The organism is Shimia sp. R11_0 (assembly GCF_017744035.1).
GTDB classification, from domain to species: domain Bacteria; phylum Pseudomonadota; class Alphaproteobacteria; order Rhodobacterales; family Rhodobacteraceae; genus Shimia; species Shimia marina.
On record NZ_JAGHQY010000002.1, the window covers coordinates 113956 to 227327 of the forward strand.

109 protein-coding genes, 1 tRNA gene and 1 other RNA gene (2 of these 111 only partly in view) are annotated in these 113372 nt (G+C 55.9%); 63 read left to right on the forward strand and 48 right to left on the reverse strand.

Translation table 11 applies throughout. The features are described 5' to 3' along the window. Positions 1–743: the beginning of a penicillin acylase family protein gene (locus tag J7382_RS05045; RefSeq protein WP_209067771.1), read on the reverse strand. The gene continues 1723 nt to the left of window position 1, outside the view; only the first 743 of its 2466 coding nucleotides appear in the window; its start codon is at positions 741–743; the stop codon falls past the left edge of the window. Between the two features lie 81 nt (positions 744–824). On the opposite strand from J7382_RS05045, the gene J7382_RS05050 reads away from it, so the two are divergent. Continuing rightward, positions 825–1697, forward strand: coding sequence for an NAD(P)-dependent oxidoreductase (locus J7382_RS05050; RefSeq protein ID WP_209067772.1), 873 nt, complete (start codon positions 825–827; stop codon positions 1695–1697). 80 nt (positions 1698–1777) lie between these two features. On the opposite strand, the gene J7382_RS05055 is transcribed toward J7382_RS05050, so the two are convergent. Continuing rightward, a complete protein-coding gene (locus J7382_RS05055; RefSeq protein WP_058240951.1) occupies positions 1778–2338 on the reverse strand; it encodes a YSC84-related protein in 561 nt (186 codons plus the stop codon). A 98-nt stretch (positions 2339–2436) separates the two neighbouring features. Further along, entirely contained in the window at positions 2437–3432 is a 996-nt protein-coding gene (gene hemB / locus J7382_RS05060) for a porphobilinogen synthase (RefSeq protein ID WP_209067773.1), read from the reverse strand. Between the two features lie 118 nt (positions 3433–3550). On the opposite strand from hemB, the gene J7382_RS05065 reads away from it, so the two are divergent. Together J7382_RS05065 and mfd are read left to right on the forward strand one after the other, a co-directional pair. After that, positions 3551–4075 carry a component of SufBCD complex gene (locus tag J7382_RS05065; protein WP_209067774.1) on the forward strand — a complete coding sequence of 175 codons (525 nt, stop codon included), beginning with the start codon at positions 3551–3553 and terminating at the stop codon, positions 4073–4075. 40 nt (positions 4076–4115) lie between these two features. Continuing rightward, positions 4116–7583 carry a transcription-repair coupling factor gene (mfd, locus tag J7382_RS05070; protein ID WP_209067775.1) on the forward strand — a complete coding sequence of 1156 codons (3468 nt, stop codon included), beginning with the start codon at positions 4116–4118 and terminating at the stop codon, positions 7581–7583. Positions 7584–7669: 86 nt separating this feature from the next. Here the strand turns inward: mfd and J7382_RS05075 are convergent, their stop codons facing one another. The 3 genes from J7382_RS05075 to J7382_RS05085 form a co-directional block, all read right to left on the reverse strand. Then, positions 7670–8881, reverse strand: a complete 1212-nt coding sequence (locus tag J7382_RS05075; protein ID WP_247744850.1) for a multidrug effflux MFS transporter — start codon at positions 8879–8881, stop codon at positions 7670–7672. 216 nt (positions 8882–9097) lie between these two features. Beyond that, on the reverse strand, positions 9098–9751 hold the full coding sequence (locus J7382_RS05080) for a DsbA family oxidoreductase (RefSeq protein ID WP_209067776.1): 654 nt from the start codon (positions 9749–9751) through the stop codon (positions 9098–9100). Then, complete coding sequence (locus J7382_RS05085; protein ID WP_209068260.1) at positions 9748–11268, reverse strand: class I adenylate-forming enzyme family protein; 1521 nt, start codon at positions 11266–11268, stop codon at positions 9748–9750. The genes J7382_RS05080 and J7382_RS05085 overlap by 4 nt, the downstream gene beginning before the upstream one ends. A gap of 85 nt (positions 11269–11353) precedes the next feature. Here J7382_RS05085 and J7382_RS05090 point away from each other — a divergent pair, with 85 nt between their 5' ends. Further along, entirely contained in the window at positions 11354–11977 is a 624-nt protein-coding gene (locus tag J7382_RS05090) for an XRE family transcriptional regulator (protein WP_209067778.1), read from the forward strand. Between the two features lie 104 nt (positions 11978–12081). Here J7382_RS05090 and J7382_RS05095 read toward each other — a convergent pair whose 3' ends face one another. Both J7382_RS05095 and J7382_RS05100 read right to left on the reverse strand, forming a co-directional pair. Further along, positions 12082–12732, reverse strand: a complete 651-nt coding sequence (locus tag J7382_RS05095) for a DUF1638 domain-containing protein (RefSeq protein WP_209068262.1) — start codon at positions 12730–12732, stop codon at positions 12082–12084. A gap of 112 nt (positions 12733–12844) precedes the next feature. After that, a complete protein-coding gene (locus tag J7382_RS05100; RefSeq protein ID WP_209067779.1) occupies positions 12845–13543 on the reverse strand; it encodes a B12-binding domain-containing protein in 699 nt (232 codons plus the stop codon). 218 nt (positions 13544–13761) lie between these two features. Between J7382_RS05100 and J7382_RS05105 the strand changes: the two genes are divergently transcribed. Continuing rightward, positions 13762–14868, forward strand: a complete 1107-nt coding sequence (locus J7382_RS05105) for a PA0069 family radical SAM protein (RefSeq protein ID WP_209068265.1) — start codon at positions 13762–13764, stop codon at positions 14866–14868. On the opposite strand, the gene J7382_RS05110 is transcribed toward J7382_RS05105, so the two are convergent. Further along, on the reverse strand, positions 14865–15626 hold the full coding sequence (locus J7382_RS05110; protein WP_209067780.1) for a VOC family protein: 762 nt from the start codon (positions 15624–15626) through the stop codon (positions 14865–14867). The genes J7382_RS05105 and J7382_RS05110 overlap by 4 nt on opposite strands. A 149-nt stretch (positions 15627–15775) precedes the next feature. On the opposite strand from J7382_RS05110, the gene J7382_RS05115 reads away from it, so the two are divergent. Further along, complete coding sequence (locus tag J7382_RS05115) at positions 15776–16162, forward strand: thermonuclease family protein (protein ID WP_058240723.1); 387 nt, start codon at positions 15776–15778, stop codon at positions 16160–16162. A gap of 64 nt (positions 16163–16226) precedes the next feature. On the opposite strand, the gene bmt is transcribed toward J7382_RS05115, so the two are convergent. The 3 genes from bmt to J7382_RS05130 form a co-directional block, all read right to left on the reverse strand. Further along, complete coding sequence (gene bmt / locus J7382_RS05120; RefSeq protein ID WP_209067781.1) at positions 16227–17240, reverse strand: betaine--homocysteine S-methyltransferase; 1014 nt, start codon at positions 17238–17240, stop codon at positions 16227–16229. Between the two features lie 94 nt (positions 17241–17334). Beyond that, entirely contained in the window at positions 17335–19140 is a 1806-nt protein-coding gene (locus J7382_RS05125) for a phosphatidylglycerol lysyltransferase domain-containing protein (protein ID WP_209067782.1), read from the reverse strand. Positions 19141–19387: 247 nt separating this feature from the next. Then, the gene (locus J7382_RS05130) at positions 19388–19696 is read right to left on the reverse strand and encodes a DUF1476 domain-containing protein (protein WP_058240726.1); all 309 of its coding nucleotides are present in this window, start codon (positions 19694–19696) and stop codon (positions 19388–19390) included. A gap of 155 nt (positions 19697–19851) precedes the next feature. On the opposite strand from J7382_RS05130, the gene purC reads away from it, so the two are divergent. From purC to J7382_RS05200, 13 genes are all read left to right on the forward strand, one after another. Beyond that, positions 19852–20607 carry a phosphoribosylaminoimidazolesuccinocarboxamide synthase gene (gene purC, locus J7382_RS05135; RefSeq protein WP_209067783.1) on the forward strand — a complete coding sequence of 252 codons (756 nt, stop codon included), beginning with the start codon at positions 19852–19854 and terminating at the stop codon, positions 20605–20607. Beyond that, positions 20607–21089, forward strand: coding sequence for a hypothetical protein (locus J7382_RS05140; RefSeq protein ID WP_209067784.1), 483 nt, complete (start codon positions 20607–20609; stop codon positions 21087–21089). The genes purC and J7382_RS05140 overlap by 1 nt, the downstream gene beginning before the upstream one ends. After that, complete coding sequence (purS, locus tag J7382_RS05145) at positions 21089–21319, forward strand: phosphoribosylformylglycinamidine synthase subunit PurS (protein WP_058240728.1); 231 nt, start codon at positions 21089–21091, stop codon at positions 21317–21319. The genes J7382_RS05140 and purS overlap by 1 nt, the downstream gene beginning before the upstream one ends. Further along, positions 21319–21987: a phosphoribosylformylglycinamidine synthase subunit PurQ gene (purQ, locus tag J7382_RS05150; RefSeq protein ID WP_209067786.1), complete on the forward strand. Its 669-nt coding sequence runs from the start codon at positions 21319–21321 to the stop codon at positions 21985–21987. Before purS ends, purQ begins: the two co-directional genes overlap by 1 nt. Positions 21988–22023: 36 nt before the next feature. Then, positions 22024–23787 (forward strand): ATP-binding protein, encoded by a 1764-nt coding sequence (locus J7382_RS05155; RefSeq protein ID WP_209067788.1) that lies wholly within the window; start codon positions 22024–22026, stop codon positions 23785–23787. Between the two features lie 4 nt (positions 23788–23791). Next, positions 23792–25126, forward strand: coding sequence for a sigma-54 dependent transcriptional regulator (locus J7382_RS05160; RefSeq protein WP_058240731.1), 1335 nt, complete (start codon positions 23792–23794; stop codon positions 25124–25126). Positions 25127–25242: 116 nt separating this feature from the next. Then, positions 25243–25935 carry an HAD family phosphatase gene (locus J7382_RS05165; protein WP_209067790.1) on the forward strand — a complete coding sequence of 231 codons (693 nt, stop codon included), beginning with the start codon at positions 25243–25245 and terminating at the stop codon, positions 25933–25935. A 594-nt stretch (positions 25936–26529) separates the two neighbouring features. Beyond that, positions 26530–29922 (forward strand): ribonuclease E/G, encoded by a 3393-nt coding sequence (locus tag J7382_RS05175; RefSeq protein WP_247744852.1) that lies wholly within the window; start codon positions 26530–26532, stop codon positions 29920–29922. Between the two features lie 178 nt (positions 29923–30100). Beyond that, positions 30101–31234 (forward strand): ABC transporter substrate-binding protein, encoded by a 1134-nt coding sequence (locus J7382_RS05180; RefSeq protein WP_209067791.1) that lies wholly within the window; start codon positions 30101–30103, stop codon positions 31232–31234. Positions 31235–31373: 139 nt separating this feature from the next. Then, on the forward strand, positions 31374–32291 hold the full coding sequence (locus J7382_RS05185) for a branched-chain amino acid ABC transporter permease (RefSeq protein WP_209067793.1): 918 nt from the start codon (positions 31374–31376) through the stop codon (positions 32289–32291). A 1-nt stretch (position 32292) separates the two neighbouring features. Beyond that, positions 32293–33276 carry a branched-chain amino acid ABC transporter permease gene (locus J7382_RS05190; RefSeq protein WP_209067796.1) on the forward strand — a complete coding sequence of 328 codons (984 nt, stop codon included), beginning with the start codon at positions 32293–32295 and terminating at the stop codon, positions 33274–33276. Next, positions 33269–34024 carry an ABC transporter ATP-binding protein gene (locus J7382_RS05195; protein ID WP_209067799.1) on the forward strand — a complete coding sequence of 252 codons (756 nt, stop codon included), beginning with the start codon at positions 33269–33271 and terminating at the stop codon, positions 34022–34024. The genes J7382_RS05190 and J7382_RS05195 overlap by 8 nt, the downstream gene beginning before the upstream one ends. Further along, entirely contained in the window at positions 34021–34710 is a 690-nt protein-coding gene (locus J7382_RS05200; RefSeq protein ID WP_209067802.1) for an ABC transporter ATP-binding protein, read from the forward strand. The genes J7382_RS05195 and J7382_RS05200 overlap by 4 nt, the downstream gene beginning before the upstream one ends. Here J7382_RS05200 and J7382_RS05205 read toward each other — a convergent pair. Both J7382_RS05205 and J7382_RS05210 read right to left on the reverse strand, forming a co-directional pair. Beyond that, positions 34707–35819 (reverse strand): CaiB/BaiF CoA-transferase family protein, encoded by a 1113-nt coding sequence (locus J7382_RS05205; protein WP_209067804.1) that lies wholly within the window; start codon positions 35817–35819, stop codon positions 34707–34709. The genes J7382_RS05200 and J7382_RS05205 overlap by 4 nt on opposite strands. A 9-nt stretch (positions 35820–35828) precedes the next feature. Next, positions 35829–36398 carry a cupin domain-containing protein gene (locus J7382_RS05210; RefSeq protein ID WP_209067806.1) on the reverse strand — a complete coding sequence of 190 codons (570 nt, stop codon included), beginning with the start codon at positions 36396–36398 and terminating at the stop codon, positions 35829–35831. Positions 36399–36637: 239 nt separating this feature from the next. On the opposite strand from J7382_RS05210, the gene J7382_RS05215 reads away from it, so the two are divergent. Next, a complete protein-coding gene (locus J7382_RS05215) occupies positions 36638–37852 on the forward strand; it encodes an acyl-CoA dehydrogenase (RefSeq protein WP_209067808.1) in 1215 nt (404 codons plus the stop codon). A 141-nt stretch (positions 37853–37993) separates the two neighbouring features. Here the strand turns inward: J7382_RS05215 and J7382_RS05220 are convergent, their stop codons facing one another. Next, positions 37994–38779 carry a copper chaperone PCu(A)C gene (locus J7382_RS05220; RefSeq protein ID WP_209067810.1) on the reverse strand — a complete coding sequence of 262 codons (786 nt, stop codon included), beginning with the start codon at positions 38777–38779 and terminating at the stop codon, positions 37994–37996. Between the two features lie 40 nt (positions 38780–38819). Between J7382_RS05220 and J7382_RS05225 the strand changes: the two genes are divergently transcribed. From J7382_RS05225 to J7382_RS05250, 6 genes are all read left to right on the forward strand, one after another. Next, the gene (locus tag J7382_RS05225) at positions 38820–40250 is read left to right on the forward strand and encodes a hypothetical protein (RefSeq protein WP_247744854.1); all 1431 of its coding nucleotides are present in this window, start codon (positions 38820–38822) and stop codon (positions 40248–40250) included. A 107-nt stretch (positions 40251–40357) separates the two neighbouring features. After that, positions 40358–41647 carry an ABC transporter substrate-binding protein gene (locus J7382_RS05230; RefSeq protein ID WP_209067812.1) on the forward strand — a complete coding sequence of 430 codons (1290 nt, stop codon included), beginning with the start codon at positions 40358–40360 and terminating at the stop codon, positions 41645–41647. 73 nt (positions 41648–41720) lie between these two features. After that, entirely contained in the window at positions 41721–42647 is a 927-nt protein-coding gene (locus J7382_RS05235; RefSeq protein ID WP_209067815.1) for a branched-chain amino acid ABC transporter permease, read from the forward strand. Further along, the gene (locus J7382_RS05240) at positions 42644–43591 is read left to right on the forward strand and encodes a branched-chain amino acid ABC transporter permease (protein ID WP_209067817.1); all 948 of its coding nucleotides are present in this window, start codon (positions 42644–42646) and stop codon (positions 43589–43591) included. Before J7382_RS05235 ends, J7382_RS05240 begins: the two co-directional genes overlap by 4 nt. After that, a complete protein-coding gene (locus J7382_RS05245; RefSeq protein WP_209067820.1) occupies positions 43588–44310 on the forward strand; it encodes an ABC transporter ATP-binding protein in 723 nt (240 codons plus the stop codon). Before J7382_RS05240 ends, J7382_RS05245 begins: the two co-directional genes overlap by 4 nt. Beyond that, complete coding sequence (locus J7382_RS05250) at positions 44297–44992, forward strand: ABC transporter ATP-binding protein (protein WP_209067822.1); 696 nt, start codon at positions 44297–44299, stop codon at positions 44990–44992. The genes J7382_RS05245 and J7382_RS05250 overlap by 14 nt, the downstream gene beginning before the upstream one ends. A gap of 21 nt (positions 44993–45013) precedes the next feature. Here J7382_RS05250 and J7382_RS05255 read toward each other — a convergent pair whose 3' ends face one another. Next, positions 45014–45472 carry a MarR family transcriptional regulator gene (locus tag J7382_RS05255; protein ID WP_209067824.1) on the reverse strand — a complete coding sequence of 153 codons (459 nt, stop codon included), beginning with the start codon at positions 45470–45472 and terminating at the stop codon, positions 45014–45016. 131 nt (positions 45473–45603) lie between these two features. Between J7382_RS05255 and J7382_RS05260 the strand changes: the two genes are divergently transcribed. Then, complete coding sequence (locus J7382_RS05260; RefSeq protein ID WP_209067828.1) at positions 45604–46455, forward strand: FAD binding domain-containing protein; 852 nt, start codon at positions 45604–45606, stop codon at positions 46453–46455. Continuing rightward, the gene (locus J7382_RS05265) at positions 46452–49223 is read left to right on the forward strand and encodes a molybdopterin cofactor-binding domain-containing protein (protein ID WP_209067831.1); all 2772 of its coding nucleotides are present in this window, start codon (positions 46452–46454) and stop codon (positions 49221–49223) included. The genes J7382_RS05260 and J7382_RS05265 overlap by 4 nt, the downstream gene beginning before the upstream one ends. On the opposite strand, the gene rsmA is transcribed toward J7382_RS05265, so the two are convergent. The 6 genes from rsmA to lptF all read right to left on the reverse strand — a co-directional run bounded on the left by rsmA (position 49176) and on the right by lptF (position 56694). After that, the gene (gene rsmA, locus J7382_RS05270) at positions 49176–50018 is read right to left on the reverse strand and encodes a 16S rRNA (adenine(1518)-N(6)/adenine(1519)-N(6))-dimethyltransferase RsmA (protein WP_209067833.1); all 843 of its coding nucleotides are present in this window, start codon (positions 50016–50018) and stop codon (positions 49176–49178) included. The genes J7382_RS05265 and rsmA overlap by 48 nt on opposite strands. Positions 50019–50093: 75 nt before the next feature. Next, on the reverse strand, positions 50094–51062 hold the full coding sequence (gene pdxA, locus J7382_RS05275; protein WP_209067836.1) for a 4-hydroxythreonine-4-phosphate dehydrogenase PdxA: 969 nt from the start codon (positions 51060–51062) through the stop codon (positions 50094–50096). Continuing rightward, positions 51059–52345: a peptidylprolyl isomerase gene (locus J7382_RS05280; protein WP_209067837.1), complete on the reverse strand. Its 1287-nt coding sequence runs from the start codon at positions 52343–52345 to the stop codon at positions 51059–51061. Before J7382_RS05280 ends, pdxA begins: the two co-directional genes overlap by 4 nt. Further along, positions 52326–54485, reverse strand: a complete 2160-nt coding sequence (gene lptD / locus J7382_RS05285) for an LPS assembly protein LptD (RefSeq protein WP_209067839.1) — start codon at positions 54483–54485, stop codon at positions 52326–52328. The genes J7382_RS05280 and lptD overlap by 20 nt, the downstream gene beginning before the upstream one ends. Beyond that, on the reverse strand, positions 54482–55579 hold the full coding sequence (gene lptG / locus J7382_RS05290) for an LPS export ABC transporter permease LptG (RefSeq protein ID WP_209067841.1): 1098 nt from the start codon (positions 55577–55579) through the stop codon (positions 54482–54484). Before lptG ends, lptD begins: the two co-directional genes overlap by 4 nt. Then, a complete protein-coding gene (lptF, locus tag J7382_RS05295; RefSeq protein ID WP_209067842.1) occupies positions 55576–56694 on the reverse strand; it encodes an LPS export ABC transporter permease LptF in 1119 nt (372 codons plus the stop codon). Before lptF ends, lptG begins: the two co-directional genes overlap by 4 nt. 158 nt (positions 56695–56852) lie before the next feature. Here lptF and J7382_RS05300 point away from each other — a divergent pair, with 158 nt between their 5' ends. Continuing rightward, positions 56853–58319, forward strand: a complete 1467-nt coding sequence (locus J7382_RS05300; protein ID WP_209068269.1) for a leucyl aminopeptidase — start codon at positions 56853–56855, stop codon at positions 58317–58319. 5 nt (positions 58320–58324) lie between these two features. Continuing rightward, on the forward strand, positions 58325–58792 hold the full coding sequence (locus J7382_RS05305) for a DNA polymerase III subunit chi (protein WP_209067843.1): 468 nt from the start codon (positions 58325–58327) through the stop codon (positions 58790–58792). A 14-nt stretch (positions 58793–58806) separates the two neighbouring features. Here J7382_RS05305 and J7382_RS05310 read toward each other — a convergent pair whose 3' ends face one another. From J7382_RS05310 to J7382_RS05320, 3 genes are read right to left on the reverse strand one after another with little or no spacing between them, the layout of a single operon-like run. After that, complete coding sequence (locus J7382_RS05310) at positions 58807–59388, reverse strand: TIGR02281 family clan AA aspartic protease (RefSeq protein WP_209067844.1); 582 nt, start codon at positions 59386–59388, stop codon at positions 58807–58809. A 19-nt stretch (positions 59389–59407) separates the two neighbouring features. Next, positions 59408–60034, reverse strand: a complete 627-nt coding sequence (locus tag J7382_RS05315) for a MarC family protein (RefSeq protein WP_058240756.1) — start codon at positions 60032–60034, stop codon at positions 59408–59410. A 42-nt stretch (positions 60035–60076) separates the two neighbouring features. Further along, positions 60077–61927 (reverse strand): ABC-F family ATP-binding cassette domain-containing protein, encoded by a 1851-nt coding sequence (locus J7382_RS05320; protein WP_209067845.1) that lies wholly within the window; start codon positions 61925–61927, stop codon positions 60077–60079. A 133-nt stretch (positions 61928–62060) separates the two neighbouring features. On the opposite strand from J7382_RS05320, the gene ndk reads away from it, so the two are divergent. Then, on the forward strand, positions 62061–62483 hold the full coding sequence (ndk, locus tag J7382_RS05325; RefSeq protein ID WP_209062611.1) for a nucleoside-diphosphate kinase: 423 nt from the start codon (positions 62061–62063) through the stop codon (positions 62481–62483). Positions 62484–62634: 151 nt separating this feature from the next. Here the strand turns inward: ndk and J7382_RS05330 are convergent, their stop codons facing one another. After that, on the reverse strand, positions 62635–62979 hold the full coding sequence (locus J7382_RS05330; RefSeq protein WP_209067846.1) for a TfoX/Sxy family protein: 345 nt from the start codon (positions 62977–62979) through the stop codon (positions 62635–62637). A 433-nt stretch (positions 62980–63412) separates the two neighbouring features. Here J7382_RS05330 and cls point away from each other — a divergent pair, with 433 nt between their 5' ends. Further along, positions 63413–64822 (forward strand): cardiolipin synthase, encoded by a 1410-nt coding sequence (cls, locus tag J7382_RS05335; protein WP_209067847.1) that lies wholly within the window; start codon positions 63413–63415, stop codon positions 64820–64822. A 42-nt stretch (positions 64823–64864) separates the two neighbouring features. On the opposite strand, the gene rnd is transcribed toward cls, so the two are convergent. The 4 genes from rnd to J7382_RS05355 all read right to left on the reverse strand — a co-directional run bounded on the left by rnd (position 64865) and on the right by J7382_RS05355 (position 68822). Further along, the gene (gene rnd, locus J7382_RS05340) at positions 64865–66022 is read right to left on the reverse strand and encodes a ribonuclease D (protein ID WP_209067848.1); all 1158 of its coding nucleotides are present in this window, start codon (positions 66020–66022) and stop codon (positions 64865–64867) included. Positions 66023–66107: 85 nt separating this feature from the next. After that, complete coding sequence (gene purN, locus J7382_RS05345) at positions 66108–66701, reverse strand: phosphoribosylglycinamide formyltransferase (RefSeq protein WP_209067849.1); 594 nt, start codon at positions 66699–66701, stop codon at positions 66108–66110. Beyond that, positions 66698–67747, reverse strand: a complete 1050-nt coding sequence (gene purM, locus J7382_RS05350) for a phosphoribosylformylglycinamidine cyclo-ligase (protein ID WP_209067850.1) — start codon at positions 67745–67747, stop codon at positions 66698–66700. Before purM ends, purN begins: the two co-directional genes overlap by 4 nt. Positions 67748–67856: 109 nt before the next feature. Then, on the reverse strand, positions 67857–68822 hold the full coding sequence (locus tag J7382_RS05355) for an MBL fold metallo-hydrolase (protein WP_209067851.1): 966 nt from the start codon (positions 68820–68822) through the stop codon (positions 67857–67859). Positions 68823–68945: 123 nt separating this feature from the next. Here J7382_RS05355 and J7382_RS05360 point away from each other — a divergent pair, with 123 nt between their 5' ends. Next, positions 68946–69878, forward strand: a complete 933-nt coding sequence (locus J7382_RS05360; protein WP_209067852.1) for a LysR family transcriptional regulator — start codon at positions 68946–68948, stop codon at positions 69876–69878. Between the two features lie 36 nt (positions 69879–69914). Next, a tRNA-Ile gene (locus J7382_RS05365) sits at positions 69915–69991 on the forward strand. 50 nt (positions 69992–70041) lie between these two features. On the opposite strand, the gene J7382_RS05370 is transcribed toward J7382_RS05365, so the two are convergent. Next, positions 70042–70314, reverse strand: a complete 273-nt coding sequence (locus J7382_RS05370) for a hypothetical protein (protein WP_209067853.1) — start codon at positions 70312–70314, stop codon at positions 70042–70044. Positions 70315–70688: 374 nt separating this feature from the next. Between J7382_RS05370 and J7382_RS05375 the strand changes: the two genes are divergently transcribed. Next, positions 70689–71099 carry a SufE family protein gene (locus tag J7382_RS05375; protein WP_209067854.1) on the forward strand — a complete coding sequence of 137 codons (411 nt, stop codon included), beginning with the start codon at positions 70689–70691 and terminating at the stop codon, positions 71097–71099. Positions 71100–71158: 59 nt separating this feature from the next. Here J7382_RS05375 and J7382_RS05380 read toward each other — a convergent pair whose 3' ends face one another. The 8 genes from J7382_RS05380 to J7382_RS05415 all read right to left on the reverse strand — a co-directional run bounded on the left by J7382_RS05380 (position 71159) and on the right by J7382_RS05415 (position 76915). Further along, positions 71159–71392, reverse strand: coding sequence for a ribbon-helix-helix domain-containing protein (locus tag J7382_RS05380; RefSeq protein WP_209067855.1), 234 nt, complete (start codon positions 71390–71392; stop codon positions 71159–71161). After that, positions 71389–71574, reverse strand: a complete 186-nt coding sequence (locus tag J7382_RS05385; protein ID WP_209067856.1) for a DUF4169 family protein — start codon at positions 71572–71574, stop codon at positions 71389–71391. The genes J7382_RS05380 and J7382_RS05385 overlap by 4 nt, the downstream gene beginning before the upstream one ends. Positions 71575–71657: 83 nt before the next feature. Next, positions 71658–73052, reverse strand: coding sequence for a class II fumarate hydratase (gene fumC, locus J7382_RS05390; protein ID WP_209067858.1), 1395 nt, complete (start codon positions 73050–73052; stop codon positions 71658–71660). A gap of 184 nt (positions 73053–73236) precedes the next feature. Further along, positions 73237–73707, reverse strand: coding sequence for a ClpXP protease specificity-enhancing factor SspB (locus tag J7382_RS05395; RefSeq protein WP_058240769.1), 471 nt, complete (start codon positions 73705–73707; stop codon positions 73237–73239). Between the two features lie 78 nt (positions 73708–73785). Then, the gene (chrA, locus tag J7382_RS05400; protein ID WP_209067860.1) at positions 73786–75042 is read right to left on the reverse strand and encodes a chromate efflux transporter; all 1257 of its coding nucleotides are present in this window, start codon (positions 75040–75042) and stop codon (positions 73786–73788) included. A gap of 49 nt (positions 75043–75091) precedes the next feature. Beyond that, positions 75092–75523, reverse strand: a complete 432-nt coding sequence (locus J7382_RS05405) for a nuclear transport factor 2 family protein (protein WP_058240771.1) — start codon at positions 75521–75523, stop codon at positions 75092–75094. A 227-nt stretch (positions 75524–75750) separates the two neighbouring features. Then, positions 75751–76100, reverse strand: a transfer-messenger RNA (tmRNA) gene (gene ssrA, locus J7382_RS05410). A gap of 119 nt (positions 76101–76219) precedes the next feature. Continuing rightward, positions 76220–76915: a DUF1287 domain-containing protein gene (locus tag J7382_RS05415; protein ID WP_209067862.1), complete on the reverse strand. Its 696-nt coding sequence runs from the start codon at positions 76913–76915 to the stop codon at positions 76220–76222. Positions 76916–77203: 288 nt separating this feature from the next. Between J7382_RS05415 and J7382_RS05420 the strand changes: the two genes are divergently transcribed. Then, positions 77204–78307 (forward strand): tRNA-dihydrouridine synthase, encoded by a 1104-nt coding sequence (locus J7382_RS05420; protein WP_209067863.1) that lies wholly within the window; start codon positions 77204–77206, stop codon positions 78305–78307. A 108-nt stretch (positions 78308–78415) separates the two neighbouring features. On the opposite strand, the gene J7382_RS05425 is transcribed toward J7382_RS05420, so the two are convergent. The 3 genes from J7382_RS05425 to J7382_RS05435 all read right to left on the reverse strand — a co-directional run bounded on the left by J7382_RS05425 (position 78416) and on the right by J7382_RS05435 (position 80207). Next, on the reverse strand, positions 78416–78676 hold the full coding sequence (locus J7382_RS05425) for a hypothetical protein (RefSeq protein WP_058240773.1): 261 nt from the start codon (positions 78674–78676) through the stop codon (positions 78416–78418). Positions 78677–78736: 60 nt separating this feature from the next. Next, positions 78737–79384 carry a TenA family protein gene (locus tag J7382_RS05430; RefSeq protein ID WP_209067864.1) on the reverse strand — a complete coding sequence of 216 codons (648 nt, stop codon included), beginning with the start codon at positions 79382–79384 and terminating at the stop codon, positions 78737–78739. Positions 79385–79478: 94 nt separating this feature from the next. Continuing rightward, entirely contained in the window at positions 79479–80207 is a 729-nt protein-coding gene (locus J7382_RS05435) for an FCD domain-containing protein (protein WP_058240774.1), read from the reverse strand. An 88-nt stretch (positions 80208–80295) separates the two neighbouring features. Here J7382_RS05435 and J7382_RS05440 point away from each other — a divergent pair, with 88 nt between their 5' ends. From J7382_RS05440 to acuI, 5 genes are all read left to right on the forward strand, one after another. Further along, positions 80296–81057: a DUF2182 domain-containing protein gene (locus J7382_RS05440; protein ID WP_247744855.1), complete on the forward strand. Its 762-nt coding sequence runs from the start codon at positions 80296–80298 to the stop codon at positions 81055–81057. Positions 81058–81082: 25 nt separating this feature from the next. Beyond that, positions 81083–81712: a DUF1326 domain-containing protein gene (locus J7382_RS05445; protein ID WP_058240775.1), complete on the forward strand. Its 630-nt coding sequence runs from the start codon at positions 81083–81085 to the stop codon at positions 81710–81712. Positions 81713–81723: 11 nt separating this feature from the next. Continuing rightward, complete coding sequence (locus tag J7382_RS05450) at positions 81724–82239, forward strand: DinB family protein (protein ID WP_209067865.1); 516 nt, start codon at positions 81724–81726, stop codon at positions 82237–82239. Then, positions 82230–83333 carry a dimethylsulfoniopropionate demethylase gene (locus J7382_RS05455; RefSeq protein WP_058240777.1) on the forward strand — a complete coding sequence of 368 codons (1104 nt, stop codon included), beginning with the start codon at positions 82230–82232 and terminating at the stop codon, positions 83331–83333. Before J7382_RS05450 ends, J7382_RS05455 begins: the two co-directional genes overlap by 10 nt. A gap of 87 nt (positions 83334–83420) precedes the next feature. Continuing rightward, positions 83421–84413: an acryloyl-CoA reductase gene (gene acuI, locus J7382_RS05460; protein WP_209067866.1), complete on the forward strand. Its 993-nt coding sequence runs from the start codon at positions 83421–83423 to the stop codon at positions 84411–84413. Between the two features lie 54 nt (positions 84414–84467). Here acuI and J7382_RS05465 read toward each other — a convergent pair whose 3' ends face one another. Further along, positions 84468–85379: a nucleoside hydrolase gene (locus tag J7382_RS05465; protein ID WP_247744856.1), complete on the reverse strand. Its 912-nt coding sequence runs from the start codon at positions 85377–85379 to the stop codon at positions 84468–84470. A 237-nt stretch (positions 85380–85616) separates the two neighbouring features. Between J7382_RS05465 and J7382_RS05470 the strand changes: the two genes are divergently transcribed. From J7382_RS05470 to J7382_RS05515, 10 genes are all read left to right on the forward strand, one after another. Continuing rightward, positions 85617–86057 (forward strand): hypothetical protein, encoded by a 441-nt coding sequence (locus J7382_RS05470; protein ID WP_348540004.1) that lies wholly within the window; start codon positions 85617–85619, stop codon positions 86055–86057. 113 nt (positions 86058–86170) lie between these two features. Further along, entirely contained in the window at positions 86171–86587 is a 417-nt protein-coding gene (locus J7382_RS05475) for an HIT family protein (RefSeq protein WP_209067867.1), read from the forward strand. Positions 86588–86667: 80 nt separating this feature from the next. Beyond that, complete coding sequence (locus J7382_RS05480) at positions 86668–87888, forward strand: aminotransferase class V-fold PLP-dependent enzyme (protein WP_209067868.1); 1221 nt, start codon at positions 86668–86670, stop codon at positions 87886–87888. Positions 87889–87958: 70 nt separating this feature from the next. Further along, a complete protein-coding gene (locus J7382_RS05485) occupies positions 87959–89383 on the forward strand; it encodes a deoxyribodipyrimidine photo-lyase (protein ID WP_247744857.1) in 1425 nt (474 codons plus the stop codon). 65 nt (positions 89384–89448) lie between these two features. Then, positions 89449–90660, forward strand: coding sequence for a cyclopropane-fatty-acyl-phospholipid synthase family protein (locus J7382_RS05490; RefSeq protein WP_209067870.1), 1212 nt, complete (start codon positions 89449–89451; stop codon positions 90658–90660). After that, positions 90657–91091, forward strand: coding sequence for a TrgA family protein (locus tag J7382_RS05495; protein WP_209067871.1), 435 nt, complete (start codon positions 90657–90659; stop codon positions 91089–91091). Before J7382_RS05490 ends, J7382_RS05495 begins: the two co-directional genes overlap by 4 nt. Positions 91092–91093: 2 nt before the next feature. Beyond that, positions 91094–92215, forward strand: coding sequence for an NUDIX domain-containing protein (locus tag J7382_RS05500; protein WP_209067872.1), 1122 nt, complete (start codon positions 91094–91096; stop codon positions 92213–92215). Between the two features lie 56 nt (positions 92216–92271). Then, positions 92272–93309, forward strand: a complete 1038-nt coding sequence (locus J7382_RS05505; RefSeq protein WP_209067873.1) for a cysteine synthase A — start codon at positions 92272–92274, stop codon at positions 93307–93309. 13 nt (positions 93310–93322) lie between these two features. Beyond that, positions 93323–95764 carry a DUF3772 domain-containing protein gene (locus tag J7382_RS05510; RefSeq protein WP_209067874.1) on the forward strand — a complete coding sequence of 814 codons (2442 nt, stop codon included), beginning with the start codon at positions 93323–93325 and terminating at the stop codon, positions 95762–95764. After that, entirely contained in the window at positions 95761–96477 is a 717-nt protein-coding gene (locus tag J7382_RS05515) for an alanyl-tRNA editing protein (protein WP_209067875.1), read from the forward strand. The genes J7382_RS05510 and J7382_RS05515 overlap by 4 nt, the downstream gene beginning before the upstream one ends. A 104-nt stretch (positions 96478–96581) precedes the next feature. Here J7382_RS05515 and J7382_RS05520 read toward each other — a convergent pair whose 3' ends face one another. Continuing rightward, positions 96582–97283: a PAS domain-containing protein gene (locus J7382_RS05520; RefSeq protein WP_209067877.1), complete on the reverse strand. Its 702-nt coding sequence runs from the start codon at positions 97281–97283 to the stop codon at positions 96582–96584. 260 nt (positions 97284–97543) lie between these two features. Between J7382_RS05520 and J7382_RS05525 the strand changes: the two genes are divergently transcribed. From J7382_RS05525 to J7382_RS05575, 11 genes are all read left to right on the forward strand, one after another. Beyond that, positions 97544–98434 (forward strand): YicC/YloC family endoribonuclease, encoded by an 891-nt coding sequence (locus J7382_RS05525; RefSeq protein ID WP_247744858.1) that lies wholly within the window; start codon positions 97544–97546, stop codon positions 98432–98434. Positions 98435–98438: 4 nt separating this feature from the next. After that, on the forward strand, positions 98439–99080 hold the full coding sequence (gene gmk, locus J7382_RS05530; RefSeq protein ID WP_209067879.1) for a guanylate kinase: 642 nt from the start codon (positions 98439–98441) through the stop codon (positions 99078–99080). Further along, positions 99080–99607 (forward strand): gamma carbonic anhydrase family protein, encoded by a 528-nt coding sequence (locus J7382_RS05535; protein ID WP_209067881.1) that lies wholly within the window; start codon positions 99080–99082, stop codon positions 99605–99607. The genes gmk and J7382_RS05535 overlap by 1 nt, the downstream gene beginning before the upstream one ends. Positions 99608–99714: 107 nt before the next feature. Then, positions 99715–100800 (forward strand): ATP-binding protein, encoded by a 1086-nt coding sequence (locus J7382_RS05540; protein WP_209067882.1) that lies wholly within the window; start codon positions 99715–99717, stop codon positions 100798–100800. A gap of 152 nt (positions 100801–100952) precedes the next feature. After that, positions 100953–101990, forward strand: coding sequence for a substrate-binding domain-containing protein (locus J7382_RS05545; RefSeq protein WP_209067883.1), 1038 nt, complete (start codon positions 100953–100955; stop codon positions 101988–101990). 86 nt (positions 101991–102076) lie between these two features. Further along, complete coding sequence (gene pstC, locus J7382_RS05550; protein WP_209067884.1) at positions 102077–103549, forward strand: phosphate ABC transporter permease subunit PstC; 1473 nt, start codon at positions 102077–102079, stop codon at positions 103547–103549. Next, the gene (gene pstA, locus J7382_RS05555) at positions 103546–104883 is read left to right on the forward strand and encodes a phosphate ABC transporter permease PstA (RefSeq protein WP_209067885.1); all 1338 of its coding nucleotides are present in this window, start codon (positions 103546–103548) and stop codon (positions 104881–104883) included. The genes pstC and pstA overlap by 4 nt, the downstream gene beginning before the upstream one ends. A gap of 17 nt (positions 104884–104900) precedes the next feature. Continuing rightward, positions 104901–105698: a phosphate ABC transporter ATP-binding protein PstB gene (gene pstB / locus J7382_RS05560; RefSeq protein WP_209067886.1), complete on the forward strand. Its 798-nt coding sequence runs from the start codon at positions 104901–104903 to the stop codon at positions 105696–105698. A gap of 14 nt (positions 105699–105712) precedes the next feature. Then, positions 105713–106408 (forward strand): phosphate signaling complex protein PhoU, encoded by a 696-nt coding sequence (gene phoU / locus J7382_RS05565; RefSeq protein ID WP_058240797.1) that lies wholly within the window; start codon positions 105713–105715, stop codon positions 106406–106408. Between the two features lie 22 nt (positions 106409–106430). Next, positions 106431–107120, forward strand: a complete 690-nt coding sequence (gene phoB, locus J7382_RS05570; protein ID WP_209067888.1) for a phosphate regulon transcriptional regulator PhoB — start codon at positions 106431–106433, stop codon at positions 107118–107120. Between the two features lie 470 nt (positions 107121–107590). Continuing rightward, entirely contained in the window at positions 107591–108355 is a 765-nt protein-coding gene (locus J7382_RS05575) for a LuxR family transcriptional regulator (protein ID WP_209067890.1), read from the forward strand. Between the two features lie 943 nt (positions 108356–109298). On the opposite strand, the gene tsf is transcribed toward J7382_RS05575, so the two are convergent. Together tsf and rpsB are read right to left on the reverse strand one after the other, a co-directional pair. Then, the gene (gene tsf / locus J7382_RS05580) at positions 109299–110174 is read right to left on the reverse strand and encodes a translation elongation factor Ts (protein ID WP_209062716.1); all 876 of its coding nucleotides are present in this window, start codon (positions 110172–110174) and stop codon (positions 109299–109301) included. A 75-nt stretch (positions 110175–110249) separates the two neighbouring features. After that, a complete protein-coding gene (gene rpsB / locus J7382_RS05585; protein WP_209067892.1) occupies positions 110250–111020 on the reverse strand; it encodes a 30S ribosomal protein S2 in 771 nt (256 codons plus the stop codon). Between the two features lie 349 nt (positions 111021–111369). On the opposite strand from rpsB, the gene J7382_RS05590 reads away from it, so the two are divergent. Next, entirely contained in the window at positions 111370–111984 is a 615-nt protein-coding gene (locus tag J7382_RS05590) for a glutathione S-transferase (protein WP_209067894.1), read from the forward strand. Between the two features lie 55 nt (positions 111985–112039). On the opposite strand, the gene J7382_RS05595 is transcribed toward J7382_RS05590, so the two are convergent. Both J7382_RS05595 and J7382_RS05600 read right to left on the reverse strand, forming a co-directional pair. Then, complete coding sequence (locus J7382_RS05595) at positions 112040–112864, reverse strand: lysophospholipid acyltransferase family protein (protein ID WP_348540005.1); 825 nt, start codon at positions 112862–112864, stop codon at positions 112040–112042. Continuing rightward, positions 112861–113372 carry the 3' portion of a GNAT family N-acyltransferase gene (locus tag J7382_RS05600; protein WP_209067896.1) on the reverse strand. It continues 268 nt past the right edge of the window, so the window shows 512 of its 780 coding nt (coding positions 269–780); its start codon lies beyond the right edge, outside the window; its stop codon occupies positions 112861–112863. The genes J7382_RS05595 and J7382_RS05600 overlap by 4 nt, the downstream gene beginning before the upstream one ends.

Sequence of the window (113372 nt, forward strand, 5' to 3'; positions counted from 1 at the left end):
TGTGCAGGCAAAGGTTGGGACTGCGCAAATACAGGCGTTCCCGGCACTAGATTGGCGTATTTGGGCAGGGTTGCGATGCCTTTACCGGGGGCATCAGGCAGGATGTCACGCAGGCGTTCCGTATCAGCGAGGGCGAGGGATGTGCGCGCGCGCAGCACCTCTGATTGCAGGTGGCCGGTGAGCTGAAGCGCCATAAGCTTTTGAAGCGCAATGGAATCTGCGGGTTGCCAGGGCGCGAAGGCCTGTTGGAACAAGAACAGTTCGGGTGCGCCGCGGCCCAATGCTTCTTGGTTGACCTCCTCAATGCGGGCATTCACGCCGCGTGCATAGGCTTGAAGCGCGATCAGGATGTCGGGATCCTGTGCGGACACAGACATGCGGGCCGCCGTGGCCAAATCGAGCCGGCGCATCAGGGTGTCGATTTCCAGCGTTTGTTGCCCAAACACTTCGGAGAGGCGGCCCTGTACAGTGCGCCGCATTGTGATCATTTGCCAGAGCCGGTCCTGTGCATGGGCATAACCGAGGCCAAAGAACACATCCTCGTCATTGTTCCCAAAAATATGCGGGACATTGGCGTTGTTGCGGATGATTTCGACAGGTTGCGAAATACCGCTTGCGGCGAAGGTTTTATCGTAGGTCGGGAGGCTGCGCGAGGCGAGGAAATAGATCATCGCCACTGCAAGCACGACGAGAATCACCAAGCCGCTGGCGATGCGCATCAGCCATTGAAAAAAGGTCGCCATGTCTCTGTCCCTGATTGTTCTTGCCTTCTGCGGGTGCAGGCGAGACAAGTATTACGACGAATGACAGACAGGGGAAAGCCAATGGCAAAAGTTGCGTTTTTGGGCTTGGGAGTGATGGGCTATCCGATGGCCGGATATCTTGTGAAAGAGGGGCATGAGGTCACGGTCTATAACCGCACGACCGCCAAAGCGGAGGCCTGGGCCAACGAACATGGCGGAGCTTTTGCTGCCACGCCGCGTGAAGCGGCTTTGGAGGCTGAGTTTGTCATGTGCTGTGTGGGCAATGATGATGATCTGCGCTCTGTCTGTCTGGGCGACGCTGGTGCCTTTGCAGGCATGCATGCAGGGGCCACGTTTGTTGATCACACGACGGTGTCTGCGAAAGTAACCTCTGAGCTTTACAGTGCGGCCGCGGAAAAAAGCGTCGCCTTTGTGGATGCGCCTGTTTCAGGCGGTCAGGCCGGTGCGGAAAACGGTATTTTGTCGATCATGTGCGGTGGTGACCAAGCCGCCTACGACAAGGCAGAGCCGATCATGCAAGCTTATGGGCGCTCCATCAAACGTCTGGGAGAAAGTGGTGCTGGCCAATTGACCAAAATGGTCAATCAGATTTGCATTGCTGGTTTGGTTCAGGGTCTTTCAGAGGGGCTGAATTTTGCTGAGAAAGCCGGGCTGGATGGGCGCGCGGTTGTTGAGGTGATTGCCGGAGGGGCGGCAGGCAGCTGGCAGATGCAAAATCGCTATGAAACCATGATTGATGATCAGTTCGATCACGGGTTTGCCGTGGACTGGATGCGCAAAGATCTGGGCATTGTACTGTCTACGGGGGATGAGATTGGGGCGAGCTTGCCGGTGACGGCGCTGGTGGATCAATTCTACAAAGATGTGCAGAAGCTCGGCGGTGGGCGTTGGGACACATCCAGCCTGATCAAACGCCTGCGCGCGCTGGATTGATTTTCTAAGCTCTTAGAAACAAGTAAAGCGCGGGGTGCCCCGCGCTTTATCTTTGGAAAATGAACGGGCAGGGCCGTTATTTATGGGATGATGCGCGTGTATTTGATGCCTTCGAGCGTTGCGCCAATCTTGAGGCCTGCCTGACCAAACACCACGGCAATTACCGGGGCCAGCAAGTTGGTGGTCTCTGCGCTGAGATCGCCGCCTTCATTGGCCACAACATATTCAACGCCCGCGCCGGCAGCCCAGCCATTGGAGCGGCGGAATTCAGAGAGGGCGCCCTCGGTCATGAAGAACAGAACATGTGCGTGTTGCTGTGCTCCAAATTGCAGGCCAACGCTGCCTTTGGTCGCGGAGTAGTAATCGACGGTCACGTCGTTGACCCGCAGCGCACCGCGGCCATATCCGCCGCCAAAGCCCAGACCTGCTTCTGTGATCAGCGGCATCACCAAAATGCCAGTGGATTTGTCGCGCAGATCGCGGGTGTTGGGGTATTCGTTGTAGAGATAATTCAGCGTGGTATCGACGCGTGCGTCGATTTCATTGGCGCCATTAGAGCCGATGCCATTGCCGCATGCGGCGGTCATGCCTGCAGCTGCGAGGCCGGTCAGCGCAAAGCCGCGACGAGTGAGATTGTTCATGATGTTGCCTGTATTCTGTTTGCTCGTGGTCCGGTTGGGTCCGGGATTGACAGCAGTATAGTCAGCCCCGAACAACCTGTCACTAGATGTGCGTATGTTCAGCCCATTTTGCGGGCAACTTCCGGCGCAAAATAGCTCAAAATCCCGTCACATCCGGCGCGTTTGAAGGCCATGAGGCTTTCGACCATCGCGCGATCGCCATCAATCCAGCCATTCTGCGCGGCGGCTTTGATCATCGCGTATTCACCAGACACCTGATAGGCAAAGGTCGGTACGCCAAATTCGTCTTTCACACGGCGGCAGATGTCCAGATAGGGCATGCCGGGTTTGACCATAACCATATCCGCGCCTTCAGAAAGGTCACGGGCGACAAGGCGCAGCGCTTCATCGGAGTTGGCGGGATCCATCTGATAGGTGGTTTTGTCGCCCTTAAGGGCACCGGACGCCCCCACCGCATCGCGGAACGGCCCATAGAAAGCGGAGGCATATTTGGCCGCGTAGCTCATGATGGTCACGTTTTGATGATTTTTGGCTTCAAGGGCAGTGCGAATGGCGCCAATCCGCCCATCCATCATGTCAGACGGGCCAAGAATGTCGGCGCCTGCCTCTGCTTGCGAGAGCGCCTGTTTGACCAGAGCCTCGACAGTGCGATCATTGATAATATGGCCGTTTTCTACAAATCCATCGTGGCCGTGGATGTTGTAGGGATCCAATGCGATGTCGGTCATAACGGCGATTTCGGGCACGGCCGCTTTGATGGCGCGGGTGGCCCTGTTGGAGAGGTTGTCGGGGTTCCAAGCCTCTGCACAGTCTTCGGTCTTCAGGGCGGGATCGGTGTAGGGGAAGAGACAGATTACAGGGATGCCCAAATCTGCAGCTTCGCGCGCGGCCTCAACAATTTTGTCGACCGAGCGGCGAAAGACGCCGGGCATAGAGGGCACGGGCTCTTCAACGCCGTCGCCGTCACGCACAAACACAGGCCAGATCAAATCATCCACGGTCAGCGTGTTTTCGCGCACAAGACCGCGGATTGCGCGGGATTGACGTGTGCGACGCAGGCGCGCAGTTGGGAAATTGGCAGGCGTGAGGGTCATTGCGGGCTCCGTTACATTCCATGCCCACAGGTGCCATGGAATTTCCCACATCTCAAGGCTAGGAATTGCCGCATGGGCAGGGTATGTGGAGGGGAAAATCTTATGGGCAGTAAACACCTTGGACCTGAGCCAAACCGTACTTGAACTCATCGACTTCCGCAGCTTTTCAAACCTGTGGTTTTGGATCGCTCTGGCTGTTTTCTGGTCATCTGCCAGCCATTGGGTGCTCGGGGTGCCGTGGGATCTTGTGTTGCGAGCCAAGCGCAATGGCGGGCAAGCAGAGGCAGATTTTCATGATCTGGTGCGCATCAACATCAATAGGATCCTGCATATAGCAACGGTTTCTGGCCTTTGGCTGATTGGCATCACCTGCTTCATCCTCACCGGCCTTGCCGTGCTGGGCTGGCAATATCAGATCGAATTTGCACAAGCGGTATTTTTGATCTTTCTGCCAATGAGCCTCGTAGGGGCCATGAGCATACGTGCTGCACGGCACATTCACATGGAGAGCTTGCAGAGCGAAGCCTTGCGAAAGCGTTTGGCGCGCCATCGTTTTTGGGTGCAATTTGTTGGTATGATCTCTATTTTTGTGACCTCATTGTGGGGTATGTACCAAAATCTTCTGGTCTCACCATTAGGGTAAACCCGTAGTAGCAAGCTACTGAAATTGAAAGATAAGAGTGATGAAAGACGCGCAGCACATCTCTGTTGGCGGGGCGCCGGAAGGCTTTGACGCACAGCTTATTCTCAATGAGGTAGACAAGAGCGGCGGCCCGGTCATTCATGTGGCGCGTGATGACAAGCGGATGGTGGCGACCCGGGCGGCGCTGGAGTTTTTCCGGCCCGACATGCCGGTGATTGTCTTTCCGGGATGGGATTGTCTACCTTATGATCGGGTGTCCCCCAATGCCGATATTTCCGCCACGCGGATGGCGACACTGGCGGGGTTGGTACATGGGATGCCTCAGCAGTTTGTTCTGCTGACAACGCTGAATGCCGCGACACAACGTGTGCCGGCGCGCGATGTGCTCAAAGAGGCCGCATTTCGCGCCCATGTTGATGGGCGTGTAGATGAAGAAGCATTGCGTAAGTTTTTGGTACGTATGGGGTTTTCTCAAGCGCCGACTGTGATGGAACCCGGCGATTATGCCATTCGGGGCGGCATCATTGATATTTTTCCTCCCGGTGACACCGGTCCGGTCCGGTTGGATTTCTTTGGGGATGTTCTGGACGGAGTGCGGCGCTTTGATCCCGCGACCCAACGCACGACGGAAAAGCTTGACAACATTGAGTTGGCACCGGTCAGCGAGGTCATTCTGGATGAAGCGGCGATTACGCGATTCCGACAGAACTACCGCATTGAATTTGGCGCGGCGGGCACGGACGATCCGCTCTATGAAGCGATCAGCGCCGGACGCAAACATCAGGGTGTTGAACACTGGATGCCGTTTTTTCATGAGCGTCTGGAAACCCTGTTTGATTACCTACCGGATGCTTCCATTTCTGTTGATGATCAGATGGATGTGGCGCGCATTGCGCGTTGGGATGCCGTTGAAGATCAATATGAAACCCGCAAACATGCGATGAGCCAGAAGGCGCGGATGGACACGGTCTATAAGCCTGTGCCGCCGGGCCTGTTGTATTTGGATGAAGCCGCGTGGGATCAGGCTGTTGCGGGGCGGCGGATGTTGCATTTTTCGGCTTTGCCGCAGGCCTCTGGCCCCGGGACAATTGACGCTGGTGGGCGGATTGGGCGCAATTTTGCCCCAGAGCGACAACAGGAAAATCTGAGCCTTTTCGGGGCTTTGGCGGAGCATATTAACAAGAAATTACCAGATGGTCCGGTGGTTGTTGCCAGCTACTCCGAGGGGGCACGCGAGCGTTTGAGCGGGCTTATCGAAGATGAAGGTCTGGCTGAAACCATTCATGTCAAAGATGCCCGCCGGATTGGCAAGAGCGGGTTGTATCTGGCGGTCTGGGCTTTGGAACATGGGTTTGAAACGCCGCATATGACGGTGATTTCAGAGCAGGATGTTTTGGGGGATCGGTTGATCCGGGCGCCGCGCAAGAAGAAGCGGGCGGAGAATTTCCTGACGGAAACACAATCTTTGAGCCCGGGTGATCTGGTGGTGCATGTGGACCATGGCATCGGGCGCTATCTTGGGCTTGAAGTGGTCACGGCGGCCGGGGCCGCACATGAGACGATTTCTCTGGAATATGCCGAAAATGCAAAGCTTTACCTGCCGGTTGAAAACATCGAGCTGCTGTCCAAATACGGCCATGATGAAGGGCTTTTGGATCGTCTGGGTGGCGGGGCTTGGCAGGCCAAAAAGGCCAAGCTTAAAGAGCGTATTCGCGAAATGGCGGATCGTCTCATCCGGGTGGCAGCGGAACGCGAATTGCGCTCCGCCCCTGTGCTGGAGGCGCAGCATCACGCCTGGGAAGAGTTTTCCGCACGTTTCCCCTATCAGGAGACCGATGATCAGTTGCGCGCAATCGGCGATGTGATTGACGATCTGGCATCGGGACGCCCGATGGACCGGTTGGTCTGTGGCGATGTTGGCTTTGGCAAAACCGAAGTGGCAATGCGCGCGGCCTTTGTGGCGGCGATGTCAGGGCAGCAGGTGGCGGTGATCGCGCCGACCACGCTTTTGGCGCGTCAGCATGCGAAGGGTTTCCAAGAGAGATTTAGAGGGTTTCCTTTAGAAGTCAGGTCGTTGTCGCGTTTTGTCTCTGCGAAAGAGGCTGAGAAAACTCGCGACGGCATGGCGCGGGGCACGGTGGACATTGTGGTCGGCACACATGCGCTTTTGGCCAAAAACACCCGCTTTAAAAACCTCGGATTGCTGATCATCGATGAGGAGCAGCATTTTGGGGTTGCCCATAAGGAGCGGCTGAAGCAGATGCGCAGCGATGTGCATGTTCTGACTTTGACCGCGACGCCGATTCCACGGACGCTGCAATTGAGCCTTTCGGGGGTGCGTGATCTGTCTATCATTGGCACGCCGCCGGTGGACCGTCTGGCGATCCGCACCTACGTGAGCAGCTTTGATGCCGTGACCGTGCGTGAGGCGCTTTTGCGGGAGCATTACCGCGGTGGGCAGAGCTTCTATGTGGTGCCGCGTGTGAGCGACCTTCCTGAGATTGAAGAGTTTTTGCGTGATCATGTGCCTGAGGTGAGTTTCATCACGGCGCATGGCCAACTGGCGGCAGGTGATCTGGATGACCGGATGAACGCCTTCTATGATGGCAAATACGACGTTCTGTTGGCAACCACGATTGTTGAAAGTGGATTGGACATTCCAACGGCCAATACGATGATCGTGCATCGCGCGGATATGTTTGGGTTGGCGCAGCTTTACCAAATCCGGGGGCGTGTGGGCCGCTCCAAGACCCGTGCCTATGCCTATCTGACAACCAAGCCACGTGTGAAGCTGACGCCTGCTGCGGAAAAGCGCCTGCGGGTTCTGGGATCTCTGGACACGCTTGGGGCCGGTTTTACGCTTGCCTCTCAGGATCTCGATATTCGCGGGGCCGGTAACCTTTTGGGCGAAGAACAATCTGGTCAGATGCGGGATGTGGGCTATGAACTCTATCAATCCATGCTCGAGGAGGCCATTGCCAAGATCAAGGCTGGCGAACTCGAAGGCCTGTCAGATGGGGATGATCAATGGGCACCGCAGATCAATCTGGGTGTGCCTGTTTTGATTCCGGAAACCTATGTGCCGGATCTGGATGTGCGTCTGGGCCTTTATCGTCGTTTGAGCGGGTTGCAGGGCAAGGTGGAGCTGGAAGGATTTGCTGCCGAACTGATCGACCGCTTTGGTAAATTGCCAAAAGAGGTCAACACCTTGCTTCTGATCGTGCGCATCAAAGAGATGTGTAAGAAAGCCGGCATTGCGAAGCTAGACGGCGGGCCGAAGGGTGCGACCATCCAGTTCCACAACGATAAATTCGCTTCGCCACAGGGGCTGGTGGAATTCATCACCGAGCAGAAGGGGCTGGCCAAGGTCAAAGACAACAAGATTGTTGTGCGGCGCGATTGGGGGAAATCATCTGACAAGATCAAAGGTGCCTTTGCAATTGCGCGGGACCTTGCGCAGAAGGTGGTCAACGAGCGGAAGAAGGCTAAGGCGAAAGCGAGCACGTAACCTGCATCAATGCCGACGGTCGTGCGTGGGGCAGGTTGCTTGTTTTCAGGGCGTGTTAAGGGCAGCGCGCAGTGCAACTCAGGCATTCATGTCGCGAGTGCCTCCAGACGGCGCATATGCAGCATCAGACCAAAGCTGATCACTGCGAAAACGCCAAGGGCCATCGCCATTGGCAGAGGGGTGCCGTCAAAAGCCAGCCCGATTGGTGTCGCCAGAAGACCGCCTAGAATGGTGGCGAAGGCTCCCATGACAGAGGCCGCAGTGCCCGCCATATGGCCCAGTGGTTCCATCGCCAAGGCGTTGAGGTTGCCGATTGTGAAGCCGATGGAGAAGAAGGTGGCTGTCTGCCAGATGACAAAGGCGGCAAAATGCACGGAGATGTTGGAAGAGGTGTAGGCCGCAAGAATTGCGATGGCAAAAAAGATCTGTGTGCTGACGGCGATGGTGACGAGGCTGCGCATGCCAAACACCATCACCAAGCGGGCGTTGAGCAGGCTTGCGGTGCCAGAAATCAATGCGATGCCAGCAAACCAGAGTGGAAATTCCTCTGCGCGATCAAAGGTCTGGGCATAGATGGGTTGCACGGAGCTGATCATGGCAAAGAGCCCGGCAAAGATGAGCGATTGCACCAGCATCGAGGTGCGCACGGCCGGGATCGCCCACATCTCTTTTACGCCGGACAAAAGCTTGCCCATGCTGAAAGTACGGCGGTTCTCTTTGGCGAGTGGTTCTGGCAAGCGGATGCCAACCCAGAGCATTGAGGCGATGGAGAACAGGATAAAGGCCACGAATATGCCGCGCCAAGACGAAAGGTCGATGATGAGCGCGCCCATCGCGGGCGCGACCGCAGGCACCAGCGTGAAAATCATCATGGAAAACGACATGATACGTGCCATTTCGCGCCCTGCGAAGAGATCACGGACGATTGCGAGGGTTGCAATCCGGGGGCCAGCTGCGCCGATACCTTGAAAAAAACGTGCAATCAGTACGAGTTCCAAAGTCTGGCTGCGCCAGCCGACAAAAGCGCAGAGTGAGAACAGCAGAGCCCCGCCAATCAATACCGGCTTACGGCCAAAGCGGTCTGACAGAGGGCCCGTGAAAAACGTGCCCAGCCCCATGCCCATGACGAAGGATGTGATGATGAGCGTGGCGCGCGTTGGCGCCTCCGGGCTGAGTTCCGCTGCGATTTCCGGCAGGGCGGGCAGCATGGCGTCAATTGAGAAGGCAATGGTGGAGAACATCATGGCGCAAAGCGCAATGAACTCGATCTGCGACATGGGCAGATTGTCTTTGGTCATGACTGGCTCCGTCGGCAATGGTCGTGTGAAGGACATAACAAGCCGGGAAGAACGCAGTTGTGCGTTCTCGCTGGGCTTTGACCCGACACCCGTTTGGTGATCGTGCTTGAGGATACCCGAGGCGCAAAAATAGCCCTGTGGTACCCGCAGAGCTTAGCTTGGCTCTAAACCTGTCACAAGGCGAAAAATGAATACTTATTCAGGACGGTGCACAACCTACTCGGCCGCGTTCTCAGAAGATTGCTGCGCACGCAGATCGGCGATGACGCGCAGCCAGAGATCAGCGGGCTGTGCGCCGGGGACGGCGTGTTGATTGGCCACAATGAAGGTCGGCACGGAGTTTACACCCATCTGGCGGCTGTGGGCATCGCGGTTTCGGATGTCTTCCACATCGGAGTTAGAGGCGAGTAATTTGCGCACCACCGCGGCATCCATGCCAGCGCTGTCGGCAATATCGGCCAAGACATCGGTGTCGCCGATGTCCCGCCCTTCGGTGAAATAGGCTGCAAAGAGCGCGTCGACCACGGCATTTTGCTTTTGCTCAATGCCTGCCCAGTGAATCAGGCGGTGGGCGTTGATGGTGTTGGGCGTGCGTTTGATGGCGGCAAAATCAATATTGAGTCCTTCCTCAAGCGCATGTTTTTCGATCTCTCCATAGACACGCACAGCGTTTTCTTTGCCGCCAAATTTGGTCTCCAGATAGTCCCGGCGATCCATGCCAGCCGCAGGCATGTCGGGGTTGAGCTGAAACGGGTGCCATTCGATCACAAACGGGTGGTCCGGTTCCTGTGCAAGGGCTTTTTCAAGGCGGGTCTTGCCGATGAAGCACCATGGGCAGATCGGGTCAGAAATGATGTCGAGCTTGATCATGATGAAGCCTTAAACAGGGCGCGCAGGGCGCGGCGGTTGAGTTTGCCATTGGCATTGGTCGGCAGGCTGGACAGCCGCCGGAAGAGCCGAGGCTGCTTGTAGCGTGCCAGATGCGTGGCTGCAAAGGCTTTGAGGTCTGTCTCCACGATATCGTGATCTGCGGTATAAAAGGCGGCGATGACATAGGTGTCGGCTTTGATCTCCACATCCGTCACTGCGAGAGACGTGATTTCTGGATGTGCGATCAGGGTGGCTTCGACCTCCAGCGGGGAGACGCGAAAGCCGCCTGCGTTCATCATGTCATCGGCCCGCCCCATGTAGATGATATGGCCCTGCGCGTCCATTTGACCCAAGTCGCCGGTGAGAAACCACTCCCCACAAAAACGTGCGTCAGTGGCCTCCGGCGCATTTAAGTACTCCAACATGAGACCCGGATCGGAGCGGTGAATGGCAATGGTGCCGGGCGTATTGAGAGGTGTCGGGTTTTGGTCAGCCAAAATGGCGACGCGACGGCCTTTTTGTGGGCGACCCAGCGTGCCAGCGGGTGCTGGGTGATCGGGGTTTGCGGAAATGAAGGTAGAGCATTCGGACATGCCAAAGGCTTCGTAGAGCTTTGTACCGGTGGCCGCGTTCCAGCGCGTGCGCAGAGGCTCGGAAAGTTTTTCGCCGGCGCAAAGTCCATGACGCAGATCGGGAAGCGCCGGGTCTGGCTGTGTCTCCAGCATCTTGCGGTACACTCCCGGCGCGGCGGCAAAGAGAGTCGCACGGTGCTGGCGCAGCAAGGTGGGCAGATCCTGAGGGGCGGTGTTCGGTGCTGGGATCAGCGCGGTGGCTCCGATGGTCCAGGGATCCATGAGGCCAGTGCCCAAAGTGAACGTCCAATTGAAGGCCCCCGCATGCAGCAGTCGGTCCTGTTGTGTGAGCCCATACCAGCCCTCAAACATCATCTGGCGCGCCCATATGGCCCGGTGGGCGTGCACCACCGCGCGCGGTGTGCCGGAGGTGCCAGATGTATAGATGATATAGGCAGGCCGATTTGGGTCGCCCATATGAAATGATGCGGCCGGAAGATCATGCATGGCAGCAAGATCTTCCGTCGTCAGAACGGCTATGGTCGGGGTGTCAGGCAGAGGTACTGTGACATCATGTAAAATCGCTGCGGGTTGCAGCGTGGGGAGCATCTTTGCCACTTCCGATGCGGTCAGTTGCGCAGATGTGGGCACAGGGACCAGTCCCACGGCAATGCAAGCGAGATAGGCAATCGGAAATTCAACCGTATTTCCAAGACGCATGAGCACGCGGTCACCCGGTGTCAGCCCGGTGCGGAGCAGCCCTGTGCCGGTGCCGAGGATGGCCGCTTGGAGTTTGCCGTAGGAATAATGCTGCGGTGTCGGCTCAGACAGCACGGACAAAGCGATTTTCTCTGACAGGGCGTTGGCATGGCCGAGCACATGTGCAGCCATGTTGAAGCGCTTGGGGCAGGGCGGCGGCGGGCCTTGATCAAACAGGGATGTCATGGCGTTTGGGTAAGCGGTTGGCGGGGTGGGGGCAAGTGCGACGTTGCGGTTGCAGGAAGGGCTCCGGGCAGGATAGAAGCCTGTCATGAGTGACATAGATCCAAAATCAATGATCCGTATCGCGCGTGAGGGCGGTGGCGAAGATCATGTTGAGCCCCTTGACCTTGGCGAGCGTGTGCGGGAATTGCGCAAGGCGCGCAAATGGACCTTGGAACAGGCCGCGTCACAGGCGGGGCTGGCACGATCCACCTTGTCCAAGATCGAGAATGGACAGATGTCGCCAACATATGATGCGGTGAAAAAACTGGCCGTTGGATTAGAGATTTCCGTCCCACAGCTTTTCACGGCTCCCCAGAAGGACCAGATCAATGGACGTATGGCCGTTGTGAAATCCGGTGAAGGTGCGCATCAGGTTACCACGACCTATGAGCATGAACTACTGGCGGAAGGATTGCGCAAGAAAGCCATGTTGCCGTATCGCGCGCGGGTTCGAGCGCGCAGCATGGATGAGTTTGATGGCTGGGTGCGCCATGACGGGGAAGAATTCCTCTATGTGCTCACGGGCGTGGTGCAACTTTACACGGAGTTTTATGAGCCCGTTGAAATGCGGCGCGGTGACAGCGCCTATTATGACGGCTCTATGGGGCACAATGTGATTTCGGTGAGCGATGAGGATGCCACCATCCTTTGGGTAACATCTCTGACTTAAGGTTGATCTGCCTCTCTTAACGTTAGGTTTCTGCTTTAAGATTTTGTTAACGTTTGGATTTTTGGGTATTTTGAAGCGGCTTGCGGTACTCGGGTGAGCGACACTCAGTTGCGTGCCTTCAAAGGTTTGAGAGCCGTTTCCAGATCGCCATACCCTGTGAAGCGGCGCTCAAATGCCAGCCCCAGACGCTCTGCGCAGTCTTGAGCCTTGGCGGTAAGGGTGGGATCCTCTGTTTGGGCCTGATAGACAAGTTTCTCGTAGTTTCCGAAATACATGTCTTTGAGTTCTGGATGGCGATCCAGCCCCATGGGTTTGATGACAAATGCATCGAACTGACGCACTAGAAAATCGGTCAGATAGAAGGCTGTGAATTCTTCCTCTGCGATTTTTGCGAACCGGTCGTTGCCCTCAAAGAAGCTGTAGCAATGTGGGCCGGGAATCATTTCGACGCCGAGGTCCTTGCAGGTCTGTGCAAGTGCACCGCCAGTGCCACAATCCGCATAAACGACAAAAATCCGCTCATAGCTGTCGCGGTGTTTCGCAACAGCCTCGGCGATGGCCGGGGCAATGCGTTCCGGATGATTGTGGTAAATCGCTGGGAGGCAGGTAAGGTCCATGTGGGACCAACTGTTGATCTCGATGAGGTCGAGAATTTCACGTGCCAATGCACCGCAGGCCAAGAGGAGCACGCGGCCGGTGTCGCCTGTTGGAGATAGGCCATTTTCCGTCAATTTGGCGTCGTTGAGCTGGGTGATCTTGTCGGTCACGTTGGCTGGCGCCTCCAAGCGCTGGGAGCGTTTAAACAAAAATGGCCCGCCGGGGAGGGCGGGCCAGACCCGCAAGTGCGGGGGAGTGAAACAAAGGCCTTTAGGCGTTCATTTGGTTGTGCTTGCGCGCAACGTAGTCTTTGGCCATCTCAACAGCGACCGCCGCATCGCGGCAATAGCCGTCTGCGCCGATCGCTTTGCCGAACTCTTCGTTCAGCGGCGCGCCCCCGACGAGAACGATATAGTCGTCACGGACACCGCTCTCGACCATCGTGTCGATCACGACTTTCATGTAAGGCATGGTCGTGGTCAGCAGAGCAGACATGCCCAGAATGTCTGGCTTGTGCTCTTCGAGCGCTTCCAGATAGTTTTCGACCGGGTTGTTGATGCCGATGTCCACAACTTCGAAGCCCGCGCCTTCCATCATCATAGAAACGAGGTTTTTGCCGATGTCGTGAATGTCACCTTTCACGGTGCCGATCACCATGGACCCCATGCGTGGTGCGCCAGTTTCGGCAAGCAACGGCTTGAGGATGGCCATGCCGCCTTTCATGGCGTTTGCAGCCAGAAGCACTTCAGGCACGAAGAGGATGCCATCGCGGAAGTCGGCGCCAACAATGGTCATGCCGCCAACAAGCGCGTCGGTCAGGATGTTGTAAGGCGCCCAACCCCGTTCCAACAAGATGTTCACAGCTTCTTCGATTTCCTCTTTGAGGCCATCGTAGAGGTCGTCAAACATCTGTTGGACAAGTTCCTCGTCGTCCAGTTCGGACAGGATGATGTCTTCTTCTTCTGACATGTGCATGTTCCCATATCATGGCTTCGCCGGTTACGTGGCGTCGCTCGCTCTCTGTTGTCCCAGATGTCGGTCTTTTTGACGCGGCAAACTGTCTGAATAGCGACATAGCCAAGGTCGCGTGCGACGTGTAGGGGCAAAAATGGCGTTTCTGATGAAAGTTTTTCATTCAGATTATGGGTTTTATTGTCCGTGTTCTATTTTTGTTCTATATTTGGCGTATGGTGGATGAAAAACGACATGAGCTGGCAGCCTATTTGGAGCGCATAGATCCCAGACGTCGTCGTGCCCGGGGGGCACGCAGCAATGCAAGCGGCCGGTTTGAGACTTCGCGTGAAGAGGTTTGGGATGGCTGGGATATGGTCGAAGAGCGTGCAGGTTTTGCTACAGAAGTGCGTGAAGAGGCGCCGCGCTCTGTGATCGTGCGCAATCAATCGCCCGATGTGCCGTTTGATCAATCCCTTAATCCTTACCGGGGGTGTGAACATGGGTGTATCTATTGTTTTGCGCGCCCAACACATGCCTACCTCGGATTGTCACCCGGATTGGATTTTGAAAGCAAGCTCGTGGCACGGCCAAATGCGGCGCAAGTGCTGGAGCGTCAGTTGCGCTCAAAATCCTATGTGCCGGACGTGCTTGCATTGGGCACCAATACGGATCCTTATCAACCCATTGAGCGTCGATATCGGATTATGCGGGGGATTTTGGAGGTTCTGGAGCGGTTTCAGCATCCGGTGGCGATTGTGACCAAAGGGACGTTGATTGAGCGGGATATCGACATTTTGCAGCGTTTGGCGCAGCGGGGGCTGGCGCAGGTAGGTGTTTCACTCACGACGCTTGATGAGGATCTTTCCAGAGCGATGGAGCCACGTGTGCCCTTGCCTGCGCGCCGGGTTGAGATGATCAGACGTTTGAGTGCGGCCGATATTCCCGTGCGTGTGATGTTGGCGCCGGTGGTGCCGGGTTTGAGTGATCACGAAGTTGAACGCTTGTTGGCTGCTGGGGCGCAGGCCGGTGCGAGGGCGGCAAGCTGGATCATGCTGCGTTTGCCCGGAGAGGTCGCGCCGCTCTTTGAGGAGTGGTTGGAGGATGCCTACCCTGCAAGAGCGGGCAAAGTGATGGCGCGCCTGCGCGAGATGCATGGCGGCGACCTCTATCAGGCAGCTTGGGGGAAACGTATGCGGGGCGAGGGCATTTTTGCGGAAATGATTGCCCAGCGCTTTGAGGCGGCACGTAAGCGGCTGGGCCTTTTGAAGACCCTCCCGGAGTTGCGCCGGGATTTGTTTGAGGTGCCTATAGATCAGGACGGGCAAATGGCGCTTTTTTAACGGATCTGAATGCGCGGCACGGACGTGATTTTCAGCCGCTGACAGGGCGTAAACGGCTGTGATGTTGCTATTGTCAGGCCCGCGTAGCCGGCTGCGCCAACCTGGGGCACAGTTTCCTTTTCCAAAGCGGGCACATGTTGAATTTCTAACAAAGTCTCGGGACGTTGATAAAGCCAAGGACGGTTTTCCACCGCGGTTGGATCCGCGTTGGGCGGCGATGCCTGAGTGCTGCCATAGAAATAAAGCGTGAAGCCAAAGGGAGTTACGTCTTGAATGGAGAGCAGCGGAAGGCCCCATGACAGGATGTCTGGCTGAATGGCGGTGATATCGGAGGTGCGCAGGGTCACGAGATTAATATGTGGCCCGCCGCCAAGCAGGCTCTCGTCATAGGGGCGTGTTGGGCGATTGCCTTTGAAATGATGATCTATCAGTTCGACTGGAAAGCCTTCAGGGTCCATCGCTTTGGCGAGGTATCCCACGTCGCGAAACTGTTTCGGTGTGGTGCACTCCACGCCAGCGGTACGCAGTTGGCTGACGGCCAAATCGATATTTGACACGGCAATGGCAATTTTCCAGAAGAGATCGCTGTTTTGTGGGGCATAGGGGTGCTGGGCCTGTTCAAAGCGTAGAGAGACGTCTTGGACGCTGTAGCTCAGTGTGCCGGTATCGCTTTCCGACATGCCGAAAACATCGCGGTAAAAGCAGCGCTGTGCATCAGGGTTGCTGACGCGGAGGGTGAGCGTGTCCAGATGTGCCAAAATTCGGCCTCTCAAGTGGTGTGGGTGTTCGTGATTTTGGTAGCGGAGTTTTGCTCGCAACGAAACGGTCGTGATCGGTTTCTGAGCGGATGACAGGCGTTGAAGATCAGGGTAGGTGGAGGGCGGAACTTAACTGATGAAGACCAATAATGAAAAGACTAGTACTGGCTGCGGTATTGGCAGCCACGCCTGTTGGGGCAGAAGTGAGGGTGCGGGATGCGGACACCATAGTGGTGGATGGCACGCCGGTGAGATTTCAGGGTGTCGACGCGCCGGAGCTTAAAACGCGTGCGGGAAAAGATGCGAAACGGTGGACTGTCAATTACTTACGGGGCAAATCCGTGAAATGTGATTTGACGGGCGAACGCTCTTATGATCGCCACATCGGGGTTTGTTATGCAGATGGCGAAGACATTGGAGCTGCCGTGATTGCGGCGGGACACGCGCTTGATTGCGCCCGCTATTCGGGTGGGCGTTATCGCCATCTGGAGCGACCCTCCGCCAAAAGCCGGATTGCGCGGGCACGCTATTGTTGATCGTATAGACAAACAGCCCGGCACGTGGCCGGGCTGTTTGCCAAATGTGTGATTGTGATTGAACTTAGGCGCGACGGCGCCCACGGCGTTCGCGTTTTGGCGCTTCCGCCTCACCCGTACCGTCCGAGGTCGAAGAAAACCCGCCGAGCTTTTCTGTGATCTGCTCCAGTGTGGGCCGCTCGCCACGAGGACGTGTTTCCAGAGCGTCGCGCATGGCTTTCAGGTGCTCCGCCATTGTGCCGCAGCATCCGCCAATGATGGTGGCTCCGCAATCACGCGCCATAACCGCATATTCGGCCATCAGTTCTGGCGTGCCATCGTAGTGGATGTGACCGTCGTGGTATTTGGGAATGCCGGCATTTCCTTTGGCCACGATCGGACGCTCAATTCCTTGGGCAGAAAAGCCAAGCACGGTGCGCAGCAGGTCGGCGGCACCTACGCCGCAGTTTGCGCCAAAGCCGAGTGGCGGATTGGGAAGGGCTTCGACCATCTGGGCCATATCAGCGGATGTCACGCCCATCATAGTGCGTCCGGCGGTGTCAAAGCTCATGGTGCCAACCCATGGCATATCTGCCAAAGCAAAAGCTTCGGCGGCGGCTTTGTATTCTTCGGGCGCAGAGATGGTTTCAAGCCAGAGCACGTCAGCGCCGCCTTCTTTCAGGCCTTCGGCTTGCTCATGAAACATTTCAACGGCACCAGCGTGGCTCAGAGTGCCGACCGGTTCCATGATGTCTCCGGTTGGCCCGACAGAGCCAGCAACCACAACGGGACGCCTGGCGGCATCTGCCACGTCCCGACCAATTTCGGCGGCCAGACGGTTGAGCTCACGGACACGGCCCTGTGCGTCATGCAGTTTCAAACGCGACGCGTTCCCGCCAAAGGAGTTGGTCAGAAAGATATCGGACCCGCTCTCTACAGCGAGGCTGTAGAGTTTCTTGATGTTTTCGGGATGTGTGTCATTCCAGATTTCAGGTGCATCGCCGGAGGTGAGCCCCATATTGAACAGATTGGTGCCAGTGGCGCCATCTGCCATCAGCCAGTCACGGGTTTCCAAGAGTTTGGAGAGGGCGTTCGTCATCTGAGACTCCTTTCGGCGCGGACGGGCCGCGTAGTTTATCTTCGCCGTGTGCCACGAAGGCCGCGAAGGCTCAAATTCATTTGATGCATGACAATTATGAGTCAGATCGCATGTGACCTTTGATCGTTGCCATCTGGACCACAGGGGCGCAGTCAATGGGGGTCGCCGGTGCACTGCGCAGGTTGACGGCACGGATCAGATCCAATGTCGCCAAGCTCAGTTGGGCAGGCCCTGGCGCCGCCATGAACAGAGGTTGCCAGCGCGGGGCGAAACACGCCTTGAATTGGCGCAATCCCGCACCTCCGCCGTGTTTGAAGTGCTGTGTGCGCAAAAACTGCTCTAGTCGGGTGCGTCCGGTTGGCAATGCGGGTGCTGCAGCCAAGGACAGGCACTGCACGTCGAGATCCGCAGCCGCTTCGATGGCGCGCTGTACAAGGAGATGCATTGTGCCATCTGGCGCATCCGGAAGCACACGCATCAGATCCAGACACCACTCATGCGCGGTAGTATGAAAGCTGACAAAACCAACAAGCCGTGCGCCCTGATAGGCAAGAAAAACCTGCTGGTGGCCGACGTAGAGATCGTCAAACCGACCCATGGTCAGCCCGCGCGGGACGCCGTGACGCGCTTCCCAGGCGGAGGACACACGGGCCATGTCGCCTAAGGGCAATGTGCCTTCAGGGCGCAAGACTGAGATATCTGCCTTTTCGGCATGACGCAGCTTGCGACGCAATTGGCGATAGGAGGCGCCATCGGTGCTGTGCATGGCTGGGTGGATGAGTGCCTCATCCGAAATATGCAACACAGCCCAGCCAGCCTTGCGCGCGCTCACAGCTTGACGCGCAGATATTTTATATTTGCAGGCAATACGGTTTTGCGCGCGGGCGGCATGTTTAAGAGGGCGTGCCATACTGTTGGCATCGCCTTCGATCGGGTCAAATAGCGCCACCAGCGTTTGGCCAATGCGCACAATGCCATAGCGGCCAGCATCACAGGACAAGAGCGCGCCGCCATTTTGACGAATAACGCCCAGTTCTGCGCGGCTGACCGAGGAGAGAGGGGTTTCTCCATAGGCCTCAAACGCGCGTGCGTGGCGGGGTTGGCGTGCAAGAGAGGGGCGCAGCAGACATCGCAACAGAGCGGCTCCAGACAACAAGGCTGGCAGCGCATAGTAGATCGCGCGGAAGGCCAGAACACCGGCAAGCAGGATGGGCTCTGGCTGATGTGGCAGAAGCGCAAGAAGGGTCAGTTCGAAAGGTCCCACGCCGCCGGGGGTGCCGGAGAAAATAGCAGCTCCCAGTGCAATCAGAAAGACAGGCAGTAGCGTGGCGAAGCTGAGGGACATGTCAGGCGGGAGCAGTGCATAGAGCGCAAGTGCGGCAAAAACCGTGTCGATCAGGCACAGGCTCAGAAGAGCCGCCATGGCAGGCAGGGTGGGCAGCGTGAAGCGGCGGCCTTGACGGGAAAGGACCGGAAACATGAAGGCCACAATTGCTAATCCAAGGGCGACCGCGAGAATCAGATAGGGCAGGTAGCCGGGAATATGTGGCGTCGGGAGTGCCAGCGCAGCCAGCGCGATGGTCACAGCCAGTGCGGCAAGGAAGGTGACGGTGACAAACGCAGTTATGCGCGCGGCGTCTTTGAGTGACAGACCTGGTGTCATGCGCCAGCGCACAAAAGTGCCAACAATGGCACCCGCGCCAAGGGTTTGCCCAAGGCCGATGGCCGATGCGCCCACCCACATGGCCTCAGAGGGCGCGCGATCCATTTGGAAATGCCGCTGTGCAATGACGTCATAACGGGCCACAGCCAAAAAGCTAACAAGGGTCGCGCCAATGGCGAGGGACCATTGCAATGGCGTCACATCCATCACGGCGCTCCAGAGGGCGGAAAGATCCATGCCCTCCAATTGTCTCGCTAAAATGACACAGCAAATAGTGCCAAGCGCCAGCGGCCAGATGTGCCGAAGCACGGATTTTGCCTTTTTAATAATCAACATTCCCCAGGTTCCCGCCCAAAATGTTCTTCAAAGTGATGCAAAAGTGCTATCTGGCGCAGGGTTTCCGCTGGCTTAACATCTTCAATTAGAGAGAAAAAAAGCGCGCGGATGAGGCGCGCTTTCTGAAGTGAGCATTTGGTGGGCCTGATCAGGCTGCCAATTCCTCTTTCGCTTGTGCAAGGCATTCCCGACGTTTTGCGCGAATGCTGCTTTCGTCAGATTTGCCTTCAAGGTCGGCGACAACCTTGCGGATCACATCATCATGACCTGCTTCTTCGAAATCTGCGCGGATAACAGATTTGGCGTAGTCTTCGGCGTCATCGCCAGACTTTCCGAGCAATTCAGCGGCCCAGAGGCCAAGCAATTTGTTGGCCCGTGCGTCCGCCTTGAAAGTCATTTCTTCATCATGTGCGAATTTGGCTTCAAATGCTGCTTCGCGTTCGTCAAAGGTGCTCATGTCACTTGGTCCTCTTGGCCCTCAAACTTCTCTGAGAGATATGGCAACTTGCGGCATTCGACGCAAGAGGGCGCGGCAAGCTTGCGACAAAGCTGCCCATCATTTAAGAGGGCGGCTGAATCCGGGACTCATCGCCGGAAAAAGAGGATACAGCCATGGCCCGCGGCAAAAAAATCTATGAAGGCAAAGCCAAGATTCTGTTTGAAGGGCCTGAGCCAGGCACAATCGTTCAGTATTTCAAGGATGATGCCACCGCATTCAATGCGGAGAAGAAAGACGTGATTGATGGCAAAGGTGTGCTGAACAACCGCCTGAGCGAATATTTCATGACCGGTCTGACCCAGATTGGCGTGCCGACGCATTTTTTGAAACGCCTGAACATGCGTGAGCAGCTTGTGCGCAACTGTGAGATCATCCCTCTGGAAGTGATCGTACGTAACTTTGCGGCAGGATCCATGAGCAAACGTTTGGGGATCGAAGAAGGCACACAGTTGCCACGCCCGATCGTTGAATATTGCTACAAAGATGACAGCCTTGGCGATCCACTTGTGTCAGAAGAACACATTGCTGCCTTTGGTTGGGCGAGCCAGCAGGACATGGACGACATTCTTGGTCTTGCGCTGCGCGTCAATGACTGGCTGAGCGGTGTGATGTTTGGTGTGGGCATTCGCCTGATCGACTTCAAAATCGAGATTGGCCGGGTGTATGAAGGCGATTTCCAGCGTTTGGTTGTGGCCGATGAGATCAGCCCGGACAGCTGTCGCCTGTGGGATATTGAGAGCGGACAGAAGCTCGACAAGGATGTGTTCCGCCGCGACCTTGGCAGCCTGACGGACGCCTATGCCGAAGTGGCGCGCCGTCTGGGTGTGCTGCCCAAAGGCACTGGGCCGAAGCCGACGCTTGTAAACTAATGATCCCGGTTTTCGACACGGCCGCTGCAAATTTTTTTGCGGCGGCTTTTGTCGTTTTGGCGCTTTGTTTCTGGTGGTTTGTATCACACCATCTCGACGGCCTAGACGCGCATCCAGATCAGGCACAGGCGACAGGTGATCGATACGAATTGCCAATTGTGGATGTGTCGGAATTTCTTCGTAGCCTTCAAGCGCGTGGTATAGACCTTACTAAACCGCAAAAAATCATACATTCCTGCGAGAAAATGGCCACGGAAGAGGCCACTTCGGTAGACATCTTGCGTTCAACATTCTACGAGATCGGCTATGACGACTACAGCTCTGGACCCAGCGATGGTGATTTGATGATTTATCATCTGACACGCGTTGATACAGAAGGGTTTGAACGTCGCATTTCGGAGATCATCGCCATTTTGAGCGAACACGGATGGAACTATCGGGGATTTGAATTGTTCAACCCGAATGAAGAGGAAGTTCACTGATGAAAGCCCGCGTATATGTCATGCTGAAAAACGGCGTTCTGGACCCGCAAGGTGAGGCCGTGCGCCATGCGCTTGGCAGCCTTGGTTTTGACGGCGTTGAAGGCGTGCGTCAGGGTAAGGTGATTGAGCTTGATCTGGCAGAAGGCACCACCGAGGCGACCGTGACCGAGATGTGCGAGAAGCTGCTCGCAAACACGGTGATTGAAAGCTACCGGGTGGAGATGGGCTGATGAAAGCAGCGGTCATTGTTTTCCCGGGTTCCAACTGTGACCGTGATCTGGCGGTTGCTTTTGAACAGGCCGGGGCGGATGTTACCATGGTCTGGCACAAAGACACAGCATTGCCAGAAGGCATCGACATTGTTGGTGTGCCAGGTGGGTTCAGCTTTGGTGATTATCTGCGCTGTGGTGCGATTGCGGCGAACTCTCCGATTTGTCAGTCTTTGATTCAGCACGCGGAGCGCGGCGGTTACGCGCTTGGGGTGTGTAATGGATTTCAGATTTTGACGGAAACCGGGCTATTGCCGGGGGCGCTGCGTCGCAACGCTGGTTTGAAATACATCTGTCGCACAGTTGGCTTGGAAGTGGCTTCGGCCAATACGGCCTTTACCTATGGTTACAGTAAGGGTGACGTGGTGAACGTTCCGATTGCGCACCATGATGGCAATTACTTTGTCACAGAGGATAAGCTGGCAGAGCTGCGCGATGAAGACCGCATTGCCTTCACCTACACAGACAATCCAAATGGGTCCGTGGCGGATATCGCGGGCGTGGTCAGCAAGAACCGTCGCGTGCTTGGCATGATGCCTCACCCGGAGCGGGCGGCGGATATCGGCCACGGTGGCACCGATGGGGTGGCAATGTTCCGCGCGTTGATGGATCAGTTTGCCGTAGCGTGACTTGAGGCTTTGGGCGGAGCGGCGTAGTGTCGTTTCATGACGCAAAACGCCGCTCCCCCTGACGATATGGTGCCTTCGGCCACGGCCAGTTGGCGCGCCCGTGTGGTATTGGCGCTGATTGCGGTTGTCGCCGGGGTGACCATATGGGTCACAAACAGCTATTTGACAGCGCGTTTTACTGAAAATACCCGCAATCGTGCGGAGCTTCGGTTGGCGCTTTATTCCGGAAACTTGATCAGTGAGTTGCGGCGTAACGCAATTGTGCCACAGCTTCTGGCAAAAGACCCGGCGCTGATTGGTGCGCTGAACTCTCAGGACTTCACCACCTCCACCCAACGCTTGATTTCATTTGTTGACGAAATTGGGGCGGCGTCTCTTCTTTTGTTGGATGAAAGCGGCCGAACGGTGGCAGCGACAGACCGTACACGACTGGGCACCAACTATCGAGATCAAGCGTTCTTTATTGATGCGCTGCGCTCTAATCTGACGCTGTTTACCGTGTCTCAGAATGAGACAGGCGCCTACCGTTTTATGTATTCGCGCCGTCTTGAAAGCGGCGGCAGCACGTTGGGTGTGATCGCAGTTGAGGTGGATCTGCACAAATTTGAACATGCTTGGGCTGGGATTTCAGATGCGATTCTTGTGACCAACAGCGAAGGCGTGATCATCCTATCTAGTGAACCACGATGGCGGGGGTTGACTGAGGCAGAGGCCTTGGCGCGGCAACCTGCGCTTGGGGCGATTGAGCGCGCAATCAAAGTGACTTCGGATTGGGCGCAGGACCCAGCAGATGCCTATCTCAGCGGTGAAGCCGTGATGCGCATCGGTGCCCGTATTCCCTTCCGGGGGTGGCAGATGACAAGCTTCACCACCTATGCCAGTGTCCGCGAGCGGGTGAACGCGGTATTGGCGTTAGAAATCATGGGGTTTGCGATCCTGCTGGCGCTTGGGTTTTACGTGTTGGGCCGCAAGAGCGCATCGCGCATGGTGTTTTTTCAGCGTGAAAGTGTGGAGCTGCGCGGTTTGAACCTGCGGTTGCAGCGGGAGATTGCCGAACGAGAGCGCATGCAGTTGAGCCTTGAAGTGGCGGAGCAGAGTCTGGCGCAAAGTTCCAAACTGGCGGCTTTGGGCGAGATGTCGGCGGCGGTGAGCCATGAGCTCAATCAGCCTCTGGCCGCAATGAAGACCTACCTTGCAGGTGCGCGCCTGCTGGTGAGCCGCAATCGACCAGATGAGGCGTTGACCTCATTCCAGCGCATTGATGATCTGATTGAGCGTATGGGAACGATCACTAAACAGTTGAAATCCTATGCGCGCAAAGGGGGCGATGAATTCCATCCCGTCGATATGGGAGATGCGGTGGCCTCGGCCCTGTCGATGATGGAGCCACAATTGCGCCAGCGACAGGTGCGCATCAGTAAGATTGTGCCCACCGAACAAGTGCGGGTGATGGGCGATCGGGTGCGCATTGAACAGGTGATGATCAACTTGCTGCGCAACGCATTGGATGCCACGGAGGCGGTCAGTGATCCTGAAATTGAGATTCTTTTGGCAGCGGGTGAGACGGCGACGTTGACGGTGCGGGACAATGGTCCGGGCATCGAAGATCTAGACAATCTGTTTGAGCCGTTTTTCACCACCAAACAGCCGGGTGAGGGCGTGGGGCTTGGCCTTGCGATTTCATCAGGCATCGTGAATGACCTTGGCGGGCGGCTGACCGCGCGCAACGGGCAGGGACGGGGGGCTGTATTTGAGGTGCAGCTGCCTATCTTGAATGAAGACATAGAAGCAGCGGAGTGAATTCGTGGCCCAGAGCATGAAAATTGCAATCGTCGATGACGAGCAGGATATGCGGCAATCCATCAGCCAATGGCTGGCCCTGTCAGGATATGACACGGAAACCTATGGCAGTGCGGAAGATGCGCTCAAATCACTTGGGCCGGATTTCCCGGGTATTGTCATTAGCGACATCAAGATGCCCGGCATGGATGGCATGCAGTTTTTGAAAAAACTGATGGGGGCTGACAGTGCCCTGCCAGTGATCATGATCACTGGCCACGGCGACGTGCCTATGGCAGTGGAGGCCATGCGTGTTGGGGCGTTTGATTTTCTGGAAAAGCCGTTCAATCCCGACCGCATGACGCAACTGGCCAAAAAGGCCACCAATGCACGGCGGTTGACCTTGGATGCGCGTGCGCTGAGGCGTGAGCTGTCAGACGGCGACCAGATCATGAACAAACTGATCGGTGCCAGCCCGACCATGGTGCGCCTGAAAGAAGACATTCTGGATCTCGGTCAGGCTGATGGTCATGTGTTGATCGATGGGGAAACCGGGACCGGCAAAACGCTTGTCGCGCATGCGCTGCATGCGGTTGGCAGCCGTGGTGGCAAAAAGTTTGTGCTTGTGAGCTGCGCTGCGTTTGAGGAAGAGGCGCTGGCCAAGCGGTTGTTTGGACCAATGAACCCTGAGGACAGCCAGCTGCCCGCCATCGAAGAGGCCCGTGGGGGCACTTTGGTGCTGGAAGATATCGAAAGCCTGAGCGACACGCTGCAAGCCAAGCTCCTCAATGTGATCAACGAGCAGGGCACGCCTGCGGAAACTCGCATCATTGCGATTTCCAACATGCAGGAACAGGATCGTACTTGCGAGGATGCGCTGCGGTCTGATCTGTTTTACCGGTTGGCTGCTTTGCGGATTACGGTGCCCCCTCTGCGTCAGCGTGGCGAAGACATCCTGACGCTGTTCACCCGGCTTTCTGAGCAATTCAGCGAAGAATATGGGTGTGAAGCCCCAAAGGTCAGCGCTCAGGAGGCCGCACAACTGTTGCAGGCACCGTGGCCTGGCAATGTGCGCCAACTCATCAATCTGGCGGAGCGCGCGGTGCTACAGAGCCGCCGTGGCGGAGGCACGATTGCGTCGCTTCTGATGAATGATCACGAAGAAATGCAGCCTGTTGTGACCACGGAAGGCAAGCCGCTGAAGGAATATGTGGAGGCTTTTGAGCGCATGTTGATCGACAACACCATGCGACGCCATCGCGGTTCGATTGCGGGTGTGATGGAGGAGCTCTGTCTGCCGCGTCGCACCTTGAACGAGAAGATGGCCAAGTATGGTTTGCAACGTGCGGATTACCTCTGATACGCTATATTTCATTGTGATGGGTTAAGTGAACGCCATGGTCCTTCTAGGGGATTGTGGCGTTCAGATTTTCTTGGCATTGAATGCTAAATCATTGGTTTTGGACGATTTGAAAAATGCGTGATTTTCCAACGTCTCCTGAGGCGTTTGATGCCTGTCTGTTTGATATGGATGGATTGCTCTTGGATACGGAGCGCATGTTTATGCGCTCCTTTGTGGCGCTGACTTCAGATCTTGATATTGCGCCTTCCGAGGCAGAGGCTTTTTTCATCACTTTGGTCGGTACATCCGCTGCCGAGACAACCCGGCGACTGGGGGCGTTTCTACCGTCTGGTGTCGATATAGCGGGGTTCGATTTGGCCTGGCGTGAAAATCATGCGGCCAATGCGGCTCAGGGAATTGCGCTTAAGCCCTATGTTTTGGAGGTGCTGTCTGCGCTGCATGTGCGAAATATCCCAATGGCGGTTGTGACATCCACGGCGGGCTGTTTTGCACGTAAACATCTCAAACATGCAGGTTTGCTTCGGTTTTTTGATGCCGTGTGTGCGGGGGACGAGGTGCGGGCAAACAAGCCACACCCGGAGCCGTATCTGACTGGCGCTGCGCTACTTGGTGTGGATGCGGCACGTTGTGTAGCATTTGAAGACAGTGATTTGGGCACGCGTGCGGCTATTGCGGCGGGATGCGCGACCTTTCAGATTCCTGATCTGCGTCCAACTGAGGTGCCGGTTCCCGACATTGGCCAGAAAGTGGTGACGCATCTTGGGGAAGCCGCCCGTCATATAGGTGTTTTGGAAGAAGAGTTTTGAGTTCTCAGCGTGATGAGAACGGATGAGTCGGAGCTCGTCGGCCTGTGGATAACTTGTTTCACCTGTGAAGGGTGTACTTGGCCATGGCGGCGTCTAAACGGCTCTTGGTTTCATTGATTTCAGTTTGTGAAATGCACGAAAAATAAAGGTTTTCGTTGTAAAGCAGGGGCATCTGAGCCGCATGCGTTGATTGCCCATTGTAATCCGGACGGGCTTGGTCTTATGTAGTCTAACGGCAGGATGTGATCCGCCGCATGAGTTTCGCTGTTTGGTGTGTTCCGAATTGATCCGCTCAGCCCAAGAGGCATCGGGTCGGCGCACCAAATAGACCGATTGGGTCCGCATAGCGGATCGATAGAGACGCCCGCACCGTACGCGGAGGGCTTAGAACAGGCACTGACGTGGCGCAATCCGCCCGCGGTGTCGGAGAAGAAACGCGATGAAGCGCGCGATTGACATGAGAGACCGAGCAGAGGCCGTAAGCGGCCCTGACGGCGGCGCGCATCTCCTCGCTCAGACAAGACACCCCACTCAAGTTCAACGACCCGATCCCCCGGGAGGGGCGCGGCGCTTGCGCGGGTGCAAACGGACAACATGGCTAAGAAAATGCTCATCGATGCCACCCACGCGGAGGAAACCCGCGTCGTGGTGGTTGACGGAAACAAGGTTGAGGAATTTGACTTTGAATCCGAAAACAAACGCCAGCTTGCTGGCAACATCTATCTTGCAAAAGTAACACGGGTTGAGCCGTCGCTTCAGGCGGCCTTTGTAGACTATGGTGGAAACCGTCATGGCTTCCTCGCGTTTTCAGAGATTCACCCGGATTATTATCAGATCCCAGTGGCGGATCGTGAAGCGCTTCTTGAAGAAGAGCGCGCTTATGCGGAGTCTTTGAAGTCACGTGATGAAGACGAGGAAAAGCCAAAGTCCTCGCGCTCTCGATCCCGGTCTCGCTCCCGTAAATCAAAAACGGATGATCAGGTTTCTGAAAACAAGACTGATGACACGTCGCCCGTAGAGTCGGTAGAGACCTCTGCACCGGTGGCTGAGATCTCCGGCATGGAAACCATTGATTTGGTGGAAGACGCAGGCGAAGACGCCGGTGAAGGCCTTTCGCCAATGGAATTGGTGGATGAGACGCCGGTTGAAGAACCCGTTGATGCGGTTGAAAGCGCGTCTGATGAGGCACAGTCAGAGGCGGACGCTGTCGCCGATGCACCCATTGCGGAGGACACGAATGACGTGTCTGCTGCAGAAACGGTTGTTTCTGAGGACGCAAGCGCACCTGAGGGCGTAGCGGAAGAGGCAGATGTTTCTTCTGAGGAGGGCGCTGGAGAGAGTGCTACTGAAGAAGTTGCGGCTCAAGACGAAGACAAAAAAGACGATGGTGGGAGCAAAACAATTGCGGCTAACACCGAAGGTGGCGATGCCGTTGTCAGTAAAGACCCGGAGACGGGCGAAGAGGTGGAAACGGAAGCCACTGAAACTTCTCTAGAGGATGGTGCACAACCTGAGCCGGCTGAAGCGGACGCTACCGCAGATATTGCCGATGACACTGCAGAGACAGAAAACGTTGCTGCGGAAGCAAATGACACGGCTGAGGCCGCCACTGCAGACGCACCGGTTGTTGAAGAAGTCAGTGAAAGTGTAGAGGACGCAGAGCAGGGTGCTATGGAAGAAGCGTCCGAAGGCACTGCTGAAACCGAAGGCGTTTCAGCTGAGGGCCAAGAAGCGGCAGCAGTAGCGCCTGAAACTGACGTCGCTGAAACGGATACGCCAGCAGACACAGCAGTGAAAGCTTCTGAAGAGAGCGACGCTGACGCAGATGAAGATGGCGATGCGGAAGACGCAGAGGAAGACACTGGCAAAGGCGGTCGTCGCAACTCGCGCAGCCGTCGCTCGCGCAGCCGTTCAAAACGTTCTGACGCCTCTGAGAAGGATGAGAGCATCGAGTCCGTTGCGGATGAAGATGACAGCGAAGACATTCGCCCCCCTCGGAAGCCTCGGCCGCGCCGCTATAAAATCCAGGAAGTGATCAAAGTGCGCCAGATCATGCTGGTGCAGGTGGTGAAAGAAGAGCGCGGCAACAAAGGTGCTGCACTGACAACCTATTTGTCCCTGGCAGGCCGCTATTGCGTTTTGATGCCAAACACAGCACGCGGCGGTGGCATTTCGCGTAAGATCACAAATGCTGCAGATCGCAAGAAGCTCAAAGAAATCGCCAATGAAATTGACGTGCCAACCGGCGCAGGGCTTATTGTGCGCACGGCGGGTGCAAAACGCACCAAAAGCGAAATCAAGCGGGACTATGAATATCTGCAACGCCTGTGGGAGCAGATCCGCGAACTGACGCTGAAATCCATCGCCCCTGCTAAGATCTATGAAGAAGGCGACCTGATCAAGCGTTCGATCCGTGATCTCTATTCGCGTGAGATTGATGAGGTTCTGGTTGAAGGCGAGCGCGGCTATCGCATCGCCAAGGACTTCATGAAAATGATCATGCCGTCCCACGCAAAGAACGTTAAGCAGTATCAGGACAGCCTGCCGCTGTTTGCGCGCTATCAGGTGGAAAGCTATCTGTCGGGCATGTTTAACCCGACGGTGCAGCTTAAATCTGGCGGTTACATCGTGATCGGTGTCACGGAAGCGCTGGTGGCGATTGACGTGAACTCCGGCCGGGCCACCAAAGAAGGCTCGATTGAAGAGACCGCGCTGAAGACCAACCTTGAGGCCGCTGAAGAAGTGGCACGTCAGCTGCGTCTGCGCGATCTGGCTGGTCTGATCGTTATCGACTTCATCGACATGGATGAACGCAAGAACAACACCGCGGTTGAGAAGCGCCTGAAAGATAAGCTCAAAACAGATCGTGCGCGTATTCAGGTGGGCCGAATTTCGGGCTTTGGTCTTTTGGAAATGTCCCGTCAGCGTCTGCGCCCGGGTATGATTGAGGCCACAACACAGCCCTGTCCGCATTGCCATGGCACTGGTTTGATCCGCTCCGATGACAATCTTGCACTGTCTATTCTGCGACAGATCGAGGAAGAAGGGACCCGTGGTCGGTCCCGTGAGGTTCTGGTGAAAGCGCCGGTGGCGATTGCCAACTATCTTATGAACCAGAAGCGGGAGCATATTGCACAGATTGAGGCTCGGTATGGTCTTTCCGTGCGCGTTGAAGGTGACCCGCATCTTGTCTCGCCTGACTTCACGATTGAGAAATTCAAAACGGCAACGCGTTCCGTACCTGAGCCCGAGGCGCCCGTTGTCTCCGGCGACATCGCCATTATGGATGCGATCGATGAGGCGGATGGGGAAGAGGAAGTTGTTGAAACAACTGATACTCCCGCTGCGGAAGAAGGGGAAGCCAAGCCCAAGAAGCGCCGTCGTCGCCGTCGCCGTCGTCGGGGTGGTTCTGAAGCAGGCGATGCTTCAGGAGATGGCGAGACCGGATCAGAAGACACGTCTGATGGCAGGGCGGTGTCAGACGAGCCTGAGGCGGACAAGTCTGGCGCTGATACCGAAGAGGGTGAGGCGGAGAAGCCGAAGAAAAGCTCTTCTCGCAGCCGGAGCCGCAGTCGGTCACGGAGCCGTTCTTCCAAATCGAAAAAGGATGAGGAAAACGCCAGTGCTGAGGCCGGTTCTGATGAGTTGACCTCTGATGTGGAGGCAAACACGACAGAAGAAGCCTCTGCAGCGGTCGAGCCGGAGAAAGGTGAAGCGGAAGCCGCGTCCGTAGAACCAGAAGCAGAGATTGGGTCTGATATAGTTGATGTACCGGATGTGTCTCAGCCAGAGGACATAAATGCGGATGAGGTTGTGGAAGACACCGCCACGTCGACCCTCGCGGAGGAAACCGTGGAAGAGGATGCACCTGAAGCGGAAGCAGAGCCTGAGGTGAACGAGGTACCGGCTGAGGTTGTCGTGACCGCTGAGCCTGAGCCTGCTGCGCCACCTAAGCCGAAACGGCGTGGCTGGTGGTCTCGCGGATAAATTTCAGAAGCGCCGGGCACGTCCCGGCGCTTTCTTTTTTGGGCCTCACATTGGCCCGCGTATCTTTTGGTCTAATGATATGAAAAGATACAAAAGTATTTTCATATTTTATTGACGGACTGGCCTCTGAACGCCCAAAGTTCTGTCATAAGATTGCAAAGGATCAGGGAGCGAAAATATGAAATTGCGGAGCGCGGTCTTGGCCGCTTCGATGGCGATGGTCGCTGCAACGGCGCAGGCGGATGTCAAAGTGGGGATGATCACGACGCTGTCCGGTGGTGGCGCAGGTCTTGGAATTGATGTGCGTGACGGCTTTATGCTGGCCGTCAAACAGGCCGGGCGCGACGATCTGGAGGTTGTGATTGAGGATGATCAGCGCAAGCCGGACGTGGCGATGCAACTGGCAGACAAGATGATCCAATCAGAAAAGGTTGACGTTCTGACCGGTATCATTTGGTCTAATCTCGCGATGGCCGTGGTGCCTGCGGCCACAGCACAGGGCAAATTCTATCTGTCGCCCAATGCTGGACCTTCGCCATTGGCGGGCAAAGTGTGTCATCCGAACTATTTCAATGTGGCGTGGCAGAATGACAACCTGCATGAAGCGGCTGGGGCTTATGCAACTGACAGCGGCTTCAAAAACAGCTTTATCCTTGCGCCGAATTATCCGGCGGGTAAAGACGCTCTGACCGGCTACAAACGCTTCTTCAAAGGGGAATTGGCCGGGGAGCTTTACACCAAGTTGGGTCAAACTGATTATGCGGCAGAGATCGCCCAAATCCGTGCATCTGGTGCCGATAGCGTGTTCTTCTTCCTGCCCGGCGGCATGGGGATTTCTTTCCTGAAGCAATATGCCGCGAGCGGTGTGGACCTGCCTTTGGTAGGGCCTGCGTTTAGTTTTGATCAGGGCATTCTGCAAGCGGTTGGGGATGCGGCCATGGGCGTAAAAAACACCAGCCAGTGGAACAAAGACATCGACAACGCAGCCAATGCGGCTTTTGTGGAGAGTTTTCAGGTCGAATATGGTCGTTTGCCTTCGCTGTATGCGTCCCAAGGCTTCGATACTGCGAACCTATTGATCTCGGCGATGGATAAAGCGGATGTGACGGATGCGGATGCGTTCCGTGCAGCTCTGAAGGCAGCGGAGTTTGACTCTGTGCGTGGGGATTTCTCGTTCGGGGATAACCACCATCCAATCCAGACCATCTATGTGCGTGAAGTGATCAAAGAAGGGGATGTGTTCACCAACAAGATCATCGCCACGGGTCTGAGTGACCATGCGGATGCGTATGGTGCTGAGTGCAAGATGTAATGGGAAATGGGGAGGGGGTGCCCTCCCCATTTTACCGCCTTTGACCAGAGGTCTTGGCGGGCATTTCGTAGATAAAACGACAAGAATACCGCCGCACTAGCGCGGCGATGCGCCACGTGTTGTGGCGTTGGGCAGGGCGATGACACCTCTTCTTTTCATTGAGCAATTGCTAAACGGGCTTCAGTTTGGCGTGATGCTGTTTTTGATGAGCGCCGGGCTGACGCTGGTATTTGGCGTTATGGGGCTGATCAATCTGGCGCATGGTTCGCTTTATATGATCGGGGCCTTTGCTGCGGCGGCTGTGGCGGCTGCGACAGGGTCCTTTGTTTTGGCCTTGATGGCGTCACTGGCGGCGGCGGCGCTGGCGGGAGCCTTGATTGAGCTGACGATCATTCGACGGCTGTATGATCGGGATCATTTGGATCAAGTGCTGGCGACCTTCGCGCTGATCCTGATTTTCTCGGAAGGCACGCGCTGGTTGTTTGGATCGTTTCCACTGTTTCTGGATGTACCAGCCGCTTTGGCAGGGCCGGTGACCTTGCCCGGCGGCATTGAGTATCCGGCGTATCGGCTCACCATCATTGTGATTGGCTTGCTGGTCGCGGCGGGGATGTTTGCTCTGATCAACCGCACGCGTATTGGCATTCGCATTCGTGCTGGGGAAGCAGATCGGGAGATGATCGCCGCGCTTGGCGTGGATATTGCCAAGCTTTACACATTTGTCTTTGCGCTTGGCGCCGCTCTGGCGGGATTTGCGGGCGCTTTGGTCGGCGCGATTCAATCGGTGCAGGTGGGTATGGGGGAGCCTGTGCTAATCCTTGCCTTTGTGGTGATCGTGATTGGCGGCATTGGCAGCATCAAAGGGGCCTTTGTCGGCGCGCTTTTGGTTGGGCTTACAGATACGATGGGGCGTTTTTTGCTGCCGCAGGTTTTTGCGCTGTTTATGGAGCCGTCGGCGGCGGTTTCGGTTGGGTCAGCTCTGGCATCAATGCTGATTTACATCCTTATGGCTGGCGTGCTGGTGATGCGCCCGCGCGGACTTTATGGGGTGAGCTGACATGAGCCGCGAAACCTATCTCAACATTACAACGCTGGCTGTGTTGGCCGGAGTGCCTCTGTGGGCCTGGATGGCAGATGAGCCATTCACCATCACATTAGCCACGCGTGCGGTTATTTTTGCGCTTGCTGGTGTTGGTTTGAACCTTGCCCTTGGATTGGGGGGCTTGGTGAGCCTTGGGCACGCTGCATTCTTTGGCATTGGCGGCTATGCCATGGGAATTCTTGCCAGCCATGCGCAGTCTTACACGCCCTTGATGGAGGTGCCTTTTGTTATTGAAGGTACGAAATCCATGATTGTGATCTGGCTGGTGGCGATCGTGGCAAGCGCTTTGGGGGCTTTGGCAATAGGTATGCTGAGCCTGCGCACTTCGGGTGTATATTTCATCATGATCACCTTGGCTTTCGGGCAGATGATTTATTACTTTGCGATCAGCTGGCCGGCCTATGGCGGCGAGGATGGGCTGTCGATCTATGTGCGGAACGACTTTCCGGGGCTGAACACATTGGTGCCGATCCAGTTCTTTGGCCTGTGTTTTGCAATCCTGTGTTTGGCGCTCTGGCTGATGCATGCCATCCAGAAATCGGCCTTTGGCTTGGCGTTGAGCGCGGCGCGGCAAAATGAGATGCGGGTGCTGTCGGTGGGGATGGAGCCCTATCGGTTGCGGTTGGTGGCTTTTGTGATTTCCGGGGCGATCACCGGTTTGGCAGGCGCGCTGTTTGCCGATCTGAACCGTTTTGTCAGCCCCACGATGCTGAGTTGGCAGATGTCAGGCGAGATCATTGTATTCATTATCATTGGTGGCGTCGGGCGGCTGTTTGGCCCGGTCATTGGTGCAATGATTTTCATTCTGCTGGAACATGTATTGGGCGGTTTGTCAGAATTTTGGCACGTCTATCTTGGTGCATTGCTGTTGGGCATCGTTCTTTTTGCCAAAGGAGGCGTGATTGGCGCGCTTGCCGGTCGGGAGAAGGCCCATGACTGATACTGTTTTGCGCGTTGAGAACCTGTTCAAGAGCTTCGGGGCCCTGAAGGCGACAAATGATGTCTCGCTGGATCTGCGTGCGGGTGAGATTCATGCGCTCATTGGGCCAAATGGGGCAGGGAAGTCGACGCTGATTCAGCAGATCACCGGGCATCTTGCCTCAGATAGCGGTCGCGTGTTTCTGATGGAGGAAGACCTCGCCGGTGTTGGGCCGGCAGGGCGCGCGCGCAGAGGGCTGGGGCGGACATTTCAGATTTCGTCATTGGCAATGGAGCATACGGTTTTGCAGAACGCAGTCCTTGGCGCCTTGGGGAGACGCGGGCATGCGATGTCGTTTTTCAAGCCGGTCATGAAAGATGTGGCCTTGTTGGAAACTGCTCACAGCGCATTGGAGCAGGTTGGCCTGGCGCAACATGCGGCGGTTCGGACGGCGGATTTGAGCCATGGGCAGCGGCGTCAGCTTGAGGTTGCCGTGGCGCTTACGCTTCGTCCCAAAGTGTTTTTGATGGATGAGCCTATGGCGGGTCTTGGGTTAGAGGGCGCACAGCAGATGATTGGGCTTCTCACAGAGCTTCGGAATTCAGCGCCAATTCTTTTGATTGAGCATGATATGGATGCGGTCTTTGCCTTGGCGGATCGTATCAGCGTGCTGGTCTATGGTGAGGTGATTGCCACGGGGACACCGGATGAGATCCGGGTCAATCCTGAAATAAGACGTGCTTATCTGGGGGATGATGTGCCGCTATGAGTTTAATGTCACTCACGCATATCGAAGCTTTTTATGGATCAAGCCAAGCGCTGTTTGATGTTTCTTTGTCGGTGGATGAGGGTGAGGTGCTTGCGCTGATGGGGCGCAACGGTATGGGTAAGACCAGCACCGTAAAAGTCATGTGTCGAATGTTAAGCCATGCTGCAGGTGAAGTGTTTTTCGATGGGCGCGACATTGGGGGCATGCCGTCCCATAGGGCTGCGCGGCTTGGCATTGGTCTTGTACCCGAAGGGCGCAGGTGTTTTGCTAATTTGACGGTTAATGAAAATCTGATTGCGGCGGCGCGCAAAGGGGCATGGGATTTTAATGCTGTCTGTCGCCTGTTTCCGCGGCTTGAAGAGCGCCACGCGCAGTCTGCGGCTTCGCTATCTGGCGGGGAGCAACAAATGCTGGCGATTGGGCGTGCGCTGATGACCAATCCGCGTTTGCTTATTCTGGATGAAGCCACCGAAGGGTTGGCGCCTGTGATCCGGCAGGAGATTTGGGCCGCCGTGGCTAAGCTAAAATCGGAAACGGGCATGGCGATCATTGCCATCGACAAAAGCTTGAAGGAACTGGGGCAGGTGGCAGACCGTGCGGTGGTCCTTGAGAAGGGGCACACGGTCTGGAATGGTTCATTTGCGGATCTCGGCCCCGCTGAAACCGATCGATATCTGGGCGTCTAGGTGTCGCTTCGGGGCAGTTTGGGCGCGCTGTGATCGGTGGCCAGTTCTGCGCCTGAGAAGAGCCAAGGGCCGCGCACGCCTTTGATGCCCTCCGCTTCTATCACCATGCCGCGCGCCTGAATTTGAGGATCGTTGAGCGCATCTGCGATGGCGTTGATCGGTCCTGCGGGGACGGTGGCAGCTTCCAATGCGGCGAGCAAATCCGTCGCGGTCCATTTTGAGGTCTCAGCTTCAATTGCAGCCGTCAGTGCGTCGCGATGGGCAACGCGCAACTGATTGGTTGCATAGTCTGCGCAATCTCCGAGGTCGCCGCGTGATAACACCCCACACAGGCGTTGAAACTGCCCGTCATTGCCCACGGCGATGATAATGTGACCGTCCGACGTTGGCACCACTTGGTAAGGCGCGATGTTGGGGTGCGCATTGCCTTTACGGGTCGGGCTGTCTCCGGTGGCAAGATAATTCATGGCTTGATTGGCCAGAAGGGCGGTTGCACAATCCAGTAACGACATGTCGATGTGTTGACCTCTACCGGTTTTGTGGCGTTGCTCGACAGCTGCCAAGACGCCGATGGTGCCATAGAGGCCTGTGACCACATCAGTAACGGCGACGCCAACTTTCTGAGGCTGCCGATCAGGTTCGCCAGTGATCGACATCAGGCCAGACATGCCCTGAATCATAAAATCATACCCGGCGCGCGTTGCGTAAGGCCCGGTTTGGCCAAACCCGGTGATGGAGCAATAGATCAGCCGCGGATTGAGTTTGGAGAGGCTGTCATAGTCCAGCCCATATTTCGCAAGTCCGCCAACTTTGAAGTTCTCAATCAGAATGTCCGCATCTTTGATAAGTGTGAGAACCTTTTCGCGCCCTTCAGTGGTGCGAAAATCCGCCACCACAGAGGTTTTACCCCGATTGGCCGCATAGAAATAGGCCGCTGTCTTGTCCTCTTCACGTTCGATAAAGGGAGGCCCCCAGGTGCGCGTGTCATCGCCTTGGGGTGCTTCGACTTTGATCACTTCTGCGCCCAGATCAGCAAGCGACTGACCAATCCAGGGGCCAGCCAGAATGCGGGCGAGTTCAACAACTTTGAGACCGTGTAGTGGGGTCATGGTGGGCTTTCACAGGTAAGGCGGCGTGCAGGCAGATATCACCTCGGCCGGTTTGTCAGAAAGGTTTCGAAAACGATGGGGATGCTGGCTGTTAAACAGGTAGCTGTCTCCGGCCCGCAGAATGCGGCTTTGTGTGCCAACGGTGACTTCTACTTCGCCGTTTATCACGATGCCGCCCTCATGGGCGGGGTGGCTGAGCATGGTTTCACCGGTATCGGCACCAGGTTCATACCGTTCTTTGAGGATCTGGAGGCCATGTGCACGTGCATCCCCTATCTGTTTGAGGGTGAGCTGACCTACGTCGGTTGGCAGCGCTGATGACAGATCGGTCAGATCCTCTGGGCCAAAAAAGACCTGTCCGGGCGAAACGGCTTCTGGCTCAAAGAACTCGGCCATAGACATGTTCATACCGCCCAGTATTTTGCGCAGGCTCGCGACGGATGGGCTTGAACGGTTGGTTTCGATCATCGAGATCTGTCCATGCGGAACGTCTGCTGAAACCGCCAGTTGACGTTGACTCAAACCCGCAGATATCCTTAATTTTTTAAGGCGATCCCCTACGTCAAATGCGTTTTCCATGGCGTACCCATCCCTGCCAGCCAAACTGTGGTATTCTTGCTCTTTGTGACGTCGTGCAACACTTGTCATTTTCTCGTAGCAATGCTCAATATTTTGCGCAATAGAAGGAGAAAATCTTTTTGCGACGTTACGACTTTTGGACCTCATGTCCTTGACCCTTGGGCACTTAGGTTCACATTGGCGGCAACGAAAATCACTGTCTGTGCGTCTTGGTGAAAAGGCGTGAGGAAGGAGACCACATGGCCAAAGATCTGGCACCGCAATCAAAACCTGACCTGGGTTCATTCAACTGGGAAGATCCTTTTCTGATCGAGAGCCAGTTGGAAGAAGATGAGCGTTTGGTTAGGGATTCCGCGCGCGCTTATTGTGATGAAAAACTCGCCCCGCGTGTGACCTCTGCGTTTGAAAATGAAGAAACCGATCCAGCGATCTTTGCCGAAATGGGCGAGATGGGTTTGCTGGGCACGACAATTCCTGAGGAATATGGCGGGATCGGTGCAGGGTATGTGACTTACGGTCTGGTTGCACGCGAAGTGGAGCGGGTGGACAGCGGCTACCGTTCGATGATGTCGGTGCAGAGCTCTTTGGTGATGTACCCAATTTATGCTTACGGCTCTGAGGAGCAGCGCAAGAAATATCTGCCAAAATTGGCTTCTGGTGAGTGGATCGGCTGTTTTGGTCTGACCGAACCAGATGCAGGATCGGATCCTGCAGGCATGAAAACCACCGCCAAAAAAGTGGATGGCGGCTACGTGCTACATGGCTCAAAAATGTGGATTTCAAACTCTCCAATCGCGGATGTTTTTGTGGTTTGGGCCAAGTCTGAAGCGCATGGTGGCAAAATCCGGGGCTTTATTCTCGAGAAGGGAATGAAGGGCCTGTCCGCACCCAAAATTATGCATAAGGCTTCGCTGCGCGCTTCTATCACCGGTGAGATTGTTTTGGACAATGTCGAGGTTGCCGAAGATGCGCTTTTGCCTAACATCGAAGGCCTTAAGGGACCGTTTGGCTGTTTGAACCGGGCGCGCTATGGCATCGCATGGGGCGCTATGGGTGCCGCGGAATACTGCTGGCATGCGGCACGTCAGTACGGCTTGGACCGCAAGCAGTTCAACAAACCTCTGGCACAGACACAGCTGTTCCAATTGAAGCTTGCCAATATGCAGACTGAGATTTCGCTTGGTTTGCAGGCTGCGCTGCGGGTTGGCCGCCTTATGGACGAGGCCAAGGCGGCACCAGAAATGGTGTCGATCATCAAGCGCAACAACTGCGGCAAGGCATTGGATATCGCGCGCTTGTCGCGTGATATGCATGGCGGTAACGGGATCAGTCTCGAGTTTGGCGTGATCCGCCATATGGTGAACCTTGAAACGGTCAACACTTATGAGGGCACTCATGATGTGCATGCGCTGATTTTGGGGCGGGCCCAAACAGGTTTGCAGGCTTTCTTTTGATCTAGCCCTTCAGTGATCAAATTGCGGAATGCGCATTTCCTATCGGAGATGCGCATTTTTGCATAATGCAAGGTGACTTGCGCGAATGGCGTGTGACCTATACGTTTGTATGCCAATGAATTTAGATCACGTGGTGAGGCCCTAATCCACCAGAATTCGAATCGCCGCAGTAATTGGTTGGTCGCCAACCACATAGGCGCGGTGGTCATTGGTGGACAAAGTTACACGAATGTCGTGCACACCGGGAGGCAATTTTCCGATTGTTGTTGAGGGCGTGTACAGCCGACCAAGCTTCATCCCATTGAGATACAGATGGCCGTGGCCTGTGCCGGGAACATGGGGGCCGTCTGCAAGATGTGGCGTGAACTCGAAGTCTTCTGAAAGGACTTCAATCTTCCATTTCAGACCTTCGCGCATGGCGACCACCTCAATGGCAGGTGCAGGTTCGCCTTCGCCAACCTGACAGACATCCCCGATGCCAAAAAGGCCAAAATCAGGCGCAGCCCCTGTTTGTGTCGGTGCCACGAGGCGCGCGCGCGTGGTCAAGGTGCCGGCCTTCTCAAAGGTCAGGGAAAGCGGCAAGGTGCGACCATCCTGAAGCTCGCCGTTGGTTACGGACAGGATAATGTACATCCCATCGGCAGCCAGAGAGACCTCTGTATTGGCCGGAATAATGCGGCGGCTGTCAGACCCGCTGAGTGTGGCGGAGACCGCGCTGGGAGAACTCACAGAGACCAGCCGGTCCGGGGGGCCGCTGTTGGTGATATCGACAAAAACGGCGAGGTTGCTCGTGTCGTTTTCAAGTGGCGAAGCAATGGCATTGGTCAGGAGAATATCCGTATTCGGCACGCGTGTCATGAGCACCCAGAGCGTAAATGAAATGGCAGAAATCGCGAGTAAAACTCCGATCATTTTTCGCGCTTTCATCTAAATGGCTCCTCGCTATAGTCCGCCCATGTGCAAAAGGATGTCTCACCCAATTCCGCGGATCAAGGTTCTCCTGAAGATCGCTGCGTTGATCTTGTTTGTAGGCTGCTTAATTTCCACTGAGGCCCATGCACATACGTCTGAGGGCGGTTTTGTATTGTTGCTGCCCACGGATATGTACATTGCGGCGGGCATTCTCGCCGTGGCTTTGACCCTTATACTCTTGGTTGTGCTTCCTGATGAGGTGGCGGTGCGTGCGTTTGAACCGGGCCGTTTTGTGCTCAGAAGCAAATTGTTTAAACGCATGGGGCGATGGACGTATCTCGTTCTGCAAACGCTCTCCTTTATCGCCTTGGTGTGGTTGATTTACATCGGCTTGATGGGGCCCCGTGACCCGTTGGCAAACCCGTTGCCCCTGACAATCTGGACGTTGGGCTGGGGCGCTTTTCTTTTTCTGCAGGGGGTATTGGGGGATCTTTGGCGCTGGATAGACCCTTGGCGGATCCCCGTGGCCATAACGCATTGGTGTGCGGGCTTGCGCACGCCTTTGCGCTATCCGGTTTGGATGGGGCATTGGTTTGGCGTTGTCAATTTCTTGGCATTTATGGGGTTCCTGCTCGCAGATCCGGCCCCATCAGATCCGGCCCGACTTGCGAAAATCGTTGCCTTGTATTGGCTGATCAACTTTGTGGGGCGCGTGGCATTTGGGAGACGTTGGGCGCAACGTGCAGATGGTCTGACAATGATGCTTTCTCTTTACGCACGTATTGGCGTGTTTGGCGGAAGACGGGGCCATCTGGCCATGGGACTCTTCGGGTGGAAAATCCTAAGGGGGCGTGCCTTGCCATTGGGGCTCGCCGTGTTTTGCCTTTTGATATTGGGCAGTGGCATTTTTGATGGGGTGAATGAGACCTTCTGGTGGCTGGCGCAAATTGGGATCAACCCGCTGGCCTTTCCGGGCAGATCGGCGGTGATTGGCGAAACGCTGGTTGGGTTGGCGATCTCAAATATTGTGTTGATTGGCCTTTTTCTTGCTGCGCTCTGGGCCGGATTGAAGATTGGACGCATAAAGATGCCACTAGCGCGCGCTGTTGGGCTTTTTGCTCCAACCGTCTTGCCAATCGCGCTTGGCTACCATTTTGCACATTACTTCACGAGCTTTCTTGTCGAGGCTCAATATGCGCTGGCAGCGGCCACGGATCCCTGGGCCACCGGGCGTGATTATCTGGGGCTTGGCACGTTTTATGTGTCGACCGGTTTCTTTAACACACAAGACAGTGTGCGCATCCTGTGGCTCTGTCAGGCGGGTGGCGTGGTGAGTGGCCATGTTGTGTCGTTGATGCTCTCTCACGCCGTTGCGGTTCGCCATTTTGGAGCACGTGCCATGTTGTCTCAGTTGCCTTTGGTGGCCTTTATGATTGGTTGTACTTTCATTGGTCTTTGGCTGCTTGCATCGCCGCGCGGATTTTGACACAAACCCATCCCTCAAAGCAGAAGCTGAGTTCATTTGCGCTCTAACAAGTGTGGTGAGTTCGGAGATTTCGGTCACAAAACCATGTGAATACAGGGGGACAGAAGATGACCAAGCCAAAGACGACACAGACCACGCGCCGGGGCGCATTGAAAACACTGGCGCTGGGCGGCGGTGCTGCGGCCACATTGCCGCTCTGGGCACGGTATACCAGCGCCCAAACAGCAGCGCCGATCAAGGTGGGGTTTCAGGTACACCGCACGGGGATTGGTGCGGCATATGGACGGTGGTATGATCGCACGACCACAGCTGCGGCCGCCTTGATCAACGAGCAGGGCGGTATCAATGGACGGCCGATTGAGATTGTTGCGGAAGACGATGGCACAGATCCCAAACGCGGTGCGGAAGTTGTTGAGAAGTTTGCCAGCCAGCACGAATGTGACGTGGGCTTTGGCACGCTGTTTTCCCATGTTGTCATCGGCTCTGCGCCCCGTGCTGGAGAATTGAAGCTGCCATATTTCGTGGTGAGTGAGGGGCATCATGTCGCCAGTGGCATGCTCAACCGCTACACATTGCAGCCCGGCATCACCGATGTGAAAAGTCAGGTGCAAGCCATGGCGCCGTTTGTCGCAGAGAACCTTGGCAAAAAGGTCACGATGATCTTTCCGGATTTCGCCTTTGGCCATGATCACCGCGATTTCTTTACAGCAGCGATTGAGGCGCAGGGCGGTGAGGTGCTTGAACACATTGCCATCCCGCCAACCGAAACCTCTTTTACCAAGTATTTCCCCAAAATCCCGCGGGACACGGAAGTGATTTATCACGTCATGGTTGGCCCTGCGGTTTTGACATTTGTGAAAGAGCTTGGGGAGTTTTTCGGCCCAAGCCGCCCGGAAATCTTTGGGTTTATCGACAGTCTGGAAGCCGTAAATATTGCCAGCCCGGGCCTTGAGTTTCTGGATGGCACCTATTTTTGGGAAGGCAACCCGCGTTATGCGCAGGACAATCAATCAGACTATGATGCGTTTTTCCGCGCGCGCGTGGGTGTGGATGCCAATGGCGCTTCCATTAGTGATCCCAAGGACATCTCCACCTATGCGCATATGTTTGGATGCTGGGAAACGCTGCATGTGATCAAGGCGGGGATGGAGGCGGCCGGATATCAATCCGCTGCGGATCGTGGCAAGCTGATTGAGGCCGTGGAGGCGATTGAGGAGATGCCGCATTCCAATGCCTATCCGCAAGGCGCCAAAATCTTCAACGGCAAGACCCACCAGGTGTTTGGACACCAGTATATTTCAAAGGTGGTCGACGGAAAGCTGCTCCTCGTGCACACAACTTCCATTGAAGACACGCTCTATCCGGATGAAGTGGACTATACCACGCAACCGCTCTGAGAGCTGTTTGGTGCGCTGCTGCAGGTGGCGCACCTTTGATACATCTGGGCGACACATCTGGGTAAGAGTAAAGATGGATTTTGGACCTTATTTGATGCTCGCGACGCTGGAAGGCGCCGTGACAGCGGCGGTATTGGCCCTGACGGCTAGCGGGTTGGCTTTGGTGTTTGGTGTCATGCGTGTGGTGAATGTGGCACATGGCGAATTCTTCATGCTTGGGGCGGTGCTAGCCTGGTGGGTGACTGACCTCATGGGGGCCACTCCGGTGCTTGGTTTTGCCATCGCACTCGTAGTGGTGCCGCTCATGGTTGCGGCGCTCGCGGCCTTTGCGGATATGACCATCTTGAAACGGATCAACTATGATCCGGAGCGAACGATTGTCGCGACAATTGGTATTTTATATATCTTACAGCAAGTTACGCTCATGACTTACGGGCCTGACGCCCGCCCTGTGACCGCACCATTTAGCACACGTCTTGCCTTGCCATGGTTTGAGAGGACCGAAGATGGCATCAGCCTTTATTGGCCTTGGGGCCTAAGTATTACGAGCTACAAACTGGCGGTGATTGGGGCCGCAGGTGGCGTGCTCCTTGGGCTTTGGGCCGTGATGAAACGAAGTCGGCTTGGCCTGATGATGCGCGCGACCGAGCAAGATCGCGAGATGGCGCTGGCTTTTGGTATCCCGGTTGAGCGCGTATATGCGCTTGTCTTTGGAATGGGCGCGGGGCTTGCGGCCCTTGCTGCTGTACTGGTGGTTCCGATTCAGCAGGCGCATTATTTAATGGGTGGCGACCCTTTGTTGTTAAGCTTCATTGTGGTCATCATTGGCGGTTTGGGGAGCCTGCCCGGAACAGTTCTCGCCGCGCTTTTGATTGGATTGTCAGACGGGATCATTTCGGTCTTCTTCTCACCCACGCTGGCCAAAATCTTGGCAACGCTGCTTGTGGCGATGGTGTTGGTGTTCCGCCCACAGGGAATGTTCGGGGAGCGCCGACTATGAGACGCGATGTGCAAAAAACGCTCTTGTTGCACGGCGGCGTTCTTGTTGCGCTCGTTGCGCTGCAATTTGTTTTACCAGCCTATCATCATGGCAATGCGGCGCGGATTATGGTTCTGGCGACCTATGCCATGGGTTATAATTTATTGTTTGGCTACGTGGGTTTGCTGAGCCTTGGTCATGCGATTTTTTTCGCAGCGGGTCTTTACGGGATGGGGCTCGCGGTGAGCCATTTGGGAATGTCTGCGCCCCTTGGGCTCGTGATTGGCGTGCTTGCAGGTGGCGTGGTTGGAGCTTTGATCGGCGCGCTGGCATTGCGCACAGAAGGCGTAGCTTTCATGATCGTCACATTGATGTTTGCGCAGGCTGGATACCTGACCATTCTCTATTTCGGGGGGATTACCCGCGGGGACGAAGGCTTTGTGATCCAACAGGTGGATCGGGTGTTCTTTGGGGTGGATCTGAGCGATCCATTCATCAGATATTATGCCGCGTTTACAGTATTCTGTATCTCTTTCTTAAGTATTTTTGCCCTGTTGCATTCCCCCTTTGGTAAAACCCTGATTGCCATTCGGGAAAATCAAGAGCGTGCCGTGATGCTGGGGTATAATGTGATGCGCTTCAAGCTGCTTGCTGTGATTTTCTCTGCTGCTCTTTCGGCTTTGGCAGGAGCCACTTATGGGCTTTTGTTCGGTTATGTCGGTGCGAGTTTTGCCTCCGTTCAGTACTCAATTTTTCCATTGCTTTGGGTGCTTTTAGGGGGCGCAGGCACCGCCTTGGGGCCCTTGGTTGGTGTGTTTTTTATGTTTTACCTCATTGACATAAGTTCCGGCATGACGACCGCCTATATGTTGGTCGCTGGGGGGGTTTTGGTGGGGCTCACGCTGTTTGCGCCTCAGGGATTGATGGGGGAAATCCGGCGCCGTTTTTGGAGGTGGCTGCCATGAGCGTTTTAGTTGCTAAAGGGTTAATAAAGCAATTCAATGGTTTGCGTGCGGTTGATAATGTGAATCTAGAGATCGCTGAGCAGCAGGTTCGGGCTTTGATAGGCCCAAATGGCGCGGGAAAGACAACTTTGGTGGGCCTGCTTTCTGGTCGCTTAGCGTGCTCAAACGGCAGGATTGATTTTCTAGGACGAGATGTCACGAAGGTCCCGCCGCATAAGCGTATTGCCATGGGAATGGCCTATACATTTCAAATTACATCAATTTTCCCCAATCTTTCGGTTCACGAGAACGTAGCGGTTGCTGCGCGCCAGCTGTGTCGCAATGAGACGGACGCAAAGGCTGTTGTGGCGAATGCACTCAAGCGAGTCTCTTTGGCACATGTGGCAAACACGGATGCTGCCGATCTGAGCTATGGACATCAGCGCCTTCTGGAGATCGCGATGGGCCTGTCACAGTCACCCCGTTTGTTGATCCTTGATGAACCGACGCAGGGATTGGCGGAAGGGGAAGTGGCCGAATTTATCAAGCTGATACATGATATCCGGCAAAACACGACGGTTCTCTTAATCGAGCACAATATGGATGTTGTCATGCAAGTGGCTGATGTTGTGACGGTTTTGAATCACGGTCAGGTTTTGTTCGAAGGTACTCCTGAAGAAGTGCAAGCCAACATTGAGGTCCAGACGGCCTATCTTGGAGGCGCGCATGTTAAAGCTTGATCAAGTCGATGCAGGTTATGGGCGCGCGCAGGTTTTGCGGTCTGTGTCTCTGGAAGTGAAAGCCGGCGAAATCACATGCTTGTTGGGGCGTAATGGTGCCGGGAAGACCACGACACTTAAGGCGATCATGCAGGTGATACCTTTGATGAGTGGTGCCGTGTATTTAGAGGGCAGCTGTTTGTCAGAACGGGCAGCGCAGGATGTGGCGCGCAGTGGTGTTGGCTATGTGCCTCAGGGACGTCGGTTGTTTGGTGCTTTGACGGTTGCTGAAAATCTGGATGTTGGCCGCTTTACACGACCGCAAGACAGCATGGTTTTGGAGGAGGTTTTTGAACTTTTTCCGCGGCTGCGGGAAAGATCTCAACAGCGCGCCAATACGTTAAGTGGCGGAGAGCAACAGATGTTGGCCATGGCGCGTGCCCTTTGTTTGCGCCCAAAGGTGGTGCTTTTGGATGAACCTACGGAGGGTTTGCAGCCATCTATGATGGAGGCGATCCGCAATGTGACCCGGACTTTGAGGGAGCGCGGGGTCGCTGTGGTTTTGGTGGAGCAACGTATTGAAGCCATTCTGGATTTGGCAGATCATGCAGTTTTCTTGGAGAACGGACAGGTGGTGGAGACTGTGCAAGGGGAAGCTTTGCGCGATAGGCCTCAGATTTTAGCACGTCATTTGGGGGTGTAGTCTTCTTTGTAACAGGCTTGTTCAAAGCAGCTTTTGAAGCAGAAGTAGAAAGATGGTCTGTTCAGTCTCATTTAGGGGCGAGAGCGTGTCTTTTGTGATCTGGCGCGCGGCCTGAGTGCGGGTTTCAAACAAGGACCAGCCCTCAGAGGTGGCTTTGACAAGCACGCGGCGTTGATCATTTGGATCAGGCATGCTTTCAACAAGGTTGCGTGCGCGCAGCCTGTCTACCACGCCTTTTATTGTCGCAGCGTCCATTGCTGTTGCACGCCCCAATGCGTTTTGAGGCAAGGCACCAACTTCACAGAGTTTGGCCAATGCCGCGAATTGCGTGGGGGTGAGATCAGAAATGCCTTCGGCAAAAATTGCAAGGTGGCGTTGATTGGCGCGTCGCATCAGGAAACCGACCTGCGCATCAAGGCGATAATCAAGGGCGGTTTCGTCGGGTGCTTGCGTCTTGGGTGTCGCTTTGTTTTGAGTCATACCGGGCTCTGTGCTCTACATGCTTTTATATGGCTTCGGGGGCAGGGGCATATGCGTCCCTTTGGGATCTTCTGTCTCAGATGTGACGCCATGCAAACAAATGTCGTCCATCAATGGGGTGAGAGATCAGAATGGGTATTTATCACCGTCCCGACAAGTTGAAAGACGCGCTGCACCTGCTTGCAAGTGCGCCTGTGACCTTGGCGTCTGGCTGCACCGATCTCTTTGCAGCAACCGAGGCCGCTGCTTTGGAAGAGCAAATATTGGATCTCACCAATATCGCGCCATTGAAAACCATAGAAAATTGCCATGGTCATTGGCGTTTCGGCGCCGCTGTGTCGTGGTCTTCTATTGTGGGGGCTGCTTTGCCGCCAGCTTTTGACATGCTGAAAGCTGCTGCGCGCCAAGTTGGTGGCGTGCAGGTTCAGAATGCCGGAACTCTTGGTGGTAATATTTGCAACGCCTCACCAGCTGCTGATGGTGTTCCACCGTTGCTGGCGCTTGATGCGCGGGTGGAATTGCAGAGTGTTTCAGGCATGCGATACGTGCCTTTATCTGCATTTATCACAGGCCCACGTCAGACCACCCGGCGTAGAGATGAGATCATGACCGCGATTTTGGTTGATGAAGGTAAGGCACAAGGCAGCAGTGCCTTTCTGAAGTTGGGCACGCGAAAACATCTTGTGATTTCTATTGCCTCGGTGGCGGTGCGTTTACAGCTCAACGGAGATCGCGTGGCAGAGGCGGCGCTGGCTGTGGGGGCTTGTAGCCCAGTTGCTTGTCGACTTGATGCGGTGGAAGCTGCCTTGTCGGGTGTGAGGGGCGATGCGGTCGAGCAGCATGTGACGGAGGCAGATGTGCGAGCGGCTCTTGCGCCGATCTCAGACATTCGGGCCACCTCTGACTATCGTCTGGACAGTGTTCCAAGCTTGATCCGAAATGCGTTGATCCTGGCGTCAGGGCGCGGAAAGGCGTTAGAATGATCAGGCTGCAGATTAATGGGCGCGCGCTAGATTATGAGGGGGATCCTCGACGGAGACTGTCGGATGTATTGCGCCACGACTACAGGCTGACCGGAACAAAAGTGGGCTGTGATGCAGGTGATTGTGGTGCCTGCACCGTGTTGGTTGATGGCGCGGCTGTCTGCGCTTGCCTGACCCCCATCGCACAGGTTTCTGAGCGCCGGGTTGAGACCATTGAGGGGCTGCATCCGCGCGGACCCGGCGCTTTGCAACGGGCGTTCCTGCGGCATGGGGCGACGCAATGTGGGATATGCTCTCCGGGTATGGTGATGGCGGCAGAAGCGCTTTTGCGTGACACGCCACAGCCAGACAGATCGCAGGTGGAAACCGCGTTAGCAGGCGTTCTGTGCCGATGCACAGGCTACCAGAAGATCATTGCTGCTGTTTTGGATGTGGCCGGATCTGCGGCAGCGACTGCACCAAAATCTGGTAAAGCAGTCGGTGCAAGAGTTGAAAGGCTGGACGGTGTGGCCAAACTCTGTGGTGAGGAGGCCTTTGGTGCGGATTTTGTTCCGGACAACGCGCTTTGGGTGCGGGCCATCCGCAGTCCCTATGCGGCGGCGCGATTTGCCTGTTCTGAGCTGAGCGCGTGGGCTGCGCGGCATGGGGTGCAAGTCTTCACGGCAGAAGATGTGCCCGGGCGCAATTGCATTGGTGTGATCCCAAGGTTTGCGGATCAGCCGGTCTTGGCGGAACGTCATGTGCGGATGGTGGGAGAAGCAGTGGCGCTTGTTGCTGGGCCAAGGGAGGTTGTACAGGCGCTTGATCTCACCACCGCGCCAATCAACTGGTTTCCGGAACAGTCTCTGGATTTGCAAGATGCCAAAACCAATGGCGCAAAACCTTTGCATGACACGCGCCCAGATAATCTTTTGATTGCGGGTGTGGTATCCCGTGGTGATGCGCAGGCGGCTTTTGCACAGGCGGCCCATGAGGTGCACGGTGTGTTTGAGACCACGCATGTAGAACATGCCTATATTGAGCCAGAAGCAGGCACAGCCTGGATGGAAGGGGATGTGCTTAATATCCGCGCCGCCACGCAGGCCCCCGCCATGGATCGGGGCGATACGGCACTTTTTCTTGGGATGCCTCAAGAGAAAGTTCGTATCCGTCCCGCGGCCACAGGTGGAGGATTTGGCGGCAAGCTTGATATGTCCGTTCAGCCTTTTCTAGGGCTGGTTACACGTCTGACCGGGCGTCCAAGCGTTATGGTTTTCTCACGTGCCGAGAGCATGCAGGCCAGCACAAAGCGCCATCCGGCGCAGATGACGGCACGTCTGGCCGCTGATGCTCAGGGCAAGCTGACTGGAATGTGCTTTGATGGGGATTTCGACACAGGTGCTTATGCCAGCTGGGGGCCCACGGTGGCCGTGCGTGTTCCTGTGCATGCGAGCGGCCCTTATCAGATCCCAAACTATCAGGCTGAGGCGCGTGCCATCCATACAAACGGTCCGGTGGCAGGCGCCTTTCGAGGATTTGGCGTGCCGCAAGCAACGGTTTTGCAGGAAACCCTGATGGATCAGTTGGCCGTCAAGCTTGGAATGGATCGGCTGGTTTTTCGCCAGCTTAATGCGCTGCAAGATGGGCAGCAAACGGTCTGTGGGCAGCGGCTACAGGGCGTTGGCATCGGGGCCTGTCTGGATGCCCTGGCTGCGCGTTGGGCGCAGGCGAATGAGGAAGTTGCCGCATTTAATGGGCGAGCAGGGCGTCTGCGACGCGGGATCGGGCTCGCAAGTTGCTGGTATGGTTGCGGCAACACCGCTTTGCCAAATCCTTCAACCATGCGCATGGGCCTGACGGCTGAAGGGGTTTTGTGCCTCCATCAAGGGGCCATGGACATTGGTCAGGGCGCAAATACCGTGATGGCGCAGATCGCGGCGGATGGCTTGGGGGTGACGGTGGATCAGATCACACTAATTGATGCAGATACGGCGATCACTCCGGATGCTGGCAAGACCTCCGCAAGTCGGCAAACGGTGGTGAGCGGCCAAGCCATTTTGCGCGCTGCGCAGGCGCTGCGGCAACAGATTTTGCAGCTTGTGAACATGGGGCAAGGTGCGAATATAGAGATTGGGCCCAACCGAGTGACAGTTGCGCAAGGGGCGCAACGACGTGACATTGCTCTGCAAGATTTGCCCGTGGGGGCGGAAGGTTACGTGCTGATGGCAGAGGCGCGGTATGATCCACCGACCGAGGCGCTTGATGCGCAAGGGCAGGGCGCGCCCTATGCGGTCTATGGATATGGTGCGCAACTTGCAGAGGTGGAGGTTGATCTTGATCTCGGTACGGTAAAGACGCTGCGCGTGAGCGCGGCGCATGATCTGGGTCGTGTGATCAACCCGACGCTGGCAGAAGGGCAAATTGAGGGCGGTATCGCGCAGGGCTTGGGTATGGCCCTCATGGAAGAATATGTGCCGGGGCAGACTTGTAATCTGCATGACTATCTGATCCCAACGGTGGGCGATATGCCTGAAGTGGTCAGCCACCTCATCGAGGTGCCCGATCCGGAAGGCCCGTTGGGGGCGAAAGGTCTGGGTGAACACACGCTTATTCCAACCGCGCCCGCGATTTTGAATGCCATTACACACGCCTGTGGCGCACAGCTCACACAACTGCCTGCGCGCCCTGATCGCGTTTTAGCGGCCATCAAAGCTGCAGCACTGAAAGCAGAAACGGCGCGATCAGGTCTCTTTGAAAATGCGGGCGAGAGCGCAGAATTGTTCCAGTGAAACGCGCTCAGCACGCTCTGTTGGCTGAATGCCTGCCGCCAAGAGCCGGTCTTCGATATCGGGCGCCTGACCCTTGAGGGCGGCGCGCAGCATTTTACGACGTTGATTGAAAGCTGCAGCAACGATGCGTGACAATGTGTCGGCATCTGCAGGGTAACGCGGCTCTGGTAGGGCTGTGAGGTGCACAACCGCGGAATGTACTTTGGGCGGAGGCGAGAAGGCGCCGGGGGGCAGGGACATCACAATATTGGCGTTGGCGCGCCACTGAGCCAGAATGGCCAAACGACCATAGGCCTTGGAACCGGGCGTTGCCGTAATACGTTCGGCCACTTCACGCTGAAACATGAGGGTGAGGCTTTGCCAGAAGGGCGGCCATTCTTTCGGAGTGAGCCAGCGCACCAAGAGTTCGGTGCCCACATTATAGGGCAAATTGGCTGCCACGCGGATAGGGGGTGTCAGATGGCTGAGCGGGTCGACTTCAAGCGCATCGCCATTGATCACTTTCAGCTGTCCAGGGTAAGCCGCTTCGATTTCTGCCAGGGCGGACATACAGCGCTCATCTTTTTCGATGGCAAGCACGCGACGGGCACCTTCGGCCAACAGACCTCGTGTTAAACCACCAGGCCCTGGGCCGATTTCCAGCACGTCACAGTCTGTCAGGTCGCCTGCGCGGCGGGCAATTTTTGCCGTCAAATTGAGGTCCAGCAGGAAATTTTGCCCCAGCGATTTCCGCGCTGAGAGGCCATGTGTATCGATCACTTCGCGCAGTGGGGGAAGATCGTCTATGGCGCTCATGGGGTCAGCCCTGTGGTTTGGCGGCTGTGCCGCGATTTCTGCCTCCGGCGGGGATATTTGCAGCCAAATGAAGCGTCAAGCGCTTTGTGCCATCTGCCGCGCCATGCGCAGTGCCGCGATTGTACTGGAAGGATTGGCCTGACCTGTGCCTGCAATGTCAAATGCGGTGCCATGATCTGGGGAGGTACGAATGAACGGGAGACCTAAGGTGACATTGACGCCCCCGTCAAAGTCCAGTGTCTTGATCGGGATAAGCGCCTGATCGTGATAGGCGCAGATGGCCACATCATAGCGCGCGCGGGCGGCTGCATGAAACATGGTGTCTGCCGGAAGTGGGCCTGTGAGATCAAAGCCCTCAGTACGCAATTTTGTGATCACAGGTGCAATAACAGTCGCATCCTCATGGCCCATGGCACCACCTTCACCAGCGTGTGGGTTGAGGCCAGCGATTGCGATCCGTGGTGTGGCCACACCACACTGATCCTGCAGGCCCTTGGCCGTGATGCGGATGGTGTCTTCCAACACCTCTTGTGTGAACGCCGATGGCACCTCTGAGAGAGGAATGTGAATGGTTGCAGGCACGACGCGCAGTTGCTCTGAGGCCAGCATCATGACCACGCGCTCGACATTGCCAAGGTCAGCTAAGTACTCTGTATGGCCGGGATAGGCAAAATCGGCACCGTCCTTGAGTGCCTTTTTATGGATTGGGAGGGTGCAGATGGCACAGACTTGATCAGACATAGCAAGATCTACAGCCTGAGCAATGACGTCAATTACGCCTTCAGCATTCTGTGGCGCTGCTCGTCCCGGGGTGCGTGGCGCAGCAAAGGGATGGGCCAGTATCGGCAGGGCATGCGCCGTCACGGCAATCGCATCAGCGGGGTCGTCAATCAATTGAAAGGGCACCGAGCCTGGCAAATGATCGGGATCTGCTATTAAAAAAAAATTCAGCTCAGAGCGCAAAGCGCTCCAGGCTTTTTCCGCTATTTCCAGGCCAACACCAGCAGGCTCTCCACAGGTCAGCGCGATAGGCCGGTCTGTCATTTTTGGGAAATCCGGGCCTGCGCACGCAGTTGGCTGAGATAGCTGTTTGCGTAGCTTTCCAAACGTGTGTTGCGTAGGGATTGAGCCACGTCTTCGCGCGAAATTTCTTCATCCAAAGTGGCTGTGCGACCACACAGCATCAAGACAATCATAGATTGGCCATTTGCTGTGGTCAGATTGGTGGAAATTTCATTGTCGTCCAGCTTTGCCAATTCCAACCCAATGTCCTTGGGGATTTCATTGGGCGCTTTGTTTTCCCGCGTAAGAAGTTCTTCAGGCTTGCCAAAAGCCACACCAAACAGGTCATCACAGCGATCTACCGTAGCGCGAATGCGGGCGGCTTCCTGTAGGTTTTCTTCGGTGCGTCCACCAGGCAGCAGGTAGGTGATATAATCAATAGCCGCGTAGTTCGGCGCAGCGCGTCCAGTTTCGGCAACGCTGCGCATCTGGAAGATGGCAACTGCATTGGGAAGTTGCAGCGGGGGACTAACGTCACCTGGCCGCATTGCGCTTAGGACTGGCCGCAGGGCAGGTGGCAATTTTGTGACATTCATCCAATCAACTCGCCCGCCATCTTCTTTGGTGCCCGCAGCAGAATAAGTACGTGCAGCAGCTTCGAACTCTTCAAAGCTTGAGATTTCGGAGATTTGTGCTGCAAGACTGTTGACCTGCCGTGCATTTTGAGGCGTGACGGGGATGATGATTTCAGACAGCAGAACGCGTACACCGCCTGCACCGCTGTTTTGCGCAATGGCCCGATCAATTTCATCTTCGCTAATTTCGGCATTGCGGCCAAATCGGGTTTGGACGACGGCACCCCAGGTGATTTGCGATGCGAGAAAATCACGGAGTGTTTCTTCCTCGACGCCTTCACCGGACAACGCTTTGATCAGGTCTTCCGGGTTCATATTCACACGGGCTGCGAAGTTTTCAATGCCCGATTGGATGCCTTCCTCTGAGGGTTCAATCCCAATTTGGCGCGCGGCTTGGGCTTTGAGACGGTCTTCGATCAACTGTTCGCGCGCGAGTTCCTCGGGGTTTCCTGGTGCATTCATGATGGCGAGCAGCCGAGCTCGCTGATCCAGTTCAAAATAGGTAATGGCCGCGTCATTGACCAGGATAGCCGGACTGAACGCGTTTTGGGCGAAGGCGGTACCAGTTAGAAATGCGCTGAGAGCCAAAGTACCGACCGTGCCAGTCAAAGCGCGGAAAAGGGAGCGGATCACGGGGCGTTGCGTCATTTGTGTCTTGTCTTCCTGCAAATCAGCCGCAAGTGCGGTCATAACTCTTATTGTTGGAATTCACCGAAAAGCCAAGCAGAGCCACGCTCAGGCCAACGCTTGTGCTGGATTGTACGGTAGAAGAAGTCGAGAAGCGGCGCGAGAGTGAAAGTTCCACCTTCACGCATTCGTTTCTGTATTCAAGGCCGAGACCTGCTTCTGAAGCACGCCCTGAAACCGCGTCAAATCGCCAATCCAGCAGACCGGTCCAATGGCGCGCCAAGCGGTAGCGGCTATCGAGCGCGAGTTCAGAGATTTCTTGGTCGCGGTTTTCTTGTAAGTCTTCATTCAGCCAGATGTAGCTGGCATCCAACCAGAGAGTGCTGTTGCTCCAGCCGACCCGAGCGGAGGCTTTGTCCAAGGTGCCATTGGGATCAATGAGACCGCGGGCGTTGAGCAGCAGACCCGTTTGATTTTTCAATTGACCTGCGATCAAGAAATCAGAAGTTGTCCCAGACAGGCCAGAAGTTTGGGTAAAGTCGCTTTGCGCTTCGGAGCGGAAAATTTGCCCCAAGGATACATGGCTTTGCCAGCCTTTTGTATTGAGGCGTGACCAGTTTAGCCCAACAGCGGTTTGCGCGCCTCTCTCTCTGCGATCATAAGATGTAAAGCGCGACAGCGAGAGCAAATTCCCCTCGTCAAATTCATTGCGCGTGCTTTCGTCATTGGCCACGTCGAGATTGTTGCCACCAGTCCAGCCAATTTGAGCCACTGGTTCAAGCAGGTAGGTTGCGCCGTCTGCAGCTATCTTCGCCATCGGATACCGGAAGTCCACGGAAATGGAAGGCGTTATGGCGCTGTCGAAGGAAGAAACGCTGCTGTCGTTCAGGGTACGATAAGCGTCAAATGCCAATTCGCCAGTAACGCCTGCTCTCAGCCCACCACGCAGCGTCCAGTTGCGCAACCATTGCAGGGAGGCATTTGCGCGGCCCACGTCACGTCCGTCATTTCCATCGGCGCTGGAGCGGCGTTGATGGCCGTGTGCCTCCACGCGTGTGCGTATTTCGCCGCCTATCGATGCTGGAAAGTAACGGCGCTCTGTTTGTGCCTGCAGCACAAGAGATGGCAGCGTATCATTGTCTTCCTCTGCCCGTAGCGACTTGAAATGATGGAATGCAAATTCCGTGCTTTCATTGCGGTTTGCGCGTGAAATTTTGATATTGCTGTTCAGGCGATCCAGATCGGAATAATCGTAGTCAGACAGATAGCTGTCATCGCTCACAGCGCGCAGATTGAAGGTGAGTTTATAGTCGCGTCCTAGGTCAAAGAGGCCGTTCGCAAACACATAGCCACGCGTGATGTCGGGGAGGATGGTATCGTCAGAGACTGCGCCGTTGAACTCGATGCCACCTTTCTCAAAACCTTGTCGATACCGGAACTCCATCGTACGCGTTTCAGAAGTCAAATACGGCGTGAGCGTCAAGTCCCGTGTTTCTCCGAAGGGAATAAAATACGGTACTTTTAAGCCATAGCCTAGCAGGCTGGTGCTCTCAAATGTGGGAATCAAGAAACCCTGTGTGCGATCCAGCGTTGGATCGGGCATACGTAGATGCGGAAAGTAAAAAATAGGCACGTCCCGGATCAATAGGCTGGCGTGATCAAAGTAGATCTGCCGCTCTTTCTGATCATGAACAACACGTTTTGCACGGATACGCCAAAGTGGGGGCTCTCCGGTCTGACACACTCTACAAGAAGAGACAGTTGTCTGGTTCAAAACATTGAAACGCGCATCAAGCCGCTTCATTTCAGCAGATGCCATCTGCATCTGGCCAGCGAGCACCACGCGTGCACTTCTGATCAAACCAGAGCGCAGATCGTCGTCGAGCTCTGCGGCATCGGCGATGATTGAGACATCTTCACCCTGTGTAATGCGAATAGGACCCTCAAAATTGATTTGCCCAGTCTGATTGTCGTAGGTGACTTCTTTGGCCTGCAGCCGGATGCCATCTGCCAGTGCCTCGACATTGCCTTCAGCAACCAGCAAACCTTCGGCCGATATGCGGACGGTATCCGCAACAAGAACAACTTTCTTTGGCGGAGAATTGGCCGAGTGTGGTTGTGTGGTATCTTGGGCAAATGTCTGGCTTGCGAATGCGCAAGTGAGCGCTGTGGCCAGGAGCAGACGGGAAAGTAGGTTGGTCATCCGTCCTCCATATGCAACAACAACCCAAGTGCCAACAGCACGCTGGCAGTGGGAGGCGCCCAAGCTGCCAGTAGAACCGGGATCTGACCATTCTCCCCAAGAATTTGAGCAAAGTTCCGTACAAAATACAGGCTAAATCCAATCAAGACAGCCGTGAGCACGGCTAGGCCAGTGTTGCCAAAACGAGTATGACGCATGGTAAATGCGGATGCGACCAGCACCATTGCCATTAAAAACAGGGGTTGCGCCAGTTCCATATGAAGCCAGACCGTATGGCGTCGCGCTGAGAAACCTGCGTCATTCAATTCGCGGATAAAGCTTGGCAGTTGCCAAATGGGAACCGAAGATGGTGTCCCAAATCGATCGCGAATGCGATCAGGTGTAAGGCTGCTACCTACCAGTAGAGTTTCATGAAACGTTGAATCTGCACTCTGACTGATGCCAGCATTAAGATCCCACACCTGCGCATTTCGGAGTTCCCACCCGTCTTCAATTAAGCGGGCGGACTCAGCCTCTATGCGTCTTTCAGGACCATTGCTGTCAGAATAGGTAATGATGCTCAGATCAACAAATTCGGTGGCATCTGCATTTGTGCGGGCTGCGTGAATGACTGCATGGCCTGAGTTACCGCCTTGACGTAACCAAATGCCTTCTTTGGAAAAAGACAGTGCGTTTGAACCATTGGATCGCAGCGCATCGCTTTGCACCTGATATTGAACCGAGGTCGACGCTACGATTGGGTTGAACATGGTGATGGCAACCACGCCGATGATCAGTGTCATGATTGCAGGGGACAGCACAGAGATGATGCCTGATCTACCTGCTGCGCGCACGACCACGAGCTCAGAGCTGCGCGACAAAGCAATGAAAAGAGCAATTGTTGCCAAGATCACGATTAATGGAAGAAGCTGATAGATGCTTTCGGGGGTGCGCAACAAAGTGAGAGCAACGACCTTCGCAAAGCCGACCTCGTTTACGTCGAAACGTCGCAATTGTTCCATCATGTCCACCAGCACAGTCAAGATGAAGAACACGGCAACAATACCAAGAAAGATCCAAACAAACTTTCTGGCGAAGTAGAAATGTACGGTCACTTCGCCATCCTCCGGCGCAGATGGATCGGATTGGCAGACAGGTTCAATAGTCCTGCGGCAATGGCGAGCCCTAGAAACGCTGGCAAATAGACCAAAGGCCAAGTCTCAGGCGCAGCACGCACTGGGGAATCCATGGCATTTTTGAGGGTTTCCAGCAGCACCAAAATTATAAATGCAATCAAAATTTGGCGCCAAACACCAAACCGACTGAAGCTTCCTGAGATCAGCATTGCAAATCCGATCAATGCGAAAACAACACACATGATCGGTTGGGAAAACCGTTCGTGAAACTCTTGCGTGATGCGGCCAATACTATCACCGGTTTCTTCAGCGACCTGAGGAATTCTACCCGCGATTTCCCAACTTGGGTAATGACGCGCTGATTTTTTCGGAGCAGATTGCGGGTCAATCATTACGCCTACGTCATAAGAAAAATCAGCAAAGTTGGTTGTCATCAACTGATTGGTATCTGCGCTAAAAAACTGAGCAAGCCCATCGACCATTACCAGTTTGGGCCCGGATTCATCTTGAACGAGATAGGCCTCTGATGCTGTGTACGTCGTTGCACGGTCTGGTGTACGATTATCTGACAGGAAAACGTCACGTAGGACGCCATCGGAGGTGATTTCTCGGATGTAAAATGTCACGCCACTTGAGGGATGAAGAAAAGTACCATCCGTTAAAAGACGTGCTGTGATGTTTTCAGTAATTTCCTTTTGCCGCTCACTTAAAGTCGCGTTGCTGGCAGGCACCAGATAATGTGTCAAAACCGAGAGCATCAAACCTGAAATAATCCCGAATACAGCGACAGGGCGGGCCAACCTCCAAGGGCTGAAGCCTGTGGCCTGCATGACCGTAAGTTCGCTTTCGCTGGATAGGCGATTTGTTACATAAAGCGTTCCTGCAAACACCGCCATAGGCAGCACCAATCGAATAACATTGGGCAAAGTCAGAATAGACAATTCAAGGAACACAGACACGTTGTGCCCGCTGGCGATCAGCGTATCAAACAGCGAAACGGCCCGATTGACCCAATAGACCGACACGAGGATCAGCGCAAAAAAGCCAAACAGGGTCAGGAGCTGCGACAAGATATATCTGTCGAATCTGCTCACGCCCAAAAATCCCCCAAGTGCCGTTCTTTGTTTGCGTGCAGTTTAGAGGAATTGCTTAGGTGGTGAAACTGCTATCTGGTGGATGTCTTAGGGATCACTCTGGTCAAGCGAGAAGTCGCGCGTTAGGTGTTTTGTACCATCAATACGGAGAACAGATGATGCGCCCTGTGCAGTTTGCTTTTGAAGAGACACAGTTGGACACTATTGCTGACGTAGAAGGACGGATTGCTGTCTTTGTTCCGGCAGAAGGTAACCTTGATCAAGGAGCACGGCGCATCAATCGGCTGACCAGAGGGGCCATTGAAAAACTGCGTGAGCAAAAGGGCACGGACATTGCGGCCGGGACACATATCGCGTTGGCCTTTCCGGCTGGTTTGAAGGCAGAAGCCGTGGACGTGGTTGTGCTGCCGCGCCGCTGCTCGGTGGAAGATGCGCGCAAAGCTGGCGCTGCACTTGGCAAGGCGCGAAACGGCTCGGAACTGACCGTGCTGGCGGGCACACATCCCAAAGCCGCACAGATCGTGTTTGGCATTGCGATGCGCGACTATGGGTTTGATGGTCACAAAACAGCAGAGACCAAGGATGACGCACGTGCTGTGCGCATGATGGTGAGTAAGCCAGACGATGTTGAAGCAGCAGCAGCACCTTTGCTGGCAGTTGCGGAAGGCACCTTTTTCACGCGTGATCTTGTCAATGAGCCTGCCAATGTCTTGACTACAACAGAGTTTGCCGATCGTCTTGTCGCTTTGAAAGATCTTGGTGTTGAGGTGGAAGTCCTGAACGAAGCCGCACTCAAAGATCTTGGAATGGGTGCGCTTTTGTCGGTTGGTGAAGGCTCCGAAAGCCCTTCGAAAGTGGTTGTCATGCAGTGGAACGGTGGGGAAAAAGATGCCGCGCCGCTGGCGTTGGTTGGCAAAGGTGTTGTTTTTGATACCGGGGGAATTTCTCTCAAACCTGCGGCTGGCATGGAAGATATGACCATGGACATGGGCGGTGCCGGTGTTGTCGCCGGGGCGATGAAGGCTCTGGCGCTTCGCAAGGCAAAAGCCAATGTGGTTGGGCTTGTGGGGCTGGTGGAGAACATGCCGTCCGGGCGTGCGACCCGTCCCGGTGATGTTGTGACATCGATGAAGGGTGACACCATCGAAGTGATCAACACCGATGCAGAAGGGCGGTTGGTGCTGTGTGACGTGATGCATTATGCCCAAGATCGTTTTAAACCCGCTGGCATGATTGATTTGGCAACGCTGACCGGTGCGATCATCATTGGCTTGGGGCATGACAACGCCGGTGTGTTTTCCAATGATGACACGCTGTGTAATGCCTTTTTGAAGGCAGCAGGTGCTGAAGGTGAAGGTGCGTGGCGCATGCCCTTGGGCAGCGGCTATGCCAAACAGCTTAAATCACGCATTGCGGATGTCAAAAACGTCGGTGGGCGGCCTGCTGGATCCATTACGGCTGCGGAGTTTTTGCAGAGGTTTGTTCAGGACGGAACGCCTTGGATTCACCTCGACATTGCCGGTGTGGCCAGTGTGAAATCTGAAACCGCGCTTGCGCCAGCGGGTGCAACGGGCTGGGGGGTGAGTGCCCTGAGCCGCCTTGTGGCAGACCATTTCGAGGAGTAATGCGCGTGGGTGCGGCTTATTTCTACCACCTGACCCAGACATCCATGGATGTGACCTTGCCGCGGCTTTTGGAAAAGGCGCGCGGGGCAGGGTGGAGAATCGCCGTGCGCGGTGTTGATCCTGGCCGCATGGAGTGGCTTGATCAGAAACTATGGCTTTTGGGCGAGGAGAGTTTTCTTGCCCATGGCCTTGCGGGTGGGGCACATGACGCGATGCAGCCCATTCTTCTGACGACGGATGTGACGTTGGCCAATGGGGCAACATGTGTGATGTCGGTAGATGGCGCAGAGGTCAGTGCAGAAGAGGTACAGGCAGCGGATCGGGTCTGTATCTTATTTGATGGCCATGACCCGGAGGCAGTGCAGCACGCGCGCGGACAGTGGAAAGCGCTGACCGATGGGGGCTGTGCAGCGCAATATTGGTCTGAGGAAAGTGGCAACTGGCAGAAGAAGGCTGAAAGCGGTGCTGCCTGACATGAAACGGTCGCTTAGCGGATCAGGATCAGCCTGTTTCCTGCGATGGTGATTTGTTCGAAGCGCTCCAGATAGCTCATGCCCAGCAGGGATTGTGACATTTCGCCTTCATTCACGCTGGCACGCACATCGCGATCGTCAATACCGCTGAAGGAAACGTCTTCAAGCCAAACAGGGGCTGTGCGCACTTCGCCGTTGGCCGTCATGGCGCGCCCGAAGTAAGGCAGATTGTCAGGGTCCAATCCGGCGCGGCGGGCATCCTCCTGTGTCAAAACAAGATCTGTGGCCCCCGTGTCGACAACAAATCGAATGGACGTGCCATTGATGTTGAGATTTGCGTAAAAATGCCCATCGGCGTTGCGTGGAATTTCGATCCGGCCATCCTCGGCAAGCACGGACTGCATTGGGCGCACCGTATGTTGAATGTCTTCCCAAAGCCCAACAAGAGCGATGGCCCCTAAAAAGATGAGCGCCCAGATCGCCGCGTGGCGGAGGGTTTGTCCGAGGTTGATGCGGCCCGAAGAAAGAAACCAGATCAGGACCATGATCAACAGAAGTGCCATATAGATCAGGTGGCCAACATCAAATTCGCTCATGGCGGTGTCTTTCTTTGCTCTAGCCGGCCATCAGGCCAAAGTCTTTCAATCCATCCAATATGAATTGTACCGCCAATGCCGCCAGCAACATGCCAAGCAGGCGTGTGATGACGGTAATGCCCGTACGGCCGAGAAGGCGCTCCAGAAACCCTGCGGTCAGAAACAGGCAAAACACAATACTTAACACGAGAAGTGCGACGCCAAGGACCGCAACGGTGGTCTGAACGCCGCTTTCCTGACCCGCAAGAAGGATCACAGATGTGATCGCACCCGGCCCGGCCAAGAGCGGTATGGCCAGTGGGAAGATGGAGGGATCGGGGTAGTCCTCTTCTGCTTCTTCGGCTTGATCTTCGCGCCGTTTGGTGCGGCGTTCAAACAGCATGTCCAAGGCCGTCAGAAATAGGAGGATCCCACCTGCAATGCGGAAGGCGGGCATGGAGATACCGATGCCATTCAATACTGCCTCGCCCAAAAATGCGAAGACAGACAAAATGATGAAAGCGGTGACACATGCGCGAATGGCAATCATGCGTCGTTGCTGCGCAGGCACGCCCTGTGTCAAGGATACATAGATCGGGAAGAGCCCGATTGGGTCTATGATGACGAAGAGCGTCACAAAGGCCGTGATAAAGGCGGCGCTGTCCATAGTGTTTGGGTGCTCCCTCTTAGAGTGACGTTGAGGCTACGGTCAGCTCTCGGCCTTTTCCAGCTTTTCCAGCGCCTTCATCCAAAGATCTTCGGCGCGGTCTTGGGCATCTCGGACTTCGGCGTATTTCTTCTGCCAGATTTCCATTTCACCAAGTTTGTCACCCTCATAAAATGACGGATCGGCAAGTTTGGTGGCAAGTTTGTCCGCCATCTCATTAAGCTTCTCGATCCGTTGTTCTGATTTCCTGACGTCTGCGCGCAGCGCCAAGATTTCATCACGGCTTGCTTTCTTGGCGACGGGTTTGGGCTTGGGTTTGGAGCCTGCGGGTTTCTCAGCTGTCAGTAAAAGTTTGCGATAGGCTTGCAGGTCATCCTCATAGGGTTTCACTGTTCCGTCTTTTACCAACCAAAGACGATCTGCCACCAAAGTGAGCAGATGCATGTCGTGGCTGACCAGAATAACCGCACCGGTGTAGGCGGTGAGCGCCTCCACAAGTGCCTCGCGGCTCTCGATATCAAGGTGGTTGGTCGGTTCGTCCAGGATCAGCAGGTGCGGCGCATCCAAGGTTGCCAACAAGAGCGAGAGACGTGCTTTTTGCCCCCCTGACAGGCGGCCCACTTCGGTTTCCGCTTGTGCGGCCCCAAGGCCAAATCCAGCCAAACGGGCGCGCAGGCGCGCTTGCCCTTCGGCGGGGCGTTCGCGCATCAGGTGCTGAATGGGGGTTTCATCCACATAAAGCTCATCAACCTGATGCTGCGCAAAGAAGCCGATGCGCAGTTTGGAGGATGTGGTGAATTTGCCGCCCATGGGGTCAAGACGGCTGGACAGAAGTTTTGCAAGCGTGGATTTACCCTGACCGTTTTTGCCCAGAAGCGCGATGCGATCATCCTGATCAATACGCAGATTCAGATTTTTGAGCACCACCTTGTCATCATAACCGGTGGATCCACCTTCAATCGCAATGATGGGTGGCGAAAGCTCTTCGGGCTTGGGGAAGGTGAACACAACACGCGCCGCGTCTTCGGGCGCGGTGATGGGCGTCATCTTCTCCAGCATTTTCACACGGCTTTGCGCCTGTTTGGCTTTTGACGCTTTGGCTTTGAAGCGATCGACAAAAGCTTGCAGGTGTTCACGCTGTGCCTGTTGTTTTTTAGCTGCGGCGGCTTGAACCGCGCGCTGCTCCGCGCGCTGGCGGGCAAATTGATCATAGGGGCCGGTATAATAAGCCAGCTTTCGTTCATCCAAATGAAGGATCGCGCCAACTGAGCGATTGAGAAGCTCACGGTCGTGCGAAATGATCAGAACAGTATGCGGATATTTGACCAGATAGTTTTCAAGCCACAGCGCGCCTTCAAGATCGAGGTAGTTGGTCGGCTCGTCCAGCAGCAGGTAATCTGGCTGTGAAAACAGCACGGCGGCCAGGGCGACTCGCATGCGCCAGCCACCGGAATAGTCCGAACAGGGGCGCAGTTGATCCTCATGATCAAAGCCCAGCCCTTTCAGGATAGAGGCGGCGCGGGCCTCGGCACTCCAGGCGTCAATGTCGCTGAGGCGGGTTTGAATTTCGGCTATGCGGTCTGAGTCGGTGGCGGTTTCCGCTTCAGCGAGCAAGGCTGCGCGTTCTGTATCTGCTGCGAGAACGGTATTTATCAAAGACACTTCGTTAGAGGGCACTTCCTGTGCGACTCCGCCGATGCGCGCGCGGTGGGGCAGGGTAATGCTGCCACCTTCGAGTGACAACTCCCCGCGGATCAAGCGGAACAGAGTGGTTTTTCCGGCCCCGTTGCGGCCGATCAGACCCACTTTGTGGCCGGTGGGAATGGTCGCTGAGGCGCCTTCAAACAGAGGGCGGCCTTCGACGGAATAGGAGATGTCTGAGATCTTAAGCATGATGCGGGTTTGGCGCAGTATTGCAGCGGCGTCAATCATCGCTTTTCAAGTGTTCAAACCCATGCTATCGGAGCGCCAATTCGAATGCTGGCCAGACACGGTGTCTGGCCCTCAGTTTAATGGAGATACAGACATGGCTCTGGAACGCACCTTCTCGATCATCAAACCTGATGCCACCCGCCGCAACCTGACCGGCGCAATCAACGCCAAATTCGAAGAAGCTGGCCTGCGCATCGTTGCGCAAAAGCGCATCCACCTGACCAAAGAGCAGGCCGGTGTGTTCTACGCTGTGCACGCAGAGCGTCCTTTCTACGACGAACTGTGCGAATTCATGGCATCTGCGCCAATCGTGGCTCAGGTTCTGGAAGGTGAAGGCGCAATCGCGAAAAACCGCGAAGTTATGGGCGCAACCAACCCAGCAGACGCAGCACCTGGCACCATCCGCGCCGAGTTCGCTGAATCCGTAGGCGAAAACTCCGTGCACGGTTCTGACGCGCCTGAAACAGCAGCGGTAGAAATCGCATACTTCTTCTCCGGCCTGGAGCTGGTGGGCTAAGCCTAACCGTTTCACGGATGACGATTTTTGAGCGCGGGAGGACAACCTTCCGCGCTTTTCGTTTGATGTGCCTATGGTGAGGAGGTGCAGAGGGGCCATCCCCTCTGGCTCCCCGGGGACTTTTGGGGGCGAATGAAGCAGGGTACGTGGATCAGAGCGTGGATTTTTCAATCACGCCGATCTTGTCGAGCCATGCCTCAAGCTCATTTGTGGCTTTGACTTTTGGGGTAAATGTTTTGGCTTTGAGCGCATCAAAACGTGCACGCAGCTCTGCTTTTTCCTTACCTTTGCAATCGTTCCAGGGGCGCCCTTGGAGCCCCATAACGAGTACGTAGTAGCCAATGAAATGGGGGCGTGTGCCCGATCTGAGCAGTCTTGCGTAGGTTTCATCGGCTCCCAAGGCGCGGAGTTCTTCCGCTGAGTGAATACCCGCTTTATGGCAGGCAGCCTCGACCGCGGGACCAAGATTGCGAATGGAAGAAACCGGTGTGCTCATGCCCTATTTGGTGACATGAGGCAAATTTGATTTCAAGCCAATTGGCGGTTAACTGTTGCGAGTTGCGTTTCTTTGGAAACCGTTGGTCAAATCATCGCCCAGTCGGAAAATACCGGTTTGGGAGCAGACCCATTGGTTTTGGCGGGTTTGTCCTGACGCGCAGGTTTTGCCGGTTGTGCGGCGAGATCTTTTGCGGAATGAGCCATGACTGTGCCTTTCGTTCAAAGTTGTGCAGACCGTCGTAGAAGACTGCGTGTTAAACTATGACATCAGCTTGCCCGGTTGTTTTGATTGCGGAGTGCTCAAATTAGGGCATTTTTTTGCACTAAAGGCTCAATTCTATTCTTTTGCGCGGCAGTCTGGCGCGGTTCAAACCTACTTGCCATAAACGAGACGATCGATACGCTGAGCTGGCTTAGAGGGGAATTTGCACATGTGGACGAGCTTGGTCGCTGCCGGCATCCTGCTGCTGGAGGTGAGTGCAGCGTATTGTGGATGGCGGGCTATTTCTTCGGCGCGGACCGCACAGGGGGCCATGGGCTGGGTGTTGTTCCTGATATTTGCGCCAGTTCTTGCGGTACCTTTGTATTTGTTTTTCGGTCATCACCGGTTTTCACGCTATACAGTTGCGCGAAGGAATTCTGCCCATATTCATGCGGGATTAAGTTCTTTTCACGAGGCACACCGACCCGTCACGCCTTTGCCACAGGTGGCGCATGCTTTAGAAAAAGTGGCGGATCTGGACACCATGCGCGGCAACAGCATGTCGCTTCTGGAAAATGGCGAAGCCACTTTTGAAGCGATTTTTTCAGCCATTGATGCAGCCGAACACTATGTCTTGGTGCAGTTCTATATTTTTCGCGATGATGCATTGGGGAGGCAATTTAAGGACCATTTGATCGCCGCTGCCAAGCGCGGCGTCTCTGTTGCCCTCCTGTATGATCAGGTTGGCAGCCTCCGCCTTTCTCAAGTTTATTTGGATGAGTTAAGCGCCGCTGGAGTGAAAGTACCGACAAATGCTGAAATGCGTGGGCCTAAGACGCGTTTCCAAATCAATTTCCGAAATCACCGGAAGACCGTGGTGGTTGATGGTCGCGTCGGTTTCATCGGCGGGCATAATGTGGGCGACGAGTATCTTGGCAAAGACCCTGCATTGGGCGCCTGGCGGGACACGCATATCAAACTTCTGGGACCTGTGGTGATGCAGTTGCAGCTCGTTTTTGCCGAAGACTGGCATTGGGTGACAGATGAGGTTTTGGGCGATGCGCTGAATTGGGCTCCGGAAACGGTGCATGAGGATATGAACGCGCTACTGGTGCCCACGGGGCCGGCTGACCGGCTTGAAACCGGAGCCTTGATGTTCTTCGCTGCCATTTGCGCAGCCAAAGAGCGTGTTTGGATTGCCTCACCCTACTTTGTGCCTGATCGCGATATTCTGAGCGCCCTAAAAGTCGCCGCCATGCGTGGCGTGGATGTGCGTCTTTTGCTGCCAAGTACAATTGACCATCGTATCGTCTGGTTGGCGCGTTTTGCCTTCTTTGATGAAGTGCGTTTGGCCGGCGTTAAAATTTATGGCTATCAGCCGGGCTTTATGCATCAAAAGGTGATTTTGGTGGATGATACTTTGGCGGGCGTTGGCACGACCAATCTCGACAATCGCTCATTCCGGTTGAACTTTGAAGCGATGGCGATGTTTTTTGATCCGCGCGCTGCGCAAGACGTGGCGCAAATGCTTGAAACGGACTTCCAACAAGCAGAATTGCTTGAGATGCCACTTTCAGAGCATCCCTGGCACGTTCGTTATGGGGCACCGATCGCACGTCTGTTCGCTCCGATCCTATAGGTCGGCAGCGCAGACATCTTTAAAGGGGTGTCCGACTTGGTGTCAGAGGGAAACGATCTTTACCGCAGTGCCTTTGGCCGCCAGTGCCACCTTCCCCTCACAAAGACGCAGCGCATCCGCGCCAAAAACCTCATGCCGCCAGCCATGCAATGCGGCCACATCGCGGCTGCCAGAGGCTAAAGCGTCCAGATCCGCAGAGGTCGCGATCAGCTTTGGGGCCACGCCAGAACTTTCGGTCTTGGCCTTCAGCAGCACGCGCAGCAAATCCGCCAGCGCCGGGTTGACCTGCTGCTTGTCATCCTTTTTGGGCACGCGGGGCATGTCAGAGGCGGGGCATTCCAGACCTGTCTTCACAGCGGTCAGAATGCCATCCGCAATCTCTCCCTTGCGTGCCTCACGAAGGAGAAGACGCGACCGACCAAGATCGTTCATATTGCCGGGCTTGGTGGAGGCCAGCTCTACTAATGCGTCATCTTTGAACACGCGGTTGCGCGGCACATTGCGGCTCTGAGCATAGGCTTCACGAAACTTTGCCAGTTCTCGTACGATTGCGAGGAATTTTGGCGAGGTGGTACGTGTTTTTACCCGTTTCCAAGCATTCTCCGGATCGATGACATAGGTCTCAGGCCGTGTCAGCATCTGGAGTTCTTCCTGAACCCAATGCGCACGTCCCGTCTCAGCTAGCTTTGCGGCCAAAAACTCATATATCTTGCGCAGATGCGTCACATCGGCCAAAGCGTATGTTTTCTGTGCTTCGGTCAGGGGACGGCGCGACCAGTCGGTAAAACGGGAGCTTTTATCCAGTCCCTGCTTGGCAATTTTACGCACCAGTGTTTCATAGCCGACCTGTTCGCCAAAGCCGCACACCATTGCGGCGACCTGTGTGTCAAAGAGCGGATCAGGGAAAACACCAGCTTCCACAAAGAAAATTTCAAGATCCTGACGCGCGGCGTGAAATACTTTGACAACAGAGGTGTCCCGGAACAGTTCGTAAAGCGGCTCAAGCGACAAACCGTCTACCAGCGGGTCCACCAAAACCGCAGTATCATCGGTATCACCAGGAATGGCGAGTTGGATCAGACAGAGCTTGGAATAGTAAGTACGTTCGCGCAGAAATTCGGTGTCGATTGTCACATAGGGCTCTTGGCGCGCCATGTTGCAAAACTGCGCGAGCTCTTCAGTTGTTGTGAGAGTTTTCATGTGCGGCTTTTCTTCTTGCTCTACTGTGCCTTGATATTGTCATCAGGACTAAGGACAATTTTAGCGGAAAGCAATTGACCAAGGCTTAAAGAGTGATGGGTGTGGTATTTCCGGCTGCAAAACGGCGCAAAACGGCTGGATAGAGCTCGTGCTCTTGCTTCAATACGCGCGCGGCGAGCGTTTCGGGGGTATCGCCATCTTCAATGGGAACCGTGGCCTGCCCCAGGATAGGGCCATCATCAAGGGCGGGTGTCACCAGATGGACCGTGCATCCATGTTCTTTGTCACCCGCATCTATTGCGCGCGCGTGGGTGTGCAAGCCTTTGTATTTTGGCAGAAGCGACGGGTGGATGTTCAACATCCGCCCTTCCCATGGGGCGACAAAGCCTTCCGTGAGAACGCGCATGAAGCCCGCGAGGCACAGGATGTCGGGCTGTACGATATCCAGTTCTGCCTGTAGCGCGGCCTCGAAAGCGGCGCGATCCCCTTTGAAGGGACGATGGTCCACCGCGACAGTTTTGACGCCCATCTGAGCGGCTTTGGCCAGTCCGCCAGCATCTGCACTATTGGCGAGTACGAGCACAGGTTCTGCCGGATGGTCGCCTTTGTTCATGTCCTCCAGCAGGCGGACCATGTTGGATCCGCCGCCAGAAATGAAAATCGCGACGCGTTTCTTCACAGAAGCGATCCTGTATAGGTGACGCCTTCACCTACCGTCACGCGGCCAAGCGTATACACCATTTCGCCCTGATCTTTCAGCAACGCTGCCAAAGCTTCGGCCTGATCCGCCTCCACTGCGAGGATCATGCCGACCCCGCAGTTGAAGGTTTTCAAAAGCTCGGCTTCATCCATTCCGCCGGTTTTGGCGAGCCATTGGAAGACTGAAGGCAGTTCCCACGCAGCGAGATCGATGTCACCAGCCAAACCTTCGGGCAAGACACGTGGCAGGTTTTCAGTCAGGCCACCACCGGTGATATGCGCCAATGCATGTACGCCGCCAGCGCGCACTGCAGCCAGAGCCTGTTTTACATAGAGCCGTGTTGGCGTGAGAAGGGCCGCGCCCAAAGTTTGGGTTTCGTCCCAAGGGCAAGTGTCATCCCAGGACAATCCAGAAACTTCGACCAACTTGCGGACCAGGCTATAGCCATTGGAGTGTACGCCATTGGAGCCAAGCCCAATCAGAACATCGCCTTCTTTTACGCCTGCCGGCAGATCCGAGCCGCGCTCCATCGCGCCCACCGAGAAACCGGCAAGATCAAAGTCGCCCGCTTCATACATACCGGGCATTTCCGCAGTTTCGCCCCCAATCAAAGCGCACCCCGATTGATAGCATCCTTCTGCGATACCTTCGATGATGCGCGCCGCGGTTTCGGTTTCAAGCTTCCCTGTGGCAAAATAGTCTAGGAAAAACAGGGGTTCTGCACCCTGACAGACCAGGTCATTGACGCACATTGCCACCAGATCAATGCCAACACCGTCTACGTTTCCGGTGTCGATCGCAATCCGAAGTTTTGTGCCGACACCATCGGTCGCGGCGACGAGGATTGGGTCGGAGTAACCTGCGTCTTTGAGGTCAAACAGTGCTCCAAATCCGCCCAATCCAGCCATCACGCCCGAACGCGTTGTGCGTTTTGCGGCTGGTTTGATGCGCTCCACCAACTCGTTGCCTGCGTCAATGTCCACACCTGCATCTGCGTAGGTGATGCCGTTTTTGCCGTCGCTCATGGGGATACGTCCTTAGAAACCGTTGCTTGGCGTGCTGCTTACTGCATCACTTGGCCAAAGGAAACCAAGGATTGCACCGTCTGCGCTAACAGACGGTGCAATCCACGCATCATGCGCCGTATTGCCAGGGTGTCGCTTGGAAGGCGTAGCCGCCTTGCGTGCGTTTTACCTTGCCCAATCCTGGGAAATCGATGTGTGCGCCGGTCAATAAGAGATTATCCGCGACCGCACGATCAAACAATTTCAGGCGGGTTTGCACGGTTTGTTGCGCATCCGTATCAAAGGCGACTGTCATGCTAGGGGTTTCAAATTGCAGTGCAGTCAGGTGGATGACATCCCCCCAGAACAGTAGCTGCTTGTCCGCAGATTTCAGGATGTAGCCAGAGTGACCTGGTGTATGGCCCGGAAGGGGAAGGGCGGTAAGGCCCGAAACCACTTCCTCCTCACCCGTATGGAGGATCAAGCGATCTTTATATGGCGCGACCGAGTTCCTTGCGATTTGGAAAAAACCTCGGGCGCTTTCCGGCACGCTCGCCATAATCGAGTCATCATGCCAGAAGCGGTATTCCTCATCGGCGATGGAAATTTGTGCATTGGCAAAGACCGCGGCGCCTTGAGCATCAATCAATCCGCCCGCATGGTCTGGATGAATATGTGTGAGAACGATCATGTCGATTGTGTCTGGCAGCACGTTGAGCGCGTTTAGTGCTGCCTGCAGATCTCCAAGCGTGTCTCCCAAAAGATTGGACGTACCGGCATCAATCAAAATACGCCTTCCGTGCATCTCAATGAGGAATGCGTTCACAGGGATCCGTACGCCGCCAGCGTATAGTGATTGCTGCGCTTTTTTCAGGGAGGCCTCAGCGCGGCTTTGCTCAAAGCCAGTGATCAAGTCTGGCGCAATGTCGATGTAGCCGTCCAGAAGTGCCGTTACGGTAGCATCACCAACCGTAAACCGATAAGTCCCCTGAAAGGGCGTATCTGCTGCCGAGCTAGCAAATGAAAGTGAAGGCGCGGCAAGTGCGGCAGGGGTTGTCGCTGCGAAGGCCAAGAGAGATCTACGGGTAATAGCCATTAGGAGCTCCGTTATCAAAAGAGAGTTTTGCCCAGAAAATATCTGGCTGAACTCAATTAATGCGCGTAAATTCAGTTTCGTACCGCCAAATCGCTAATGTTGGCCATAAGAAAGGCTTATATCATGGATCGCTTAGGATTGCTTGAGACTTTGGTCAGCGCCTTAAGCGCAGGCAGCCTCTCCGGCGCAGGCCTGCGACGCGGTATATCGCAATCTGCCGTTAGCCAACAGCTGCGTCAACTGGAAACCCACCTCGGACAGCAACTCCTGCATCGCTCTTCTCAAGGTGTGACGGGGACTCGTGCGGGCATCCTAGTGCAAGAGCATGCGCAGAAACTTTTGGAACGCTATGAGTTGATGCAGGCAGAGCTGGAGGCGCTTGATCAGGATGTGAGTGGGAAAATACGGATCAGTGCTGGAAATTTCCTTGGGCGCGTTGTTTTTGGGCCTGTCTTGCTCGAGTTGGGCCAAGTGCATCCAGATTTGGACATCATTCTCCGATTGGAAGACAGGATGGTAGATGTCGTTCGCGAAGGATATGATCTGGCGATCCGCGCGGGTAAGCTCGGTGAAACCGCCGGCTTTGGGCGCAAAATAGCGTCCCTTGAAACCGTTTTCTTCGCCAGCCCGGCCTATCTTGAGGCACACGGCAGGCCAAAAGCCCCCGAAGACCTGATGCACTTGAAGTTTATTCAGCACCGTGAGGAAAAATCAGGGGGACAGTTTACACTGCATAGAAGTGGGATGGCACATGAGGTGCCGGTGCGCATCGGATTCACCGCCGATGACCCGGAAATCATCCTAAACGCGGTCCGTACTGGTATGGGATACACGCGCGCGGCGCGACTTCTGATACAAAAGGAGATGGACGCCGGGATCTATGAAGAAATCTTGCCAGAATTCATCGCCCCGAGGAAAGACGTGTTTGCGCTTTCGCCAACAAAGACCGTTCCTGGATCCAAAGTTGATCTGGTGATCAACGCATTTGTCGACAAGCTTGCCACATTGAACGCAGGGCTTGAAGAGATTGAAGAAAATGCAGAAATGACGGCTTGACGCCCTTCGCGCCATCTCATAACCACGTCACATGACGGGCCTGTAGCTCAATTGGTTAGAGCAGAGCGCTCATAACGCTTTGGTTGCGGGTTCAAGTCCTGCCGGGCCTACCAAAAACCGTCACATTCTGAGAAAAACGGGCGCGGTGTTCTGGGGATGATGCTTACCGAACCCGCTGATCTATGCTGTTTTGGGCTGCATTGATGCGAATGGTGCGCGCGCCTGCGATCTGCTGATCTGTAAGGACAGCGCCTGTTGTGAGCTGGCGTGTTAGGTCAGAACCACCAATGATAGGTTCACTTGGCGGGATGGCCATGAGATCGAGGGTCAGCACGCCACCCTCAACAGCTCCCCCATCTCGCGCGATAAGACGTACATCATGCATGCCGTGCGTGGCTGCAATGCCAACTGCCACGATAAGCTGTCCTTCAGCCACGCGGTGCGTCTCTACGCGGCTCACGCGCTGAACCGGAACACCGACATATTGCGCCTGTTCTTGGCTAGCAAAAAAGGACTGCCCATCCGAAGTTTGCTCAGGAATCAGCGGATTAACATCTGTTTGAACCGCGCTTTCCCTGTCAGCACCCCACCAATTTGCCGGGTTCCACCGGGACTGACATGCAGAGAGTGTAAGAGTTGCAGTCAGTAAAAACAGGACAGGTGTGCGCATTGATCAGCCTCATTCTTTGCTCCATGGGGTTAGCCTATTCATCGGCCTTTGAAAAGCGCCTTAGAGGTGTATCAGTTTTGAGGTAGACCTTTGGGGTTTGGAATATTAGGTGAAAGAAACCAATCTGGAGACCGGCTGACATGGCGACGCAAGCTTTTGAAGACATTGTGGAAGACTTCGAGTTCATTGAAGACTGGGAAGATCGCTATCGCTATGTGATTGAACAGGGTAAAGACATGCCGGTATTGGAAGAGGCGCTGCGCGTGCCTGCCACCAAAGTGGATGGATGTGCCAGTCAGGTTTGGTTGCATCCCAAGATTGAGGCCGGCGTGTTTTCCTTTGAGGGCGCCAGTGACGCGATGATTGTGAGTGGTTTGATTGCAGTTTTGCGCAAGCTCTATAACGGGTTGCCTGTGGCCGATGTTTTGAGCGTGGACGCGCGTGCGGAAATGGAGCGGCTGGGGTTGAACCAACATCTATCCTCTCAGCGTTCCAATGGGCTACGGGCAATGATCGAGCGCATCCGTCTGGTGGCGAGCGAAGCGGTTTAACACTGTTTTCATGCCCTTGCTGGCATTGTCTCGACGGGGATGTGTGAAACCCAAAAAACTTAAGGTGAGGCTTTACTGGCGCGGTCGCGATAGTGGTTGAGCACGAAGAGACGTATCGCGGTTGCGAGGCCGGTATCTAGGTTACGGTTGGCATCAATTTGCGCGGCGAGTTCGTTGATTGGCGTGTCTGTTTCAGTTGCGATATCACGAAAGGCCCGCCAGAAGTCATCTTCGAGAGACACACTCGTGCGATGGCCGCGCAGGGTCAACGAGCGCTTAACGGGACGGCTCATGTAGGAGGCGCGTCCCGCTCTTTGCCATCCAATATGTGTTTGGCCTTTGCGGCCTCTTGCGCTTCTTTTTGCTTTTGCGCCTTGGTGCGCCCGAATTTCACTGCGTTTTCATCGGCCTGCGCTTTTTGGGTCGCGCGGGCTTTGGATTTGCGAAACGTGTTGAGATTGATGATATCAGCCATGTCCTTAGTATTGGTACGATATGGTACAAAAGAAAAGAGGCGGCTTGGGGGCCGCCTCTGATTTATAGCTATTTTACCGAGGATCAGTCTTTGGGGCCAATCATCTGCTCTGGACGCACAACTGCATCAAAGGTTGCCTCATCCACGAACCCAAGCGCGATGGCCTCCTCTTTGAGGGTGGTGCCGTTTTTGTGCGCGGTCTTGGCAACGGTGGTGGCGTTGTCATAGCCAATGGTTGGCGCCAGAGCGGTCACCAGCATGAGGCTCTCTTTCATCAGCTTGTCGATGCGTGGCTCGTTGGCTTTGATGCCGTTGAGCATACGCTCGGTGAAGCTGTCGGCCACATCGCCCAGAAGCTGCATGGATTGCAGCAGGTTGTAGCTCATCATCGGGTTGTAGACGTTGAGCTCAAAGTGGCCCTGAGAGCCAGCAAAAGTCATGGCGGCGTTGTTGCCCATCACATGTGCGGCAACTTGTGTCATCGCTTCGGCCTGTGTTGGGTTCACTTTGCCCGGCATGATGGAAGAGCCTGGCTCGTTCTCCGGCAAGATCAGCTCTCCGAGACCGGAGCGTGGGCCAGAGCCGAGGAAGCGGATGTCGTTGGCGATTTTGTACATTGCGCCAGCAACAGTTGCGAGTGCGCCGGACATGAAGACCATGGCGTCATGCGCCGCCAGTGCTTCGAATTTGTTGGGCGCAGTCACGAAGGGCAGGCCCGTGATTTCGGCCATGTTTGCGGCCACAGCTTCGCCCCAGCCTTTCTGGGTGTTCAGGCCGGTGCCAACGGCGGTGCCGCCCTGCGCCAACTCGTAGATGCCGGGAAGGGCCGCTTCAACGCGGGCAATGCCCTGACGGATTTGGTGGGCGTAGCCGCCAAATTCCTGACCCAGAGTGAGCGGAGTCGCATCCTGGGTGTGGGTACGCCCGATTTTGATGATGTCTTTGAACTCTTCGGCTTTTGCCTCAAGACCTTCTGCAAGTTTTGTCAGGCCGGGCAGCAGTACATCGCGCACGGTCATCGCGGCCGCAATGTGCATCGCGGTTGGGAAGGTGTCGTTGGAAGACTGACCCATGTTGCAATGATCGTTGGGGTGCACCGGATCTTTGGAGCCAATCACACCGCCGAGGATTTCGATCGCGCGGTTTGCAATCACCTCATTGGAGTTCATGTTGGACTGGGTGCCAGAACCGGTTTGCCAGACAACCAGCGGGAAGTTGTCGTCAAATTTGCCTGCGACCACTTCGGATGCAGCTTGGATGACCGCATCCGCGATTTTAGCGTCCAACTTGCCAGTAGCTTTGTTCTGCATGGCGCAGGCTTGCTTGATCACCCCAAGCGCACGCACGATGGCGACTGGCTGCTTTTCCCAACCGATTGGGAAGTTCATGATCGAACGCTGGGTCTGAGCGCCCCAATACTTTTCGGAAGGAACCTCAAGCGGGCCAAAGCTGTCGGTTTCGGTGCGGGTATCTGCCATCATGACCTCCGGTAAAATATGTCAGGAGTGTCATAGCGCAATGGGGGCAAAGTGCAACACTGTATACCGTGGGATACCGCTAACAGCCCATCTTCGCTGATAGCAGCTGCTCAATACAGAAATGAACCGTAAGGTTGCTTATCAGATCCATCCAGAAGCAGGCCGCAGCCTTTAACGTGGCGACTTACTTTCGGAAGCTATCCAGCGACACAACTTCAGCGTCTTTACGTGGTTCTTCTACGATCTCTTCTAGATTGATCTCTTCGGGCAACTCATCGAGCAATTCTTCTTCTGCTTCATCATCTTGCGTCTCAAACCGCAGGCCAAACTCAACGGAGGGATCTACAAACGTCTTGATTGCATTGTAGGGGATGTAAAGCGGTTCTGGTGAATCGCCAAAATTCAGTGTGACAGCGAAGCCTTCGTCCGTGACGGTCAGATTATCGTACCAATGCTGCATCACAACAGTCATTTCGCCGGGATAGCGATCCGCCAGCCATTCGGCAATTTCGACATCAGGATGTTGAGTGTCAAAAGTGATGAAGAAATGGTGTTCCCCGGGGAGACCCTTCGTTTGCACGTCTTCGAGGACAGTCTGAATCAGGCTGCGCATGGCGCGGTGCATGAGGTTTCCATAGTCGATGTTTTCGGACATGAAAGGGCTCCGTTGGTCTCCTGTTTCGACAATAACTTATTGTACGGGAAACGAAAGGTGATCCAGTCGAAAAAACACTCAGAGCAGTGCCAAAAATGTTGAAGCAGCGGTGCAAAGGCTGAGTGTTACCAGAAGAGGCAACCTCAAGATGAGAAGTGCCAAGAGTGCGAGCGCGGTGAGGGCACCTGCGGTGGTATCGAAGCTGCTGAGAATGGGCACGGGGCCGACTATGCTTGACTTAAGCTGTGCAAACAAAAGATTTACTGTGAGCCAGAGGCTTAGATTTGCAATGACACCCAAAACAGCTGCGGAGATGAGTGCAAGTGCATGACTAAGGCGTGGCTCGGAGAGGATCCGTGCAACATGCGGGGCACCGGCGAATATCCAAAGGAAACAGGGTATAAAGGTGCACCAAAGCGCCACTGCACCTGCTGCCAAAGCCAAAGCAACGCCACCTTGTCCATGCCCAGAAAGTGTGGCGACAAACTGTGTTACAAGGATCAGGGGGCCAGGGGTTGTTTCGGCGAGACCCAAGGCGTCCATCATTTGATCGGTCGTGAGCCAGCCATAGTCTTGCACAACGATTTGCACCATATAGGCAAGTAAAGCATACGCACCCCCAAAACTGACAATTGCCAGCTGCGAGAAAAACAGGGCAACCTCTTTTAAAAATCCGCCTTGCAAAAATAGCAGAAAGACGGGGATGGCCCAAAGGCTTCCCCACACCAAGATGGCTTTAAGGCTTTCTTGCATCGCCGAGGCGCCAGATTGAGCAGGGCTTGCTGGGACTTGTATGGGGTCATCAGAGGGCCATAAAAATCCAATCGCTGCGGCAAGAAAAATCACGGCAGGAAATGGCATTAACCCCGCATAGAGGCTTACGAAACTCAGAAGAGCAACCGCCACATTAATATTTTTTGTCAGTACTTTGCGCGATAAATTTAACAGCGCCTGCAACACAATTGCCACCACGGCAGCCTTCACGCCCACAAAGGCCGCCGCGACCAGTGGCATTGCGCCATACAGGGCATAGCTAATCGCGAGTCCAAAAATCAATACGGCGCCAGGCAACACGAACAGTGCACCTGCGATCAAACCTCCTAAGGTCCCACGCAGTTTCCAACCGCAAAAGGTTGCAAGCTGCATGGCCTCGGGCCCCGGCAGGAGCATGCAGAACGACAGCGCGCCGAGAAGTTCTTTCTCTTTGAGCCAGCCGGTCCTTTCAACCAATTCCTGATGCATCAGCCCAATTTGAGCGGCGGGCCCTCCGAAAGAGAGGAACCCGATCCGGGCAAATACCTTAAGAATCTGCGTGATATGAGGCGCATGTGACATGCGCCTATCGCTAGCGACACGAGTGAATGTTGCAAGCGCTTTATTTGTGTCAGGCGACCTTTTGGCCGGTCAGACACATTGCCATGGTTTGTTCCGGCAAGAAGCCGAGTTTTTCAAAAAACGCGACGAGATCGAAGTTGTTATAGGCTTCTACCATAATCGCGCCTTCAAAACGGACGAAGAGTTGACCAAACCCGGTGATCCTTTCACCTGATACTGGATTCATGATGCTCATGGTCCAGAGCGCTGCGGCCCAATCCCCATCAACCATGACTTTTTCTACGCAGACGATCGGATCTTCGACCAATGCAAGATACATGGTTGCCATCTCGCGGAAGTCTTCTGGACCTACGCCAAAACCTGGCAGCACGCCCTCGGCGGTGCTGTCCGGGCGGAACATTTCGTCAATTGCGTCCATATCCTGTTCGATCCAGACGCGGCGGAACCAATCCTCTATGATTTGCTGCTTGTCCACAGTCATAATAGTGCCTTCCTGTGTTATCCCCACCACGACGCTAAAACCCCAAAAGTAAGCGAATAGTTAAGAAATACGGTTCAATGCAGGCAAAATTATGGTTTTGTGAAGAAAGTTGAAAATTAACGCTTTCGCAGCACTGATTGCCAAAAAGTCAAGAAGGAAAACGCATTAAAATAAAGCGATTTGAACACTCACAGACCTGTGATCTTCGATGTGATTCTTTGGTGGAAGGTGCAGGATTCTGTTGCCAGGTTCCTGCGGACCCCGCCTGAGGCAGCTAGCGTCAGGACTTAGATTTCGGTGTTAGGCACTGCTTACGCAGCGACTGCTACCGGAGCACGATTGTCATTTGCAATTGTACAGTTTTCGCCGATAACGGTGGCAGACAGCCGAGACAAAGCTAACTTCTTTAGACGTCCGTCGATCCTGTTTCGTCCCCATGATCCCCAAATGAAGGATGTTTGGTGGAGACGCCGGGTACCGCCCCCGGGTCCGATCCGTTTATTACAAGCGCATTTATGTCCATAGTTCCCGAGGGAACATATTCTAGATAGTGGTGTTGCGCGCAGGGTGCAAGCGTCGTTAACCCGATTTTGGCGCGTCGGTATCACGGCGGTATCCCAGCCGTATCGCGGCGGTGCCAAATTCGACCAATTCGCAACCTAAACGCGGCGCACGTTGCGCGTTTTACCGGTGCTTTTAGAGATGGCCTTCGAGACGATAATGGCCGGTCATTGGGTAAAGCGGCAAAAAATCATCGAGGCGTGTGCCCAGACCTGCATTGTGTAAGATCAACGGGCGGCTGCCATCTCGCGAGGTGCGATCCGACACAATGCCAATGTGCGGCCTGCCGGGGGCGATTTTCCAGGTGATAATATCGCCGGGTTGGAAATCAGATTGCAGCGTCGGCGCAGGCAGGGCGGCTCCGATATGTTCGAAGTAGCGGCGCAGGTTTGGGACCCGGCGATGGTCAATATTGCTATCGGGACGTGTCAGGCCCCAGTGATTGGGGTAGCTGGCAAAGCGCGCGGACATGTCCTGATGAACCCGTTCTTGCAGATCTATCTGATGTGCGTCGCGCAGGGCGCGGATCACCACATCGGTGCAAACACCATCGCGCCGCGGGATGTCCCCGTTGGGATAGGAGAGTGCAACATAGGCAGGATCATAATTCACGGTGACGCCGATTTGCGATGCGGCGCTGTTGATGAGATCTGTGGCCCAAGGTGTGCTGGATAGGCTAGGGGCGGGATGTAGGGGCAGACCTGTCAGACGCTCAACGGTGAACACAGCCTGACTTTGCAGGAGGTAGCGCCATTTCGGCTGGCTCCAGATGATGGCGGTGGATGCCAGTAAGGCACTGGCGACCATAGCGGTGAGAACTTTCCAACTCACAATGCAACCTCAGTTTTTCGCCACTCTGGGGGATCTGTAGATGGGCAACAATTCCAATGAAATCATTGGGCTTAATTGAGCAAAGATCCGCTTTCTGCGACACGTGCCTTTGCATCAAGAGATGCTTTGCGTGACCTGTGCCTTTATAGTTACGAGGATTATTTGGGCGTTTTGGGCGCTCAAATCGACTATTTCGCTCGAATTTGGGTATCTCTTCGGAAAATTGTTGACTTTGAAGGCCATCATCTCGTCAAATTTTACCATAAGGTAAAAAACAGGGATGCAGCAATGACCTCACTCGCTACAAAGTTTACGGGCCTTGAATTCGTCAACCCTTTCATTTTGGCATCTGCGCCGCCCACGGAAAGCAAGCGCAAAATCCTGAAAGCCTTTGATGCTGGCTGGGGGGGAGTCGTGACCAAGACGATTGGTCTGCATCCGGTTGAAAATGTCGCTGGCCCCAAAACCATCTATCAGCGCACCAGCGAAGAAAAGCCCTATGTCTCACGCATGAAGCGGCCGGACACGGTGTCACATTCTTCGTGGAACTGGGAATTGATTTCGGATCAGCCGCTGGAGCAATGGCTGCCCGACCTGAAAGAGATCAAAGAGGCCTATCCCGACAGAATGGTGATTGCCTCCATCATGGCGGGGGCGGGCAGTGAAGAAGAGATGGGCAACTGGCGCAAGCTGGCGACCTCTTGCGTGGAGGTGGGCTGTGACGCGCTGGAGCTGAACCTGTCTTGTCCGCACATGGATCGCAAAGACATGGGCGCGCATGTGGCCAATGATGAAGACATCATTCGCTCCATTCTGAAAGCGGTGACCGACGTGGTGGATGTGCCGATCTGGGTCAAGCTGACCCCGGCGACATCGACTTTGGTGGATGCGGCGCGCGCGGCCTATGAGGCGGGGGCCTCCTGTATTTCGCTGTGCAACACCTTTCCATCATTGCCATTGATGGATCCGGAAACCTTGAAGTTTGAAGCGGAAGTAGATGGGCTTGTGACCTCTGGCGGGCAGGGCGGGCTTGCCATCCTGCATCAGGCGTTGTTGCGCGTTTCTGATATTTCCAAGGCCTTTCCTGACAAGGAAATCTCTGGCATCGGCGGCATTCGCGGCTTTCGTGAGGCTTTTAACTTCATCGTGCATGGAGCGGGTAATCTGCAGATCTGCACGGCGGCGATGGAGGAAAAAGGCAGTGGCGGCGTGGGTGTCAAACTGATTGAGGAATTGAAGACCGATCTGGCGGATTATCTTGAGCGCCATGGCCATGACTCTATCGAGGCGTTTCGTGGGATTGCGCGCGAGCGGATCGTGGAGCATTCGCAGGTGCGTCGCAAAAGCGACGATTACAATGGTGGGTATCAGGAACCAACAGCGGCGGAGTAACTCCTTTCGGCGGCCGAGTTGCGGAGCCGTGGTTGTCCTGCGAGAGCAAAAAGAAACCGGGCGCTTTGCGATACTGCAAGCGCCCGGTTTGTGTTTGTGAGGCCAAGTTTACAGCATTGGATTGCGCCAGATCCAGACAGCGGCAAACACCCCGGCAAAAAGGGACAGTGCCATGATCGCGTATCCGGCTTGCGCCGCACCAAAACTGTCTGATGCATAGTTCAGAGCTTCGGCGATGTAATTCATGATCCCGCGTTTTCCCTTCATGGTTTCTCCCTGCGCCATTTTGCGGCCCACAGAGAAAAAGAAACCAAACAGAAGGGAGCTTGCGATGATGGTTGGCAAAGTGAAACGTAGTTTTTCCAACATTCTAGCACTGTCTTTCGATAACTTTTTTGGCCCTTGACCGTCTTCGGGATCAAAGCGCATTCAGGCGGCGTAAGAGGCATCCCAGAAGGCGCGTTCCAGTTTGGCGGCGCGCAGGAACATGGTTTCGACCTCGGATCTGGCGGTATCGCTGAGGCTGTCCCATGCGGTGTCCAACTGGCCGCGCAGGTACTCCACCACACCTTCAAAGCCCTCTCCGGCATGTAGGGTGATCCATTCGGCGAAATAGAATGGCAGCTCTTCTTTGGGAGGGTTCACGGGGGTGGCCCAGCTCAGATAGACCCATTCGGCCACGACCAGCACCGCCAGCATCAATTCATACCGTCCAGAGGCGGCGGCTTCGGCCATGAGGGCATTGAAGCCTTCGGTTGGTGGCGCAGGGGGCGGATTTTGCGCGGCCTCATCCATGCCAAGCGCCTCAAAGGAGCGCAGGAAGTAGGTGTTTTCCGGGCCAGTGACCAGCGCGAGGAACTGTGCGGCAGGCAAGCTGTCCGCTAAGGTGGGCGCATGGGCGATGGCGCTGGCCAGTAGGCGCACGAAATTTCCGACAAACTGGTAATCCTGCGCCAGATACCAGCGCATCTTATCAAGTGGCAATGTGCCGTCGGCAAGCTCAGTGCAGAACGGGTGGGTTGTGGCGGCGATCCAGTCATCGCCAGCAAGGCTGCGCAGGTGATCGGTTGGGCGCATGAAGTCTGTCTCCTGTTGCTCGGCGGTGCGGGCCGGTGTCATGGGCAGAAAACGCAGATTTTCGCGCGGGTGCAAGGCGATAGTGCGCTTTGCTTCAGCGTTTTGCGCGGGCGGCCATGGCCTCTTCGCCCAGGGTGAGCGTATAGGCGGTGAGCTCGGCCAGAGCGGTGTCAGCGGCGGCCCCGTTGTTGTGCTCCAGCGCGTCGGCAATACGGGTGTGCAGCCCGATGATCACATCGCGATTGCGCTGGGTGAAGGTGATCATATTCATTAGAGGCTGCATGGCCTCTACCGCACCGGCGAGTTGGTAGGACAGCACCGGGTTGCCCGCACCATCCACCAAGGCGCGGTGAAAGGCGACATCGCTGTCACAGAAGCGTTCATCAGAAAGTCCAGGCTGTGCCTGACGATGAATTTCTGCGCGCATGGTGGCGAGGTGATCCGGGGTGCAGCGCGCTGCGGAGAGCGGGGCACAGGCGCGCTCCAGCGCGAAGCGGGCCTCACAGGCGGTCTCAAAATCCACTGCGTTCATGGAAAGCAAAAGCGTGCTGGTGGTGATATGCTGTGCATAGGCCTCATCATAAGACAGACGCCGCACAAAGGCCCCGCCGGAGGCCCCGCGGCGGGTGCGGATCAGGTTTTGTGCCGCCAGCCGTTTGAGCGCCTCGCGCACGGTGGGGCGGGAGACATCAAACTGATCGGCCAGCTCCGCTTCAGAGGGCAGGCGTTCATCCACGATCATGTCGCCGGAGATGATGGCATCGCGGATGGCTTTGGCGATCTGAGCGGAGAGGTCGGCGGGGTTTTGAGGATCGATTTTCAATTGTCTGACATTTAGTGTTTGCTGTGTGTTTAATTGTCTGACATTTTAAATCCAAGAAACGAGTCGCGGCAAGAGGAGGAATGCCGAGATGGTCGCAGATCGCATCCGTTCCATGACCGGTTGGCACTGGCTGACACTGTTTGGTGTTATTTTCGCGGCGTGGGTTGTTCTGTTTCTGATGGCGGTTCCCGCCGAGATGCGCGCAATGAGCGCGGTTTATGGCGCGGATTTCTGGGAGAGCCTTTGCACCATAACGCCCGATGCCGCCGGGTTTCTGCGGGTCTTGCTGATGTGGGTTGTTATGTCTGCGGCGATGATGGCGCCCACCGCATTGCCCGCCTTTGCCACCTATGAGGATTTGTCTCAGCAATTTGAGACGGCGCGGTTTGGCGTTTTGGTGAGCGGGTATCTGGTGATCTGGATTGGGTTTTCCGTGATGGCCGCTGCGGTGCAGATGGGACTGTTTCAGGCGGGGTTGATCGGGGCGCTTGGCGAGAGCCGTTCCGCGCTTTTGTCGGCTGGATTGCTTTGGGTTGCGGGCATGTATCAGTTCTCTGCCCTCAAAGAAGCCTGCTTGAGCAAATGCCGGATGCCGATGTCCTTTTTTCTTCAGCATTTTGAGGAAGGGCCTTGGCGCAATGGGTTGCGACTTGGGCTGACCTGCTTGGGATGTTGCTGGGCGCTGATGCTTTTGGCCTTTGTGGGTGGGGTGATGAACATCGCCTTCATGGGGCTCGCAACCGTGATCATGATTTTTGAGAAACTGCCTGAGATCGGGCGCTGGGTGACCAAACCGCTTGGAGTGGTGTTGCTTCTGGCATCCGTCTGGATCGGGTTTGGCGCAATTTGACCGTTTTGAAGTGGAGGACATAAAGATGGCGTTGGATGAAGTGGGCACGGTGCCCTGGACCATCAAAGGGGAGTTGATCCTGAACTGTAACTGCACAGTGTTTTGCCCCTGTGTGGTGAGCCTTGGCAAACACCCGCCAACCGAGGGACATTGTCAGGCCTGGGCCGGTGTGCGCATTGACGAAGGCCAATATGGTGAGGAAGACCTGTCTGGTCTGAACATCGGCCTGTTCCTTGAGATCCCCGGCAATATGGGGCGCGGCAACTGGAAAGCGGCCGTGTTCATTGATGATCGCGCGTCTGAGGAAGCCTACAACGGTTTGGTCAATATTTTCAGTGGCGCCGCGCGGGGCACAACGGGTCTGTTTGGCATGCTGGTCGGGGAATTCCTTGGCGCCTCTCGAGAGCAGGTGATCTTCGAAACCGAAGGCAATGAACGTCGCCTGATGGTTGGCAAGAAAATCCAAGGCGCGGTTGTGCCGGTGGCCGGGAAAGACGGCAAAGATATGGTTGTCACCAACACCGAATACTGGATGGGGCCTGACATCACCGTGGGCACCGCCACCAAAGGGCGTGTGCGCGCCTTTGGCCGGGTCTGGGATTTTGATGGGCGCTCTGCGGAAATCTGCCAGATTGACTGGCACGGCCCCCGGTAAGGAACAGTACGATGATCACGCCGCAATATTGTCAGATGATGGCGCGCTACAACGCGTGGCAGAACCATAACATGCGTGCGGCGTGTGAAACCCTGACCGAAGAAGACCGCCGCGCCGATCGCGGCGCGTTCTTTGGCTCGGTCATGGCCACGATCAATCACATCCTTTGGGGTGACAGCCTTTGGATGAGCCGGTTGGATGGCGGCGCAGGCCCAAAAGTCGCGGCAAAAGATCACAAAGACCTCTGCGACAGCTTTGCGCAATGGACCAAAGAGCGCCGCGCGATGGATCAGCGCATTCTGCATTGGGCCAACACGGTGACTGAGCCGCAATTGCAGGGGGAGCTGCAGTGGCATGCGCAGATGCTCAATACGGATATGCGCAAGCCCATGGGGCTTTGTGTGGCGCATATGTTCAACCACCAGACACATCATCGCGGGCAGGTGCACGCGCTTTTGACCGGGTTCGGCAAGACCCCGGAAGACACCGATCTTGTTTTGATGCCAGAGGAGGCACAATGGCTCTGATTTCTCCCTCTCGTCGTTTGCGGCGCACCCCGTTTTCAGAAGGGGTCGAGGCCGCAGGTGTGAAAGCTTACACGGTTTACAACCGGATGCTCTTGCCCACGGTATTTCGCTCAGTGGAGGAGGATTACCGCCACCTGAAAACGGCTGTGCAGATCTGGGATGTGGCGGTCGAGCGGCAGGTGGAAATCCGCGGACCTGATGCGGGGCGTCTGATGCAGATGCTCACGCCGCGCGATCTGCGCGGGATGCTGCCGGGGCAATGTTACTATGTGCCCATCGTGGATGAGACCGGCGGCATGTTGAACGATCCGGTGGCGGTCAAGCTGGCCGAAGACCGCTGGTGGATTTCCATTGCCGACAGTGATCTGCTGCTGTGGGTGAAGGGCATTGCCTACGGCTATCGGCTGGATGTGCTGGTGGATGAGCCGGATGTGAGCCCGCTGGCAGTGCAGGGGCCGAAATCGGATGATCTGATGGCGCGGGTGTTTGGCGACAAGATCCGGGACCTGCGTTTTTTCAGGTTCGGCTGGTTTGAGTTTCAGGGGCGCAACCTTGTGATTGCGCGCTCTGGCTACTCCAAGCAGGGCGGCTTTGAGATCTACGTCGAAGGCGGTGACATTGGCATGCCGCTTTGGAATGCGCTGATGGAGGCGGGCAAGGATCTGGATGTGCATGCGGGATGCCCCAACCTGATTGAACGCATCGAAGGTGGCTTGCTGAGCTATGGCAACGACATGACCGATGACAACACGCCACATGAATGTGGGCTGGGCCGGTTCTGCAACACCAACACGGCGATTGGCTGTGTGGGGCGCGATGCGCTGTTGCGGGTGGCGCAGGAAGGGCCGGTGCGCCAGATCCGCCCGATTGAAATTCACGGTGCTGGGGTGCCGCCCTGTGATCAGCTCTGGCCGATCATGGATGGGGAAGCGCATGTCGGCAATATCAGCAGCGCGGCATGGTCGCCGGACTTCAATACAAATGTGGCCATCGGCATGGTGCGCATGACGCATTGGACCTCCGGCAGCGAGGTGGATGTGCTAACACCTGACGGGGTGCGCCCGGCCACGGTTTACGAGGCGTTCTGGCAGTAACGCGCCCGAAGCGACGCCTTTGGAAATGCCCCGCGCAGAGGCTGCGCGGGATCAACTTGATAAAGACAACGAGAGTTAGGAGTAAACATGTTTAAAGCACTGGTGATGGAGCAGGGCGAAGATGGCCTCGCAAGCGGCGCAATCAAAGAGCTGTCAGAGGCGGATTTGCCGCAGGGCGATGTGACCGTCGCGGTGGAGTACTCCACGGTGAACTACAAAGACGGGTTGTGCCTGTCACCCAAAGGTGGCGGATTGGTGCGCAACTATCCGCATGTGCCGGGGATCGACTTTGCCGGGACGGTGGAGAGCTCTGAGGACGCGCGCTACAAGCCCGGCGACAAGGTCGTGCTGACCGGCTGGCGTGTTGGTGAGGTGCATTGGGGCGGCTATGGTCAGAAGGCCCGCGTGAAAGCCGATTGGTTGGTGCCGCTGCCTGAGGGTCTGAGCACAAAGCAGGCGATGGCCGTGGGGACGGCAGGCTTTACCTCGATGCTGTCGGTGATGGCGCTGGAAGATCATGGCGTCAGCCCGGATAAAGGCCCGGTTCTGGTGACCGGTGCCGCCGGGGGCGTGGGCTCTGTGGCAGTCGGCATTCTGGCCAACCTTGGCTATGAGGTGGCCGGTGTGACCGGGCGTCCGGAAACGGAGGGGTACCTGAAATCCCTTGGTGTGAGCCAGATTGTGCCCCGTGAAGATCTCAATGAGACCGTCAAACGCCCGCTGGAAAGCGAGACCTGGGCAGGCTGTATTGATGCGGTGGGCGGCGAGATGCTGGCACGTGTGCTGGGACAGATGAAATATGGTGGCTCTGTTGCTGCTGTTGGTCTGGCCGGTGGGGCTGGGCTGCCCGCCACGGTGATCCCGTTCCTGCTGCGGGGGGTGAATCTGCTGGGCATCGATTCCGTCATGCGCCCCTATGAAGACCGCCTGCGCGCTTGGGAGCGGATTGCAAAGGATCTGCCCATGGACAAGCTGGAGGCCATGGTCAAGCCAGCAACCCTGTCAGAGCTGCCTCAACTGGGTGCAGACATTCTCAAAGGACAGGTTCAGGGCCGCGTTGTTGTGGATGTGAACGCCTGATCATTTCACATATGCGACAACACGGAAGGCGCTCCTGCGGGAGCGCCTTTTTTGTCAATGCAGGGCACCGATGCGCTCAAAAAGATGTTGCACTGCCCAATCTGCATCAAGATCGAGCGCAACCTGCGTCATCGGGCGCTCTGAGGCGCGCAGGGTCTGGCCAAGGTTTGTCGCGCTCTGTGACACTGAAATGCCAGTGGTCACAAAATCGAAACGGTCCGGATAGCGACAGGCCAAAATCGCGGCCGCATCATGCATCGGACAGCCGTCTATAGAGGCAACACTGCGGTAGAAATCCAGATAGAACGGCGTGATTTCGGAAATGAACGCCCCAACCACAGGTGCGTGATTTTTAAGGTCATCAATCTGGGGCTGGCGCAGGAGGGTTTTCAAGGTGACGTCCAGCCCGATCATCTGAATGTTCATACCAGAGGCAAAAACACGCTCTGCGGCGCGGGCGTCATGAAAAATATTGGCCTCAGCATAGGGTGTGATGTTGCCGTCACACTCCAGCGCGCCGCCCATGAGGACGAGCCGACCGACGTTTTTCGCAAACGCCTCGTCCAACTCCAGGGCCAGTGCGATGTTTGTAAGAGGGGCCAGCGCACAGATGACCACCTCACCCGGATGGGCGCGGGCAGCTTGCACCAAAAATTCAGCCGCGCTTTCGGGCTGGTTTTGGCCGATCTGGGGAACGGTAAGAATATCGCCAAAGCCTTCGTCGCCATGAACATTGCTTGAGGGCGTGTAAGAGGTCGCTCCAAGGGGAAATTCGGCGCCCTCATAGACCGGCACTGGCCATTTCAGAAGATCCAGAAGAAAGCGGGCATTGCGACTGGATTGCCACGTAAAGGTGTTCCCAAACACCGTGGTCAGACCGATCACCTCTGTGTCGGGGAGTGTTTTTGCAAGGGCGATCGCAATCACGTCATCCACACCGGGATCCGTATCAATAATCAGCTTCAAAACCACCTCCCTGAGTCTGCACTCTGATACAGGCGAGACGCCGCAGACATCAAGCGTTTCGCGGCTTAAAGGGGAGGCTGAGTGATCACAACACACCAAAACGTATATTATTTAATGAATATGTTTGATTTGGATCAAAGGCCCCAATAACGCGGTGTGATTGGATGCGGATATTAGGTGCATCAAAAACTCAGGTTTTGGCGCATCTGGTTGTTTTTATTGAGAAAGGACATCGCTGTGAAACGCGTTCTGACCACCCTTGCTGCTGCGGCCACTTTGACCTTTACAGGTCTGGTCGCGCAGGCCGAAGAGGCCCCATCGCTTGTCACCATTCTGACCGAGGATCAGCCACAGACCCAATTGATGGCGATGGTGCTGACCATGCAGGCGGCACAACAGGGAGCCGCACCTCATATCCTGTTGTGTGGCGCGGCGGGCGATTTGGCCTTGAAAGACGCTCCGGAAAGCGCGACGGTAGGCCAGCCGCCCAAGGATATGAGCCCACAGGGTTTGATGCAGAAAATCATGACGCTGCCTGGCGCCAAGGTCGAGGTCTGCGCGATCTATCTGCCTGCGCTGGGGCAGGGGCCGGAGGTCTTGTTGGACGGGGTCGGTGTCGCCAAGCCGGGGGAAATGGCTAAAGCCATGATGGCGGCTGACGCTTCCATGAGCTTCTGAAGCCTTTGCAAGAGTGAGGCAGTGCAAGGCGTTGGGAAACGGCTTGCACACGGACGCTGGCTTGGGCAACGTGACGCCAAATAGATCTATTTGAGAGCGGAGCAGCCTGAGCTATGGCCTATGACAACGACAATATTTTCGCAAAGATCCTGCGCGGGGAAATCCCCAGCGAGAAACTTTATGAAGATGCGGACACCTATGTGTTCATGGACATCATGCCACGGGCAGATGGACATTGTCTGATCATCCCCAAAACACCCTGCCGCAATATGCTGGACGCCACGCCTGAGCAGCTTTCTGCCTGTTTGAAGACGGTTCAGAAGATGGGACATGCGGTGATGAAAGCCTTTGATGCAGAAGGGGTTACGGTGCAGCAGTTCAACGAAGCCGCAGGCGGCCAAGAGGTGTTCCACCTGCACTATCACGTGCTGCCACGCCATGAAGGTGTTGGGCTGCGCCCGCCCGGGCAGATGGCGGATTTTGATGTGCTCAAGGCGCAGGCGGAGAAAATCCGCGCTGCTCTGGTCTGATCCTTAACAGGTGATATTTACCGGCTTGACCCTCTCGGCAATCAGCGGTTTTCTCGGCTTAGTTGAGAGGGAGACGCAACATGCTGGATATGGATTTTGTGCGGGGGATGTTCCCGGCGTTTTCCGAACCATCACTTGAGGGGCAGGCCTTTTTTGAGAATGCCGGCGGCAGCTATACCTGCGCGCCGGTGATTGACCGCCTGACGCGCTACTACAAAGAGCGCAAGGTACAGCCCTATGCGCCTTATGCCGCTTCCCAGCTGGCCGGTGCGGAAATGGATGAGGCGCGTGCGCGGCTGGCGGCCCTAATGGGCGTCGCTCCACAGGATGTCTCCTTCGGGCCCTCCACCACGCAAAACACCTATGTGCTTGCGCAGGCGTTTCGCCAGTGGATGGATCCGGGTGATGCGATCATCGTGACCAATCAGGACCATGAGGCCAACAGCGGCCCGTGGCGGCGTCTGGCCGAGGACGGCATCGAAGTGCGCGAGTGGCAGATTGATCCGGAGACCGGACATCTGGACGTCGAGGCGCTCAACACGCTGCTGGATGACCGCGTGCGGCTGGTCTGTTTTCCGCATTGCTCCAACGTGGTAGGTGAAATCAATCCGGTCGCGAAGATTACGGCTGCGGCGCATGCCGCCGGGGCGTTTGTCTGTGTTGACGGGGTCAGCTATGCGCCACACGGCTTGCCAGATCTGGGTGCGCTTGGCGCGGATATTTATTTGTTTTCCGCCTATAAAACCTATGGCCCCCATCAGGGCATCATGGTGATGCGGCGCAATCTGGCAGAGCTTTTGCCCAATCAGGGGCATTATTTTAACGCCGGTACGCCATTCAAACGGTTTACACCCGCAGGGCCAGATCATGCGCAGGTGGCCGCCTGTGCGGGGATGGCCGATTATATTGAGGACCTGGCCCGGCACCATGGTCTTGCGTCAAATGATCCAGTGGGCATGGGCACGGCGGTGCATGATCTGATGCGCGCGCATGAAACGGAGCTGCTGCAACCGGTGCTGGATTTTGCGCGCACACGTAATTCTGTGCGCTTGCTGGGGCCCTCAGACGCCTCTGAACGTGCGCCAACGGTGGCCTTGGCGACAAATGTGCCTGGTGCGGCTTTGGCCGAAAAACTCGCCAGTCACGGGATTATGGCCGGAGGTGGGGATTTTTATGCAATCCGCGCCTTGAAAGGTATGAATGTGGATCCTGACAAAGGTGTGTTGCGGCTCAGTTTTGTGCACTACACAACGCAGGACGAGATCGACAAGCTGCTGACCGCACTGGATGCGGTTTTGTGATCTGATTTTATGATCCATGGCCGGATTTCTCCCGTATTGTAGGTTCAATACAGGATGGGAAAACAATAACTTGGCGCAAGAGACTTCCGAAAACCTCACATTGGTTTGGCTGCGGCGTGATCTGCGCCTGAGCGACAACAAGGCGCTTGTGGCGGCGGCAGAACGGGGCGCGGTTGTGCCTGTGTTTGTGCTTGATGAGCTGTTTGAGCAGATGGGCGCGGCCCCGAAACTGCGACTGATGCTGTCTTTGCAGGCGCTGGCGCGGGATCTGGAGGCGCGCGGCTTGCGGTTGATCCTGCGGCGCGGGCCGGCGCGGGGCGCGCTGGAAGAGCTGGTGGCTGAGACCGGTGCAAATGCCGTTTACTGGAGTCGTGGCTATGCGCCAGACGTTGTGGCCCGGGACAGTGAAATTAAAACCGCGCTGAAAGATCGCGGGCTGGCGGCGCAGAGTTTCACCGGTGCGCTTTTGTTTGAACCCTGGACCGTAGAAACACGGCAAGGCGCGCCGTTTCGGGTCTACTCGCCCTTCTGGCGGGCAGTGCGAGCACGGTCGGTTGCGCCTTGCCTCGATGTTCCGGAGCTGCATGGCCCCACACAGTGGCCTGCAAGCGACAGTCTTGAGACGTGGCATCTGGACCGTGAGATGCGCCGCGGCGCCGCCGTGGTGTCCCGTTTTGTGGCAGCAGGAGAACAGGCGGCGCAGCAGCGGCTGGCGGTTTTTCTGGAGGAGCGCATTGAGGGCTATAAGGCGGAGCGAGATTTTCTTGATCGCGTGGCCACGTCTGAATTGTCAGATTCGCTGAGTTATGGCGAAATCAGCCCGGCGCAGATGTGGCATGCCGGGCAGCGCGCAATGCAGGAGGGGGCCGCCGGGGCTGAGCATTTCCTAAAGGAGGTGGTCTGGCGTGAGTTTGCCTGGCATTTGATGTGGTATTTTCCCACCATTGCGGAAGGCAACTGGCGGGAGGCCTGGGACGCGTTTGAGTGGATTGAGGACGCAGATCATCCGCATTTCCAAGCCTGGTGTCAGGGGCGCACGGGCGTGGCGCTGGTGGATGCGGCGATGCGGGAGCTTTATGTCACTGGCAAGATGCACAATCGGGCCCGTATGCTGACTGCGAGTTATCTGACCAAACATCTCAATATCCATTGGAAGCTGGGGCTTAAGTGGTTCGAAGACTGTCTGGTGGATTGGGATCCGGCATCCAATGCCATGGGATGGCAATGGGTTGCGGGATCTGGCCCTGATGCGGCACCGTATTTTCGCATTTTCAATCCTGACACACAGGCCGAGAAATTTGACGCCGACGGGCACTATCGCAAACGGTGGTTGAGCCATGCCCCTGAGATGGGCAGCGACACCGCCGCCCTATTCTTTGAGGCCATGCCTTTGTCTTGGCGGGGGTATTTTGAAGCGCCGCAACGGGAGGCCATTGTGTCTCTTGCGACGGGCAGACAAAGGGCGCTGGCGGCCTATGAGGCTTTCAAAGCCTAATAAATCCTTGCCGGAGGGCGTGCTCTGCGCCTAGCATTTACAACAACATGGGGAGGGAGAGTAAGATGTTCCTGACTTCGACAAAAGGCGAGAGCAACTTGCCACGATATTTTCCGGCTGTGTTTGACACCGCTAAAAAGATCAACCACGGGCGGATTGATTTTGTGCTGGAAGATGGGCGCAAGTTTCGTGCAGAGGGGCCCAAGCCCGGCCCAGTCTGTGAGATGCATGTGCACAATGGTGATACCTTTGGCCGGTTGATGCGCGAAGGGGAGCTGGGATTTTGTGAGGCCTATCTGGAAGGATGGTGGAGCACGCCGGATTTGCAGGCCTTCTGTGATTTCCTGCGCGCGGACAATGACGACCTTTATGATGGTTTTCCGGGCATGTTCTTTGTGCGCGCCTTTGAGCGACTGCGCCATTGGATGAACAACAACTCCAAAGCGCAAGCCAAGAAAAACATCAGCTATCACTATGATCTGGGCAATGAGTTTTACGGGCTCTGGCTGGATGACACGATGACCTATTCCTCCGCGCTGTTTGAGACCGGACAGGAAAGCATGGAGGCGGCGCAAACTGCAAAATATGCCTCCATGGTGGATCAGATGGGCGTCAAAGCAGGGGATCATGTATTGGAAATCGGCTGTGGCTGGGGCGGGTTTGCGGAATATGCCGCCAAGGAGCGCGGCCTGCGTGTTACAGGGTTAACAATCTCTGAAGAACAACTGAAGTTTGCGCAGGATCGCATTGAAAAGGCAGGACTTTCTCACCTGGTGGATTTCAAGTTGCAGGATTATCGCGACGAGACGGCGACCTATGATGGCATTGCCAGTATCGAGATGTTTGAGGCGGTGGGTGAGAAATACTGGCCGGTTTATTTTGAAACGGTGCGTGAGCGCCTCAAACCCGGTGCGCGGGCAACGCTTCAGATCATCACAATCACCGAGAAACGCTTTGATCAATATCGTAAGGGTGTTGATTTCATTCAAAAATATATCTTTCCTGGTGGGATGCTGCCCAGCCCGACTGTGCTGCGTCAGCAGGTGCAGCAGGCCGGTTTGAAAGTGAACGGGTCCATTGAATTTGGCGAGAGCTACAGCCAGACGCTGCGGCGGTGGTATGATACGTTTAATGCCCGTTGGGAGAGCATTCAGCACATGGGGTTTGATGAACGGTTCCGTCGGATGTGGAATTTCTATCTGACCTCTTGTGCAGCGGCCTTTCACAGTGGAAGCTGTGACGTGACACAGATCACGATTTCAAAACCGAGCACATGACCACATCCAACAAGCTGATTGCCGCCATCTGTCTCGCCTTTATTGGCGGGCTGGTGGCGGAATTTGTAAAACCGCAGATGCCTGAGGGTTCTGATCCCGGACAGATGACATTGATTTCTGCCGCCGTTGGTCTGGTTGTTGGCTGGCGCGTGATGGGGCCGCGTGCGGGACGCAGCGGGCCAATAGAGCTTGGACTGATTGGAGTTTTCTGGCTGGTGTTCTGGGGGCTGGCAACCTTTGGAACCATCGAAATGCTGCGCCTTGCCTTGCGCCGCCGGTTTGATGAACCGGTGGAAGCCTTGGAAAACCTTGTGCGCATCGCTTTGGAGTACAGCCTTTATCTGAGCGCGACGCCGATTTTGATCACACTTGTGGCAGGTGTTGTCGTGAGTGGGGCCGTGACCAATTTTGCGCATCGACGCTGGGGATGATCATGAAAAATCTATTTGTTTATGGCACGTTGCGCCACGTGCCTTTGCTTGAGGCTGTGCTGGGCAAAGCCGCAGGTGAGATTGAAATGGCGCCTGCCACATTGGAGGGCCACAGCGTTTTTGCCGTGAAAGATCAGGATTTCCCGATCATCAAAGAGAGTGAGGGTGCCGCGCAAGGGTTATGGTTGGGCAATCTGAGTGCGACAGATGTGGCGCGGCTGGAATTCTATGAAGGTGGTTTTGACTATGATCTGGCGCCAGTGGAGGTCCGTGTTGAGGGTGCCCACCGTCCGGCGCAGGTGTTTAAGAGCGAGGCAGGATGGCAGCCGGATGGCCCATGGTCTCTTGAGAACTGGGCGCAGACCTATGGTGCTTTGACCGTTTGCAGCGCCACGGAAGAGATGAGTTACTTTGGCGTCAAGCCACGTGCTGAGGTGGACGCGATGTTGCCGATGATCAAGGCGCGCGCCATTGCACAGCAATTGGCCGCGCAGGGCAGCCTTGGCGAGAGCCCCGGAGGGATGACGCGAACGGATGTGCGCGACGTTTCTGTGACGCGTGCCTATGCGAAGTATTTCACGCTTGATGATTATGAAATGGCGTTCCGCCGCTATGACGGCACCCAGAGTGCACCTGTGAAACGGGCGGTTTTTGTGGCGACGGATGCGGTGATCGTATTGCCCTATGATCCTGTGCGTGATCGCGTTTTGTTGATTGAGCAATTCCGCCCCGGTCCCTTCGCGCGGGGCGACGACCTGCCGTGGCAGCTGGAGCCGATTGCAGGGCGGATTGATGCCAACGAAGCGCCGCAAGAGACAGCGCGCCGTGAGGCGCAGGAAGAGGCAGGCCTCGCGCTTGGGGCGCTGCATGAGGTCTCCAAAAGCTATGCTTCGCCGGGATGCAGCACCGAGTTTTACCATATTTACATCGCGATTGCAGATCTGCCGGATGAGGTGGTTGGCGTGTCAGGACTTGAGCAGGAAGCGGAAGACATTCGCTCGTTCCTCTATTCCTTTGAGGAGCTGATGCAGATGACCGATGAGATGAAACTGGTGAATGCGCCGCTGGTTCTTGCGTCGCTCTGGCTGGCGCGACACCGCGACAGGTTGCGCGCGAGTGCTTGAGTTCCGCTCACGGCTTGCCTACACAGGTTTCAAACATTCAAAAAGGACCGCGCAACATGCATATTGCCCGTGATCTGGCCCAAGCCATCGGCAACACCCCTTTGATCCGTCTCAACAAGGTGAGTGAGGCGACAGGCTGTGACATTTACGGCAAGGCGGAGTTCATGAATCCCGGCCAGTCGGTCAAGGACCGAGCCGCATTGTACATCATCAAAGATGCGCTGGCGCGTGGGGATCTGAAACCCGGGGGCACCATTGTGGAAGGCACCGCAGGCAACACCGGCATCGGTCTTGCGCTGGTCGGGGCCTCCATGGGCTTTAAAACCGTGATCGTGATCCCCGAGACCCAGTCTCAGGAAAAGAAAGACATGTTGCGCCTTGCCGGGGCGGAGCTGGTGCAGGTGCCTGCGGCGCCGTATCGTAACCCCAACAACTATGTGCGCTATTCTGGCCGTTTGGCTGCTGAGCTGGCCAAGACCGAACCCAATGGCGCGATCTGGGCCAACCAGTTTGACAATGTCGCGAACCGTCAGGCGCATGTGGAGACCACCGGTCCGGAAATTTGGGAGCAAACCGAGGGCAAAGTGGATGGGTTTATCTGTGCAGTTGGCTCCGGTGGGACACTGGCTGGTGTGGCTGAGGCCATTCAGGGCAAGGGGGTGAAAATTGGTCTGGCCGATCCGATGGGTGCAGCGCTGCATAGCTACTACACCGATGGCGAACTGAAATCTGAGGGTGGCTCCATCACTGAGGGGATCGGGCAGGGGCGGATCACAGCCAACCTTGAAGGCTTCAAGCCGGACATGAGCTATCAGATTTCTGATGAAGAAGCGCTGCCTTATGTGTTTGATCTGCTTGCCGAAGAGGGCCTGTGCCTTGGTGGGTCTTCTGGTGTGAATATCGCCGGGGCTGTGCGGATGGCCAAAGAGATGGGACCGGGGCACACAATCGTGACCATTCTTTGTGACTATGGCACGCGCTATCAGTCCAAACTGTTCAACCCGGCGTTCCTGAAAGAAAAAGGTCTGCCAAGCCCGGAGTGGTTGGGCAACACGGGCCCCTCCAGCATTCCGGGTGTCTTCGAAGACGTCTGAGGACATCTGCGACATGTGGCGCGCCCTGACCCGACTTTTCGCGATGACGGCCATCTTCCTTGCCGTTTCCTTCACTTCTGTTGGGGCGCAGTCCTCTGAGGACCCTGATTATGGCGATTGGCGGCGCACGGCAGTGCGCGCCACGGAAGCCATCGACAACAATCGTGCCTCTGAGGCGGCGATGGATTCTTTGCGCAATCAGTTGATTGACTGGCGCAATGCGTTTTCCGAAGACAGTTCGCGCACCCGGATCTCTGTCAGCACGTTGGAGGCCCAGCTGGATAGGCTGGGCCCGGTGCCGGAGGGCGGCGAAGCGGAAGATGTGGCCGAAGAACGTCTGCAACTGCAACTGCAACTGTCCGAGGCGCTGGCCCCTGTGCGGCGGGCGGAACTGGCGCAGACGGAGGCGGAGGAACTGATCCGCTCTATTGACTCGCTTTTGCGGGATCGGCAGGCGGAAAGGTTGCTGACGCCGGGGCCGTTCCCATTGTCGCCCGCTCTTTGGTGGCCGGCGCTGGATCAGGTGCTTGAGACTTTCAAACTGGTTGCGCTGGAGTTTCAGACGGGCTGGGTGCATGAAAAACAGCGCAACGAGCTGCGCGATACATTGCCCATCATGCTGTTCTATCTGGCGATCAGTATCATGTTGCTGACGCGGGGCACCCGTTGGATCGACAATCTACTGACCTCTATGGTGTGGCGGCGTGAACGGCTTTCAGCCGTGCGTTGGGTGTTTGTCTTCGCGCTGTCCTATGGGCAGGTGGTGCTGCCGATGCTCGGCGTATTTGCCTTTTCCAAGGCGGTCTATGCCTCTGATCTGCCTGGGTTTCGGGGCGATGTGATCCTCGCCATTCTACCAATCATGACCTTTGAGCTGCTCACAGCGCGCTGGTTGGGCGAGCGGATCTTCTCTCGACGAAGCCAACCCTTGCTGCAGGTGAACCTGTCTGAAGTCGAGAAGCGCAAAGGGCGTCGCGCAAGCGTCTCGCTGGGCGCGGTGCTGGCGCTGAGTACGCTGTTTGTTGAGCTTGTCCGCTATGAAAACTGGAGCGAAGGCACCGAAGCGGTGATCTTCTTCGTTCTGAGTGTCGCTGCGGCCTATTTCCTGCGCCGCCTTGGCCAATTGGTGATCCGCCACGCCAAAACCATGCGTGTGGAGCCGGATGGCCCGCTGTCCGCCATTGGACAGCTTATTTCCATGCTGGGCCGCTACACGATGATCGTAACGGTGGTTGTGGCGGTGCTTGCTGTGCTTGGGTTGACGCGCGGGGCGAGCTATCTGGTCTTCTCCAGTACGCGCACGGTGTTCCTTGTGGCCTTTCTTCTGGTGCTTCAGCGGCTCATTCAGAAGATTTTCTCCGCCCTCAATCGCCGTGATGATGATGAAGGCACGCTCGGGGCGGTGCTGGCTGGGCTTATGCTCTTTGTCATGTCGCTTCCGATTTTTGCCCTGTGTTGGGGCGCGCAGATCAGCAGCTTGAAGCTTGCCTGGCAAAAACTGCTTGAGGGGCTGAAAATCGGCGATCTTGTGTTGTCGCCTCAGACCATTTTCCTGTTGATCGCCGTGTATGCGGTGGGGCATGGGGTGACCCGGCTGTCGCAGAGTTTTCTGCGCGATAACATTCTGCCAAAAACCAAATTGGATCCCGGCGGGCAGACAGCTGTTGTATCAGGTGCCGGCTATGTAGGGATTTTCCTGGCTGCGCTTGTGGCGTTGACCGTCGCGGGCATCAACCTGAGCAACATTGCGCTGTTTGCAGGCGCGCTGTCGGTTGGGATTGGTTTTGGTCTGCAGAACATTGTCTCCAACTTCGTCAGCGGCATCATTCTCTTGATTGAGCGCCCCGTGAGTGAGGGCGATTGGATCGAAGTGGGCGGTCAAATGGGCTATGTGCGCGATATTTCGGTGCGCTCCACCCGGATTGAGACCTTCGACCGTACCGATGTTGTGGTGCCGAATTCGGACCTCGTGTCTGGCACAGTGACCAATTACACCCATGGCAACACGGTGGGCCGGGTGATTGTGCCCGTTGGGGTGGCCTATGGAACGGACACGCGTGTGGTCGAGCGGATTTTGATGGAAATTGCCAATGCCCATCCCATGGTTCTGGCCAATCCGGGGCCATCGGTGGTGTTTCAGGGCTTTGGCGCGGATGCGCTGGAGTTTGAAATTCGCGCGATCCTGCGGGATGTGAACTGGGTGCTGACCGCCAAGAGCGATCTGAACCATGAAATCGCACGCCGGTTTGTGGAAGAGGGGATCGAGATACCCTTTGCCCAGCGTGACATCTGGCTGCGTAACCCAGAGGTTTTGCAGGGTGGGGCCGCCTCGGAGCAAAACCAGCCTGTGGCAAAGGCCAGCACGGAGTCTGCGGTGCACACGCCACCGGATTTGGAAGATTTGGATGCCGCGGAGGCGGATGGCGACGGCGCTGGAGAGGGGGACGGACGATGACGGAACTGCTGTTTTTGAAAGATGCCTACATGAAAGAAGCCACGGCAACAGTGGTGGGGCACACGCCAGAAGGGGGCATTTTGCTGGACGCAACACTGTTTTATGCCACCAGTGGTGGACAGCCGGGCGACAGCGGACATCTGAGCTGGAACGGGCAACAGCTTGAGATCGCGACAACTGTGAAAACCGCTGAGGGTGGCATCGCATTGGTACCCTCAGAGCCAGCAGAGCTGCCAGCGGTGGGCACGGAAGTGATGCAAGTTCTCAATTGGACGCGCCGCCATCGGCACATGCGGGTCCATACGGCCCTGCATCTGCTCTCAGTGGTGATCCCTCTGCCTGTCACGGGTGGCTCGATTGGCACCGAGAAAGGCCGTTTGGATTTCGACATGCCAGAGGCGCCGGAGGACAAGGCAGCGCTGACAGAGGCGCTTAACGCGTTGATCGCAGAAGATCATGCTGTGAGTGAACAGTGGATCACCGATGCCGAGCTTGAAGCCAATCCTGGATTGGTGAAGACCATGTCCGTCGCGCCGCCAAAAGGTGCCGGGAAAGTGCGACTGGTGCGGATCGGCTCAGGGGACCATCAGGTGGATCTGCAACCCTGCGGTGGCACCCATGTGGCCAACATTGGGGAAATTGGACCTGTGCGCATTGGGAAAATCGAAAAGAAAGGTCGCCAAAACCGGCGGGTCTATTTGCACCTCGATTAGGCTGCGCACTCAAATTAAATGCGCCAGGCATAAGACCAGACACAAAAAAAGGCGGGGTGCCATGACCAAATGACCCCGCCTTTTTTCGGTTGTCCCAGGTTCTCCTAGGCGTCGGTTGCCACCACACGCAGGTGTGGGTGCTTTGTCGGAATGAGGCGTGGCATGTCATCAGCTGCCGCACCTGTCTTGCGCAGCGGTGCCTTCAGGCTTGGCGCTGGCAAAGTAATTTTGTTGTGTTGCACCGCATCGCTGCTGATGAGGCGTTTGGCACTGCCGGGCACGTCAATGCGACGCAGGAAACTGCCTTCCAGATCAAAACGCTGAGGCGTACGACCACGGTCCCCTTCACAGGTGATGGCCCCCAGAATGCGGTTTACCTCGCCATTGTCGCTGCGCAGAGGCAGAAGCATCATTTCCGCCTGCAGACCACTGCGCCCAAAGGGGCGAGAGGTGGAGAGTTCCAGACGGCCAATGGCCGGAGCCGCAAAGACTTTTTCCAGAGCTTCGGAGAAATTCTCACGGGACTCGCCATTGATCAGAGAGGACATTGGCATGCCGCGCATGTCCATGCCCATGACATCGGTCAGCGTGTTGCAGGAGACCCGAAGCCGGGCCATGCCTGGTGCAATGCGCTCCAGAATGAATGCGTGCTTGAGAACCTTTTGAATGCTGCGTGGATCCACTTCGCTACGGTATGGGATGGGATGCCCGTCACGCAGACCTTCCCAGTAGCTTTTGACATCTTGCATGACCGCGATGCTGTGCACCTTGGCTGCGCTGGATTTACCGTCTCCAAAAATTCTCACAACTTTTCCCCCCGGAAAAATATCTCTTGGTGCGCTGTCTTGCGCGGTGACCTTCGATCGGTGTGTGTCAGGCGCCTTATGTGCTGGCCCACTGGCGTGCCGGTTCAGAAAGTCGTTTACAACTCGTAAAACAGTTATGTCACATTTTAGAGGATTTGCGATAAAAAATGATTTGAATGGTTAACCGCTTGATCCGTTAACATTGCTCTTCGCGCCAGAATAGATTTAGCTGCGCGGACATAAAATGGCAGGAGGTGCCTTTGCTGGAGTCGATGACTGGATACGCCACCCTGAAGGGGGACGCCCTTGGGCACAGCTGGACATGGGACATGCGCAGTGTGAACGCCAAGGGGCTGGATTTGCGGCTGCGGGTGCCGGATTGGATTGAAGGGCTGGAGCCTGCGGTGCGTGGTGCGCTGTCCAAAGCGCTTGTGCGGGGCAGTGTGAACCTGTCGCTGCGTGTTCAAAAGGACGAAGAGCAGGGCGCGCTGGCGCTCAACAAGGTGCAACTTGCCGCCGTTCTCAATGCGCTGAAGGCCGCAGAGGACGCCGCCGCAGAGGCGGAGGTGGCACTGGCGCCCACACGGGGCAGTGACCTTCTGGCGTTGCGCGGCGTGTTGGAAACGGCGGTGGAAGACACCGACAGCAAGGTCTTGATGGCGCAGATCACCGCGCAACTGCCCGCCTTGCTTCAGAGCTTTAAGGATATGCGACAGGCTGAGGGGCAGGCGCTGGAGACTGTGCTTTTGGATCAATTGGCGCAGATTGAGGCTTTGACGGCGCAGGCGGCGGAAGTTGCAGAGGCGCGCCGGGCCGAAAGTGCCGCTGCGCTGCGCAGCAATATGGAACGGGTGCTGGAAAATGCCGACGCTGTTGATGAAGCGCGCCTGGCCCAAGAACTTGCGCTGCTGGCGGTCAAAGCGGACGTCATGGAAGAGATTGATCGCCTGAAGGCCCATGTCGCCGCCGCGCGCAGTTTGATTGCCAATGGCAGCCCCATCGGACGCAAGCTTGATTTTCTGATGCAGGAATTCAACCGGGAGGCCAATACGCTCTGCTCCAAAGCGCAATCTGTGGATTTGACGCGGGTCGGTCTGGACCTTAAAGCCGTGATCGACCAGATGCGCGAACAAGTTCAAAACGTGGAATAAGACAATGACTGACAGACGCGGCCTTCTCATCATCCTGTCCAGCCCCTCGGGCGCAGGCAAATCCACTCTGGCAAAGCGGCTGATGGCCTGGGATCCGGGGCTGGCGTTTTCGGTCTCTGCCACAACCCGCGATCCGCGCCCCGGTGAGGAACATGGGCGGGAGTATTACTTCATGTCCGAAGAAGACTTCAAAGGGCAGGTGGCCGAAGGGCAGATGCTGGAACACGCCCACGTCTTTGGCAACTTTTACGGCTCGCCAGCGGGCCCGGTGCGTGAGACCATCGAGAGCGGTCAGGACGTGCTGTTTGATGTGGACTGGCAGGGCGAAATTCAGATCCGCAATTCCGATCTGGGCAAACATGCGCTGTCGATCTTCATTCTGCCGCCCTCCATTGTGGAGCTGCGCCGCCGTCTGGAAACCCGCGCACAGGACAGTGCGGATGTGATCGCCAAACGTATGCTCAAGAGTTGGGATGAGATCAGCCACTGGGGCTATTATGATTATGTGCTGGTCAATGATGATCTGGACGAGACCGAGGCCAAGCTGAAAACCATTGTGGAAGCGGAGCGCATGCGCCGTATTCAGCAGCCGATGTTGCAAAATCATGTGCGTGATCTGCAGGCACAGTTTGAGGAGATGTCGTGATGCCGCTCTATGCGCTTGAGGATATTACACCCAGATGTGATGCGAGCAGCTGGGTTGCACCGGATGCCAATGTGATTGGCAATGTGGTGCTTGAGGCGGAGAGTTCTGTCTGGTTTGGCTGTACGCTGCGCGGGGACAATGAAGAGATCCGCATTGGGGCTGGCTCCAATGTGCAGGAAAACTGTGTGATGCACACTGATCCGGGATTTGGGCTCACCATTGGGCAGAATTGCACCATCGGCCATAAGGCGATGCTGCATGGCTGCACGATTGGCGACAACAGCCTGATCGGCATGGGGGCGACCGTGCTCAATGGCGCAAAGATCGGCAAGAACTGTCTGATTGGGGCAGGGGCGTTGATCACCGAGGGCAAAGAGATCCCGGATGGCAGTCTTGTGATGGGGGCGCCGGGTAAAATTGTGCGTCAGCTTGATGACGCGGCGATCACGGGGCTGACGCAATCCGCACGGCATTATCAGGCCAATGCCCGCCGTTTCCGCACGGGACTGCGACAGATCGACGAATAATGTCGCGCGCGCCCTGTTGAGTGTCATAAAACCGTTACGTTTAAGCGGTTTGTGGCACGGATGGGTGCCGTTCTGACGGTGCGAAGAGGGCATTTGGAGAACATCACATGCAGCGCGACTTCTATAAAAACTATCTGGAAGGCATCCCGCTGCCTGCGATGCTGGTGGACAGCCGGGCGCGTATTGTGGCTGGAAATGGGTTGGCGGTGTCGCTCAACCCGCATGCCGACCAGGATCGCCCGCTGATTTTGGTGTTTCGCCAGCCAAGCCTCAATGAAGCTGTGGCCGCCTGTCTGCGTGATGGCAAGGCGCATCGAGCCATCTATCTGCACAGCGATGGGCCGCAGGAGCACCGATATGATGTGAACTGTGCCCCGGTGAGCCTGCCTGCGCAGGCAAGTGATCGCGGTTTGCGCCTCTCAGGCGGCGGTGTCAGCGCGACCGGGGTGCTGATCTGTTTTCAGGACGTCACAGAGGTGCAGCAGCTTGATCAGATGCGGCGCGATTTTGTGGCCAATGTCAGCCATGAGCTGCGCACCCCTTTGACCGCTATTCTGGGCTTTGTGGAAACCCTTCAGGGACCTGCACGGGGGGATCCGGCGGCCAGCGACCGGTTTCTGTCGATCATGGCCACGGAAGCAAGCCGGATGAATCGTCTGGTGGGAGATCTCTTGTCTCTGAGTCGGGTTGAGGAAGTCTCCCGTATGCGGCCTACGGATCCGGTGGATTTGGATCAGGTCATTCGGTCGGTCATCCAGAACCTGTCCACCATGGCCTCAGAGGCCGGCTGTGATCTGGTCTATGAGCGCGCGCGCAGCGAGGCCATTGTGCCCGGTGACGCCGATCAGCTTTTGCAGGTGGTCACCAATCTTGTCGAAAATGCCGTCAAATATGGCGGATCGGGCACGACCGTGACAGTCACCCTTGAAGATACCAACGAAGGTGTGGGTGTGCGCATGCAGGGCTATGCGCTGTCTGTATCTGATAATGGGCCGGGCATCGACAACTCACATATCGCACGGCTGACCGAACGATTCTATCGCATCGACTCGCATAGGTCGCGCGAAATGGGCGGAACCGGACTCGGGCTGGCAATTGTGAAACATATTGTAAATCGACACCGCGGTCGGATGCAGATCGACAGCATTCTTGGAGAAGGTAGTGTTTTCAAGGTGTTAATACCGGATCATTAACCTGTCGTTGGGAATTTTTTTGTCCGGCTGACACAGTTTTGGGGTGACTGTCATATAGCTGTTACATACGTGTCACAAAAGCTTCGAACAGGCTGTTTAGACCCCGGCAGGAGACTGCCAACGAACAGTCTGGATCAAATGGAGTTACACTTATGTCCGTCAAACTGACTGCCTCTGCTCTGGCCATCGCGGCCGTTGCTGCCACATCCGCTGCCGCACGTGACCAGGTTCAGGTCGCCGGTTCTTCCACCGTTCTGCCTTATGCTTCCATCGTTGCCGAAGCTTTTGGTGAAAACTTTGATTTCCCAACTCCAGTTGTTGAATCCGGTGGGTCCTCTGCAGGTCTGAAGCGTTTCTGCCAAGGTGTTGGCACCGAGCACACCGACGTTGCAAACGCCTCCCGCAAAATCCGCGAGAAAGAAATCAAAGCCTGCGCAGAAAACGGTGTGACCGACATCATCGAAGTGCGCATCGGCTATGACGGCATCGTATTTGCCTCCCAGCTGAACGGTCCTGAATACACCGCCTTCACCCAGTCCGACATCTTCAACGCACTGGCCCCAAAAGTGATGGTGGACGGCAAGCTGGTCGATAACCCACACAAAAAATGGTCCGACTTCAACTCGGATCTGCCAGCCGAAGACATTCTGGCCTTCATCCCAGGCACCAAGCACGGCACCCGTGAAGTGTTCGAAGAAAAAGTTGTGGCTGCTGGCTGTGAAGCAACCGGCGCATTCGAAGCCATGATCCACGCGGGCATGTCCGAGGACGACGCAGAAGACGCCTGCCTGGCAGTGATGTCTGACGGCCGTGCCGTGGACATCGACGGTGACTACACCGAAACTCTGGCCTCCATCGACGCCAACGCAAACGGCATCGGCGTATTTGGTCTGGCCTTCTATGAAAACAACACCGACAAGCTGAAAGTGGCCACCATGGCAGGCGTTGAGCCTTCCACCGAAACCATTTCCACCGGTGAATACCCAGTGTCCCGCCCGCTGTTCTTCTACGTGAAGAAAGCGCACATCGGCGTGATCCCTGGCCTGAAAGAATATGCTGAGTTCTTCATCTCTGATGAGATCGCAGGCGGCGACGGCCCTCTGGCCGAGTATGGCCTCGTATCCGACCCAGCTCTGGTGGACACTCAGGAAGCTGTTGCTGCTGAGCAAACCATGGGTTCCGGCAGCTAATCTGACCGCAGTATGACAACTGAAGAGGCGGTGCAGGTCGCCGCCTCTTTTCACTTTTGTCTTTATTGGAAGACTTTGGGGGACCGATGCCCGTCTTATGGCTCTGTTTGATTGTACTGGCGATTGCGATCGTCGGTTTTGTGTTGGGGCGTCAGCGCGCCCTTGCCAGTGCTGCGGGTGATGTCCGCCAGTTGCATTCCTTGCCGAACTATTACGGCTGGAATGTCTTCATGAAGGTCTCTGTTCCGGCGTTTGGATTGATGGCCCTTTGGCTGATTGCACAGCCCATAGTGATCCAAAGCAACATTTCCGGGATGATCCCCGATACAGAAATTCGCGAAGGCTCCAACATCAATCTGGTGATGGCCGAGGTGCGCCGCACCGCCACCGGGCTTGAAAATGCCGTTGCGCTTGGCGCGATCAGCGAAGACATGGCCTCTGATGCCAATGCAGACACCACCGATATGACCGCCCGTCTGAAGGACGCCGGTCAGGTGGTGACCAGCACCATTACGCAGCCCATTCTGGCGGCCGCGCAGGCATACCGCAGCATGACCGCTACTGGCGCGCTGCTGATGACCACTCTTGTGGTCGCTGTGGCGATTGGGGCCGGTGCGGCGGCATTTATGCAATCCCACAAAGACTTCAAAGCGCGCAATGTGGTTGAGAAAGGCATTCTTGTGATGCTGGTGGCGGCGGCCTCGGTTGCGATCCTGACAACCATCGGCATCGTGCTGTCGCTGGTGTTTAACACCATCGAGTTCTTCCAGCTTTATCCTGCGATTGATTTCTTCACGCTGCTGGAGTGGGCGCCAAGCTTCTCCGGGCGCGGTGGGGCCTCGGAGCTTGGTATTCTGCCGCTGCTGTGGGGCACGCTTTACATCTCGCTGATCGCCTTGCTTGTGGCGGTGCCGGTTGGGTTGTTTGCCGCGATCTACCTGTCAGAATATGCGTCGCCCTATGTGCGGGGCATCGCCAAGCCCATGCTGGAAATCCTCGCAGGGATCCCGACCATCGTCTACGGTCTGTTTGCTTTGCTGACCATCGGGCCCATGCTGGTCTCTGTGTTTGGTCAGGAGGGCGTTGGCTGGATGAGTGGCGGGCGCTCTGTGATGACGGCGGGCATTGCCATGGGCATCATGCTCATCCCCTTTGTCAGCTCGCTGTCAGACGACATCATCAACGCTGTGCCTCAGGCCATGCGCGATGGCTCTTATGGGCTGGGCGCGACACAGTCTGAAACCATCAAACAGGTGATCCTGCCCGCCGCTTTGCCGGGTATCGTGGGTGCCATCCTACTGGCCGCAAGCCGCGCCATTGGGGAGACCATGATTGTGGTGATGGGGGCAGGGGCCGCAGCACGGCTGTCGCTCAACCCGTTTGAAGCCATGACCACCGTGACGGCCAAGATTGTGTCTCAGCTGACCGGTGACTCCGATTTTGCCTCACCGGAAGCGCTTGTGGCTTTCGCCCTTGGCATCACCCTCTTTGTCCTCACGCTGGGTCTCAATGTTCTGGCCCTCTATATCGTGCGTAAATACCGGGAGCAGTACGAATGACCGACGCAAGTCATCCCACAGCAGGTTCGCTGCACACCGTTGATGCGCGCACCAAGAAACGCAACGCCTCTGAAAAGCGCTTTCGCGCCTATGGAATTGCCGCCATCGCCACCGGGATCCTCTTCCTGCTGGTGCTGCTCTATGCGATCCTCACAAGCGGCATGGGCGCGTTCCAGCAGACCTTCATCAATGTGCCGGTCTATCTGGATGCGGCTAAGCTCGACAAAAAGGGTGAACGTAATATTGATGACATTAAGAAAGTGTCAACTTTTGGCTACAACCCACTGATCCAAAAGGCTGTTTTGAAAGCGGTCGAAGAGGCCGGCATTGACACACCTCTGACCAAATCCAAACAGATGAAGGCGCTGATTTCTGCCTCGGCGGCAGGTCAGGTGCGTGACGCCGTGATCGCCAACCCGGATCTGATTGGTCAGACTGTGGAATTTCGCTTTCTCGCCTCAAGCCGTGTGGACGGCTATTTGAAGGGGCGCGTGCATCGTGAACATCTGGCGCGCGACAAGAACATTGATGCCGAACACCTTGATATCGTTGATGGTCTTTTGGACGCCGGCGTGATGAAAAAATCCTTCAACAAAGATTTCATCTTTGGCGCAGACGCCTCTGAAAGCCGCGCGGAGCAGGCCGGTATTGGTGTCGCCATGATCGGCTCGTTCTTCATGATGATGGTGGTGCTGTTCCTTGCCCTGCCTATTGGGGTGGCGGCCTCGATCTATCTGGAGGAATTTGCACCGAAAAACCGTTGGACGGATCTGATTGAGGTAAACATCTCCAACCTTGCCGCAGTGCCGTCGATTGTCTTTGGTATTCTGGGGCTGGCTGTGTTCATTCAGTTTGTGCATCTGCCACAATCCGCACCTCTGGTGGGGGGGCTTGTTCTGACGCTGATGACTTTGCCGACGATCATCATCTCCACTCGCGCCTCTTTGAAATCCGTGCCTCCCAGCATCCGCGATGCGGCACTTGGGGTAGGGGCCTCAAAAATGCAATCGGTTTTCCACCACGTGCTGCCACTTGCCGCGCCGGGCATTCTGACCGGCACCATCATTGGTCTGGCGCAGGCTCTGGGGGAAACCGCGCCGCTGTTGCTGATCGGGATGGTGGGCTATATCGCCTCCAACGCGCCAGATGGTGTGATCAGCGGCCTGATGGATCCGAACTCGGCCATGCCGGCCCAGATCTATGAATGGGCAAAACGCGCCGATCCGGCCTACTATGAACGAGCCTGGGGCGGGATCATCATTCTCTTGATCTTCCTGATCTCCATGAACACTCTCGCAGTCATCCTGCGCCGCCGGTTTGAACGCCGCTGGTAAGCCAAGGACAGTAATCCATGTATGATATCGCAAAATTGGGGACCGACGTGGACCAGAATACGACCAAAATTTCGGCCCGGAATGTACAGGTGTACTACGGTGACACACATGCCATCAAAGACGTGAACGTCGAGATTGGCGCACGCTCTGTGACGGCCTTCATCGGCCCCTCCGGCTGTGGCAAATCCACCTTCCTGCGCTGCATCAACCGCATGAATGACACCATTGATGTGTGCCGCGTGGAAGGCGACATCCTTATTGATGGTGAAGACATCTACGACAAACGCGTTGACCCTGTTCAGCTGCGCGCCAAAGTGGGCATGGTGTTTCAGAAGCCCAACCCGTTTCCCAAGTCGATCTATGACAACATCGCCTATGGGCCGCGCATCCACGGCCTTGCCAAAAACAAGGCGGATCTGGATGAAATCGTCGAAAAATCCCTGCGCCGTGGTGCGATCTGGAATGAGGTGAAAGACCGTCTGCATGCGCCGGGCACCGGCCTGTCCGGTGGTCAGCAACAGCGTCTGTGCATCGCACGGGCCATCGCGACCGAGCCAGAAGTGCTTTTGATGGACGAGCCTTGTTCTGCGCTTGACCCAATTGCGACGGCGCAGGTGGAAGAGCTGATTGATGAATTGCGCAATCAGTTTTCTGTGGTGATCGTGACGCACTCCATGCAGCAGGCCGCCCGCGTGAGCCAGAAGACCGCGTTCTTCCACCTCGGCAATCTGGTGGAATATGGCGACACCTCGCAAATTTTCACCAACCCGCAAGATGAACGCACCGAAAGCTACATCACCGGCCGGATCGGCTAAGGAGACCCTGGACCATGAACGATCAACACATTCTCTCTGCCTTTGACCGCGATCTGGAGGGCATTCAGGCCAACGTCATGAAAATGGGCGGGCTGGTTGAGGAGGCCATCGGTGAGGCTGCCATGTCGATGCAGAACCGCGACGAGGAACTGGCAGCACATGTGATCAAGGGCGACAAGGCCGTGGACGGCCTTGAAGATATGATCAACGAACAATGCGCCAACCTGATTGCGCTGCGTGCGCCTGCGGCGGTGGATCTGCGCGTGGTGCTCTCAGTGATGAAGATTGCGGGCAACCTGGAGCGTATTGGCGACTATGCCAAAAACATGGCGAAACGCACATCGGTGCTGGTGCATATGGAACGCGTCGAAGGCGCACACAGCTCACTGCGCCGTATGGCACAGGAAGTGCAACACATGCTGACCGATGTGCTGGATGCCTTTATTCAGCGCGATGTGGAGCGCGCCAAGGACGTGCTGGAACGTGATCACAATGTTGATCAGATGTACAATGCCTTGTTCCGGGAATTTCTGACCTTCATGATGGAAGATCCACGCTACATCACGCCCTGTATGCATTTGCATTTCATGGCGAAAAACACCGAGCGCATGGGCGACCACGTGACCGCGATTGCCGAGCAGGTGATCTATCTGGTGACTGGCTCCATGCCTGAAGAAGCGCGCCCGAAGGCCACACGCCTGGACGCTTAAGATCGTTTGAGAGACAAAGAAGATGGCAAAAGATCACCCCACAGTGCTCGTTGTCGAGGATGAACCCGCACAGCGCGAAGTTCTGAGCTACAACCTTCAGGCAGAGGGCTTTGACGTAGAAGCCGCCGCCGATGGCGACACGGCGCTTTTGATGGTGCAGGAAGTGTTGCCGGACATCATTGTCCTAGACTGGATGCTACCCGGCACCTCGGGCATTGAAATCTGTCGCCGCCTGAAAACCCGTGCGGAGACCAAGGATATTCCGGTGATCATGCTCTCGGCACGATCGGAGGAAGTGGATCGCGTGCGTGGGCTTGAAACCGGTGCGGATGACTATGTGGTCAAACCCTATTCGGTGATGGAACTCATGGCGCGGGTGCGCAATCAGCTGCGCCGTGTCCGTCCATCCTCAGTTGGGCAGACCCTCAGCTATGAAGACATTGTGCTGGATGCAGAAACTCATCGCGTGACCCGCTCGGATGCGGCGCTGCGGCTTGGGCCAACGGAGTTCCGCTTATTGGCGACCTTTATGGAAAAGCCAGGTCGAGTCTGGAGTAGAGAACAGTTGCTGGACCGTGTCTGGGGCAGGGACATCTATGTCGACAGCCGGACTGTTGACGTCCACATCGGACGCTTGCGTAAGGCGCTTTGCGTGCATGGCGGAGATGATCCTCTGCGCACAGTGCGTGGCGCGGGCTACGCGCTCGGATGAGTTCCTGAAGCGTTTCAGGTTTTAGTTACAACATCGCGCAACATGAATGTTCGGAGAATGCCGTTGGCATTACAGGGTAGTCCTGTCTCAATCGAAGCCAGAAACGCTATAGATGAACGGCATTCGTTGAGCCTTTATCAGGATGAGGTCACTCAGGTTAGGATCGGGTTGCGGGATTTCCGAAAGGGATCCCGCAATTTCATTATTGGCTCCGCTTATAGGTGAGCACGTCACGCCAAAGCCCTCCAAACAATATTCGCATAATTGGTATTATGGTAATTTAAATACCATCGTGAGCCAACCGTGAATCCCTTCCTGACCATCTGGACAGTCTGGTAAGGCATACTATACCTTTTTACGTAGTTCATGGGGATGAATGACAACAACTTAGCAGTGAATTCACCCTTTAAGACAACGTGCCACGACGGGCTGCGCAGATGTAATCTGCGCTTGAGTGATTGAGACAAGTTATGGATTCCACAATGGATTACATCGAAGAAGTGATGAACCAGAGCAGCCTTGAGGCGCTTTGGGAGATGCATTGCGCAAAGATGGCATCGTTTGGCTTTGACAAGATCATTTACGGCTACACCAACTACCGCAACGGCACCTCGCTCGGTGATGCGGATGATTTCTTTGTTCTCTCCAATCACCAACGTGATTATCTGGATCGCTTCATCGGCGATGGTCTGTACTTTGACGGGCCGATGATGAAATGGTCGCTTGAAAACTCCGGCGCACAAAGCTGGAGCATCGTAAAACAAGCCTACAAGGCCGGAAAACTCACGCCAAAACAGCTGCGGGTGTTTCAGGTGAATCAGGAATACGGCCTGCATGCCGGCTACACTGTGAGCTTCCCAACCGTGTCGTCGCGCACCAAAGGTGCCATTTCTCTCGGCGCTCATGAGAATTACAGCCAAGAAGCCATCGATGCCATGTGGGAGAAATCGGGCCGCGAAATAACGCTGATCAATAATGTGACACATCTGAAAATCCAGTCCCTGCCCTACAGCAACCCAGAGCGTGAACTCACCAAGCGACAGCGCGAGGTTCTTGAATGGGTTGGCGACGGAAAAACCATTCAGGACATCGCACTTTTGATTGAACGTACACCTGCAACTGTCGAGAAACATTTGCGTTTGGCGCGTGATGCTATGAACGTAGAGACCACAGCGCAGGCGCTTTTGAAGGCGTCCTTCATGCACCAAATTTACTTGCTAGAAGGTCAAAACTGACGCATAATAGCGTCAATAGTAAGGTTACCCTGACTTGTTGATTGGATGTCAGGATGACAGAATTGAATTGTTCCGTGAGTGGTGGCTTTGGCCTTTGGAACAAATCGGCTCTGATCTTCGCAATTTCGAAGCTCTCTGGGTCGACCGGTAATCAACCCGGACGTTGGCATGGGATGTATTTTCATACCCATGCTGACACTTTTCGGTGGCCTCCCCATCCCCATGTTTTGGAGGCCCTTTGGAAAGAGTGGCGTCACCTTTTTTAGGTGGCGCCGTTTTTCTTTGTGAAATGGCTTTTGCACTGAGCACAAGCAAAGATCGGAGCGACGTTGGTATGTTGCATACCCGGTAGAAATGTCACCTTGGATGCAACGCGAGCGAGGTTTTTAAGCCGGTAGACATGATATATTGAAGGGTTGAAAAGCCTTGCCGGGGGGCAGCTCAATCATAAATTCTATGTCGATGAATTTGAGCGAGGAACGCGAATTTGCCTTGTGGTGATAGTCTGATTTTGGTGCATCTAGCGTTTTGGCCCATGCTGGTCGTGCTGATGGTCGTCATCGCCCGGCACAACAGTTTCGGCCTAAAAGACGCGCTCCTGGCGGCGGTAGGTATGAAGAAGTTCGAAAGAACGCTTCCGATCAATGTCCTACACGCTTTGACCATCTTGCTACCGATTGGTGTCGCGGTTTGGATCGTTCAACCCTGTCTGGCTTGAGCTGCCCATTCTGACCGCCGCTGTTCATAGCAGGCTTCCATCTTTGTAGGTCGCCCTGACGGGCGGCGTTCGGTCTTCTGGTAGCCGTTCTTTGCGCTGACAGGATTGACTTTGGCGGCGGCGCGTTCTCCTGTTCTGCCTTGAACACCGATGAACCACACGCAAGCAAAACGCCGCCCAACACATGTTGGACGGCGTTTGAAGATCGTGTGATTTGAGCAGGGCTTAGCCCTGAGCCGCTTTGGCCACTTCTGCTGCAAAGTCTTCTTCTTTTTTCTCGATGCCTTCGCCCACTTCCATGCGGACGTAGCCAACGATTTCCGCACCTGCTTCTTTGGCAGCTGCTTCAACGGTCAGGTCAGGGTTGATCACGAAGTTCTGGCCCAGCAGGGTCACTTCGGACATGAATTTCTTCATGCGGCCCACGATCATCTTCTCGATCACCTGCTCCGGCTTGCCGGATTCACGTGCGATCTCGATCTGAACGTTTTTCTCTTTTTCAACGATGGCCGGGTCGAGGTCTGCTTCGCCCAGAGCCTGCGGGTTGGCCGCTGCGATGTGCATGGCAACCTGCTTGCCGAATGCTTCGTCGCCGCCTTTCAGCGCCACGAGAACACCGATTTTGCCCATGCCGTCGGTCGCCGGGTTGTGCACGTAGGAGGTCACAACGTCACCTTCCACAGACGCCATGCGGCGCACGGACATGTTTTCACCAATGGTGGCAACAGCGTCGGTGACGGTTTCTTCAACGGTCTTGCCGCCCAGGTCCGCTGCTTTCAGCGCGTCAACGTCAGCAACGTTGATTGCTGCGCCAGCGATTTTGGCAACCATGGACTGGAAGTCAGCGTTTTTACCAACGAAGTCGGTTTCGGAGTTCACCTCAACGGCAACACCTTTGCCACCTTCAACGGTGACAGCCACCAGACCTTCGGCTGCGGTACGGCCGGATTTCTTGGCCGCTTTTGCCAGGCCTTTGGTGCGCAGCCAGTCGATTGCTGCTTCCTGATCGCCATCGGTTTCGGTCAACGCTTTTTTCGCGTCCATCATGCCTGCGCCGGTCATCTCGCGCAGTTCTTTAACCATTGCTGCTGTGATCGCCATCTGTGGCTCTCCTCGTCAGAATTCGGATTGTGGGGGCGGGTGTACCCTGCCCCCATGTCAGATTTGTAACGTCGCTTACGCGTCTGCTGCGGCTTCTTCGGCCACGGCTTCTTCAACCGGAGCTTCGAATTCGCCCAGATCAACGCCTGCGGCGCCCAGCTGTGCGGTCATGCCGTCCAGAGCAGCGCGGGCTGCGAGGTCACAGTACAGGGAGATCGCGCGGGATGCGTCGTCGTTGCCTGGGATGATGTAGTCAACGCCGTCTGGGGAGCAGTTGGTGTCAACCACAGCCACAACTGGGATGCCCAGTTTGTTGGCTTCGGCGATGGCCAGTGCTTCTTTTTTCACGTCGATGACGAACAGCAGGTCAGGAACGCCGCCCATGTCGCGGATACCGCCAAGAGAGGCTTGCAGCTTCTCCTGGTCGCGCTCGATGCCCAGACGCTCTTTCTTGGTCAGGCCTTCTGCGCCGGATGCCAGTTTCTCGTCGATCTCTTTCAGACGGTTGATGGACTGGGAAACGGTTTTCCAGTTGGTCAGCGTGCCGCCGAGCCAGCGGTGGTTCATGAAGTACTGAGCGGATTTCTCTGCTGCATCTGCGATCGGCGCTGCGGCCTGACGCTTGGTGCCAACGAAGAGAACGCGGCCGCCTTTTGCAACGGTGTCACGAACAGCCATCAGAGCCTGGTCCAGCATTGGAACGGTTTGGGTCAGGTCCATGATGTGGATGCCGTTGCGGGAACCGTAGATGAACGGGCCCATGCGTGGGTTCCAGCGCTGTGTTTGGTGACCAAAGTGAACGCCAGCTTCGAGCAGCTGACGCATGGAGAACTCGGGAAGAGCCATGCTATTTTCCTTTTCCGGTTTACGCCTTGGCGGGGAGAAGTGAGAGCGCCCTGAACTCAGGAAAACTCCAACCGGCGGACCGACAGGGATGTCTCCCCTGCCCAAGCCCAAACCCCGCCTGCGGGTTTGAATGCCGCGCGTTTACAGCAGGTTCCCAAAGCTTGCAAGCCCTGAGTGACGGGGCTTTGGGGCAATCCGACGCATTTCCGTCGGGACCGGGGTTGACCTCAGCCTACAAGGGATCAGGTTGAGACAGATGCATGGCCATTTCAACGGCGCCATATCGGCTGCGGGGGCGTGATACCAACGTAAGCCATGCGCAGCAAGCACGGACTAAGGATCTGTTTTCATGATTAAACTCTACCATCTCAACAAATCGCGCTCGCTCCGGATTATGTGGCTTCTGGAAGAAATTGGACAGCCCTATGAACTCTGCGCCTATCATCGGGACAGCGAGACATTTCTGGCACCTGATGCGTTGAGAGAGATCCATCCGCTTGGGAAAGCGCCCATGCTGGAGATTGACGGCCATCTGATCACGGAATCTGCCGCCATTGTGGAAGTGCTTTGTCAGAGATTCGCACCCCATATGCTGCCCGATGCCAGTGATGAGGCGGCCAGTCTGGCGCATCTTCAACTGATGCATTTTGCCGAAGGCTCCGCCATGACGCCGCTTTTGCTGGGGATTTATACCAGCCGTCTGGGGGAGGCCGCCGCCCCCTTGCATCCGCGCATCCAATCAGAAACTCAAAGCCATTTTGCCTATATGGAAAGCCTGATCCGACCCTCAGGGCATTTTGTACTGGATCAATTGTCAGCAGTGGATGTGATGATGCTGTTTCCTGCGCAGGCCGCCATCCATCGGCTTGGACTTGCCGCCGCCTTCCCTAAACTGGCCGCCTTTGTTGCATCCATTGAGGCGCGTGAGGCGTTTCAGAAAGCGGCGTTGCGCGACGAAGGTTAACCGATGTGGCGTGTCATCAGGGCCATGTGACATGGCCCTGCCCCGTGCGCCGTTTTTACATAGAGGTCTCAAGTCCCGCACGGACCAAATTTTCTGCGGCGCGCGCCAAAGCTTTGCGATCCGCAAAATCAGCCACTTTTAGTGGCGCGTGGTAGGTGAGTGTCACCGCGCCCTGCCGCTTAGCCGCCAGAGTGCTCAGCAGGTGCGGACCAAATTCCATATCACCCCACCACCCATAAAAGCGCGGCTCGGCACCCTTTGGCGCGTGATAGCGCACGGTCACCGGCTGAATGATCATGTCCTCTTTCAGATTTGGATCAAAGAAGGCTTGAAACAGCGTTGTTTTGAACGGCAGCACGCGCAGGCTGTCGCTGCTGGTGCCTTCCGGGAAAAACAACAGCTGGTGCCCTGCCCGCAGCCGATCCTCAAACAGTTCTTTATGCGCCCGCGCCTCACGCCGGTCACGTCGGATGAACAGGGTGCCTGTGGCCCGCGCCAGCCAGCCGATGCCGGGCCAGTTGGCCACTTCAGCCTTGGAGACAAAATAGACCTGCTGCGGCGCGTTCAGCGCAAAGATATCCAGCCAAGACGCATGATTGGCCACCACCGCGCCCTGATCGCGGATGGGCGTGCCCTCTGTGGTAAAGCGGATGCCCAGCAGGCGGAAGGCATTGCGACAGACAAACTGTGTGATGTAGGGCGTCCATGGCCGGCGCAGCCCAAAAAGCGGTTTTTCGATCACGCGCAGCAGCAGCAAGAGCGCAAGGCAGCCGAAAACCAATAGCGCCAGCGGCAGGCCGCGGATAAGGGCGCGCAAAGCCCCCATGAGACCGATCCTATGGCTGATCGGATAGCCTTCGTCACCTTCCCAGGTACTCACAGTTTGCGCCCTTTGGTATAGAGCGCGCGGTTTTTCTCATTCATACGCGCTGTGTCGAGGATCAGGCAGACATCGGTGGTGTTAAAGGCGTGGTCAAGATAGGCGCCCTCCCCCACAAATCCGCCAATCCGCAGATAGGCCTTGATCAACGGCGGCACCGCCAACATGGCCGCGCGGCGGTCAATCTGATCTTCTGGAATGAGATCCATGGGTTCAAACACCTCTTTCTGCGCGCGCGTGCGGATGTCTTTGGGGGCAAGGTGGCGATGATGCAGCAGCGAAAGTGCGGCGGCATGCGCATTTACATCGGTGCCGTGAAAACTCGCCACACCAAAAAGAATGTCGATGTCATGTTCGGACACATAGGCCGCCAGCGCACTCCAGAGATGAAACATGCCCACACCGCCGCGATAGGCGGGCAGCAGGCAGGATCGCCCCAATTCCAGCAGGCGGCGGCCCGAGGCCTTGAGCGCGGTAAGATCATATTCATCTTCGGAATAGAATTGCC

What these genes read in the sequence shown, in the direction of transcription:
- J7382_RS05050 (WP_209067772.1), top strand. Translation starts at nt 825, where the DNA reads ATGGCAAAAGTTGCGTTTTTGGGCTTGGGAGTGATGGGCTATCCGATG.
- J7382_RS05055 (WP_058240951.1), bottom strand. Translation starts at nt 2,338, where the DNA reads ATGAACAATCTCACTCGTCGCGGCTTTGCGCTGACCGGCCTCGCAGCT.
- hemB (WP_209067773.1), bottom strand. Translation starts at nt 3,432, where the DNA reads ATGACCCTCACGCCTGCCAATTTCCCAACTGCGCGCCTGCGTCGCACA.
- mfd (WP_209067775.1), top strand. Translation starts at nt 4,116, where the DNA reads ATGAAAGACGCGCAGCACATCTCTGTTGGCGGGGCGCCGGAAGGCTTT.
- J7382_RS05075 (WP_247744850.1), bottom strand. Translation starts at nt 8,881, where the DNA reads ATGACCAAAGACAATCTGCCCATGTCGCAGATCGAGTTCATTGCGCTT.
- J7382_RS05080 (WP_209067776.1), bottom strand. Translation starts at nt 9,751, where the DNA reads ATGATCAAGCTCGACATCATTTCTGACCCGATCTGCCCATGGTGCTTC.
- J7382_RS05085 (WP_209068260.1), bottom strand. Translation starts at nt 11,268, where the DNA reads ATGACATCCCTGTTTGATCAAGGCCCGCCGCCGCCCTGCCCCAAGCGC.
- J7382_RS05090 (WP_209067778.1), top strand. Translation starts at nt 11,354, where the DNA reads ATGAGTGACATAGATCCAAAATCAATGATCCGTATCGCGCGTGAGGGC.
- J7382_RS05100 (WP_209067779.1), bottom strand. Translation starts at nt 13,543, where the DNA reads ATGTCAGAAGAAGAAGACATCATCCTGTCCGAACTGGACGACGAGGAA.
- J7382_RS05105 (WP_209068265.1), top strand. Translation starts at nt 13,762, where the DNA reads ATGGTGGATGAAAAACGACATGAGCTGGCAGCCTATTTGGAGCGCATA.
- J7382_RS05115 (WP_058240723.1), top strand. Translation starts at nt 15,776, where the DNA reads ATGAAAAGACTAGTACTGGCTGCGGTATTGGCAGCCACGCCTGTTGGG.
- bmt (WP_209067781.1), bottom strand. Translation starts at nt 17,240, where the DNA reads ATGACGAACGCCCTCTCCAAACTCTTGGAAACCCGTGACTGGCTGATG.
- J7382_RS05125 (WP_209067782.1), bottom strand. Translation starts at nt 19,140, where the DNA reads ATGGATCTTTCCGCCCTCTGGAGCGCCGTGATGGATGTGACGCCATTG.
- J7382_RS05130 (WP_058240726.1), bottom strand. Translation starts at nt 19,696, where the DNA reads ATGAGCACCTTTGACGAACGCGAAGCAGCATTTGAAGCCAAATTCGCA.
- purC (WP_209067783.1), top strand. Translation starts at nt 19,852, where the DNA reads ATGGCCCGCGGCAAAAAAATCTATGAAGGCAAAGCCAAGATTCTGTTT.
- J7382_RS05140 (WP_209067784.1), top strand. Translation starts at nt 20,607, where the DNA reads ATGATCCCGGTTTTCGACACGGCCGCTGCAAATTTTTTTGCGGCGGCT.
- purS (WP_058240728.1), top strand. Translation starts at nt 21,089, where the DNA reads ATGAAAGCCCGCGTATATGTCATGCTGAAAAACGGCGTTCTGGACCCG.
- purQ (WP_209067786.1), top strand. Translation starts at nt 21,319, where the DNA reads ATGAAAGCAGCGGTCATTGTTTTCCCGGGTTCCAACTGTGACCGTGAT.
- J7382_RS05155 (WP_209067788.1), top strand. Translation starts at nt 22,024, where the DNA reads ATGACGCAAAACGCCGCTCCCCCTGACGATATGGTGCCTTCGGCCACG.
- J7382_RS05165 (WP_209067790.1), top strand. Translation starts at nt 25,243, where the DNA reads ATGCGTGATTTTCCAACGTCTCCTGAGGCGTTTGATGCCTGTCTGTTT.
- J7382_RS05175 (WP_247744852.1), top strand. Translation starts at nt 26,530, where the DNA reads ATGGCTAAGAAAATGCTCATCGATGCCACCCACGCGGAGGAAACCCGC.
- J7382_RS05180 (WP_209067791.1), top strand. Translation starts at nt 30,101, where the DNA reads ATGAAATTGCGGAGCGCGGTCTTGGCCGCTTCGATGGCGATGGTCGCT.
- J7382_RS05185 (WP_209067793.1), top strand. Translation starts at nt 31,374, where the DNA reads ATGACACCTCTTCTTTTCATTGAGCAATTGCTAAACGGGCTTCAGTTT.
- J7382_RS05190 (WP_209067796.1), top strand. Translation starts at nt 32,293, where the DNA reads ATGAGCCGCGAAACCTATCTCAACATTACAACGCTGGCTGTGTTGGCC.
- J7382_RS05195 (WP_209067799.1), top strand. Translation starts at nt 33,269, where the DNA reads ATGACTGATACTGTTTTGCGCGTTGAGAACCTGTTCAAGAGCTTCGGG.
- J7382_RS05200 (WP_209067802.1), top strand. Translation starts at nt 34,021, where the DNA reads ATGAGTTTAATGTCACTCACGCATATCGAAGCTTTTTATGGATCAAGC.
- J7382_RS05205 (WP_209067804.1), bottom strand. Translation starts at nt 35,819, where the DNA reads ATGACCCCACTACACGGTCTCAAAGTTGTTGAACTCGCCCGCATTCTG.
- J7382_RS05210 (WP_209067806.1), bottom strand. Translation starts at nt 36,398, where the DNA reads ATGGAAAACGCATTTGACGTAGGGGATCGCCTTAAAAAATTAAGGATA.
- J7382_RS05215 (WP_209067808.1), top strand. Translation starts at nt 36,638, where the DNA reads ATGGCCAAAGATCTGGCACCGCAATCAAAACCTGACCTGGGTTCATTC.
- J7382_RS05220 (WP_209067810.1), bottom strand. Translation starts at nt 38,779, where the DNA reads ATGAAAGCGCGAAAAATGATCGGAGTTTTACTCGCGATTTCTGCCATT.
- J7382_RS05225 (WP_247744854.1), top strand. Translation starts at nt 38,820, where the DNA reads ATGTCTCACCCAATTCCGCGGATCAAGGTTCTCCTGAAGATCGCTGCG.
- J7382_RS05230 (WP_209067812.1), top strand. Translation starts at nt 40,358, where the DNA reads ATGACCAAGCCAAAGACGACACAGACCACGCGCCGGGGCGCATTGAAA.
- J7382_RS05235 (WP_209067815.1), top strand. Translation starts at nt 41,721, where the DNA reads ATGGATTTTGGACCTTATTTGATGCTCGCGACGCTGGAAGGCGCCGTG.
- J7382_RS05240 (WP_209067817.1), top strand. Translation starts at nt 42,644, where the DNA reads ATGAGACGCGATGTGCAAAAAACGCTCTTGTTGCACGGCGGCGTTCTT.
- J7382_RS05245 (WP_209067820.1), top strand. Translation starts at nt 43,588, where the DNA reads ATGAGCGTTTTAGTTGCTAAAGGGTTAATAAAGCAATTCAATGGTTTG.
- J7382_RS05250 (WP_209067822.1), top strand. Translation starts at nt 44,297, where the DNA reads ATGTTAAAGCTTGATCAAGTCGATGCAGGTTATGGGCGCGCGCAGGTT.
- J7382_RS05255 (WP_209067824.1), bottom strand. Translation starts at nt 45,472, where the DNA reads ATGACTCAAAACAAAGCGACACCCAAGACGCAAGCACCCGACGAAACC.
- J7382_RS05260 (WP_209067828.1), top strand. Translation starts at nt 45,604, where the DNA reads ATGGGTATTTATCACCGTCCCGACAAGTTGAAAGACGCGCTGCACCTG.
- J7382_RS05265 (WP_209067831.1), top strand. Translation starts at nt 46,452, where the DNA reads ATGATCAGGCTGCAGATTAATGGGCGCGCGCTAGATTATGAGGGGGAT.
- rsmA (WP_209067833.1), bottom strand. Translation starts at nt 50,018, where the DNA reads ATGAGCGCCATAGACGATCTTCCCCCACTGCGCGAAGTGATCGATACA.
- pdxA (WP_209067836.1), bottom strand. Translation starts at nt 51,062, where the DNA reads ATGACAGACCGGCCTATCGCGCTGACCTGTGGAGAGCCTGCTGGTGTT.
- J7382_RS05280 (WP_209067837.1), bottom strand. Translation starts at nt 52,345, where the DNA reads ATGACCGCACTTGCGGCTGATTTGCAGGAAGACAAGACACAAATGACG.
- lptD (WP_209067839.1), bottom strand. Translation starts at nt 54,485, where the DNA reads ATGACCAACCTACTTTCCCGTCTGCTCCTGGCCACAGCGCTCACTTGC.
- J7382_RS05300 (WP_209068269.1), top strand. Translation starts at nt 56,853, where the DNA reads ATGCGCCCTGTGCAGTTTGCTTTTGAAGAGACACAGTTGGACACTATT.
- J7382_RS05310 (WP_209067844.1), bottom strand. Translation starts at nt 59,388, where the DNA reads ATGAGCGAATTTGATGTTGGCCACCTGATCTATATGGCACTTCTGTTG.
- J7382_RS05315 (WP_058240756.1), bottom strand. Translation starts at nt 60,034, where the DNA reads ATGGACAGCGCCGCCTTTATCACGGCCTTTGTGACGCTCTTCGTCATC.
- J7382_RS05320 (WP_209067845.1), bottom strand. Translation starts at nt 61,927, where the DNA reads ATGCTTAAGATCTCAGACATCTCCTATTCCGTCGAAGGCCGCCCTCTG.
- ndk (WP_209062611.1), top strand. Translation starts at nt 62,061, where the DNA reads ATGGCTCTGGAACGCACCTTCTCGATCATCAAACCTGATGCCACCCGC.
- J7382_RS05330 (WP_209067846.1), bottom strand. Translation starts at nt 62,979, where the DNA reads ATGAGCACACCGGTTTCTTCCATTCGCAATCTTGGTCCCGCGGTCGAG.
- cls (WP_209067847.1), top strand. Translation starts at nt 63,413, where the DNA reads ATGTGGACGAGCTTGGTCGCTGCCGGCATCCTGCTGCTGGAGGTGAGT.
- rnd (WP_209067848.1), bottom strand. Translation starts at nt 66,022, where the DNA reads ATGAAAACTCTCACAACAACTGAAGAGCTCGCGCAGTTTTGCAACATG.
- purM (WP_209067850.1), bottom strand. Translation starts at nt 67,747, where the DNA reads ATGAGCGACGGCAAAAACGGCATCACCTACGCAGATGCAGGTGTGGAC.
- J7382_RS05355 (WP_209067851.1), bottom strand. Translation starts at nt 68,822, where the DNA reads ATGGCTATTACCCGTAGATCTCTCTTGGCCTTCGCAGCGACAACCCCT.
- J7382_RS05360 (WP_209067852.1), top strand. Translation starts at nt 68,946, where the DNA reads ATGGATCGCTTAGGATTGCTTGAGACTTTGGTCAGCGCCTTAAGCGCA.
- J7382_RS05375 (WP_209067854.1), top strand. Translation starts at nt 70,689, where the DNA reads ATGGCGACGCAAGCTTTTGAAGACATTGTGGAAGACTTCGAGTTCATT.
- J7382_RS05380 (WP_209067855.1), bottom strand. Translation starts at nt 71,392, where the DNA reads ATGAGCCGTCCCGTTAAGCGCTCGTTGACCCTGCGCGGCCATCGCACG.
- J7382_RS05385 (WP_209067856.1), bottom strand. Translation starts at nt 71,574, where the DNA reads ATGGCTGATATCATCAATCTCAACACGTTTCGCAAATCCAAAGCCCGC.
- fumC (WP_209067858.1), bottom strand. Translation starts at nt 73,052, where the DNA reads ATGGCAGATACCCGCACCGAAACCGACAGCTTTGGCCCGCTTGAGGTT.
- J7382_RS05395 (WP_058240769.1), bottom strand. Translation starts at nt 73,707, where the DNA reads ATGTCCGAAAACATCGACTATGGAAACCTCATGCACCGCGCCATGCGC.
- chrA (WP_209067860.1), bottom strand. Translation starts at nt 75,042, where the DNA reads ATGTCACATGCGCCTCATATCACGCAGATTCTTAAGGTATTTGCCCGG.
- J7382_RS05405 (WP_058240771.1), bottom strand. Translation starts at nt 75,523, where the DNA reads ATGACTGTGGACAAGCAGCAAATCATAGAGGATTGGTTCCGCCGCGTC.
- J7382_RS05420 (WP_209067863.1), top strand. Translation starts at nt 77,204, where the DNA reads ATGACCTCACTCGCTACAAAGTTTACGGGCCTTGAATTCGTCAACCCT.
- J7382_RS05425 (WP_058240773.1), bottom strand. Translation starts at nt 78,676, where the DNA reads ATGTTGGAAAAACTACGTTTCACTTTGCCAACCATCATCGCAAGCTCC.
- J7382_RS05430 (WP_209067864.1), bottom strand. Translation starts at nt 79,384, where the DNA reads ATGCGCCCAACCGATCACCTGCGCAGCCTTGCTGGCGATGACTGGATC.
- J7382_RS05440 (WP_247744855.1), top strand. Translation starts at nt 80,296, where the DNA reads ATGGTCGCAGATCGCATCCGTTCCATGACCGGTTGGCACTGGCTGACA.
- J7382_RS05445 (WP_058240775.1), top strand. Translation starts at nt 81,083, where the DNA reads ATGGCGTTGGATGAAGTGGGCACGGTGCCCTGGACCATCAAAGGGGAG.
- J7382_RS05450 (WP_209067865.1), top strand. Translation starts at nt 81,724, where the DNA reads ATGATCACGCCGCAATATTGTCAGATGATGGCGCGCTACAACGCGTGG.
- J7382_RS05455 (WP_058240777.1), top strand. Translation starts at nt 82,230, where the DNA reads ATGGCTCTGATTTCTCCCTCTCGTCGTTTGCGGCGCACCCCGTTTTCA.
- acuI (WP_209067866.1), top strand. Translation starts at nt 83,421, where the DNA reads ATGTTTAAAGCACTGGTGATGGAGCAGGGCGAAGATGGCCTCGCAAGC.
- J7382_RS05475 (WP_209067867.1), top strand. Translation starts at nt 86,171, where the DNA reads ATGGCCTATGACAACGACAATATTTTCGCAAAGATCCTGCGCGGGGAA.
- J7382_RS05480 (WP_209067868.1), top strand. Translation starts at nt 86,668, where the DNA reads ATGCTGGATATGGATTTTGTGCGGGGGATGTTCCCGGCGTTTTCCGAA.
- J7382_RS05490 (WP_209067870.1), top strand. Translation starts at nt 89,449, where the DNA reads ATGTTCCTGACTTCGACAAAAGGCGAGAGCAACTTGCCACGATATTTT.
- J7382_RS05495 (WP_209067871.1), top strand. Translation starts at nt 90,657, where the DNA reads ATGACCACATCCAACAAGCTGATTGCCGCCATCTGTCTCGCCTTTATT.
- J7382_RS05500 (WP_209067872.1), top strand. Translation starts at nt 91,094, where the DNA reads ATGAAAAATCTATTTGTTTATGGCACGTTGCGCCACGTGCCTTTGCTT.
- J7382_RS05505 (WP_209067873.1), top strand. Translation starts at nt 92,272, where the DNA reads ATGCATATTGCCCGTGATCTGGCCCAAGCCATCGGCAACACCCCTTTG.
- J7382_RS05510 (WP_209067874.1), top strand. Translation starts at nt 93,323, where the DNA reads ATGTGGCGCGCCCTGACCCGACTTTTCGCGATGACGGCCATCTTCCTT.
- J7382_RS05515 (WP_209067875.1), top strand. Translation starts at nt 95,761, where the DNA reads ATGACGGAACTGCTGTTTTTGAAAGATGCCTACATGAAAGAAGCCACG.
- gmk (WP_209067879.1), top strand. Translation starts at nt 98,439, where the DNA reads ATGACTGACAGACGCGGCCTTCTCATCATCCTGTCCAGCCCCTCGGGC.
- J7382_RS05535 (WP_209067881.1), top strand. Translation starts at nt 99,080, where the DNA reads ATGCCGCTCTATGCGCTTGAGGATATTACACCCAGATGTGATGCGAGC.
- J7382_RS05540 (WP_209067882.1), top strand. Translation starts at nt 99,715, where the DNA reads ATGCAGCGCGACTTCTATAAAAACTATCTGGAAGGCATCCCGCTGCCT.
- J7382_RS05545 (WP_209067883.1), top strand. Translation starts at nt 100,953, where the DNA reads ATGTCCGTCAAACTGACTGCCTCTGCTCTGGCCATCGCGGCCGTTGCT.
- pstC (WP_209067884.1), top strand. Translation starts at nt 102,077, where the DNA reads ATGCCCGTCTTATGGCTCTGTTTGATTGTACTGGCGATTGCGATCGTC.
- pstA (WP_209067885.1), top strand. Translation starts at nt 103,546, where the DNA reads ATGACCGACGCAAGTCATCCCACAGCAGGTTCGCTGCACACCGTTGAT.
- pstB (WP_209067886.1), top strand. Translation starts at nt 104,901, where the DNA reads ATGTATGATATCGCAAAATTGGGGACCGACGTGGACCAGAATACGACC.
- phoU (WP_058240797.1), top strand. Translation starts at nt 105,713, where the DNA reads ATGAACGATCAACACATTCTCTCTGCCTTTGACCGCGATCTGGAGGGC.
- phoB (WP_209067888.1), top strand. Translation starts at nt 106,431, where the DNA reads ATGGCAAAAGATCACCCCACAGTGCTCGTTGTCGAGGATGAACCCGCA.
- J7382_RS05575 (WP_209067890.1), top strand. Translation starts at nt 107,591, where the DNA reads ATGGATTCCACAATGGATTACATCGAAGAAGTGATGAACCAGAGCAGC.
- tsf (WP_209062716.1), bottom strand. Translation starts at nt 110,174, where the DNA reads ATGGCGATCACAGCAGCAATGGTTAAAGAACTGCGCGAGATGACCGGC.
- rpsB (WP_209067892.1), bottom strand. Translation starts at nt 111,020, where the DNA reads ATGGCTCTTCCCGAGTTCTCCATGCGTCAGCTGCTCGAAGCTGGCGTT.
- J7382_RS05590 (WP_209067894.1), top strand. Translation starts at nt 111,370, where the DNA reads ATGATTAAACTCTACCATCTCAACAAATCGCGCTCGCTCCGGATTATG.